Consider the following 113,786-nt stretch of genomic DNA (forward strand, 5'->3'; position numbering starts at 1 on the left):
GACCGCCTTGCGCACCGTGCCCTGGCTCACCTGAAAACGGGCGGCCAGATCGATTTCGCTGGGGATGAGCTCGCCGGGCTTCCATTCGCCGCGTTCGAGGCTTTGGACAAGCAGATCCTTGATCTGGCGGTAGAGCGGACTGAAAGCGGCTCCCTCGCCCGTTGGACGGGCGGCGCGATTGCGTAAGGAGGTTTCGGGCCTAGGCTCTGCCATGGATCTTCTTGAAAGTGTCATGTTTATCCGGATGAATGAGAAGGCAGCACCAAGGGATGCAGACTCATCCGTATGCGCTGCTGCCGCCGGCCTTATGGCTTGATACAGGCGCGCGGCCCAGCGGGCCGCGGCGCATTCGAATAAACGCTCTATTGTGGCATATCGGGAGGCGAGCTGTCCAACGTCTTATGTCTTATATAAGATAGAAGATCAATTGACGCTTACGTTAATTCGATCTAGGATTCAAAGCTGTCCGCGCGACGCGCAGCGCCCCTGGCGGCCGCTTGTTACCGCGCCCAACGATTACACTGATTGGTGAGATTTTTTTCTCGCCAAACCATTACGGAGAACGTCCATGTCCAAGCCTGCCTTGCGTGTCGCCGTCACCGGCGCCGCCGGCCAAATCGGTTACGCACTGCTATTCCGCATCGCCTCGGGCGAAATGCTGGGTAAAGATCAACCCGTCATCCTGCAACTGCTGGAAATCCCCGACGAGAAAGCGCAAAAGGCCCTGAAGGGCGTCATCATGGAACTGGATGACTGCGCCTTCCCGCTGCTGCAGGAAGTCACCGCGCACAGCGACCCGCGCACCGCCTTCAAGGACGCCGACGTGGCCCTGCTGGTTGGCGCCCGTCCGCGCGGCCCGGGCATGGAACGCAAGGACCTGCTGTCCGTCAACGCACAGATCTTCACGGCTCAGGGCAAGGCCCTGAACGACGTCGCCAGCCGCAACGTCAAGGTCCTGGTCGTCGGCAACCCTGCCAACACCAATGCCTACATCGCCATGAAGTCGGCGCCGGACCTGCCCGCCAAGAACTTCACCGCCATGCTGCGCCTGGACCACAACCGCGCCTTGTCGCAACTGGCCGCCAAGTCTGGCAAGGCCGTCGCCGACATCGAAAAGCTGGTCGTGTGGGGCAACCACTCGCCCACGATGTACCCCGACTTCCGCTTCGCCACCGTCGGCGGCGAATCGCTGTCCAAGCTGATCAACGACGACGCTTGGAACCGCGACACGTTCATCCCCACGGTGGGCAAGCGCGGCGCCGCCATCATCGAAGCCCGTGGCCTGTCCTCGGCCGCTTCGGCCGCCAACGCCGCCATCGACCACGTCCGTGACTGGGTCCTGGGCAGCAACGGCAAGTGGGTCACGATGGGCATCCCGTCGGACGGCTCCTACGGCATCCCCGAAGGCATCATCTACGGCGTGCCGGTCACCACCGAAAACGGCGAATACAAGCGCGTCGAAGGCCTGGAAATCGACGCCTTCTCGCGTGAGCGCCTGGACTTCACGCTGAAAGAGCTCCTCGAAGAGCGCGACGGCGTCAAGGACCTGCTGAAGTAAGCAGCGCGCAGTAAAAGGATTGGGCCCGTTCATGCGGGCCCAATCCTTAAGCGGGACCGCATTGCGCGCGGCAGCTGAAGTGCCGCAATACATGCCCGATGCATGCCGCAATTCGTACGCATCGAATACCGCAGTACCGTGAAATACACCTGTCTCTTCGCTCTCTTCGCGAAAGATCTTGCCGCGGGGATTGTCGCGCAGGGGACAGATTTATTTTTCGGACCCGCGATAAGGTCGTGGGCTACCAAGAACAGGAGACAACCATGGCCAGACCCGAATCGCCCGGCGCCCTCTTTCGCCGCGCGCTCGCCGAAGAGAATCCGCTGCAGATCATCGGCGCCATCAACGCGAACCACGCCCTCTTGGCCAAGCGCGCCGGCTACCGCGCCATCTACCTGTCCGGCGGCGGCGTCGCGGCCGGCTCGCTGGGACTGCCGGACCTGGGCATCAACACGATGGACGACGTCCTGACCGACGTGCGCCGCATCACCGACGTGTGCGATGTGCCGCTGCTGGTCGACATCGACACCGGCTTCGGCCCGTCGGCGTTCAACATCGCCCGCACCGTCAAAAGCCTGATCAAGTTCGGCGCGGCCGCCTGCCACATCGAGGACCAGGTCGGCGCCAAGCGCTGCGGCCATCGGCCCGGCAAGGAAATCGTCACCACCGAGGAAATGGCCGACCGCGTGAAGGCCGCCGCCGATGCGCGTACCGACAGCGATTTCTACCTGATCGCCCGCACCGACGCGATCGCCTCGCACGGCGTGGACGCGGCCATCGAACGCGCGCTAGCGTGTGTGGAAGCCGGGGCCGATGCGATCTTCGCCGAAGCCGCTTACGACCTGCCCACCTACGACCGCTTCGTCAAGGCCGTCAAGGTGCCCGTGCTGGCCAACATCACGGAGTTCGGCAAGACGCCGCTTTTCTCCGTCGAGGAACTGAAGAGCGTCGGCGTGGGCATGGTGCTCTATCCGCTGTCCGCCTTCCGCGCCATGAACAAGGCCGCCGAGGCCGTCTACACCGCGATCCGCCGCGACGGCCACCAGAAGAACGTCGTCGACCTGATGCAGACGCGCGAAGAACTGTACGACCGCATCGGCTATCACGAATTCGAATCCAGGCTGGACGCGCTCTTCCAGAAGGGCAAGGCCTAGTTGCGCAACGTCAGGCGCGCGCCGCGGCAGACCCGCGGCGGCGCCCGCCCCCATTGCATCTTCCATCGCGTAAGGAAAGGAGTAGAGACATGAGCACGGCTCCCAAGAAGCAAGAAGCCAAATCGGACGCCAAGCCGGAAGAAAAAGCCGGTTTCAAGCCCAAGAAGTCGGTTGCGCTGTCCGGCGTGGTCGCGGGCAACACCGCACTGTGCACCGTCGGCCGCAGCGGCAACGACCTGCACTATCGCGGCTACGACATCCTGGACATCGCCGATACCAGCGAGTTCGAGGAAATCGCCCACTTGCTCGTCCATGGCAAGCTGCCCAACAAGGCCGAACTGAAAGCCTACAAGGAAAAGCTGCGCAGCCTGCGCGGCCTGCCCGCGCAACTGCAGGTTGCCCTGGAAGCCCTGCCCGCCGCCAGCCATCCGATGGACGTGATGCGCACGGCCGTGTCGGTGCTGGGCTGCGTGCTGCCTGAAAAAGACGACCACAACACCCCGGGCGCGCGCGACATCGCCGACCGCCTGATGGCCAACCTGGGCTCGGCCCTGCTCTACTGGTACCACTACAGCCACAACGGCCGCGTCATCGACGTGCAGACGGACGACGACAGCATCGGCGGCCACTTCCTGCACCTCTTGCATGGCGAAAAGCCCAGCGACGAATGGGTCAAGGCGATGCATATTTCGCTGAACCTGTACGCCGAGCACGAATTCAACGCCTCGACGTTCACGGCCCGCGTCATTGCCGGCACGGGTTCGGACATGTTCTCGGCCATCTCGGGCGCCATCGGCGCACTGCGCGGCCCCAAGCACGGCGGCGCCAACGAAGTCGCATTCGAAGTCCAGAAGCGCTACGAAACGCCGGACGAAGCCGAGGCCGACATCCGCCGCCGCGTGGAAGCCAAGGAAGTCATCATCGGCTTCGGTCACCCGGTCTACACGGTTTCCGACCCGCGCAACAAGGTCATCAAGGACGTCGCCAAGAAACTGTCCAAGAAGGCCGGCACGACCAAGATGTTCGACATCGCCGAACGCCTGGAAACGGTCATGTGGGACGTCAAGAAGATGTTCCCCAACCTGGACTGGTTCTCGGCTGTCAGCTATCACATGATGGGCGTGCCCACCGCCATGTTCACCCCGCTGTTCGTCATCGCGCGCACCGCGGGTTGGTCGGCCCACATCATCGAGCAGCGCATCGACAACAAGATCATCCGTCCCACCGCCAATTACGTGGGCCCGGAAGACCAGAAGTTCGTGCCCATCGACAAGCGCAAGTAAAACCAAGCGGAAGTAAAACCGATCGAGGGCGCGGCATGGCCACCTGTATTCACTTTTCCGAAGAGGTACTGCTATGTCTGCCCCGATCTCGAACGTCCGTCCCGAACCCGACCAGGTCCTGGCAGATATCGCGGACTACGTGCTCAACTACGAAGTCCGCAGCGATCTGGCGTACGAGACCGCGCGCAACTGCCTGATCGACACGCTGGGCTGCGGCCTGGAAGCGCTGGAATATCCGGCGTGCAGGAAGCTGCTGGGTCCGGTCGTGCCGGGCACCGTAGTGCCGCAAGGCGCCAAGGTGCCCGGCACGCAGTTCCAGCTTGACCCGGTCCAGGCGGCGTTCAACATCGGCACGATGATCCGCTGGCTGGACTTCAACGACACCTGGCTCGCCGCCGAATGGGGCCACCCGTCCGACAACCTGGGCGGCATCCTTGCCACAGCCGACTGGCTGTCGCGCACGGCGGTCGCGGCGGGCAAGCCGCCCCTGTCCATGCGCGACGTGCTGACCGGCATGATCAAGGCACACGAAATCCAGGGCTGCATCGCGCTGGAAAACTCCTTCAACAAGGTCGGCCTGGACCACGTCGTTCTGGTCAAGGTGGCGTCCACCGCCGTCGTGGCGCAAATGCTGGGCCTGACCCGTGACGAAGTGATCAACGCGGTGTCGCTTGCCTGGGTCGACGGCCAGAGCCTGCGCACCTATCGACACGCCCCCAACACCGGCAGCCGCAAGAGCTGGGCGGCCGGCGATGCCACCAGCCGCGCGGTGCGTCTGGCGCTGATCGCGCGTACCGGCGAAATGGGTTATCCATCGGTGCTGACTGCCAAGACCTGGGGCTTTTACGACGTGCTTTTCAAGGGGCAGCCGTTCAAGTTCCAGCGGCCTTATGGCAGCTACGTGATGGAAAACGTGCTGTTCAAGATTTCGTTTCCGGCTGAATTTCACGCGCAGACCGCCGTGGAATGCGCCATGCAGCTCCACGATCTGCTCAAGTCCCTGGGCAAAAGCGCCGACGACATCAAGCAGATCCGGATCCGCACGCACGAGGCGTGCATCCGCATCATCGACAAGAAGGGACCACTGAACAATCCTGCCGACCGTGACCACTGCATTCAGTACATGGTGGCCGTTCCGGTGCTGTTCGGGCGCCTGACCGCGGGCGACTACGAAGATGAGATCGCGCAGGATCCGCGCATCGATGCGCTGCGCGCCAAGATCGTCTGCGTGGAAGACCCCGCGTTCACCAGCGACTATCACAACCCCGCCAAGCGCTCGATCGCCAACGCGCTGACCGTGCAGTTCAACGACGGCTCGGCGCTGGATGAAATCGTCTGCAAATACCCCATCGGCCACAAGCGCCGCCGCGCCGACGGCATTCCACTGCTGGAGGCCAAATTCCGCACCAACCTGGCCCGTGTGTTTCCGCCCCGTCAGCAGCAGCGCATTTTGGCGGCGTCGCTGGATCAGGAGACGCTGGAAGCGATGCCGGTCCATGAATATATGGATTTGTACGTGATCTGAGGGGGTCCGGCTGACGGGAGGTGTAAGCGCCAGGCGTCTGGTGCTCACACCGGCGCGCATACAATGCGGCTTTCCTCCATCGGATCGCGCCATGGCCATGCTCTGGGTCAAGACCTTTCACATCGTCTTCATCGCTTCCTGGTTTGCCGGATTGTTTTATCTGCCGCGCATCTTCGTGAATCTGGCGCAGACCTCGGACACTGCTGTCCAGGAAACGCTGCTCGGCATGGCGCGCCGCCTGTACCGCTTCACCACTATCCTGGCGGTCGTGGCCATCATTTTCGGGATGTGGCTGTACGTGGGTTACCGCATCGGCGTGGGCCCGGGCAATGGCTGGATGCACGCCAAGCTCTTTTTCGTGCTGCTCGTCATCGGCTACCATCACGCCTGTGGCCTCATGCTGCGCAAGTTCGAACAGGGCAAGAACACCCGTTCGCACAAGTTCTATCGCTGGTTCAACGAAGTTCCCGTCTTGCTGCTCTTGGTGGTGGTGGCGCTGGTCGTCGTCAAACCCTTCTGATACCCCTACCTTTGCACATTCGCCAGGATTCGTATGTCCTCTGATGAACAGGACCGCCCGCGCAAGACGCTGACGATCAAGAAAACGGCCCGCGACGCCCAAGCCGAGGGCGCTGCCAAACGCACCCGCACCGGCGCCCGCGCGCGCCTGGTCGCGCAGATCGAGCGCGCCCGCGACAACACCGAACGCCAGAAGGACCCCGAGGGCTACCAGCGGCGCCAGGAAGAAGAGGCCCGCAGCGCCCGCAGGCCGTCCGGCGCGGGTCGCGATGCGCCCGCTCGCGGCACGTCGTCGCGTTCGGGGCAGTCGCGGTCTGGTCAGTCACGCCCCGGACAGGCCGAGCGCGGCCAGTACGATCGCGGTCCGTCCGACCGTAGCCCGTACGACCGTGGTCCTTCCGATCGCGGCCAATCCGACCGTCCCTCGGCGCGCCGTGGCGCTTCGGACCGCACCCGCGCGGACGACAGCCGCCGTGGCGACGGCCGCCGTGACGACGGCCGCCGCGATGACAGCCGCCGCGATGACGCACCCGGCTCGCGCGCAGGCCGCACGCCGCAGCGCGCGCCGCGCTTGCGTGACGACCAGTACATTGCCCCGGCGACGCCGGCCGGCCGTTTCTACGATCCGTTCGAAGACGACGGCCCCCCCCCCGAATTCGCCCAAGAGCCCGACCACACCGCAGCATCCGACGACGCGCAGCAATCCGATTTCGCGCACGAAGCCGATGCAGATCACGACTGGAATGCCCCGCGCGAGCGCGCCGCCCCCCGCGTCGATGTCCGCAGCCGCCGTCCCCGCGAGCCGCGTCAAGCTGAAACCTTCACCGTCTTCGCCCCCTGCCCCCAAGGCCTGGAAGAAGCGCTGACCGCCGAAATGCAGGCCCTCGGCTACGAAGACGCCAAGGCAGGCCGGGCGGGCTGCTCATTCACGTCGGACTGGTCCGGCATCCAGCGCGCCAACCTGTACTCGCGTCTGGCCACCCGCATCCTGGTGCAGGTGGCGCACGCCGAGATCTCGCACGAAGACGACATCCTGGATCTGGCCCGCGATACGCCCTGGGAACGCTGGTTCGGCGCCGAACAGACGCTGCGTGTGGACACCTCGGCCATCAAGAGCCCGGTGCAGAGCCTGCAGTACTGCAACCTGCGCGCCAAGGATGGCATCTGCGACCGCCTGCGCGAACTCGAAGGCGAGCGCCCCAACATCGACACGGTACGCCCCGATGCGCGCGTGCACCTTTTCCTGACGGGTCACACGGCCACGCTGTACCTGGACACCTCGGGCGAATCCCTGTTCAAGCGCGGCTGGCGCCTGGACAAAGGCGAGGCGCCACTGCGCGAAAACCTGGCCGCCGGCATGCTGGCGCTGGCGGGCTGGGATCCGGCGGCGCCGCTGCTGGATCCCTTCTGCGGCTCCGGCACGATTCTGATCGAAGCGGCCTGGATCGCGCTGGGCGTGCCCCCGGGCATCTCGCGCCCGTTCGGTTTCGAACGTCTGCGTGACCACGATGCGTACCGCTGGCGCGACCTGAAGGAAGACGCCCGCGCCCGCATCCTGCCGCAGCTGGACGCGCCGCTGGTCGGCTACGACCTAAATCCCCTGGCCATCGAATACGCCCGCAACAACGCCGAGCGCGCCTGGCTGACGGCCGACTCGATCCGTTTTGAAGTGGGCGACGCCCGCGACGTGACGGCGCCCGCCGACCACGGCTGGATCGTCACCAACCCGCCTTACGGCGAGCGCATGGGCGCGGAGCAGGACGCCGACCTGTGGCGCGACTGGGCCACCTGCCTGAAGCGCAATTTCGCGGGATGGGAGCTGCACGTCATTACCAGCGACTTGACGCTGCCCAACCAGATGCGCTTGAAGCCCAAGCGGCGCGTACCCTTGCACAACGGCGCCCTCGATTGCCGCCTGTTTGGCTTCGAGCTGGTCGCCGCCGGCTACCGCGACGCCTGAGCGCGTTCTGCCCCCTGCGGCACACGCCGCGGGGGCGCCCCTTCCTTGATTCCGCCAGCATCCCACGTTGTAAAAGCGCCGCAACATGCGGCGCCTATCTTTGCTTATGGTGCCCGGCCGCGCGGTTTTGGGGCATCATCAGCACCAAGGTGTTGCCAGGTTGCACCAGCTTGAATCGGCCTCTTGCATAGTTTCAGGGTAAACCCCTATAATCCGGGTTATCCCTAGTAGCAAACAACTGTGCAAGCCCGTGGAGGCTATTGTGATCAACCCGAACAACACCATTCGCCTGACCGACGAACTCGAGCGTCAACTGATGCTCCAGGCTATCGAAGAACAATTCCGCCCGCATCCGATGCGGGCGTTGGCTGCAGGCCTGCGCAAGCTGGCCCACGGCATCAAGGCTCTGGCCGGCAAGACGAGCGCCAAGAACGCGCATTCCGCTGCCTAAGCTGGGCCCAGGCTTTCGGGCCTAACGATTTTCCCCTTGGGGGCTGCATAGCCCCTTTTATAGACCCGCCCTCACCGGCGGGTTTTTTTTCGCGCGAAACGTGGGGTCAACAATTTATGGATAATACGCGTCCATGAACGACGCCCACCTCGACGAGACGCCCAATCGGCTGCGCCGGTTTGCCTGCATGATGTACGAAGCCGTCCTGCTGTTCGGCGTCGTGTTCCTCGCGGGTTACCTGCTGGATACCCTCACCCAAAGCCGCAATGCGCTGGAATTGCGGGCCGCCCGGCAGGCGTGGCTGTTCGTGGCGATCGGCGCCTACTTCGTGCTGTGCTGGCGCCGCCGCGGCCAGACGCTGCCCATGAAGACCTGGAACATCCGGTTGGTGGACCGACACGGCAACACGCCGTCGACCGGCCTGCTGATCCTGCGCTACATCCTGGCCTGGCCGCTGGTGCTGGCAGGAGCCGCCGTGGTCTGGGGCGCGGCGCTGGCTACCGGTTGGCCGTCCGTGGACATGTTCATCGTGGCGGCCCCCTTTGCCATCTTCATCTGGTCGTGGTTTGACCCGGACGGTCAGTTCCTGCACGACCGGATCCTGGGCACGCGCCTGCGCAACGCGCCGCAGGCCAAGAAAGCGCGCTGACCGGCACGCTCGGCGGCGCGCGGCCGGTATCGCCGTTTGATGCTTGCCAAGCCGCCCGCTATTTCGCGCGCCTGTTCAGAAAGATGACAGCCGCACGCCCGGACAATGAGGCCCCATTTAATTTACGGCTTCATTCTCACCATGCGCGCATTCCTTTCCCGCCTGTCGCTGGCCCTCGCCAGCGCGCTGTTGTTCCTGCACGCAGGCGCGTCCGCTCAAAACGCATCGGCCCAGCAGGAAATCGAAGCGGCTTCCAAGGCCGCCTTCGCCGCCGCCCGGCAAGGGCCGACCGACGTGACATTGGGCGACCAGGCCACGCTGAAGCTGCCACAGAACATGTTCTTCGTGCCGCGCCCGCAGGCCGACCGGTTGATGCAGGCCTATGGCAACGGCAAGGATCCTTCCCTGCTGGGCGTCGTGATGCCCAAGAGCGACGACGAGGATTGGGTCGTCACTGTCAATTTCGACAAGGCCGGCTACATCAAGGACGACGACGCCCGCAACTGGAACGTCAACGAACTGCTGGACAGCCTGCGTGAAGGCACCGAGGCGTCCAACGAGGAACGCAAGAAGCGCGGTTTTCCGGAGCTGACGGTGGGCGGCTGGGTGGAGGCGCCCAAGTACGACAGCAATACGCAGCGCCTGGTCTGGTCGGTGGCCGCCAAGCACAAGGACGCCGCCGCGGAGGAAGACGCCACGGTCAACTACAACACCTACGCGCTGGGCCGCGACGGCTACATCACCCTGGACCTGATCACCGAAAAGAACAAGGTGCCCACGGACAAGGCCGCCGTGCTGGCGCTGCTGGACAACCTGTACTACGTGGAAGGCAAGCGCTACGCCGATTTCGATGCCTCGAGCGACAAGGTCGCCGAGTATGGCCTGGCGGCGCTGGTGGCGGGCGTCGCCGCCAAGAAGCTCGGCCTGTTCGCGGTGATCGCGGCTTTCCTTGCCAAATTCGCCAAGGTCGGCATCCTGGCCGCGGCAGCGCTGGGCGGCGGGCTGTGGAAGCGCCTGAAGGGCAAGAAGGCCACCGGGCAGTCCTGATCCGCTGGACGGGTGGTGCGTGCGCCTGCCTGGCCGCGCGCGCCGTCACAACCGCGTCATGGATTCGTCACGCGCGCGTCATCGGTAGGTGGTCTCATTCTCAAGCATGACCACAGCCCACAGGGAAGCGACCGTGAACGAGATCCAACCGACGCACTGGCGCGCCCTGTGGATTTCCGATATTCACCTGGGCACTGCCGGGTGCAAGGCGGAATTCCTGCTCGATTTTCTGGATCACAACGACTCGGACACGCTGTACCTGGTCGGGGACATCGTCGATGGCTGGCAGTTGCGCAAGCACTGGCACTGGCCCCGCGCGCACAACGACGTGATCCAGCGCATCCTGCGCAAAGCCCGCAATGGCACCCGCGTGGTGTTCATCCCGGGCAACCATGACGAATTCGCCCGCGAGTTCGCCGGATTCGCCTTTGGCGACATCGAGGTCCTGGACGAGGACGTGCACGTCACGGCCAAGGGGCTGCGGCTGCTGGTGCTGCACGGGGACCAGTTCGACGGCGTCATCCAGCACAGCCGCTGGCTGGCGCACCTGGGCGATGGGCTCTACCAGTTTGCGCTGTGGGTCAACCACCATTTCAACCGCCTTCGCCACCGGCTGGGCATGCATTACTGGTCGCTGTCCCAGTACCTGAAGCACAAGGTCAAGAACGCGGTGTCGTTCATCACCGACTTCGAGGAGGCGCTGGCCGGCGAAGCCCGGCGGCGTGGACTGGACGGCGTGGTCTGCGGCCACATCCACAAGCCCGAACTGCGCGACGTGAGCGGCATCCTGTACTGCAACGACGGCGACTGGGTCGAAAGCCTGTCGGCGCTGGCAGAAACGCACGATGGCCAGCTCCAGCTTCTGGACTGGGCGGTGCTGCAGGCCGAACGCCAGCGCGACCCGGCCAACCGCCCGCCGCGGTCCCTGACGCTGCCCGCCCTGCCCTCCGCGCTGCGCCGGCAAGGCAAGCATCCGTGATAACCCGTATGCGTCCCCGTTACGCAACGGGGATATTGCAGTTCACGCCCCTCTAGGTCATGCTTGCACCTGAGTAACGGGCGATATGACCCGTTCACGCCGCAACATGCTTACAACATAGGGCCATGAACGACCAATATCAGGCGCTCTACCAATCATTCCGCTGGCTGGTGCCCACCCAGTTCAACATCGCGGAAGCGTGCTGCCACCGCTGGGCATCCAGCAGTCCGGATGCGCGGCGCATTGCCATCTACTACGAAGATGAGTCCGGCAACCGCGAGGTCTGGACCTTCGCCCGCCTGGCGGAAGCCGCCAATCAGCTCGCCAACGGCCTGGTGAAAATGGGCGTGGGCAAGGGCGACCGGGTCGGTGTGGTTTTGGGGCAACGCCCGGAAACCGTGGTCGCTCATATGGCCATCTACAGCGTCGGCGCGGTGGTCCTGCCCCTGTCGGCGCTCTTCGGCCCCGAAGCGCTGCAAAGCCGTCTGTGCGATGCCGAAGCCCGCGTCGCCATCGTCGACCACGCCTCCAGCGCCAATTTGCTGGCCGTCACCGAACACTGTCCCGCCCTGCAGCAGGTCATTGGCATCGGCTTCGCCGACGAACGTGTGCTGCCATGGCGCAGCCTGCTGGCCCGCCAGCCCAACGAATTCAAGGCCGTGCAGACCCGTTCGTCGGATCCGGCCATCCTGCTTTACACCTCCGGCACCACCGGCGCCCCCAAGGGCGCGCTGCTGCCCCACAGCGTGTTGATCGGCAACCTGCCGGGCTTCGTCGCCTCGCAGGACTGGTTTCCCAAGCCTGCCGACGTGTTCTGGTCGCCGGCCGATTGGGCCTGGACCGGCGGCATGATGGACGCCCTGCTGCCCACGCTGTATTTCGGCCACCCCATCGTGGGCACGCGCGGACGCTTTTCTGTGGAACGCGCCTTCGAGCTGCTGGAACGTTATCAGGTCACCAATACGTTCCTCTTCCCCACCGCGCTGAAGATGATGATGAAGGCGGTGCCAGAGCCCCGCCAGCGCTACCAGCTTGCCTTGCGCTCCATCATGAGCGCCGGCGAAAGCGTGGGCGAGACGGTGTTCGATTGGTGCCGGACGGCGCTGGGCGTGACGCCCAACGAAATGTTCGGCCAGACCGAAATGAACTACGTGGTGGGCAACAGCAACAAACGCTGGCCCGCCAAACCCGGCTCGATGGGCCGCCCGTATCCCGGCCACCACGTGGCGGTGCTGGACGACGACGGCACGCCGGTCGCGGCGGGCGCCACGGGCGAGATCGCGGTCAACCGGCTGGACATCCACGGCTTTCCGGACCCGGTCATGTTCCTGGGTTACTGGCGCAACGAGGCCGCCACGCTGGCCAAGTTCAAGGGCGACTGGTGCCTGACGGGCGACCTCGCCACCGTCGATGAGGACGGCTACCTCTGGTATGCGGGCCGCGCCGACGACGTTTTCAAGTCGGCCGGCTACCGGATCGGCCCGGGTGAAATCGAAAGCTGCCTGGTTGGCCACCCGGCCGTGGCCAATGCTGCCGTGGTGCCCAAGCCGGACGCCGAGCGCGGTGCGGTGGTCAAGGCCTTTGTGGTGCTGACGCCGGAATTTGCCCTCCGGGACCGAGGCGAAATCACTGAAAACCTTCAGGAGCACGTGCGCGAGCGCCTGGCGCCGTACGAATACCCGAAGGAAATCGAATACGTGGACGAACTGCCCATGACCACCACGGGCAAGATCCAGCGGCGCATCCTGCGCGAGCGTGAAACAGAACGCGCGCAGGCCAGCGCGCCCCAGACCGACGTTGGCGCGCCCGTTGCCGCCCCGGCGCGGCAAACGGAGACCTAGTCATGGCCATTTACCAGCTCAACGACCTGATCCCCCGCATCGACCCGCAGGCCTACGTGGCCGACAGCGCCGACCTCATCGGCAACGTCACGCTGGAAGCCGGCGTCAGCATCTGGTCGCATGTATCGATCCGCGCCGACAACGACGCCATCCTGATCCGCGAAGGCACCAACATCCAGGAATCAAGCGTCCTGCACGTCGACGCGGGCTGTCCCATGACCATCGGCCCGAACGTCACCGTCGGCCACCAGGCCATGCTGCACGGCTGCACCATCCACGAAGGGGCGCTGGTCGGCATGCAGGCGATCGTCCTGAACAACGCCGTCATCGGCCGCAACTGCCTGATCGGCGCCGGGGCGATCATCCCCGAAGACCGGGTCATTCCGGACAATTCGCTGGTCATCGGCATTGGCAAGATCGTGCGGGAGCTTTCCGCCGAGGAAATCGCCAACATGCACAAGAACACCGCCCACTACGTGGCGCGCGGCCAACAGTACAAGACGGCCCTGAAACGCATCGGCTGACGGCTCCCCCGAGGGCCCCCGCAAGTGCCCCAACCCCTGCTGCCAGCAGGGGGAATACCCCCCCACGATCGGCTAACATTCCGCTATGACCGATCAGCTCAAAAAATACCTTACCGAAGACCGCAGCGTCCGCGTCCAAGCGGTGCGCCTGTCTGACACGTGGAAGGCCGTCCAGGCCAACCACGATTACCCGCCCGCCATCACCGACCTGCTGGGTGAATTGGTGGCGGCATCCACCCTGCTCGCCGCCAACATCAAGTTCGATGGCTCGCTGGTGCTGCAGATCCAGGGCGACGGCCCCATCGCCCTGCTGGTGGTGGAATGCCGCTCGGACCTCAGCCTGCGCGCCACCGTCAAGATGCGCGAAGGCCACGACGTGCCCAGCACCGGCGACATGCAAAGCCTGTTGAACCCCGGCGGCAATGGACGCTTCATCGTGGTGCTGGACCCGCAGCGCAAGCTGCCCGGCCAGCAGGCCTACCAAGGCATCGTGCCGCTCGAAGGCGAGACCGTCGCCGAAGCCCTGCAACACTACATGAAGGCCTCGGAGCAACTGGATACGCGGCTGTGGCTGTCGGCCGACGCCGACCACGCGGCCGGCATGCTGCTGCAGCGCCTGCCGCACCACGGCGGCGGCGAGACCGACCGCGCCCTGACCGAACAGGTGGCCGCCGAGACCTGGGAACGCATCAACGCCCTGGCCGGCACGCTTAAGCGCGACGAGATCCTGGCCACCGACATCGACACGCTCATCCATCGCCTGTTCTGGGAAGAAACGCTCATCGCCTTCGACCCCCAGCCGGTGAGCTGGCACTGTCCCTGCACTCGCGAGCGCGTGGCGAACATGCTGCGTTCGCTGGGCGAAGCAGAGGTCAACAGCATCCTGGAAGAGCGCGGCCAGGTCGACGTGGCCTGCGATTTCTGCGGCAAGCCTTACAAGTTCGATACGGTCGACTGCGCGGCGCTGTTCTCGGCGAGCCAGACGTCCTCCGGAGATGAGCCTCCCACCGTGCATTGATGATTGATGCGTCCCGGCGGCAAGCCCGCCGGAACGTTTTTGTCACGCCGGATTGTCCTTATCGACAGGCGGTCATGGGCGCGCCACACTGCGCAGCCATGACCGCCTTTATTTTTTCTTGCGACTTACGCGCCGTACGCCGGCAACACGGGGCCGCCGCCCTCGAGTTCGCCGTGGCAGGCGCCATCGTGCTGCTGCTGGGCCTGCTGTGCGTCGAGGCCGCGCGGTGGCACGGCGCGCGCCAGATGGCGCACCTGGCGCTGATGGAAGCGGCGCGCGCCGGCGCCACGGGCCATGGCGACCCGGCCCGGCTGCGAGCGGCCTTTCTGCAGGCGTTGCTGCCGCTGCATGCGAGCGCCAGCGGCCCGGCCGGCGCCATTGAACGGCGGGATGGCGCGATGGCAGCACTGAAGGCATTGATGGGGGCCCCGCCCTGGCGCATTGAAGTGCTGCGGCCCGACGACCAGTCGTTCCGCGAGCACGGGCGCCCGGACCTGCAGGTGGCAGGCGCGCCGGGCCTACGGACCATCGACAACGGCTACCAGGATCTGCAGCATGCGCGCCGCCCACCACGCCCGGGCGGCCAGGACATCTTCCTGGCCAACACGCTCAAGCTGCGCCTGACGTATCTGCACAAGCCACTGCTGCCGCCGTTGCGGGCGCTGCTTGCCTTGCTGGGCCGGCAGGATGGCACGTACATCGGCCACGCGCTGACCCAGGGCCTGCTGCCCATCGTGGTCGAACTGGAACACGAAATGCACACGCATCCGGTCGACTGGGCGCGCAAGCGGCCCCATCCGGAAGGCGTGGTGTACGGGGAGTGCCGGCAGTTGCGCTGCGGCCCAGGTTAGGCCGGGCCGCTACCAGGACAAAAAAAACCGCCAGGCATCACTGCCGGGCGGTGGAATTTGAATTGTTGGCGCCGGTCGTGGCGGCGGGTCTGGCAGGCGTTGCCGACGCGGGCCGGGGCGTGGCCGTCGTCGAAGCAGGCCGGGTCGTGGGCGCGGCCGACGCAGGCCGGGCAGCCGGCGCATTTGCGCGCGCCGGGGTGCCGGTTACGGCTGGCTTGGGCGGCGCTTCGGCGGAAAGCGAGGCGCCGGCGGGCGGCTGGGTATTCTGGGGCAGGATGTGCACGAACACTTCGCCGTCCCGCATCATGCCCAGCTCTCCGCGCGCCCGCTCCTCGATGGCTCCCGATCCGCCTTCCAGATCGCGCACTTCGGCCTCAAGCGCGGCATTGCGCGCGCGCAGGCCTTCGTTGGTCTCGCGCTGCTCCGCCACCTGGCGTTGCAGATCCCAGACCTTGAACCAGCCGCCCTTACCCAGCCACAGCGGGTATTGGATCAAGCCTAGCAGCACGAACAGCACCAGGAACAACAGGCGCATACGCGGGAACCTCAACTGTCGTGGCGTGGATGCGGCCCTGGCAAGACGCCGGGGCCGCGCTTCTTATCAACGCAGGTTGTAGAAAGCTTCCAGGCCGGGGTACGACGCCACTTCAGCCAGCTCTTCTTCGATGCGCAGGAGCTGGTTGTACTTGGCCATGCGATCCGAGCGCGACAGCGAGCCGGTCTTGATCTGCATCGCGTTGGTCGCCACGGCGATGTCGGCGATGGTCGAGTCTTCGGTTTCGCCCGAACGGTGCGAGACGACGGCGGTGTAACCGGCGCGCTTGGCCATTTCGATGGCGGCAAACGTTTCGGTCAGCGTGCCGATCTGGTTGATCTTGATGAGGATCGAGTTGGCGACGCCCTTCTGGATGCCTTCACGCAGGATCTTGGTGTTGGTGACGAACAGATCGTCGCCCACCAGCTGAACCTTCTTGCCGAGCTGGTCGGTCAGGAGCTTCCAGCCTTCCCAGTCGTTTTCGGCCATGCCGTCTTCGATCGAGATGATCGGGTACTTGTCGCACCACGTGGCCAACAGGTTCGTGAACTCTTGCGAGGACAGCGAGATGCCGCCTTCGCCGGCCAGCGTGTACTTGCCGTCGCGGTAGAACTCGGAGCTGGCGCAGTCCAGGCCCAGGGCGATCTGCGTGCCCGGCTCGTAGCCGGCTTCGGTGATGGCCTTCAGGATGAGCTGGATGGCGGCTTCGTGGCTGGGGACGTTGGGTGCAAAACCGCCCTCGTCGCCCACGGCGGTGGACATGCCCTGGCCGTGGATCAGCTTCTTGAGCATGTGGAAGACTTCAGCGCCCCAACGCAGGGCTTCGCGGAAGCTGCCGGCGCCCACCGGCAGGATCATCAGCTCCTGCAGGTCCAGCGTGTTGTTGGCGTGCGCGCCGCCGTTGATGACGTTCATCATCGGGACGGGCATGCTCATGGGGCCGCTGCCGCCGAAATAGCGGTACAGGGACAGGCCCGATTCGTCGGCGGCGGCGCGGGCCACGGCCATGCTGGCTGCCAGGATGGCGTTGGCGCCCAGGCGCTCCTTGGACTCGGTGCCGTCCAGTTCGATCAGGGTGCGATCGACGAACGTCTGTTCCTGCGCGTCCAGGCCCATCAGGGCTTCGGAGATTTCGGTGTTGAGGTTTTCAACGGCGCGCAGCACGCCCTTGCCCAGATAACGGCCCTTGTCGCCGTCACGAAGCTCGATGGCTTCGCGGGCGCCGGTGGACGCGCCCGACGGCACGGCCGCACGGCCCATGGCGCCGGATTCCAGCAGCACATCGCATTCCACGGTGGGGTTGCCGCGCGAATCCAGAATCTCGCGGCCGATGATGTCGACGATTGCACTCATGACTTTACATTCCCTGAACGATAAACATATTCATGACGGCCGCGCCTTCGCGGGCATTGCGGGCACGGCGGTACTGCCAGGAATCGTAGAACGCCTGCGCCGCGGCCATGGACGGAAATTCCATGACGACGGTACGGCCGGGTTCACGCCCCTCAAGGTGCTTGGATTCGCCGCCGCGCACCAGGATCTTGGCATCGTACGCGCGCATCGCGAGCGTGGACAGACGCTTGTAGTCCTCGTACTGCGCAGGCTTGGTCACTTTGACGTCGGCGATGAGATAAGCACTCATGGGGTTCCTTCAGAGCAGTTGCGTTGGTTGGGGGCTGACGCCGGATACGACGCCGCCGCCAGTGTCGCGCAAGGCGCACGGGCGACGCATATCCGATGCTAATCGGTTGTATCCGAAAGAAGCGCCGCCGTATAGGGCGGCGCTGGGGAAACGGCCCGCGGCCCCGAGGATCCGCTTACGGAACTCAGGACCGCGGACGCGCATCAGGCCTCCTGGCCGCGGCGAGCCTTCTGCTCGATGGCGGCGCGGATGTAGCTGGAGAACAGCGGATGGCCGTCGCGCGGGGTGGACGTGAACTCCGGGTGGAACTGGACGCCGACGAACCACGGGTGGTTGGGCAGTTCCATCATTTCGGGCAGGTTCTCGGTCGGCGTGCGGGCGCTGATCACCATGCCGGCTTCTTCCAGCCGCGGCACGTAGACGTTGTTGACCTCGTAGCGGTGACGGTGACGTTCGTTCACTTCGTCGCCATAGATGGTCTGCGCGCGGGTGCCGGCCTTGATCGGCACGCGCTGCGCGCCCTTGCGCATGGTGCCGCCCAGGTCGGACGAGTTGTCGCGCTTTTCGACCTTGCCTTCGCGGTCCATCCATTCGGTGATGAGTGCAACCACCGGGTGCGGTGCGGAGGGATCGAATTCGGTGCTGTTGGCGCCGCCCAGGCCGGCGACGTGACGGGCGAATTCGATGACCGCCAGCTGCATGCCCAGGCAGATGCCCAGGTACGGCACGCCGTTTTCACGGGCGTAGCGGATGGCGGCGATCTTGCCTTCGGTGCCGCGCTTGCCGAAGCCGCCCGGAACCAGAATGGCGTCCAGGTGCTTCAACTGGTCGGTGCCGCGGGTTTCGATGTCTTCCGAGTCGATGTACTCGATGTTGATCTTCGAGCGCGTGTGGATGCCGGCGTGAACCAGGGCTTCCGTCAGCGACTTGTACGACTCGGTCAGGTCGACGTACTTGCCGACCATGCCGATGGTGAGCTGGTGCTCGGGGTGTTCCAGCGCTTCGACCAGGTTGTCCCACATGGACAGGTCGGCCGGCGGCGGGGTCAGGCCCAGGGCTTCGCAGACGATGTTGTCCACGCCTTGCTTGTGCAGCATGGCGGGGATCTTGTAGATGGAGTCGGCGTCCCAGACGGAAATGACCGCGTCCAGGGGCACGTTCGAAAACATCGAGATCTTGGCGCGCTCGTCGTCCGGAATGCGGCGGTCGGCGCGGCACAGCAGCGCGTTCGGGTAGATGCCGATTTCGCGCAGTTTCTGCACCGAGTGCTGCGTGGGCTTGGTCTTCAGTTCGCCGGCGGAGGCGATGAAGGGCACCAGCGTCAGGTGCACGAAGGCCGCGTTGTTGCGGCCCATGCGCAGGCTCATCTGACGGGCGGCCTCGAGGAACGGCAGCGATTCGATGTCGCCGACCGTACCGCCGATTTCGACGATGGCAACATCGGTGTTGCCATTCCAGCCGGCTTCGGCGCCACGGGCGATGAAGTCCTGGATTTCGTTCGTGATGTGGGGAATCACCTGGACGGTCTTGCCCAGGTAGTCGCCACGGCGCTCCTTGCGCAGCACGGATTCGTAGATCTGGCCGGTGGTGAAGTTGTTCACCTTGTGCATGCGAGCGGAAATGAAGCGCTCGTAGTGGCCCAGGTCCAGATCGGTTTCGGCGCCGTCTTCAGTGACGAACACTTCACCGTGCTGGAAGGGGCTCATCGTGCCCGGATCGACGTTGATGTAGGGGTCGAGCTTCAGCATGGTGACCTGCAAACCACGCGACTCGAGAATGGCAGCAAGCGACGCAGCGGCGATGCCCTTGCCCAGGGAAGACACCACACCGCCGGTGACAAATACGTATTTGGTCATCGTAATGAGCACCCGGGACGAGCGGGCGCGTGCGGGAAATTTGGATTATAGCCGGGCGACGCGACTTGTTTGGGTTTTCCCCTAGCGCCGTGCGGGTAACAATTGGCTGCACTCGGCAAGGCAACGCTGCGAGCCGCGCCGCGCGCACGTGCTATGGTCGCTCCCTATTTTTCGACCGCCGCCTTCCCGGCAGCGCCCTCCGTTCTTCACCCTCGCGCTGATGACCGACTCCACCCGTCCTGCCTATTCCCTTGCCTGGCGCATCGCTGTCGCCGCCGTTCTGCTGCGGCTGGCTTATTCCGTGCTGGTGCAGGCCTACACGTTGATGACGCCGTTGCCCTACGGCGACCAGATCCGCGCGAGCTACATGCAGCCGCCGGTGCTGGCCCCGCTGCTGGCCACCCTGGTGTCGACCCTGCTGGTCGTGGGCCTGACCGCCTGGTGCACGACGCGCCAGTGGCTCGCCCGGCACGATGCCGCGACCGTGAATCAGCCCGGCAGGATGCTGGCTACGTTCCTGGCCCTGCAGGCGCTCTACACGCTGTGCCTGTCCAGCGGCGTCGGCATTGCACAGAACGTGCTCATGATCGGCACGTTCAAGAGCGGCTCCTGGCTCGAGGAAGTGTTTGGTCTGGGCATCGTGGGCCGGTCCATCGCGATCAACCTGATGATCCGCGCCGTCACGATCGTGCTGGAGGTCGTCGGCATCTGGGTGGCGTTGCGCATTGCCGCGTGGACGGCAGGGCCCACCGGCCCCGGCGCCGGCCTTACGCTGACGCGGCGGCATGTGGCATGGATTTGCGGCCTGACCGTCCTGATCTGGCAGACCAGCTTCTCCATCATGCTCGGCGGCTTTCTGCAGATGCAGACGCTGGAAGCGGGATGGGCCGAGTACGCGCTGGGCTATTGGATATTGCCAGTCGCGCTGCTGGCGCTGGTCACGATCGTGTGCCTGAAGCTGCTACCCCGCGCCTTTGAATACGCCGGCACCGGCCGGGCCGTGGCGCTGGGCAGCCTTGCGTTCTGGTTCGCGCAGGTGCTGGGCCTGGGCGCCGGTCTCATCATCCTCAAGTCCATGACCTGGGAGCAGTTGGCATGGGCCGCCCAATCACCGGCGTCCGCCGCGCTGGTGCTGCTGGCCTACGGCGCATTGCTGTCGTTGGGTTGCCTGGTGGCCACGCGCCTGCTCTACCGCAATCAAGGCGGGTCCGTGCGATAGCCTCAACGGCGCACCATGAAAAAAGGCCACGGCGTCATGCGTCGTGGCCTTTCTGCTTTGCGCCGGCGCCGCCGGCATCAATGCAACGTCAGATCGCTGCGCAACGCAGCGTCAACCACGCCAGCGCCTCACCCTCGACCAGCGGCGACAGGCGTTCGAACACCGTCTGGTGATAGTCGTTCAGCCAGTCGATCTCGTCCTCGCGCATGAGCGAAGGCTCGATGCAGCGCGTGTCGATCGGGCACATCGTCAGCGTTTCGAAGCACAGGAATTCGCCCAGCTCCGAGGTCAGCCAGCTGCGGTTGGCAACCAGGTTCTCGATGCGCACGCCCCAGCGGCCCGGACGGTAGATGCCCGGCTCGTTGGATGTGATCATGCCCGGTTCCATGGCCGTGTGCGGGCCCGGCATCGCGCGGTACGAGATGACCTGCGGGCCTTCGTGCACGTTCAGGAAATAGCCCACGCCGTGACCCGTGCCGTGTCCGTATTCCGCGCCGCCTTCCCAGATGGGCGCTCGCGCGATGGCGTCCAGCATGGGCGACGGCGTGCCGCGCGGGAACGATGCGCGCGACAGCGCGATCATGCCCTTGAGCACCAGCGTGAAGTCGACCATCTGGTCCGCGCTGGGCGTGCCCACCGCCACCACGCGCGTGATGTCGGTGGTGCCGCCCCGGTACTGGCCGCCCGAGTCGATGAGCAACAGGCCGTCGCCCTCGATCGTGGCGTGCGATTCGGGCGTGGCGCGGTAATGCGGCATCGCGCCGTTGGCGTTGAAGCCCGCGATGGTGGCGAAGCTGGGGCAGACGTAGGCGGGACGGCGCGCGCGGGCGGCCGTGATCTGCTCGTCGATGGTCAGTTCGGTAATGGCTTCCTTGCCCAGCGCGCCTTCGAACCAGGCGAAGAATTCGCACAGCGCGGCGCCGTCCTGCGCCATCGCCTGGCGCACGTTGGCCAGCTCTGCGTCGGTCTTGCGCGACTTGAGCAGCGTGGACGGGTTGATGGCTTCCACGCGCGGCACGGCCGGGTCCATGGCATGGAACACGCCGCAGGTGACGCGGGCCGGATCGATCAGCAGCTTCTGATCCTGTTCCAGCGAAGCCAGCGCATCCGCCGCCTGGGCATAGTCCGCCACTTCGACGCCGTCCGCGGCCAGGATGGCGCGCAGGTCGTCGTCAATCTTGCCATCGGCCACGAACAGCGTGGCGTGGTCCAAGCCTACCAGCGCATGGCCGACGAAGACGGGGTTGTAATCCACGTCCGCGCCGCGCAGGTTGAACAGCCAGGCGATGTCGTCGAGCGTGCAGATGAAATGCACGTCCGCGCCGTGCTTGCGCATCGCGTCGCGCACCTGCGCCAGCTTGTCGGCGCGCGTCACGCAGGCTTCGGGCGCCACGTGTTCATAAATTTTGGCGTCGGGCAGGCCGGCGCGGTCGTTCCAGACTTCGTCCAGGAGGTCTTCGCGGATTTCCAGCACGGCGCCGGACGTTGCCGCTGCAGCCGACAAGGCGCGGAAGGCGCCCAGGCCCAGCACCGCGCCGTCCACGCCGATAACGTCGCCCGCGCCGGTATTGGCGGCCAGCCAGTCGACATGGCCAGGCGTCGATGCCAGCGCAATCTTCATCAGCTGCACGCCGGTGCCGGAGAGCTGCGCTTCGGCCTGCACCCAGTAGCGGCTGTCCACCCACAGACCAGCGAAGTCCGCTGTGACCACCAGCGTGCCCACCGAGCCCGTGAAACCCGACAGCCAGCGCCGCCCTTGCCAGCGGGCCGGCAGGTATTCGGACAGGTGCGGGTCCGAGGAAGGTACGACGTAGGCGGTCAGACCGCGGCGGCTCATGGCCTGCCGCAATTGGGCAATACGGGCGTCGGTGCTAGACATGGGAGATGGGATCCTTAGCGCAACATGAAAGACATGGCGCCCAGGCTGTTCAGCGTACGGATGGCGGACTGCATGCTATCCGTGGTGAATCGCAAGGTGACGCCGTCCACGCGTTCGAGCGTGGGCCACATGCAGAACAGGTCGGCCAGTGCCGCGCTCTGCGTCTGCAACCGGCATTCTATAGGCGCGGGAATGACGAAAGGAACGGCTTTCTTGTCGCCGCCGCGCTTGAAGTTGCGCACGGCGGTTTCGGCGGCCGCGGCAATCGCGCGGCGGGACGCGGCGGGCGACAGCGTGACGCCGCTGCCCTGCCCGTGCGCGACTTTGGTCTGCACCCATTCGGCGCCGGGGAACGTATCGCGCGTTTCCGCGATGAACACATCGTCGCCGGTGCCCAGGATGACGGGCACGCCCAGTTCGCCGGCCAGCGCGCCGTACAGGCCCGCTTCGCCCAGCTCCATGCCGTTGATGACCACGCGGGCGAACGCGAAGCTGTTGATGGTGTGGGCCAGGATGCCGCGGCCCTGCGAGCGCGAGTGGTAGCCGATCATGAAGACGGCGTCGCACGCTTCTTCCAGCCCGCCCATCATGCCCAGGTAGCGCGGCTTGCCCAGCACCAGTCGGGCGCGCTCGTCCAGGCCGTCGGGCAGCAGGTTGCGAAAGCCGCCGTGCGAATCGTTGACCAGAATCTCTTCGGCGCCGCCCGCAATGGCGCCCTGCACGGCCGCGTTGGCCTCGGCGGTCATCCAGGCGCGCGCGCGCTCGTATTCGCCATTGCCGGCGCGGACCTGCTCGGGATGGAAGACGCCGGCGACGCCTTCGATATCGGTGGAAATCAGGATCTTCATGAGTTGGCCTTCAGGATATTCAGAATTCGGTAGCGGACAGCCACTGGCGCCAATCGGGCGCGGCATGGCGGATGGAATCGCGGTGATGGCCGTCGCGGCCGGTCACGCTTTCTGCGTGCCACAGCGCGGCAATGATGGCTTGCTCGCAGGACTCGGCGGCGGCTTCGAACAGCGGATCGATGCGGGCCTCATGCAGCATGGCAATCGCGGGCATGGGCGACTCGGCCAATTGCGGAATCGTGTATGCCGTGGAAAACGCCAGCGCGATGTCGCCGCTGCCGTGCCCGAACACCGAGCCGGTTCGCGCCAGGCCGGCGCCGGCGCGCAGCGACAGACGGCGCAACTGGCGCGAATCCAGCGGCGCGTCGGTGGCCACCAGCAGGATGATCGAGCCCTTCTCGGGCGCGATCACGGCGTTCTCGCCCTGCTGCGCAAGCCCTTGGTCAAGCTGGCTCGCCAGACGGCGGCCGAACGGCCTGCCCGCGACCGTCAGGTTGGGCAGGCGGCCGAAGTTCGACAGCACCAGCGCGCCCACGGTGTACTGCGGCCCGTCCTTGATCTGCGCCACGCGCGAGGCCGAGCCGATGCCGCCCTTGAACGAGAAACTGGACATGCCGCGGCCGGCGCCCACGGCGCCCTGCGCGAACTGCTTGCCGGCGGCGGCCAGCGCCGCGGCGTAATGGGATTCCTGGACTGCCAGCGCCTGGATGTCGTTCAGATAGCCGTCGTTGCACTCGAAGACCAACGGATTGACGGTGGCCATGCCGCGGCCGATGCCCGGGTTGGCGGCGACCGCCGCGCGGATCTGCGCATTGGCCACGGTGCCCACGCCGAACGTGTTGGTCAGCCCGATCGGCGTTTCCAGCACGCCCAGTTCCTGCACCTGAACCAGGCCGGTGCTTTTGCCGAAGCCGTTCAGCACGGTGGCCGCGGCCGGCGTCTTGTCCAGAAAGGCATCGCCGCCATGCGTGCGCACGACGGTCACGCCGGTCTGCAGCGGGCCCTCGGCCAGCGTGCAATGGCCAACGGTGACGTCGCCCACGTCGCAGATCGAGTCCAGCGGCCCCGACGGCAGTACGCCGATACGCGGAATGTCCAGCGCTTGTTTGTCCATGTTCGTCTACGTGTCGCCACGCTCCAGAATGCAAAACGCCGCCACCCTGGGTCCGGGGCACGCGCTGGCAGGCGCGTGGCGGACGGAGGCGGCGGCGGAAAAATCGCCCTCCACGCCGGCCCTCGCAAGAGGCCCGGCGGCAGGTTTACTTGCGGTCGATCTTGGGATCGAGCGCGTCGCGCAGGCCGTCGCCCAGCAGGTTGAACGCCAGCACCGTCAGGAAGATCGCCAGCGCCGGGAAGATCGCGACGTGCGGTGCGATGACCATGTCGGCGCGTGCTTCGTTCAGCATCGCGCCCCACTCCGGCGTGGGAGGCGAAGCGCCCATGCCCAGGAACGACAGGCTGGCGGCGGTGATGATCGAGGTGCCGATCCGCATCGTGCCGTACACCACGATCGGCGAGATCGTGCCGGGCAGGATGTGGCGCATGATGATCGTCCAGTCGGACGCGCCCACGCTCTTGACGGCTTCGACGTACGTCATCTGCTTGATCGACAGCGTGTTGCCGCGCACGAGGCGGGCAAACGCGGGCACGCTGAACACGGCCACGGCCACGATCACGTTGACCATGCTGGAACCCAGGATGGCGACCACGCCGATGGCCAGCAGCATGCCGGGGAACGCCAGCAGCACGTCGGAGATACGCATCGTGATGCGTTCCCACCAGCCTTCGTAGTAGCCGGCCATCAGGCCCATGAAGGTGCCGACGATGGCGCCCATGGCGACCGACAGGAAGCCGGCGGCCAGCGAGATGCGCGCGCCCATGACGATGCGGCTGAAGATGTCGCGGCCCAGCGAATCCACGCCCAGCCAGTGCGTCAGCGACGGACCGGCGTTCAGCGCGTCATAGTCGAAGAAGTTCTCCGGGTCGAACGGCACAATCCACGGCGCGAAGGCCGCGACAATGACCAGCAGCAGGACGAAGAGGCCGGCGCCGACCGCAAGCTTCTGCTTCTTGAACTTGCGCCAGAACTCGGTGGCGGGCGTGCGCACGTCGTTCTTGGGGACGGCGGCGATGGTCGCGGCGGGTGTCGTATTGCTCATGGCCGCCTCACTTGTAACGGATGCTGGGATTGATGACGCCATAGAGCACGTCGACAATCAGGTTGATCAGGATGAATTCCAGCGAGAACAGCAGCACGAGGCCCTGGATCACCGGATAGTCGCGCTGGGTCACGGCGTCCACCAGCAGGCGGCCAAGGCCGGGCCAGTTGAACACGGTCTCGACCACGATCGAGCCGCCCAGCAGGAAGCCGAACTGCAGGCCCATCATGGTCACGACGGGAATCAGCGCATTGCGCAGCGCGTGCTTGATGATCACGCGGCGCTCGGACAAGCCCTTGGCGCGGGCGGTGCGCACGAAGTCTTCCTGCACGACTTCGACGAACGAGGCCCGCGTGAAACGCGCCATCACGGCAGCCACCGCGGCGCCCAGCGTGATGGAAGGAAGAATGTAGTGTTGCCAGGTCGATGCGCCCACGGTGGGGAGCCAGCCCAGGTTCACCGAGAAGATCTGCATCAGCATCATGCCCAGCGCGAACGCGGGGAACGAGATGCCGGACACCGCCAGCGTCATGCCGAGACGGTCAGGCCAGCGATTGCGCCATACCGCCGACACGATGCCGATGATCATGCCGAAGCCGACTGACCACACCATGCTCGCAAGGGTGAGCCACAGGGTGGGCATGAAACGGTCGGCGATTTCGGTCGAGACGGGGCGCTTGGTGCGCAGCGAGGTCCCGAGGTCGCCCTGCAGCATGTGGCTGAAGTAGCGCACGAACTGCTGCGGCAGGGGCAGATCCAGCCCAAGTTCCTTGCGCACGAGCTCGACGGTTTGCTGGTCGGCCTCGGGGCCAGCGGCCAGCCGTGCCGGGTCGCCCGGAAGCATGTGCACAAACAGGAACACGACCACCGCTACCAGCAGCAGCGTGGGGATCATGCCCAGAAGACGTTTGACGATGTAGGTCAGCATTGAAATTCCTGCAACATCGGCGGGGACACCGCGTCCCCGCCGTATGTGGCCTTACAAGGGCCCGAAGGCCCCAAGAGTTACTGCTTGGTTTACTGCTTCAGGTCGATGTCGCCGAACCAGAACGAGGTGTCCGGCTCAACGTACACGCCCGACAGGTTCTTCGACTTGACGTACAGGTTGTTCTGGGTCACCAGGAAGGCCCACGGGGCGTCCTTCCAGATGGTTTCCTGAACGTTCTTGTAGATCTCGGTCTTCTTCTCGCGGTCCGTCGTGGCCAGCGCTTGCTGGACGCCTTCGTCAACCGACTTGTTCGAGTAGTACGACACGTTGTTCAGCACCGGCGGGAACGCGGCGGTGGTCAGCAGCGGACGCAGGCCCCAGTCGGCTTCACCGGTCGAGGACGACCAGCCGGCGTAGTACATGCGGACCTTGGCGTCTTCAGGCTTTTGCACCTGTTGGACGCGCTGCACGCGCTGGCCGGATTCCAGGACTTCCACGGAAACCTTGATGCCGACCTGGGCGAGCTGCTGCTGCAGGAACTGAACGACCTTCACCGAGGTGCCGTCGTTATAGGCGGACCACAGCGTGCTTTCGAAGCCGTTGGGGTAGCCGGCTTCGGCCAGCAGGGCCTTGGCCTTCTTGATGTCGTAGGGCCATGCGCCGATCTTGTGCGCGTAGTCCACGCCTTGCGGCACGACGCCGTCGATGACGGTGGCGTAGCCCGAGAACGCGACCTTGGCCAGGGCGTCCTTGTTGATGGCGTAGTTGATGGCTTCACGCACCTTGACGTTGTCGAACGGCTTTTGCTGCGTGTTCATCGACAGGTAGCGGGCCATGATCGAGTTCTTGTGATCGACCACGTCCAGCTTGTCGTTCTTCTTCAGCACGGCGGCCTGCTCGAACGGCACCGGGAAGGCAAAGTGCGCTTCACCCGTCTGCACCACGGCGGCGCGGGTGTTGTTGTCGGTCACGGTGCGGAAGGTCAGCGTGTCGACCTTCGGGTAGCCCTTCTTCCAGTAACCGTCGAACTTCTTGACCTTCAGGTATTCGGCCGGCTTCCATTCGACGAATTCGAACGGGCCCGTGCCAACCGGGTGGAAACCGATTTCCTTGCCGTACTTGGCCAGGGCGGCCGGCGAGATCATCATGGCGGCCGGATGAGCCAGCGCGTTGATGAAGGCCGAGAACGGCTTCTTCAGCGTGATCTTGACGGTCATCGGGTCGACCACTTCGGTCTTTTCGATGACGCTGAACTGGATGTAGCGCGACAGGCGGTTGTCCGGATTGGCCGGACGGTCGAAATTGACCTTGACCGCTTCGGCGTTGAAGTCGGTGCCGTCATGGAACTTCACGCCGGGACGCAGCTTGAAGGTGTAGACCAGTCCGTCTTCGCTGACCGTGTAATCGGTCGCCAGCACCTTCTGAACCTTCAGGTCCTTGTCGAATTCGAACAGGCCTTCGTAGTAGGCCTTGCCAGCCGCCTGGTTCAGCGTGCTGTTCGTGTTGTACGGGTCCAGCGTTTCCAGCGCGATGGAAACGGCAAACGTCACGTCCTTGGCGGCGTGGGCCATCGGCGCGGTGAGCACGCCGAAGGCCAGCGCGGCAGCGGCCATCAGCTTGGTGGGGCGCAGAACTTTCATCATTGCAACTCCTGGTTCCAAAAAAAGGTCAACTACTGAGTCAATACGCGCCGCCGACGGGATGGCGGGCTACAAAATGATCCGTACCGACCTGAACCAGCGGCTGCACCACCGGTTCGTCGTTCAGTTTGCGGATCGGGCTGGGGATTTCATCGGACAGCAAGGTGCGCTTCAGGTGACGGCGCGCCGGATCGGCGATCGGCACGGCGGACATCAGCTTCTTGGTGTACGGGTGCTGCGGATTCTCGAAGATGGCACGGCGCGGGCCGATTTCAACGATCTGGCCCAGGTACATCACGGCCACGCGGTGGCTGACGCGTTCGACCACGGCCATGTCGTGCGAGATGAACAGGAACGAAATGCCCATGTCGCGCTGCAGGTCGATCAGCAGGTTCACGATCTGCGCCTGGATCGACACATCGAGTGCCGACACCGATTCGTCCGCGATCACGACCTTCGGGTTCAGGGCCAGGGCGCGCGCGATGCAGATGCGCTGGCGCTGGCCGCCGGAGAATTCGTGCGGATAGCGCTGCGCCATTTCCGGCGGCAGGCCCACGCGCTCGAGCAGTTCGGCGACGCGGCGCTCGGCATCCTTGCCCTTGGCCACGCCGTGCACGAGCAGCGGCTCCATGATCGAGAAGCCCACGGTCACGCGCGGATCCAGCGACGCAAACGGGTCCTGGAACACGAACTGGATGTCGCGGCGCAGGGATTGCAGTTCGTTGTTCTTCAGGCGCACGATGTCGCGGCCGCCGAAGCGGATCTCGCCGCCCTGGCTTTCCACCAGGCGCAACAGCGAGCGGCCCGTCGTGGACTTGCCGCAGCCGGACTCGCCGACCAGCGACAGCGTCTCGCCGGGGTACAGGTCGAAGCTGACCTTTTCCACGGCGTGCACGCGGCGCTGCACGCGGCTCATGATGCCGCCGCGCAGGTCAAAACGCGTCACCAGGTTGCGCACGCTCAGGATGGGTTCGCGCTTGGCGTTGGGAACTTCCTGCGTGCTGACGGCGCCGGGCTCGGCCACCGGCTGGGCCTGGCCTTCGACCTGCAGCAGCGGGAAGCGCGCGGGCAGGTCCGTGCCCTGCATGGCGCCCAGCTTCGGCACGGCCGACAGCAGCGCCTTGGTGTAGCTGTGCTGGGGCGCGGCGAACACCTGGTCCGACGGACCTTCCTCGACCTTGTCGCCGCGGAACATCACCAGCACGCGGTCGGCCACTTCGGCCACCACGCCCATGTCGTGGGTGATGAACACCACGCCCATGTGCATCTCTTCCTGGAGCTGACGGATCAGTTGCAGGATCTGCGCCTGGATGGTCACGTCCAGCGCGGTGGTCGGCTCGTCGGCGATCAGCAGCGCCGGCTTGCAGGCCAGCGCCATGGCGATCATGACGCGCTGGCGCATGCCGCCCGACAGTTGATGCGGGTAGCGGTCCAGCACCGATTTGGCTTCGGGAATGCGGACCTGTTCCAGCATGCGCAGCGCTTCGGCGCGCGCCGAGGCGCCGTCCATGCCCTGGTGCTCGCGGATCGATTCGGCGATCTGGTCGCCAGCCGTGAACACCGGGTTCAAGGAGGTCATCGGCTCCTGGAAAATCATCGCCATGTCGGCGCCGCGCACGTCACGCATGACGCGCTGGCTGGAATTGGCCAGGTCGATCACGGAACCGTTGCGGCGGCGCAGGGCCATGCGACCCTGGGCGATGCGGCCGCCGCCGTGTTCCACCAGACGCATCAGCGCCAGCGACGTCACCGATTTGCCCGAACCCGATTCGCCCACGATGGCCAGGGTTTCGCCCCGGTCCACATGGAACGACAGGTTGCGCACGGCTTCGACCGTACGCTCGGAACCCACGAAGCGCACCGTCAGGTCGTCGACCTGGACCACGCGGTTATCCGGCAGCGCCAGGCTGTTTGCGCGATCAACCATCTCTTCTCATTCCCAAAATAAACCTACTGATCCAAACCCGCCGCTCATCGGTAGATGGCGGTCACCGGCTTTTCGCCAACGCGGGCGTAACCCCGGTACATGCCTTCCGTGTTGAACGGCAAGGCCACATTGCCCTGGGCGTCGACGGCCACGAGGCCGCCCTTGCCGCCGATGGTGGGCAGTTTTTCCATCACGACGCGGTCCGCCGCCGTTTCCAGCGAGGCGCCGCAGTACTCCATCTGGGCCGCCACGTCGTACGCGGCAACCATGCGGATGAACATTTCGCCCGTGCCCGTGGTGGACACGGCGCAGGTCTTGTTGCTGGCGTAGGTGCCGGCGCCGATCAGGGGCGCATCGCCCACGCGGCCTACCTGTTTGTTGGTGATGCCGCCGGTGGAGGTGGCAGCCGCCAGGTTGCCCTGCGCATCGACAGCCACGGCGCCCACGGTGCCGAACTTCTTGTCGGCGTCCAGCGGGTCGGCCGGTGCAGGCTGGCCGCGCGCGACCATGGCCTGGCCGTCGTGATCCAGCACGGCGGCGTCCGGCGTTTCGCGCTGCACGCGCAGCAGCTGCTCGCGGCGGGCTTCGGTCGAAAAATACGACGGGTCGACGAGTTCCACGCCTTCCTGAGTGGCGAAGGCTTCGGCGCCCTCGCCCACAAAGAAGACGTGCTTGCTGTTTTCCATGACCTTGCGCGCGGCAAAGATCGGATTGCGCACGCGGTTCACATTGGCGATGGCGCCGGAACGCAGCGTCGCGCCGTCCATGATGGCGGCGTCCAGCTCATGGGTGCCGGCGCTGGTGAACACGGCGCCGTGGCCGGCGTTGAACAGCGGGCAATCCTCGAGCAGGCGCACGGCTTCGGTGACGGCGTCCAGGGCGCTGCCGCCCTTGGCCAGCACGGCTTGGCCGGCGGTCAGGATGGACTCCAGTGCCGCCAGGTATTCCTGTTCTTTCTCGGGAGACATGGCCGCGCGGGACATCGCGCCGGCGCCGCCGTGAATGGCAATCACGGGCTGAATCATCGTTTACCTACTCCATGTATGAGCCACGGCATGACGGACTGGGTCACCCCAGCGGCGGCCGCGACGGAATTTTTGGCGCGATAGGCCACCGCCGCGGACAAGGCTTCAATGAGCCCGAGCGCGGCGGTTTCGGAATTGGGAATGAGCTGGCGTGCCGAGAAGGCATACAGCACGACGGAGGCCGTGGGCGCCAGCGGCGACGTGGGCTTGTCCGTCAGCACCAGCACCGGCACGCCGGCCTGCTTGGCCGCGCCGGCCAGCGTCACGGTGTCGGCCAGATAGCGCGGAAAACCGATGGCGATCACCAGGTCTTTGCTGGTCATGCGCGACATCTGCCGCGCCGCGTGCGACACGCCGCCGGGACCGGCCAGCGACTCGACGGAATGCAGGTGCATGCACAGGCCGCGCTGCAAGAGGCCCGCGAGGAACCCGCTGGCGCCGAAACCGATGATGAAAACGCGTTCGGCGGCCAGGATCGTGTCGACCGCCTTTTCACAGGCGTCTGAATCCAGGGCCTGCAGGTTGCGCTGCGCGTTGCGGATATCTTCTTCAAGCGTCGCGGCGAAGATCTGGACGGCGCTGGCCGAGTGGGCCAGTTCGGTGCGCAGTTTTTCGACCGGTTCCAGCGCGGCTTCAAAGCCCCGCGCCAGCTCGGCACGGAATTGCGGGTAACCCGGCAGATCCAGGGCACGCGCAAACCGGTTGGCGGTGGCCACCGACACGCCCACTGCCACCGCGAACTCGTCGATGGTCATGGTGGCGACGCGGAATTGATGCGCCAGCACGTACTCGGCCATCTTGTGCTGGGTCCGGCTCAGCGCGGGCTGGGCCCGGGCGATCCGATCAGCGATCGTAATGGCGGACTTGGTCATCGAACAGCGTGGTGGAAATCAGGCGGCGGGTTTATGTAAATCTGTTTACACACAAATTTTAGTTAAGAAAATAGATTTTCATACTAAGGGTATACCCGTGAATAGATGTAACAATCCGGCTCTAAAAATCGGGGCCGGGTTGCGTTACGCTTGGTGCCCTTACAGAATTGCCCACCTTGTCCCGATATCTGGAATGACCCGCATGACGCCCGCCTGGACCTGCAAGCCCCACGCCGATCTGACCCCCGCCGAGCTCTACGCCATCCTGCGGCTACGTTCCGAGGTATTCGTGGTGGAACAGAACTGCGTGTTTCTGGACATGGACGGCAAGGATCTCAAGGGGCAGACCGAACACCTCATGGCGTGGCACGAGGGCGAACTGGTGGCCTATTGCCGCCTGCTGGAGCCGGCCCTGAATGACGGCCGCGCCATCATCGGCCGCGTGATCACCGCCCCGGCCGCGCGTGGAACAGGGTTGGGGCATGAGCTGATGCGCCGCGCAAAGGAAGAAGTGCAGCGGTTGTGGCCGGGTCAGCCGGTTTATTTGGGCGCGCAGGCGCGGCTCAAAGGCTATTACGGCGGCCACGGCTTTGTGCCGGTCACCGAGGAATACATGGAGGACGGCATCCCGCATGTGGGGATGCTGCTGAGCGAATCGGCCTGAACCGCCGAAACACATTCTGCGGTCATCGCATCAGCCGCCGGGCTCAAGAAACCGCGCAAAGAAGCCATGGCGAATTTCCGTACGATCGATTTTTCCGCCCGTGGCGAAGTAAACGTCGATTCTGCTAAACGGTTTGGTGATCTCCAGGGTGTCGCCCTTCTCGCGTGGGGTTGAGATCAGCATCCACATATCAGATGCCGGGAACATCGCGGTCGGTGATGACACAGACTGCCCGGGAGCCAGGAGAAATCGGGTCGTGTCGTGATTGTCATTGAAAAAGACAAGAAGGTCGGCCTGGGCATCCTCCGCGTAGTGCAAAGCGACCACGGGCCTGCAAAAGTACAGGAAAAGCACCCAGAAAATCGGCGCTGCACACAGAAGTATTGCAGCCAATCTGACGCCACGGGGCGCCGTTAATTTTTTGGCTCTCTTCTGCATGTGTGCGGTTCTTTGGCGACATCCTTTCCATACCCCCAGGGTAGAGGCACGGCGCTGACACGGTGGAGAAGCATGTTGGCCGTCAGTTCATGAGGCTTGGCTGCCCCATATAGATCGATTCCCAGCTTGATGGAAATGTGATCCGTCACGTCGTCCGCGCTTGCCGGCCACGGGCCATTCTGCGGGTGATTCTGTTGCGGTTTCCGCTTCCAGACATCAAGTGCGGCCTGCGCCAAGCCCGCCCCCTTGATCAGCTCGGCAGCGGTAAATCCTAGTGCAATTCCCACGTATCCGAAGTGGATGTTGGACCAGATGTCAAAGTAGTAGTCGAAGTCGCCGTACTTTTGCCAGCCGATATTGAAGTGTTCGCCCAGCATTTGTCGCAGTGCAGGCTTGTGGTCCCAGGGGCGGTTCGGCCCGATGATATCCGCGAAAAGCGCGTAAGCGTGCAGCTTCTTCTCGGCCAGCATTTGCGCGTAGGCATTCCGTCCTGAGAGCTTCGTGTACCACGCAGCACGCTCCCAGTCTTCGTTGTACGCCTTGAAGTCGTAGTGGTTGGCATCATGGATCTCGCGTCCCTGCCTGGAGAAGGGATTGGTCTTCATCTCCCGTACGATGAACTCGGCCAGCGGCACAGCCGTGTCGGCATGGGTGCAGCCGGGCTCGCGCAGGCTATTAGCCAACAGACCGGTATTGGACGATGTCCGCGCGATATCACCCGGTCCGGGATCCAGCACCGCTATGTCCTGACTGGCGATCAGCGTGGCGCCGCAGGCTGTCTTCATGCCTTCAATTGCCACAAGACCATCATCGACGATGAAGCTGGAAACACCTTCGACGATGGGATACGTGCCCTTGCACTGCGGACAGGCCACCAGGTGGCCCATTCCCGCAGCGGCCCTGCCCTCGATCGTGTACTGGGGGAACCCCTGCGTCACGGTCCCCCCGTGCGATGTCTTGTCGCCGATTCGAACAACGGCGCGTCCTGCCATGCTGCGGCTCCTGACATTTTTCGGGTGCGCTTGAGTCTACGTATCGCAGACCACCAATCAATCAGAAAAGTCGGAAACCACAGTCGTGAAATAGCCCAGCCTTTGACGGTGCGGGGAGATTGGCGGACAGTCGCCTCGCCACGCAAAAAGACCCCCGAAGGCCGGATCTCGTCCAACCTTCGGGGGTCAGTTCATGCAAGGTGAAGCGGGTGCGGCCTACTGCACCGCCGACACGTCCAGCTTCGCCGCCGTCTTGGACTTGATCTCGTCCACCGTCACGCCGGGCGCCGTTTCCAGCAGCTTCAGGCCGTTTTCGGTGACTTCCATCACGCCCAGGTCGGTGATGATGAGGTCAACCACGCCTACGCCGGTCAGCGGGAGGTTGCATTCGGGCAGCAGCTTGATGTCTTCCGAGCCGTCCTTCTTCTTGGCGACGTGTTCCATCAGCACGACCACGCGGCCGACGCCGGCCACCAGGTCCATTGCGCCGCCCATGCCCTTGACCATCTTGCCCGGGATCATCCAGTTGGCCAGATCGCCTTTTTCGGAGACCTGCATCGCGCCCAGGATCGCCAGGTTGATCTTGCCGCCGCGGATCATCGCGAACGAGTCGGCCGACGAGAAGATCGACGAGCCGGGCAGCGTCGTGACCGTCTGCTTGCCGGCGTTGATGAGGTCGGCGTCGACCTGATCGTCGGTGGGGAACGGGCCGATGCCCAGCAGGCCGTTTTCGGATTGCAGCCACACTTCCACGCCTGCGGGGACGTGGTTGGCGACCAGCGTGGGCAGGCCGATGCCCAGGTTCACATAAAAGCCGTCTTGCAGCTCGCGCGCGGCGCGTGCCGCCATTTCATCGCGGGACCATGCCATGTCGTCTTCTCCTTAGGCCGGGCGAGTGGTGCGTTGTTCGATGCGCTTTTCGGGCGTGGCGTTCACCACGATCCGTTGCACATAGATGCCGGGCAGATGGATCTGATCCGGGTCCAGGCTGCCGGTGTCGACGATCTGTTCGACCTCGACGACCGTGAACTTGCCCGCCATGGCGACGTTCGGATTGAAGTTGCGCGCGGTCTTGCGGAACACCAGGTTGCCGCTGCGGTCGGCGATGTGCGCCTTGACCAGCGACACGTCCGGCACCAGCGAACGCTCCATCACGTACTGATGGCCGTCGAACTCGCGGATTTCCTTGCCCTCGGCCACGATGGTGCCCACACCGGTGCGGGTGAAGAACGCCGGAATGCCGGCGCCGCCGGCGCGCAGCTTTTCGGCCAGCGTGCCCTGCGGCGTGAATTCAAGCTCGAGTTCGCCCGACAGATACTGGCGTTCGAATTCCTTGTTCTCGCCGACGTAGGACGCGATCATCTTGCGCACCTGGCGCGTGTTGAGCAGCTGGCCCAGGCCAAAACCGTCGACGCCCGCGTTGTTGCTGATGCAGGTGAGATCCTTGACGCCCGAATCGCGCAGTGCGGCGATCAGCGCCTCGGGAATACCGCACAGGCCGAAACCGCCCACGGCGATCATCTGACCGTCCTTGACGATGCCTGCCAGCGCCTCCTGGGCGCTTGCATAAACCTTGTCCATCGCTCCAACTCCTAGTTAAGGTCTAACCAAAGTGAGCCCGCCCCGCCGCTACCCGCGCACGGGTCCCGGAAAAATTGGGGAATCGGGACAAGCCCAGTCGTTCCTTGGGGCGCGGCTGTTGGCGCAGGCTACGCGGGCATCGCGGCGAGGCCCGATTTCCGTGAAGCGGTGGCGCCGAGGGTGGCGCGCCCTCATTGCTTTTCTGATTTTGCGCTAGATTTTACCGACATGACCGGTCAAAGCACGCGCTATTTTGGCCGGTGCGCGGCCCGCGGCCGCGCATGCTCATTGGGCCGGCGTGAACTGCGTGGCCATTTGGGCCAGGACTTCAGGCGGCCACGGCGCGGACGTATTGGCCACGTAATCCATCCATACCAGCACATTCCGGCCGCGCGCATAGGGGCCCGCGTCGTCACCGACCTTCTCGAGCAGCAGCTCGAATTCGGCGCTGGAGCGGCCGATGCGCGTCACCTTATGCGTCACACGGACGGTGGCCGGATACGTCAGCGGACGCAGGAAATCGCACGACGCGTGCGCCAGGATCGCGCCATCGTCGGCCGGCAGCTTGAAGCCCGCGTTATACAGAATCTGCATGCGAGCCTCTTCCATGAGGCGGAAATACAGCGTGTTGTTCAGATGGTTCAAGGCGTCTGAATCGCCCCAGCGCAAGGGCAATTCGAGCTGATGGGTGTCGCCCACCGAAAGCAGCCGCGCAGACAGGTTGTCCGGGTTCACCAATAACTCCTGAAGGCTAAAAGAAATGCGAAGGGGTACAGGACCCTCGCCTGCAATACAATCGCCGATAATACTTCCAGCCATATATGGAATACATACGGGGAGCTTTGCAATGTCTGAACGCGAGTCGATGGAATATGACGTGGTCGTGGTTGGCGGTGGTCCCGCCGGCCTGGCCACAGCAATCCGTCTGAAGCAGCTGGCCGCTGAGAAGAATCAGGAGATCGGCGTCTGCGTACTGGAAAAAGGCGCGGAACTTGGCGCGCACATCCTGTCCGGCGCCGTCATGGACCCGCTGGCGCTGACCGAACTCATCCCCGACTGGAAAGAGAAAGGCGCGCCGCTGAACGTGCCCGTCACGCAGGACAAGTTCCTGTTCCTGTCCGAGACCGGCGCGCGCGCCACGCCGAACTGGCTGCTGCCCCCGTGCTTCCACAACGAAGGCAACTACATCGTCCGTCTGGGCGACGTCGTCAAGTGGATGGGCGAACAGGCCGAAGCGCTGGGCGTGGACATCTTCCCCGGCTTTGCGGCCGTTGAAGTGCTGTACGACGAAAACGGCGCCGTCCGCGGCGTGGCCACCGGCGACATGGGCGTGGCCCGCGACGGCAGCCACACCGACCACTACCAGCCCGGCATGGAACTGCATGCCCGCTACACGGTGTTCAGCGAAGGCTCGCGCGGCCAGCTCGGCCGTCAGCTCATCGAACGCTTCAAGCTGGACGATGGCCGCAACCCGCAGTCCTACGGCATCGGCATCAAGGAAATGTGGGAAGTCGATCCGGCCCAATCCAAGCCTGGCCTGGTGGTCCACACCGCCGGCTGGCCGCTGGATGCCGACACCTACGGCGGCTCGTTCCTCTATCACCTGGACAACAACCTGGTGGCCGTGGGCATGATCGTCGGCCTGGACTACGCCAATCCGTGGCTGTCGCCCTTCGACGAATTCCAGCGCTACAAGACCCACCCGGCCATCCGCGGCACATTCGAAGGCGGCAAGCGCATCGCCTACGGCGCGCGCGCCATCACCGCCGGCGGCCTGCTGGCGCTGCCCAAGCTCACGTTCCCGGGCGGCGTGCTGGTCGGCTGCGAAGCCGGTTTCCTGAACGCCTCGCGCATCAAGGGTAGCCACGCCGCCATCAAGTCGGGCAAGCTGGCTGCCGAAGCCGCCTTCGACGCCCTCGTTGCCGACCGCCGCCAGGACGAACTGACCGCCTACCCCAAGGCCTTCGAAGCCTCCTGGCTGCACGAAGAACTGAACAAGGCGCGCAACTTCAAGCAGTGGTTCAAGAAGGGCCGCACGGTCGCCACGCTGATGACCGGCATCGAACAGCTGCTGCTCAAGGGCAAGATGCCCTGGACACTGCGTCACAACAAGCCCGACCACGCCTGTCTGCAACCGGCGTCGCAATGCGCGCGCATCGACTACCCCAAGCCTGACGGCAAGCTCACGTTCGACAAGTTGAGCTCGGTGTTCATTTCCAACACCAACCACGACGAGAACGAGCCCGTCCACCTGACCCTCAAGGATCCGTCCGTGCCGGTGAAGGTGAACCTGGCCAAGTACGGCGGCCCCGAGTCGCGCTACTGCCCGGCCGGCGTGTACGAGTTCGTCAAGGACGACCACGGCGAGGACCGCTTGCAGATCAACGCGCAGAACTGTGTGCACTGCAAGACCTGCGACATCAAGGACCCCACGCAGAATATCGTCTGGGTGGCGCCGCAAGGCGGCGAAGGACCGGTCTACAGCGGCATGTGACACTAAGGGCGCACCGCGCCCGCCCAGAAGGCGCCCCGCGGGGCGCCTTTTTTTCCGACTGCCTGGAGCGACAACATGAGCGAACGCGTACTTCTGATCGGCTGCGGTGACCTGGGCATGCGCGCGGCACAGCGCTTTCTGGCGCGCGGCGACGAGGTCCATGCGCTGCGCCGCCACCCGCCCGCCGGCGATGCCAGCGGCGTTCAATGGCTGCAGGGCGATATCACGCGCCCGGACACGCTTGCCTCTCTACCGCGAGGCGTCACGCGGCTTATCCACCTGCCCTCGCCCGGTGCGCGCGATCCGCAGGCCTACCGCGGCGTGTTTGTGGATGGCCTGGCCAACGTGATGCAAGCGATGGATAGATCCGCCTTGAAGCGCATCGTGTTCGTCTCTTCCAGCGCCGTATACGGTGAACATCACGGCGGCTGGGTGGACGAAGACACGCCGCCCGCGCCGCAAGGCTTCAATGGGAAAGTGCTGCTCGAAGCCGAAGCCACGCTCGCCGCACAGCCGGTTTCCTCGGCGGCGCTGCGGCTCGCGGGCCTGTACGGGCCAGGCCGAATGCAACTCATCGAGCGCCTGCGCAGCGGCGCGGCAGGGGCGCCTGTGCAGCCCGAGCATTGGGCCAACCGCATCCACATCGACGACGCGGCCGCCGCCGTGGTGCACCTGGCGCTGCTGCCAGAGGTTGCGCCGGTGTACATCGGTTGCGATGACACGCCCCTGCCTTTGCACGTCCTGTATGCCGAACTGGCCCGGATGATCGGCGCCCCGGCCCCGCGCGAGGCGGCGGCGCCCGCCAACGTAGGCAGCAAGAAGCTCAGCAATGCGCGCCTGCGCGCCAGCGGCCTGTCGCTGCAATGGCCCGATTCACGGCAGGGCTACGCGGCGTTGCTGGCCGACGGCGACGCGGCGCAGACATAGTTCGGTTCACACCGAATCGTTGCCTGCGGGGCTGGCGGATACTGGCGGCCGAATCCCCCACCGGTCACCGCCCACCCGCCATGCCGCCACGCGTCCCGATCCACGCGATTCCGCTATCGCGCGCTTCCTGACGCGCGTGTCCCAGTTTGATTTTCAAAAGGACAGCAACCCATGATTGCCGTGATATTCGAAGTCGAGCCCGCCCATGGCGACCCCGCCCCCTATCTGGAGATCGCCGCCGGCCTGATCGACGAGCTGCGCACCATCGACGGATTCATCTCCGTCGAACGCTTTCAAAGCCTGTCCACGCCCGGCAAGCTGCTGTCACTGTCATTCTGGCGCGACGAGGCCGCGGTGCTGCGCTGGCGTTCCCTGGAATCGCACCGCCGCGCGCAAGAGGCCGGGCGCGGCGGCGTGTTCCAGAACTACCGTCTACGCGTGGCCCAGGTGCTTCGCGACTACGGCATGCAGGAGCGCGACGAGGCGCCCTCCGACAGCCGCGCGCGCCACGGCTGAACTCACGGCGACGGCGCGATTGCGATCGCCGAGGCGGCTCAACGCAACAACCGCCCCACCGCCTCGACCACGCGCCGCACGTCGTCGGCCGACACGTTCAGATGCGTGACCAGGCGCGTCGGACCGCCATAGACGGCGCGCATCAGGATGTCTTCCTTGCCCAGCGCCGCCGTCAGCGCATCGCAGCGTGACGGCTCGAATTCCACGAACACCATGTTGGTGTCCTGGCTCAGCACCTTGACGCCGGCAATGCCCCGCAGGCCTTCGGCCAACAGGCGCGCGTTCTCGTGGTCCTGCGCCAGCCGTTCCACGTTGTGCTCCAGCGCATACAGGCACGCGGCCGCGAGGACGCCAGACTGGCGCAGGCCGCCCCCCAGCATCTTGCGCCAGCGATGCGCGCGGGCGATCAATGCTTCGCTGCCGACCAGCACCGATCCGACCGGCGCGCCCAAGCCCTTTGAAAAGCAGATGGACACCGAGTCGAATGGCTGGCAAAGCTCGGCCACGGGTTTGCCGCTGGCGACAGCCGCGTTGAACACGCGCGCCCCGTCCAGGTGCGTGGCAAGGCCCTGCTCCCGCGCCCAGGACGTCGCGGCCTGGATGTACGCGGCCGGAATCAGCTTGCCGTGGAAGGTGTTTTCCAGCGCCAGCAGGCGCGTGCGCGCGAAGTGCGGGTCGCCCTTGGGCTTGAGCGCCGCGGCTAGTTTTTCCAGCGGCAACGATCCATCCTGCGCGTGTTCGATGGGCTGGGGCTGGATGCTGCCCAGCACCGCTGCGCCGCCGCCCTCGTATTTGTAGGTATGCGCAAGCTGGCCGACAAGGTACTCGTCGCCGCGGTCGCAATGCGCCATGAGCGCGGCCAGGTTGCTTTGCGTGCCCGACGGGAAGAACAGGCCGGCAGCCTTGCCGGTGCGCTCGGCCAACGTCTTTTGCAGGCGGATCACGGTGGGATCGTCGCCCATCACGTCATCGCCCAGCGGGGCATTGGCCATCGCCTGCAGCATGGCCGCATCGGGACGGGTGACGGTATCGCTACGCAGATCAATCATGAAAGTTTCCAGGGGATTGGAGAGGACAGGAATTCGGAAAGGTCATTCGGCGCGCGCGGCCGGCGCGGCACGGCTCACCACAAAGATGCCAGTCAGGATCAGCACCATCCCGCCTACCTCGACGGGCGTGGGACGCTCGGACAGAATGGCCCATGCCAGCAGCATGGCCACCACGGGCACGCCCAGGCTCGACAGTCCCGCGATCGACGCGGGCACGCGGCGCACGACCTGCAGCCACAGCAGCCAGCCCGCCGCGGTGGCGATCAGCACAATGTAGGTCATGCCGGTCCAGAGCGGCCAGCCCCATTGGGCGGTCATCTGCGGCACCAGATAGGCGATGGGCACCATGACCAGGCCGCCGAACAGCATCTGCCACGCGGTGAACGTCATCACGTCCGGCGCATGGCGGTCGAACATGCGCTTGGACAGCACCGTGCCCACGCCCCAGCACAGGCCGCTGCCCAGGCCCAGCAGCACGGGGCGGATGTCGCCCAGCCCGTTCCAGGGTTCGACGAAACAGATCAGGCCGACGGCGGCCAGCGCGATGCCGGCCGCGTGCCGGGCCGTGGGCCGCTCGCCCAGCAACCACCACGCAAACAGCACGACCCAGAACGGCATGGTGTAGGCCATGAGGGACACCTTGCCCACTCCCCCGTCCACCAGCGCGGTCTGGACGAAGCCCTGAAAGCCCGCCGTCTGGGTCAGGCCGATCAGGAGGGTCAGTTTCCAGGGCGGCATCGCCAGCGGCCGGCGCGTGGCAATCACCAGCGCGAAAAGCACAAGGCTGCCCGTCACGTAGCGCAGGGCCACGAAGTCGAACGGTCCGATGTAGGGCACGATCAGCTTCATCGCGATCCAGCTTCCCGCCCAGACCAGGATGGTGCTGAACATCAGGGCAAGCCCTGCGCGATCGAAACTGCTGCTCACGGGTGTGGCTCCATGCGAAGAAATTTGGCAATCCAGGAATGACGACGCCCGTGCCGCTACATGCCGGCACGGGCGTCGTCATTATGCGCCTGTCGCGCTGCAAACGGCCGGTGTAATCCGGCCGGTTGCATTTACAGCGGCTTGGCGAGCTGCTCCAGGATGGCGGGATTTTCCAGCGTGGACACGTCCTGCGTCACTTCCTCGCCCTTGGCGACCACGCGCAGCAGGCGGCGCATGATCTTGCCCGAACGGGTCTTGGGCAGGTTGTCGCCGAAACGGATGTCCTTGGGCTTGGCGATGGGACCGATCTCGCGGGCCACCCAGTCGCGCAACTGCTTGGCGATGGCCTGGGCCTCTTCGCCTTCCGGACGCGAGCGCTTGAGCACGACGAAGGCCACAACGGCCTCGCCGGTCGTGTCGTCGGGACGGCCCACGACGGCGGCCTCGGCCACCATTTCGTGCGCCACCAGCGCCGACTCGACTTCCATCGTGCCCAGGCGGTGACCCGAGACATTCAGCACGTCGTCGATACGGCCCATGATCCAGAAGTAGCCGTCCGCGTCGCGCTGCGCACCGTCGCCCGCAAGGTAATAACCACGCAGTTCAGACGGGAAGTAGCTCTTCTTGAAGCGTTCCGGATCGCCCCAGATGTTGCGGATCATGGCGGGCCACGGACGCTTGATGACCAGGAAGCCGCCATTGCCCTTGTCCACGTCGCCGCCGGTCTCGTCGACGATGGCAGCGGCAATGCCCGGCAGGGGCAGCGTGCACGAACCCGGCTTGGTGGGCGTTGCGCCCGGCAGCGGCGTGATCATGTGCCCGCCGGTTTCGGTCTGCCACCAGGTATCCACAATGGGGCAGCGCTCGCGGCCGACGTTCTTGTGATACCACATCCAGGCTTCGGGGTTGATGGGCTCGCCCACCGTGCCGATGATGCGCAGCGAGTCCAGATCGTAGTTCTTGGGATGCGCGTCGGGCGTGGCTTCAGACGCCTTGATCAGCGAGCGGATCGCGGTCGGCGCCGTATAGAACGTGGTGACCTTGTGGCGCGCGATCATGTCCCAGAAGCGGCCGGCGTTGGGGAACGTGGGCACGCCTTCGAAGACGATCTGCGTCAGGCCAGCAGCAAGCGGGCCGTAGGTGATGTACGTGTGACCGGTAACCCAGCCCACGTCGGCGGTGCACCAGTAGACGTCGTCCTTGCGCGCGTCGAAGGTCCACTTCACGGTCAGGAGCGCCCACAGCAGGTAGCCGGCGGACGAATGCTGCACGCCCTTGGGCTTGCCCGTGGAGCCGGAGGTGTACAGGATGAAGAGCGGGTGTTCGGCGTTGACCGGCACCGGTTCGCAGGTGTCCGGCTGGCCGGCCTCGACGTCCTGCATCCAGAGATCGCGGCCTTCGTTCCACTGCACCTTGCCGCCCGTGCGGCGGTACACGACGACCTTGGTCACGGCTTCGCAACCGCCCATGGCGATGGCTTCTTCAACGGCGGGCTTGAGCGGAATGGTCTTGCCGCCGCGCACCTGCTCGTCGGCGGTAATGATGAGCGATGCGCCCACGTCGACGATGCGTTCCTGCAGGCTCTTGGCCGAGAAACCGCCGAACACCACCGAGTGCGTCACGCCCAGGCGCGCGCAGGCCTGCATGGCGACCACGGCTTCGATGGACATGGGCATGTAGATGATGGCGCGATCGCCCTTCTTGTAGCCCAGCGCCGCCAGCCCATTGGCGAAGCGGCAGACGCGCGCCAGCAGTTCGCGATAGGTGACCTTGTCGACCTTGCCATCGTCGGATTCAAAGATGATGGCGGTCTTGTCGGCGTTGCCGTTGGTCAGGTGGACGTCCAGGCAATTGGCCGAGACGTTCAGTTCGCCGTCGCCGAACCAGCGGTAGAACGGGGCATCGGACTCGTCCAGCACCTGCGTGAAGGGCTTGGTCCACTGCAGATTGTCGCGGGCCTGTCCGGCCCAGAATCCGTCGAAGTCGTTCTCGACCTGCGCGCACAGCGCGTTGTAGGCGTCCATGCTGGAAATCGCGGCGCCCTGCGCGGCGCGCTCGGGCGGCGGAAACACGCGGTTTTCCACCAGTACGGACTCAATAGCGTTCGACATGATCTTGTCTCCAATCGGTGATTCTGTTGTTTATGCTGCTTTTTTATTGCCCACCTGCAACCGTATCGCCGCGCTCTTACGGGCACCTTACGCAAAATGCGGGCCGGAGCCCGCAGATTGACGAGGCCCAAGGCGATGCGTCTGCGCCGGATCTGGGCAGGAAGACGCCGCAAGGCGCCAACCGGGCAGCATGCACAAGCCAACGACGCGCCGCACTGCGGCGCGCCAACAATGCCAAGCAATCAGCATGTGCCGCCGTATCGGGACGCGGCGGCACAAGGCAGTCCATAAGGATAGCAGCCGCTTCCCGCTTGGCGTATACCGCATTCAGGCGGCCTGCCGGGCGAGGCCGCGCTTCATGTCCACCCGCGACAACAGGACCAGTCCGCCGACGAAGAACAGCCCCGTGACGAGGATGGCCAGCCGATGATTGCCTTCCGTGGCCCACGTCACCAGCCCGTACGTCAACGGGCCGATCACGGCGGCCAACTGCACGGAAAAGGTCCACAGCGAATAGAACTCGGCCAGCCGGCCCGCCGGCGCCAGCGCGCCGGTCATGGCGCGGCCCGCGCTCTGCGTCGTGCCCATGCACAGGCCGGCCAGCACCGCCGCCACCCAGAACACCGGCGCGGTCACGGCCGCGTAAGCCGTCAGCACCATCACGATCCATCCCACCAGCGTGATAGCCAGCGCCGGCTTGTGGCCGATGCGGTCTTGCACGTAGCCGAACGAAAACGCCCCCGCCGCCGCGCCGATGTTCACGGTGAACACCAGCAGCATGATCTGCGGCGTGGTGAAACCCATGACTTCCGAGGCATACACCGCGGCTAGCGTGATGACGACCGAGATGCCGGCCTGGTAGCAGGCAATGCACATCAACAGGCGGCGAAATTCCGGGAAGTGCAGGCCCGTTTCACGCCAGGCATAGGCCAGGCGCTTGAGCATGTGCAGCGCGGGCGGATTGCCCTGCTGCGGTTTGGCGCGCTCGCGCAGCATGAAGAACGACGGCAGCGCGGCCAGCGCAAATACCGAGGCTGTCACCACAATGACCCAGGGCACGAACTGCTCGGCGGTCTCGCCTCGCCCTTCGGCCAGCGTCACCACGACAAGCGACAACCCCAGCGTCAGCATGCCGCCGAAATAGCCAAAGCTCCATCCCCAACCCGAGACGCGGCCCAACGCCTGCGGCTTGGCCAGTTCAGGCAGGAACGCCGCGACCACGGATTCGCCAACGCAATAGCAGTAGTTGGACACGACGATGGCGGCAAGCGCCAGCCAGACGTCGCCCGGCCCCGCTTGCGTCAGGACCAGCGTGCCCGCCACGCAGCCGGCCGTGCTGGTGTAGAGCAGCCGCCGCTTGCTGGCCCGTGCATCGGCGCGGGCGCCCAGCGTAGGCATGGTCAGCATGATGACGAGGTACGACAGCGACAGCGCGGACGTCCACGCGAGCGTGGCCCATGTGGCGCGCCCGGCGACGACGCCGACGAAATAGGTGCTGAAAACCGCCGTGAGGATCACGGTGGTGTATCCGGAGTTCGCGAAGTCGTACATGGCCCAGGCCCAGACTTCGCGCCGTTTCACGCCGGGGTTCAGCGGACCGCTGTCCGCCCCCCGGGTGTCCTGCGCGGAAACGCCAGCCGGCGTTTCCGGCGGCAGCGCCTGGCTCATAGGCCCAGCGCGGCGATGCCTGCTTGCGCGATCTGCACGTCTTCGGTCGACTTGACGCCCGAAACGCCCACCGCGCCGACGACCTGGCCGTCAACGACGACCGGCACGCCGCCCTCGAGCATGCCTTCGATCAGCGGCGCCGACAGGAACGAGTAGCGGCCGTTGTTGATCAGTTCTTCGTAGATGCGCGATTCGCGGCGGCCCAGCGCGGCCGTCTTGGCCTTGGCGGGCGCGATGTGCGACGAGATCGGCGCCGCATCGTCCAGGCGCAGCATGCCCAGCAGATGGCCGCCATCGTCGGTCACGGCGATGGTGACGGCCCACTTGTTCTGCAAGGCGTGTGCTTCGGCCGCGGCCAGGATCTTTTTGACGTCGTCGGCGCTCAGCACGGGTTTGGTTTTCATTGCAGTGACTCCTTGATCTGTTCGAGGGCGTTAGGGTCTTCCATGGTGGTCAGGTCGCCGGGATCGCGCGACTCGCATACCGCGACGATCGCGCGGCGCAGCACCTTGCCGGAACGGGTCTTGGGCAGGGCGCCCACGAACCGGATCCTGGCCGGCCTTGCCACCGCCCCAAGCTGTTCTTCCACCAGCCGCATGATATCCGCTTCCAGCGCCTTTGCCGCTTCCGGCGTGTCGGCGCCGGCCGGATTCTTCAGCACGGCGAACGCCATGGCGACCTGCCCCTTGAGGGGGTCGGACACACCCACCACCGCGCATTCCGCGATGCCGGTGTGGCTGTTGACCGACTCCTCGATCTCGCGCGTGCCCAACCGGTGGCCCGCCACGTTGATCACGTCGTCCGTGCGGCCCAGGATGAACCAGTAGCCATCGGCGTCCACCCGCCCCCAGTCGAAGGTCGAATACACCTGCCGGCCAGGAATCGACGTGAAGTAGGTTTCGACGAAGCGCGCGTCGTCGCCCCAGATGGTGGACATGGCGCCGGGCGGCAGCGGCGGCACGATGGCGACCACGCCCTTCTCGTCCGGACCCAGGTCTTCGCCGGTGGATTCACTGACGATGCGCGCGTCAAAGCCGTAGACCGGGAACGACGGGCTGCCGAACCGGGTGGCGACCTTTTCCACGCCCGGCTGCGCCGACAGGATCGGCCAGCCGGATTCCGTCTGCCAGTAGTTGTCGATGATGGGCTTGCCCAAGCCTTCCGAGATCCATTGCGCCGTCGGCTCGTCGAGCGGTTCGCCGGCCAGATAGACGGCGCGCAGCGTGGACAGATCGTGCCGCCGCAAGAGATCGGGATCCTGGCGCTTGAGCACGCGCACCGCCGTCGGCGCCGAAAACAGCGTATTCACGCCGAATTGCTCGACCAGCTTCCAGAGAATCGCGCCGTCCGGGCGCACGGGTGTTCCCTCGTACAGGATGGTCGATTGCCCGCCGATGAGCGGTCCGTAGACGATGTAGGAATGCCCGACCACCCAGCCGATATCGCTGGTGCAGAAATAGGTGTCGCCGGGCTTGCCATCGAACAGGTATTCCATGGACGACGCCAGCGCCACGGCGTATCCGCCCGTGTCGCGCTGCACGCCCTTGGGGCGGCCGGTGGTGCCGGAGGTGTAGAGGATGTAGCTGGGCTCGGACGATTCCAGCCACTCGACGGGCACCCGCGCGCCGCGGTGGCGTTCGCGCAGCGTCGCGTAATCCAGATCGCGACCCGCCACCGGTTCGAACGGGGCCAGGCCGCGGTCGAACACCACCACCGAGGCCGGCGGCGACTTGGCCAGGCTCAGGGCGCGATCCAGGAGCGGCTTGTACGGCACGACCTTGCCGGCCCGCGAGCCGCCGTCCGTGCACACCACTACCTTGGGCGACGCATCGTCGATGCGCTGCGCCAGGTTCACGGATGCAAACCCGCCGAACACCACCGAATGCACTGCCCCGATGCGCGCGCAGGCAAGCATGGTGAACACGGCTTCCGGCACCATCGGCATGTATAGCAGCACCCGGTCGCCGCGTTCCACGCCCAAGTCCCGCAGCATGGCGGCTGCCGCGTTCACTTCCTCGAAGACGTCCTGCCGCGTGTAGACCTGCTCACGGTCCACCTCGGTGGACACCCAGATCAGCGCCGGCTTGTCCGCCTGTGTCGGCAGCCAGCGGTCCACGGCGTTGTAGCAAAGATTGGTGCGCCCGCCCACGAACCACTTGGCGAAGGGCGGACGCGAGAAGTCCAGCACATTGTCAAAAGGCGTTTCCCAGTGGATGCGCGTGGCCTCTTCACGCCAGAAGGCGTCGCGGTCATTCACCGAGCGATAGTGGAAATCCCGGGTTCTTTGCATGTCTGTCTCCTGGTATTGTTCATAGGCCTTAAGGCTGATTGATTTTTTGTCTAATCATTTCGGTCATTCTGGTAGGCAAACCTTGCACGAGACTTGCCGCACGTCAAAAAATTCTTCCAGATGTCCACGCTGCATGGATATTTAGGGCCGATACGTAACGAACCGGCACTAAAAGTTTGGTAGAATCCCCGCGAAGTTGCACATAATTGTTGAATTTGCTGACATCTCGGCCCCAACCGCGGCTAATGCGCGGTTTTTGCTGTGTTCAGTGAATCATCCCCAGGCGAATGCATCGACACTCCATACCCGCGCGATTCAATTCAACCACTGGCCTTGCAAAGCGCGGTCTGCGCATGCTCGCGTTGGTTGCATGCTTTGCGGGTCTGGCGGGTTGTGCAAGCACTAGCCAAAAGTCAACCGCCCATACGTCCGAGATCGATCCTTACGAAACGGAGTGGGTTGCCACCGCCGATGATCCCATCGGCATGCTGGTGGTCCAGAAATTCAAGCGTGAACGCCAGCGCACCCATTCGGGTGTCGGCACCGACAATGGCATGGTCAGCGAAGCCCTGAATCACCTGGGCATCCGCTACCGTTTCGGCGGCAGTTCCCCCGACACCGGCTTTGACTGCAGCGGCCTCGTCGCTTACTCGGCCGAACGTGGCCTGGGCCTCAAGCTTCCCCGCAACGCCGCCGAAATCGCCCAGCAAGGCGTGGCCGTCGCCAAGAACGAACTGCAGGCCGGCGACCTCGTCTTCTTCAACACCATGGGCCGCCGTTATTCCCACGTTGGCATCTACCTGGGCGACGACCGCTTCGTGCATTCCCCCAGCGCCGGCGGCGTGGTGCGTGTCGAAAACATGACCATGGCCTACTGGTCCAAGCGCTACAACGGCGCCCGCCGCCTCGACAACACCCTGATGGCATCGGCCCGCGCGGCAAACTGACCGCCCTGCCCTGTCCAGACTCAAGGCAACATAGTCGCACGCAGGCCTACCCGCCGCCATCGTCCAAAATGCAAAACGCCGCCAGACTTTCGTCCGGCGGCGTTTTTGTTTGTTCTCTTCGCGGCGTTCAGACCGCAGGCCGTATCGGCCTCCCCAGTTTGTCGTGGATGCGCGGCAAGACGCGTCCCATCAATGAACGGTACCGGCGCGCGGGCACAGGCCGCATTGCTGCAGCGCCTGCTGCATGCTGCACACGGAACGGCGACAAGCGACGACCCGGATGCCACCGCGCTGCGCGGCGTTGCGGAACGTCTTCATGACGTTGTGGCCAAGAAAATCGGTAAGCAGGATGACCAGTTGCGTGCCCGAGGGCAGTTGCAGGGTCTTCTTCTGATGCGAAGGATCACGCCCGCTGATGTGGTGCGTGATCGAGATGTTGTGTCCTTTGAGCAGATCGGGAATATTGCCGAGGCGGTCGGCGCCCACTACCACTGCACTAAGTCCTGCCGTCATGATTTACCTCACTGGGTCGTTGAGCCTGGATGTAATGATAATGATTCCTATTTTTTCGTCAACTCAAATGAGATCGGTTCTTATTTAATTATTTTTATGAGCTTATGGAAAGGGATAGCCGTCTCACGCTTTCCCCAAGGTCATCGGGCAAAAAAAACGCGACGTCGTAAGGACGTCGCGCGTTGTCGAGGCAGGCGCCGGGAGCCGGCAGAGAGGCTATTTCGGCGCGCCCTGCACCGCATCGGTCACCACCGCCCGGGTCAGCGACGGCGCCAGCATTTCCAGGAAGGTGTAGACGTAGTCGCGCAGGAACACACCCGCCTTCACGCCCACGCGGGTCGTATGCGTGCCGAACAGGTGCCCCACCGGCAGGCCGACCAGATTGGAATCGCGTCGCGGGTCATAGGCGACGCCCGCGATGATGCCGATGCCCAGGCCCACGTCCACATAGGTCTTGATCACGTCGGCGTCGATGGCCTCCAGCACGATGTCCGGATGAATGCCCTGATTGGCGAAGATCTCGTCGATCGTGCTGCGGCCGGTAAAAGCGCGGTCGTAGGTCACGATGGGGTACTCGGCCAGTTGCGCCAGCGACAGCCGCTTGGCGGCGCTGGAGGTCAGTTCGGCCAGCGGATGATCGGGCCGCACCACCACGGTGTGCTCCCACGCATAGACCGGCAAGGTTGCCAGGCCCGGCGTCAGCGCCAGCGATTCGGTGGCTAGCGCCAGATCGGCCTGTTCATGCAGGACCATTTCGGCCAGTTGGGCGGGGCTGCCCTCGGCCAGAGACAGGTGAACCTTGGGAAATTGCTTGCGGAACGCGGGAATCACACGCGGCAGCAGATAGCGCGCCTGCGTGTGGGTGCAGGCAATGACCAGGCCGCCTTCGTCGCGGCGCGCGAACTCGTCGCTGACTTTCTTCAGGTTGTCGACTTCTCGCATGATGCGGTCGATCACCTGCGACACGGCAAGACCCGGCTTGGTCAGCCCCTTGATGCGCTTGCCGTGGCGTTCAAAGATCTTGATGCCCAGCTCGTCTTCGAACTCGATGATGGCCTTGGAAACGCCGGGCTGCGACGTGTAGAGCATCCGGGCGGCTTCGGTCAGGTTGAAGTCGCGCCGGATGGTTTCACGCACGAAACGAAATTGCTGGAGGTTCATTAATTGGCCCCTGATAGACGGGCCAATTATAAGTAATAAGAACGCCTTGCTATATGAATTATTCGTATAAGCTTAGGAGCAAGGCGTCCCCTCTTTTAGCGCATCGAGATCGTGGTGTTGACGGTCTTGGCGTGCGCCGACCAGCGTGCGGTGACCGTCTTGGTCTGCGTCCAGAACTGCACCGCCTGCTTGCCGTTGGGGCCCAGGTCGCCCAGCTTGGAACCGCGCGAACCCGTGAAGCTGAACCACGCCACCGGCACCGGAATCGGCACGTTGATGCCGACCTGGCCCACGTCGATGTTGTTCTGGAAGTAGCGCGCGGCGCCCCCGTCCTGCGTGAACAGGGCGACGCCGTTGCCGTTGGGGTTGCGGTTGATGAATTCCACCGCGTCTTCCAGCGTCTCGACGCCAACGCAGCACAGGACCGGCCCGAAGATCTCCTCGGTGTAGATCGTCATGTTCTCGGCAACGCCGTCGAACACGGTGGGGCCGACGAAGTTGCCTTCTTCGAAGCCCGACACCTTCAGGTTGCGGCCGTCGAGCAGCAGCTTGGCGCCTTCGTCCACGCCCTTCTGGATCAGGCTTTCCACGCGCTTTTTGGCATTGGGCGACACCAGCGGACCCAGGTCGGCCTGGCGGTCCGTGCCGGCGTTGACCTTGAGCTTCTTGGCGCGTTCGACGAAATCGGGCAGCCAGTTGCGGGCCTCGCCCACCAGCACGGCCACGGAGGACGCCATGCAGCGTTGGCCGGCCGCACCGAAGGCGGCGCCCAGCAGCTGGTTCAGCGCGACTTCCGGATCGGCATCCGGCAGAACCACGCAGTGGTTCTTGGCGCCCATCATCGACTGGCAGCGCTTGCCGGCAGCCGATGCGCGGTTGTAGATCTCGGTGCCCACGCGGGTCGAGCCGATGAACGACACCGCCTTGATGTCCGGATGCTCGCACAGGCCGTTGGCCGTTTCGGGGCCGCCGTGCACCACGTTGAGCACACCGGGCGGCAGGCCGGCTTCCAGCGCCAGTTCCGCCAGGAACAGCGACGAGGTCGGATCCTGCTCGGAGGGCTTTAGCACGAACGTGTTGCCGCAGGCCACCGCGATGGGGAACATGAAGCACGGCAGCATGACCGGGAAGTTGAACGCGGTGATGCCCGCGCACACGCCCAGCGGCTGGATCAGCGTGTAGACGTCGATCCCGGACGCCGCGTTTTCAGCGTATTCGCCCAGTTGCAGGTTGGCGATCGAGCAGGCGTGCTCCACCACTTCCAGACCGCGGCCGACTTCTCCTTCGGCGTCCGGCAGCGTCTTGCCGTGTTCGCGGGTAATCATCTCGGCCAGCTTGCCGGTATTGGCGCGCAGCAGTTCCTGGAACTTGAGCATGACGCGCATGCGTGCGCCCTGCCCGGCGTTGCGCCAGGTCTTGAAGGCCTCCTTGGCGTTGGAGACGGCCAGGTCCAGTTCTTCGCGCGTGGCGAAGGGCACCTTGGCGACGACCTCCTGGGTGGCGGGGTTGATCACGTCTCGCCATTCGGTGGTTTTGGACTGCACAAGCTTGCCGCCGATCAGTAGCGGAACGCGCGGGACTTCACTCATTTTGATGCTCCTCACACTGCGTAGTCGATGCGGATGGTCGTCCGCGTTCTTGGATCGAGCCGGGCCCGCGGGACACCGCCCGCGGATCTCGGATTATTTCTTCACCAGCGGGCAGCTCGAATCGGCCAGCGGCTGGAAAGCTTCGGCCGCCGGAATGGTGGCCACCAACTTCGAATAGTCCCAGCCGCCCTTGGAGTCCGCGGGCTTCTTGACTTCGTACAGGTACATATCGTGGATCACGCGGCCGTCCGGGCGGATCGACGCATTGCGCATGATGGGATCCTTGATGGGAATCTCGCGCATCTTGTCGGCCACGACCTTGCCATCCGTGCTGTTGGCGGCGGCCACGGCGCGCAGGTAATGCAGCACGCTGGAATACACGCCGGCCTGCGTCATGGTGGGCTTCAGGCCGCGGAAGGCCTTCTCGAAACGGCCGGACCACTCGCGCGTGGCGTCGTCGTAGTCCCAGTAAAAGCCGTCCACGTAGGACAACCCTTGGGCGTTCTCCAGGCCGAGAGCACGCAGGTCGGACAGGAAGATCAGCAGCGAAACCAGGCGCTGGCCGCCGGCCACGATGCCGAACTCGCGCGCCTGCTTGACCGCGTTGACGGTGTCCTGGCCGCCGTTGGCCAGCGCCACCACCTGCGCCTTGGAGCTTTGCGCCTGCAAGAGATAGGACGCGAAGTCGGGGGCGTTCAGCGGATGCCGCACGCTGCCGGCCACCGTGCCGCCCAACCCTTTCACCGCCTTGGCCGTGTCGGCCTCCAGCGAGTGGCCGAACGCATAGTCGACGGTGATGAAGAACCAGGACTTGCCGCCCTCGCGCACGGTGGCTTTGGCGCCGCCCGCAGACTGCGAGTAGGTGTCGAACATCCAGTGAAAGCCGACCGGCGAGCATTCCTTGTTGGTCAGGGCCGTGGTGGCCGGACCGGAGAACATCACGACCTTGTTCTTTTCGCGGGCGATGCCCTGCACCGCCAGCGCCACGGCGGAATTGGTGAGGTCGGCGATCGCGGTGACGCCGTCGCGGTCGAACCATTCGCGGGCGCGCGCGGCGCCGACGTCGGCCTTGTTCTGGTTGTCCGCGGACACCAGGTCGATCTTCATGCCTTTGCATTCCGCTGCAAGGCAGTCGTCGATGGCCAACTGCGCCGCGGCGACCGAACCTGCGCCCCCCATGCCGGCATAGGTGCCGGACATATCCGTCAGAATGCCGATCTTCACTGGCGGCTTATCCGCCGCATGGGCCTGCCCAAGCAAACCGGCGCCCAGACACAAGCCTGCGGCGAGCCCGCGTGCGTGCAATTTCATGGATTTGTCTCCTGAGTTTTTATGCGCTGAGTGTTAGCGTTGTGGCGCCGTCTTCGCGGCCTGCGGTCCCAGGGCATAGCCCAAGGCCAGCCGATCCAGTGTAGATGTGTGAAAATCAACAAGCAACACCAGAAATGCACATTCCTTGTGCATCCATGCACACACAAAAAAACCCGCGTTGCAGCGTGCTGCCGGGGCCTTGGAGCGATGGATCTTGCTTGATTGGGACAGCCTGCGGTATTTCCTGGAAGTGGCGCGCACGCAGCGCGTCAGCGCAGCGGCGCGCAAGCTGGGCGTGGAACACACCACGGTGTCGCGCCGCATCCGGGCGCTGGAAACGGAACTGGACACCCTGCTCTTTGAAAAATCCCGCAGCGCGGGCTTCGTGCTGACGGACGACGGCCAGCGCCTATTCGTCCATGCCGAGCAGATGGAAAGCGTCGTGCACACCGCGCGCGAGAACCTGTCCGGCATCGGGCAGGCGCTGTCGGGGCATCTGCGCATCGGCGCCACCGAAGGCTTCGGCAGCTATGTGCTCACCCCGCTTGCCGCAGACTTCCAGCGGCGCTATCCGCACATCACGCTGGATATCCTGCCCGTGCCGCGGTTTGTCAGCCTGTCCAAGCGCGAGGCCGATCTGGCCATCACCATCGAGCGCCCGCAGCGCGGTCCGTATGTGTGCAGCAAGCTGTGCGACTACACGCTGCGGCTGTACGGCACACCTGGCTATCTGGCGAACCATGCGCCCATCACGCGCCGCGAAGATCTCGCGGATCACACGTTCATTGGCTATGTGGACGAGCTGCTGTTCAGCGAGCGCCTGCGCTATCTGGAAGACGTGCTGCCGGCAAGCAAGGTGGTGTTGCGCAGCACGAGCGTCGTGGCCCAGTACCACGCGGCGCTGCAGGGCCAGTCGCTCGCGATCCTGCCGTGCTTCATCGCGGCCCAGGATCCGCGGCTGAAACCCGTGCTGCAGGACGAGATCGCCATCACGCGCTCGTTCTGGATGTACTGCCACGAAGACCTGCGCAAGCTCAAGCGCGTGACGGTGCTGTGGGAGTTCATCCGCAAATCGGTATTGAAAAACGCCGACCTGTTGGCAGGCCGGCGTGGAACGATGAAGTATCTGCCCTGAACGCGCCGGCTGGCGGCGCCCGCTACGCTAAGCGCTGTTCTTCGGCGCCTTCACGCGCAGGCGGCGCATCAGCAGGAATGCAGTCAGCAGCGCGACGGCGCCGTGGATGAGCCACACGCCCAGACCAAAACTGAGCTTGCCGTTGGAAATCCAGGCGCGCGACAGGTTGATCAGGTTCATATAGAGCAGACCGACCAGACCGGCGATGAGCAGGTCGCCCGAACGCCCCAGCCGCGGATTCACCGCGCCCAGCGGAATGGCCAGCAGCGCAAGATTCAGCGCGGCGAGCGGCAGCGAAATCCGCCACATGACCTGCGACCAGCTGCTGTTGGTGTTGTCTTCAACCAGCTGCGGCGTGCTGCGCGCCTTGGAAGACCGCTCTGCCGCTGCACGGGCCTCGGCGACAGGATCGCCGCCCGACTTGCTTTCGAGGCGCAGGCCGTATTTTTCGAAGTGCACCAGCCGAAGCTCGGGAGTACCCGGCTTCAGGTCGTAACGATGGCCCTCGCCCAGCACCAGGAAGCGGTCGCCGTTGGGCAGGGTTTCGCTGTGCGCGCTGCTTGCGGTCAGCACGCTGAGCCATTCAGGACCGATCTCGCGCGCGAAGACGTTGCCGAGTTCGTCGCTGGGATTGACGGGGTCTTCAGCAAAGAACACGCGGCTGCCGCCGGAGGATTCAGCGAATTGGCCGGCCGTGACCTTGGACAGGTCGGAGCGTTGTTCGAAGCGTTCGTGGTATTCGCCGATCTGGCGGTAGGCCCAGGGCGACGCCACCAGCGTCAGGCCTGCCACGGCAATCGCGACGGGGACCGCCACGCGCAGCACGGGCTTGAGCCAGTCCGCCAGCGACAGGCCGCTGGCGAACCACACGACCATTTCGGATTCGCGGTAGTTGCGCGTGACCGTGGTCAGCACGGCGATGAAGATCGAGACCGCCAGAATGGTCGGCAGCGCGGTGATGGTCGACAGCGCGGCAAGCACGACCACCACGTCCGCTCCGATGTTGCCTCCCGCGGCTTCACCGAGCAGGCGCACGAGAAGCACGCTGAGCCACACGACGAGCAACGTGGAAAAGACAACGCCAGCGTGACTGGTGATCTCGCTGACGACAGAGCGTTTGAATAGAGACATGGGAGAATATGCGGGATAATCGACCGCATCATACACAGACGCACACGGGAAACCCTCATGGAATTTAGCACACAGACCACTGCTTCCCTGCACCAGGTCAAAACCGCGGCCCTCGCCGTCGGCGTGTTCGCGGACGGCGTGTTGAGCCCCGCCGCCGACATCATCGACCGCGCTTCCAACGGCGCCGTGCGTGCGGTGGTCAAAAGCGAATTCCGCGGCCGCGCCGGCGCGACGCTGACCCTGCGTACGCTGCCGGGTGTCGCCGCGCAGCGTGTGGTCCTGGTCGGTCTGGGCAAGCAGGAAGAATACTCGGCCCGCACCCACGCTTCGGCCGAGCAGGCATTCGCCGCTTCCTGCGTCGCCGCCCAGCTTGCCGAAGGCGTGTCCACGCTGCTCGCCAATCCCATCGCCGACACCGACCTCATTGCGCGCGCCCGCAGCGCCGCGATCGCGGCCGGCAGCGCGGTCTACCACTACGACGCCAGCTTCGGCAAACCCGACCGCGACGCGCGCCCCAAGCTCAAGAAGATCGTGCAGGTCGTCGAGCGCGCCGACGCGGCACAGGCCCAGAAGGGCCTGCGCGAAGGCAGCGCCATCGCCAACGGCATGGAGCTGACCCGCACGCTGGGTAACCTGCCGGGCAACATCTGCACGCCGACCTACCTGGGCGACACCGCCAAGCGCCTGGCGCGCGAATTCAAGTCCCTGAAAGTCGAGGTCCTGGACCGCAAGCAGGTCGCGGCGCTGGGCATGGGCTCGTTCCTGTCGGTTGCGCGCGGCTCCGAGGAGGCGCTGCGCTTCATCGTGCTGCGCCACGCCGGTGCCAAGGCTGCCAAGAAGGGCGCCAAGGCCGCGCAGGGTCCGATCGTGCTGGTCGGCAAGGGCATCACGTTCGACGCGGGCGGCATCTCGCTCAAGCCCGCGGCCACCATGGACGAAATGAAGTACGACATGTGCGGCGCCGCCAGCGTGCTCGGCTCGTTCCGCGCCCTGGCCGAACTTGAATTGCCGCTGGATGTCGTCGGCCTCATTCCCGCGTGCGAGAACCTGCCCAGCGGCAAGGCCAACAAGCCGGGCGACGTGGTCACCAGCATGGCTGGCCTGACCATCGAAATCCTGAACACCGACGCCGAAGGCCGACTGGTCCTGTGCGACGCCCTCACCTACGCCGAACGCTTCAAGCCGTCGGCCGTGATCGACATCGCCACGCTGACCGGCGCCTGCGTCGTCGCGCTGGGCAACGTCAACACCGGCCTGTTCTCCAAGGACGACGCGCTGGCGGACGCTCTGGCCTCGGCCGGCCGCCGTTCGCTCGACACCGCATGGCGCATGCCCATGGACGACGCCTACCAGGAACAGCTCAAGTCCAACTTCGCTGACCTCGCCAACATCGGCGGTCCTCCGGCCGGCGCCGTCACGGCGGCTTGCTTCCTGTCCCGCTTCGCCAAGGCATACCCTTGGGCGCACCTGGACATCGCCGGCACCGCCTGGCGCGGCGGCAAGGACAAGGGCGCAACGGGCCGTCCGGTGCCGCTCCTGATGCAATACCTGCTGGACCAGGCTTGAAGCGCTGGACGCCGACAGCTCCATGACGCGCATCGACTTCGCCTTCGGCGCGCCGGACCGCCTGCGCATGGCCTGCCAGGTCGTGCGCAAGCGCGTCCTGGCCGGGCAGCGGCTGGTGGTGTACTGTAAAGACGGTTCGCGCCTGTCCGCGTTCGACCGGATGCTGTGGGCGTTCGACGACACGGCCTTCGTGCCGCACGTGCTGGCAAATGATTCGCTGGCCGCTGAAACTCCGGTGGTGCTCACCGCCGGGGATCCGCTGCAGGCCCTGCAGTCGGCGGGGCAGCCCGACCAGCCCCAGCCCTGGCTGCTGAACCTCGACGACGATTGTCCGCCCGGGTTCGATGCTTTCGAACGCCTTCTGGAAATCGTCTCGGACGACCCCGACGACAAGCAGGCGGCCCGGCAGCGCTGGCGAACCTACCTGACGGCCGGTCATACGCCGCAAAGCCACGACCTGAGCCGCAAGGCCCAAAGCGGCTGAACCGTCCCACGCGCGCCCGCGCGCCGCGCTCCACCAGACTACGGGAGTTTCCATGCCCGCTCGCCCATCCGACCCCGGCATCCCCACCCTGACCCATCGGGCCGAACCCTCGTTCCACGACCCGGCCGACGACGACGCCGATGCGCCGCTCTTGACCGAACTGGCCGACGAGGCGGGTCCGGTGTACGAAAACGACCCCTATGAACATGACCCGTTTCCCGTCCTGACGGACGTGGCCGGCGACGACCAGCCGCCGGTGTTGCCGGTCTCGCGGACGTCCGAGCCGGCGGCCCCGCTTGCAGCGCCAACGACCACCCCGGCGGCGCCTGCGCCAGCGGCCGCCCCCGCGCGCCCCGCCCCGCTGCCCGACGCCACCGTGCTCGCCGCGCGCCTGCAGGCCGAGGTCGAACAGCTCATGCAGCAGGCGCTTGCCGATGCGGTCAAGCAGCTTCAGGCGCGCATGGATGCGGAATTGCCTGCTATTGTTTCCCGCGTGCTCAATGAGGTTCGGCGAGGGTGATCCTACGCCATGCGCAGGATCAATTTGCCCTGCAACGGGCAGTCCTACTTCTTTCTCAAACTGGATTCTTCAGGGAACTGTAAGGTATCCTTCGCATCTAAGCCTTCTAGGCAATCACCATATTTGCCGCATACAGGAGTTCTCCATGAACGAATATCGTCCGTCCCCTTTTAACCGTTCCGGCTCTGTCGCCGGCGCGCCGGGCGAGGTCGCTCGCAACCAGGTCCTGCGCAACACGTACTGGCTTCTGGCCCTGTCGCTGATCCCGACAGTGCTGGGCGCGGCGGTCGGCCTCTACACCGGCATCAACCGCGTCATGGGCGCCAGCCCCGGCCTGTCGGCCATCGTCTTCCTGGTCGGCGCCTTCGGCCTGATGTTCGCCATTGAAAAGAACAAGAACAGCTCGCTGGGCGTCGTCCTGCTGCTGGCCTTCACGTTCTTCATGGGCGTCATGCTGTCGCGCCTGCTTGGCTTCGTGATGGGCATGAGCAACGGCTCGCAGCTCGTCATGACGGCGTTCGGCGGCACCGCAATCGTGTTTGGCACCATGGCCACGCTGGCCACGACCATCAAGCGCGATCTGTCGGGCTTGCAGAAATTCCTGTTCATCGGCGCCGTCGTGATCCTGGTTGCCGCGCTGGCCAACATCTTCCTGCAACTGCCGGCCCTGATGCTGACCATCTCGGTGCTCGCCATCGTGATCTTCTCGGCATTCATGCTGGTTGACCTGCAGCGCGTGGTCAACGGCGGCGAGACCAACTACGTCTCCGCCACCCTGGCCATCTACCTGGACGTCTACAACGTCTTCTCGAACCTGCTGATGCTGCTGGGCATCTTCGGCGGCAACCGCGAGTAACGCGCCGTCGCCAGACCAGCACCGAAAGGGCCTGCATGCACAACATGTAGGCCCTTTTTCTTTGGCCTGCTTTGTTTGGCCCTCTTCCTTTGGCCCGCCTGTTCACCTTTTTCCTGCCCGGAGCTACGCCATGCCCGATCGCCGCCGCTTCCTCCAGACCACCGCCAGCGCCGCCCTCCTCGGAACCGTGTGGCCGGCATGGGCGGCTGAGCCGGCGCAAGCCATGCTCAAACGCCCGATCCCGTCGACGGGCGAAATGCTGCCCGTCGTGGGACTGGGCACCGCGGACACCTTCAACGTATCGCCGAGCGACGCGTCGGCCATGGCGCCGCTGGCCCAAGTGCTTGAAACGATGCTGAAGGCGGGCGGCACGCTGATCGACACGGCGCCCAGCTACGGCGAGGCCGAGGCCGTCACAGGCGCGTTGCTGGCGCGCGATGGCGGCCTGCGCAAGCGCGTGTTCCTGGCCACCAAGATCAGCACGCGCGGCCACGAATCCGCGATGCGCCAGGTGCGGCAGTCGCAAGAGGCGCTGCGCAGCGACAAGCTGGACCTGATCCAGGTGCACAACCTGATCGACACGCGCAACCAGCTCGCGCTGCTGCGCGACCTGAAACAGCAGGGCGTGACGCGCTACATCGGCATCACGCATTACACGGACCATGCCCACGACGATCTGACCGAGCTGGTTGAAAAGGAAAAGCCCGATTTCCTGCAGGTGAACCTGTCGATCGCCTCGCGCAGCGCTGAAAAGCGGCTGCTGCCCGCGTGCCAGGCCAATGGCGTCGCCGTGCTGATCAACCGGCCGTTCGAGGACGGCGCGCTGTTCCGCCAGGTCAAGGGGGTGGCGCTGCCCAAGCTGGCCGCCGAGATCGACTGCACTTCCTGGGCGCAGATCTTCCTGAAGTTCATCATCGGCCACCCCGCCGTCACTGCCGTCATCCCCGCCACGTCCAAGCCCGCCAACATGGCGGACAACGCGCGCGCCGGCTTTGGCCGACAGCCCGATGCCGCGCTGCGCGACCGCATCGCCGCGCTGCTCGCCTGACGACATGGCGCCCGCCCCCCTGTCCTGGCGCGCCCGCATGTCGCGGGCGCTGGGCATCCAGGAGGACGAACTCGCTCCCGCCGCCTGCGGCTTCGCGTTTTTCTTCTTCCTCTTTTGCGGCTATTTCATGCTGCGCCCGATCCGCGAGACGATGGGGATCCAGGCGGGCGTAAACCAGTTGCAATGGCTGTTCACCGCCACGTTTCTTGCCACCCTGGCCGTCGTGCCCCTGTTTGGCTGGATCTCCACCCGCGTGCCGCGCGCGACGCTGGTGACCTGGGTCTATGCCATCTTCGCGCTGACCATGGTGGGCTTTGCCGCCCTACTCCACCAGCAGCCCGCTAGCGTCTGGGCGGCGCGCGCGTTCTATGTCTGGCTGTCGGTGTTCAACCTGTTCGTCGTGTCCATCGCCTGGAGCCTGATGGCCGATGTGTTTCGTATGGAATCGGCCAAGCGGCTCTTCGCGCTGATCGCGGCGGGCGCCAGCGCGGGCGGCCTGTGCGGCCCCCTGCTCGGCGCGCTGCTCGCTGGCGTGTTGGGTCCGGCTGGCCTGCTGGTGTTATCGGCCCTGCTGCTGACCGCCACGCTGCCGCTCAAGCAATGGCTGCTGGCGTGGCGCGCCGCCTCCCGGCCGGAAGTGGGCCTGCAGGACATGCAGCGTCCCATCGAAGGCGGCATCCTCGCCGGGCTGGCGCGCATCTTCCAGTCCCGCTACCTGTTGGGCATTTCGCTGCTGGTCGTGCTGCTCGCCACGCTGAACACGTTTCTGTACATGGAACAGGCGCGGCTGGTCGCCGATGCGTTCCCCGACACCGCCCAGCGCATCCGGGTTTTCAGCGCCCTGGATTTCACCGTGCAGACGCTGGCATTGCTGTCGCAGATCTTCATCACCGGGCGCGTGGCCGCACGCCTGGGTTTGCAGTTCCTGCTGACCGCGGTGCCGCTTGCGGTGGCGCTGGCGTTCCTGGCGCTGGCCGCGTTCCCCGTGTTCGCCGTGCTGGCGGCCGCCATGATCCTGCGCCGCGCCGGCGAGTACGCGCTGATCCGTCCAGGGCGCGAAATGCTGTTCACGGCCGTCACGCCGGAAGACAAGTACAAGACGAAGAACGTCATCGACACCGTGGTCTATCGCGGCGGCGATGCCGCCAGCGGTTGGGTGAAGGCGGGCATCGACATGCTGGGCTACGGCGCGGCGTTGATCGCGCTGCTGGGCGCCGTGGTGGCGTTGGGTGCGGCCGCCGTCGGCTATGGATTGGGCAAGCAGGCTGATCGGCGCAACGGCGACTTGCCTTAACTTTTTCTGAATAACCATCTTATTCATCCAAACGGAAACGCCGATTCCCGGACGCACAATGGCGCAGCCCTCAACGCCTCGGGAATCGTCATGAAACGCTCTGCCTGCCTTGCCGCCCTGTTGCTTTGCCTTGCCGCGCCGCACGCGCAAGCCGATTACCCCGAACGCGCCATCACGCTGATCGTGCCGGCCGCCGCGGGCGGCAATGCCGACATCACCGCCCGCCTGATCGGTCAGGAGATGAGCCGGCTGCTCGGCCAGCCAGTCGTCGTCGAAAACCGCGTGGGCGCCGGCGGCCGCATCGGCACGCAGGCCGTGGTCCGGGCCCCCGCGGACGGCTACACCATCGGTTATGCCCACGTCGGCACGCTGGTGCTGCACCGGTACCTGTTCAAGCAGCAGCTGTACGACCTGGACCGTGACCTCAAGCCCATCGGCCTCGTTGCCGAGACCCCGAATGTGATCGTCGTGAATGCCGCGTCGCCGTACCGCGATCTGAAAGGCTTCATCGAAGCCAGCCGGGCGCAGCCGGACCGCCTGACCATGACCTCGGCCGATCCGGGCACGACCAGCGAAGTTGGCGTCAAGCTGTTCATCGCCCAGACCGGCGCCGCGGTTCGGCAGATCCCCTACAAGGCCACGGCCGCGCAGCTCTCGGACCTGCTGGGCGGCCATGTGGATTCCATGATGGAAAACCTGCCGCCCTTGATCGGCAACCTGAAGGACGGCCGCCTGCGCGCGCTCGCTGTCACCACCCGCAAGCGCGCCGCGTCCAACCCGGACGTGCCGACGGTGGCCGAACAAGGCTATCCGGAGTACGAGCAGTCCGCGTGGAGCGCCCTGGTTGCACCGGCAGGCACGCCCGTCGCCGCGATCTCGCGGTTGAACGCCGCGATGAATCAGGCGTTGCGCTCGGACGCGGTGAGCCGCGAGTTGCGCAGCCGCTCGCAGGAACCCCTGGGTGGCACGCCGCAGGATGTCCAGGCCCAGATCAAAAAGGAGCTGCCCAAGTGGGAAAGCATCATCAAGGCCGCCACGCTGGATTGAACCGCGCCCGAACACCCAACGGAGCCTGCGCATGGCCAACGTAACCCGCGAGGATTTCTCCGTGGCCGCCGCTACCAATGCGTCGGCTTACCGGCGCGTCACGATCCCGGTGTTGCGGATCGAGGCGGGCCCGGGGCCTGCCGTCGCGCTCATCGCAGGCGTGCACGGCGACGAATGGGAAGGCCAGGCCGCGATTCTGGATCTGTGGCAGCAGTTGCCGGAGATTCTGCAACGCGGCACGGTCTATCTGCTTCCCGCCGTCAATGCGGAAGCGTCGCTGGCCGGCACGCGGCTGTCGCCATCTGATGGCGGCAACCTGAACCGCGCTTTCCTGGGCGAACCGGCGCGCGGCTACACCGAAAGCATCGCGGCGGCCTTGGAGGCTCGGCTGCTTCCCCGGGTGCAGGCCATGGTGGACGTGCACAGCGGCGGCGCGTCGCTGCGCTACCTGCCGTCATCGGTCATCACCCGCTACGGCAACGATGCGTATGACGAGCGTCTGCCGGCGCTCGCGCGGGCATTCGGACTGCCCGACTGCGTGTTCTTTCGCGGCGGCGAGGCCGGGTCCATGCCGGCGGCGGCCAGCCGTCACGGCGTGCTGCGGCTTTCGGCCGAGATCGGCGGCGGCCGGGAAACCAGCCAATCGCTGGCGGACAGCTGCCGCGACGGGCTGCTGGGCTGCCTGGCAGAGTTGGGGTTGCTGTCCCGTCCCGAGTCTGCACACCCCGCCCAGGACGCGCAGGTCCGCCTCTACGACCTGGACACCCCCGCCGCGACGCTGCGTGCCCGCGAGTCCGGCGTGTTCGTTCCCGCCGTGGAGCTGGGACAATCCGTGGCCGCGCAGCAGCCCATCGGCCGCCTGATCGAACCGGCACGGCCCAACGTCCCTCCGCGCCCATTGCTCAGCCCACAGGCGGGCACCGTGGTCTGCCTGCGTCCCATCGCGCGCAGTGACGACGGCGATTGCCTGCTGCAGGTCGCGCCCGCTCTTCCCTTGGACTCCCTTGCTTCAAGATACTGACCCATGCAGATGAACCCCAGATTGACCGGCCTGCGCTGCATCCGCTGCGCAACCCTCTGGCCCGCGGGCGACTATCCCGAAGGCTGCCCTTCGTGCCTGGCGGCTGGACACCCCGCCACCCTGGAGTGCCAATACGACGCGCCGTCGCAGGACGGCGGCATACCCCTGCCGGTGCTGTCGGCCGTGACGTTGGGCGAAGGCGGCACCCCATGCCTGTCCGCGCCCGACCTGGCACACGAAGAAGGCGTGGGCGCGCTGTGGCTCAAGTGCGAAAGCGCCAATCCCACCGGCAGCCACAAGGACCGCATGTCGGCGCAACTGGTCTCGCGCGCGCGCCTGGCCGGCGCCACGCGCGTCGCGGCGGCCTCCAGCGGCAATGCGGGCGTGTCGCTGGCAGCCTACTGCGCGGCGGCCGGTTTGCAGGCCGACATCGCCATCACCCACAACTGCCCCCCGCTGCAGCGCGAAGCCATGGAGCGCTTCGGCGCACGGCTGCGCGCCTTCGAAGACAGTCTGGGCCGCTGGCCGTACGTGGCCGACCTGTGCCGCAACCACGGCGCGTTCGCGGGCACCAATTACCTGAATCCGCCGGTGGGCACGCATCCGTACGGCGTCGAGGGCTACAAGCCGATCGCTCAGGAAATCCTGGACGACTGCGGTCTGCCCACGGACATCGTCGTCCCGACCGCGCGCGGCGACCTGCTGTGGGGCATCTTCCTGGGCTGGCAGCACCTGCTTCAGACCGGACGCATCGCCCGACTGCCCCGGCTGCACGCCGTGGAACCCTACGCCCGCCTGTCGCGCGCGCTGGAAACCGGCGATGCCCGTGGCCAATGGGAAAGCGCGACGCAGCAGTATTCCATTGCGGGCGGCACGTGCACGCTGCAAGCATTGGAAGCCCTGTCGCGGTCGGAAGGCATGCCGGTGGAGACCTCCGACGCGCAAGCCGGGCAGGCTCGGCAACGCCTGGAGCGCATGGGACTGGGCGCGGAACTGTCGTCGGCCGCCGCGCTGGCGGCCGTCGCGCGGCTCAGGCGGGCCGGCAAGCTCGATGCGGAATCTAACGTGGTGCTGATGCTGACGTCCGACGGCCGCCGGGGCTGATTCCCGGGCTACACACCAAACCGATCGACCAGCGGCGCCAGTGCGCCGCGCAGGCACGTCGCCCAGAACTTACCGGCTTCGGACAACGGGCGGCTGCCGTGCACGATCATGTGGCATTCGAAATGCACGGGCGCCTCGAGCGGCCGGTAGGTGAGGCCCACGGCCTCCATCCCCAGCGCCGTGGCCGGGTTGGCGATACCCACCCCGTGCCCGGCCAGGGCAAGCTGGCATACGGTGCTGGAATACGGCGTCTCGATCCCCACGCGCAAACTTTGACCGGCCTGACGCAAGAGCGCGTCCAGCCGCTTGCGCGAACCGTCTTCGGCATTCAGCGCAATCACGTCGACCTCGGCCAGATGGGAGAAATTCACCGATTCCAGGCGCGCCAGCGCATGGCTGGCGGGGAACACTGCAACCGCGCGCAAGCTGGCCAGACGATGCCCGCGCAGCCCTTCGAGTTCGGATTCATCGGCCACCGCCGCCAGATCCAATTCCCCGGACACCACCATATCGCGCAGGGTGTTGGAATCGCGGATCTGCAGGTAGAGCGGCGTATCCGGATAGCGCACGCGAAAACGCGATATCGCATCGCTGACGATTGCGCCGCTGTAGGCGTGGATGCAGCCGATGCGCAGCCGCGGCTGCGCCGCCCCGCGGATCGCCCGGATCTTGCGTCCCAGGCTTTCCAGGCCCACATTCAAGCGGCGGATCTCTTCATACAGCAGCGTGGCCTCGGGCGTGCGCTGCATGCGCTGGCGCACGCGCTCGAACAGGCGCAGCTCGATGCTGGCTTCCAGCGCGGCCAGCGTTGCGCTGACGGTTGCAGGCGACACGTCCAGGCGCCGTGCGGCGGCGGTGACGCTTTCCGTCTCGTAGACGGTGCGGAAGGTTTCGACCTGTTTGAGCGTGAACGTCATGAGGCCGGCGGGGGGATCAGATGCGTTGCAGGTCCAGCAGCACGCGCCGCGTGGACAGCGGACGGCCCGCCAGAATCTCGGCCAGTCGCGCGCGCAAGTCGGTGCGCAAGGCGGGCTCGATGGCAGGATCGTCGAAATCGGGCGGCGCCTCGTCGACGCCGTAACCCGTTTCGCGCAGCAAGGTCCATTCGAAGCGGCGCAGCGCCCCGGCCGCGCGGGTGCCGGCAGACAGTTGCTGCAAGGCCATGTCGTATGCGTCGAACAACAGCGGATGCGCGTCCTCGCGCGGCAGCAGGCGCAGCAGCAGTTCGTTCATGTACCAGGCGGACATAAGCGCGGCCCCGGCCAGCGGCCGGATGCCGGCGATCTCGGCGCGCGTCAGCGTCTTGACCTCGCCATTGCCCGTCCAGGACAGCAGCAGCGGCTGGAAAGCCGACAACACGGGCCGCAAAACGGAATAAGGGCGCTTGGCGCCCTTGGCGACCATGGCCACGCAGCCATGATCGCGAGAAAAAGTCTGGACAATCAGGGAGGTTTCACGCCACGCGGTGGCGTGAAGCATGAACCCCGGTCGATCCTGGACGCGTGGCGCCCGTCTACTCATAACCCAAGTCGCGCAGCGCACCCTCGCGGTCGGACCAGCCCTTGCGCACCTTGATGTAGACCTCCAGATGCACGGGTTTGTCCAGCAGCTTGGCAATGTCCTGCCGCGCCTCGGTGGCGATCCGCTTCATGTGCATGCCGCCCGTGCCCAGCAGGATGGGCTTGTGGCTGTCGCGCTCGACGACGACACAGGCGTTGATGGTGGCGCCCTTGGCGGTCTCTTCCCATTGCTCGATGACGACCGTGCAGCCGTACGGCAGCTCGTCGCCCACCAGGCGGAAGATCTTCTCGCGCACCAGTTCGGCCGCGATGAAGCGCATGGGACGGTCGGTCAGCGTGTCTTCCTCGAACATCGGCTCGCCTTCCGGCAGGCGCGATGCGATTTCGTCAAGCAGTTGGTCCAGTTGCTGATTCTTGGTGGCGCTGACCGGCACCACGGCGCCGAACGGATGCTGCGCCATGATCTTGGACACGAACGCGAACAGATCATCGCGGTTCTTCAGCGCATCGATCTTGGAGACGACCAGGATCGTGCGTTCGGGGTTGGGCAACAGCGGCAGCAACTTGGCGTCGCCTTCGGACCACTTGCCGGCTTCAACCACATGCACCACCACGTCCACGTCGGCCAGGGCCTGCGTGACGACGCGGTTCATCATGCGGTTCATCGCTCCACCGTGGCGCGTCTGGAAACCGGGGGTATCGACGAACACGAACTGCTCGTGCTCGCGCGTCAGCACACCGTGGATGCGGTGGCGCGTGGTCTGCGCCTTGCGCGACACGATGGAAATCTTGGAACCGATCAGGGCGTTCGTCAGCGTGGACTTGCCCACGTTGGGGCGGCCGACGATGGCAACGAAGCCGGTACGAAAAGGGGTATCGCTCATTTAGTCTCTTGAGCCACTGCCACGGGCAGCGACAATTGCGCGGTTTTGCGCGCCTTGCCCGACTTGCGGGCAGCCTTGGTGGCCGGGCTGACGGCCAGCGCGGCCTCGAGCGCCAGCTTGGCGGCCGACTGCTCAGCGGCGCGGCGGCTGGCGCCGGGCGCCATTACCTTGATATCGAGCGCCGGAATGGCGCACTCGACTTCGAACTGCTGGCTGTGGGCCGCGCCGTGCGTGGCCACCACCGTATACAGCGGCAGGGCCAGCTTGCGGCCCTGCAAAAATTCCTGCAGCAAGGTCTTGGCGTCCTTGCCGAGTGTTTTGGGATCCACCGATGCCAGCACCGGCTGGTACTGGCGCACGATCACGCGGCGCGCTGCCTCGAAACCCGCATCCAGGAAGACAGCGCCGAAGATCGCTTCGACCGTGTCGGCCAGAATGGACGGGCGGCGGAATCCGCCGCTCTTGAGTTCGCCTTCGCCCAGTCGCAGGTACTGGGACAGTTCCAGCCGCTGGGCGATATCTGCCAGCGACGCCTGCTTGACCAGGTTGGCCCGCAAACGCGACAGATCGCCTTCGTCGATTTTTGAATAGCGTTCGAACAGCATCGCCGCCACGACGAAGTTCAGCACGGAATCCCCAAGGAATTCCAACCGCTCGTTATGGCGCGCGCCGTGGCTACGGTGCGTCAACGCCTGTTCAAGCAAGGCCGCATCACCGAAGTGGTAATCCAGGCGGTTTTCTAGCGTGGCTAGCGACATAATCAGTTGAATCGGCCGATACGGCTCAGATCGCTGAAGTTCATCCAGATGAAGAAAGCGCGGCCGACGATGTTGGCTTCCGGAACGAAGCCCCAATACCGGCTGTCCGCGCTGTTGTCCCGATTATCGCCCATGGCGAAATAATTGCCCTCGGGTACTTTGCAGCGTACCCCATTGTGGCTGTATTGGCAGTTTTCACGGAACGGAAAAGTCCACCTTTCCGGGGAATACACCTGCGGAACCTTCTCTTCTAGCAGGATCTTGTGTTCAACGTCGCCCAACTTCTCTTTATATTGCGCGATGTACGAAACACGATCCGGCTCGAAATAGTCACCATCACGCACGTGCGGGACCAGTTCGCCATTGACATAAAGCTTCTTGTCGATGTATGCGACTTCGTCGCCCGGCAGGCCAACGACGCGCTTGATGTAGTCGACGTTCGGATCAACGGGGTACCGGAACACAAATACGTCACCACGCTTGGGCTCGCCGACGGGGATGACCTTCTTGTCGATCACGGGCAGGCGCAGACCATAGCTGAACTTGTTCACCAGGATCAGGTCGCCGGACTGTAGCGTGGGCAGCATCGAGCCGGACGGAATGCGGAACGGCTCAACCACGAACGAGCGCAGCATGAACACGAACAGGATGACGGGAAAGAAGCTGACCGCGTATTCGACCCACCAGGGCACGCGCCGCGCGGCGTCGCCGGCCTCGCGCCGCAGGCGCTCGGCCTCTTGCGCATCGCCCACCAGTGCCGCGTCGTATTGCGCCATCGCGGCCTGAGCGCGGCGCTCGCGCCCCTTGCGCAGTACGGCCAGATCGAGCACCCAGATAACGCCGGTAACCACCAGCAGAATAAAAAGGATCAGGGCAAAGTTCCAACTCATCAGCTAATCGCCTTCTGGGGTTCTATTTGTCTTCCACCTGCAGGATGGCAAGGAACGCCTCCTGCGGAATTTCCACGCTACCCACCTGCTTCATGCGCTTCTTGCCCGCCTTCTGCTTTTCCAGCAGCTTCTTCTTGCGCGAGATGTCGCCGCCGTAGCACTTGGCCAGCACGTTCTTGCGCAGCGCCTTCACGTTCTCGCGCGCGATGATTTCGGCGCCGATGGCCGCCTGGATGACTACGTCGAACATCTGGCGCGGGATCAGGCCGCGCATGCGGGTCACCACGTCGCGCGCACGGTGCCGCGCGTTGCTGCGGTGGACGATGACGGCCAGCGCGTCGACGCGGTCGTTGTTGATCAGCAGGTCGACACGCACCACGTCAGCGGAGCGGTATTCCAGGAATTCGTAGTCCATCGAGGCATAGCCGCGCGACACGGACTTCAGCTTGTCGAAGAAGTCCAGCACGATCTCGGCCAGCGGAATCTCGTACACCAGGTGAACCTGGCGGCCGTGATAGCTCATGTTGACCTGCACGCCGCGCTTGTTGTTGCACAGCGTCATGACCGGACCGACGTAGTCCTGCGGCATGAACAGCGTGACCTTCACGATGGGCTCGCGGATGTCCTGGATCTTGCCGATCTCGGGCATGCGCGACGGGCTTTCCACGGTGATCACGGAGCCATCGCGCTGCTCGACTTCGTACACCACCGACGGCGCGGTGGTGATGATGTCCATGTCGAATTCGCGTTCCAGGCGCTCCTGCACGATTTCCATGTGCAAGAGGCCAAGGAAACCGCAGCGGAAACCGAAGCCCAGCGCTTGCGACACTTCGGGTTCGAACATCAGCGCGGCGTCGTTGAGCTTGAGCTTTTCGAGCGAATCGCGCAGTTGGTCGTATTCGGAGCTTTCGACCGGATACAGCCCGGCGAACACCTGCGGCTTGACTTCCTTGAAGCCCGGCAACGGGTTGGCGGCGGGCTTGTTGGCCAGCGTGACGGTGTCGCCGACCTTGGCGTCTTCAAGCTGCTTGATGCCGGCGATGATGAAGCCCACCTCGCCCGCCGACAGATGCGGACGCTGCTGCGACTTGGGCGTGAACACGCCGGTCTGCTCGCACAGGTGGGTGGCGCCGGACGCCATCAGCAGGATCTTGTCCTTGGGCTTGAGCACGCCATTGATGATGCGCACCAGCATGACCACGCCGACGTAGTTGTCGAACCACGAATCAATGATCAGCGCCTGCAGCGGCGCTTCGGGATCGCCTTCCGGGGCGGGCACGCGGGCCACGATGGTTTCGAGGATTTCGTCGATGCCCATGCCGGTCTTGGCGCTGGCCAGCACGGCGTCCGAGGCGTCGATGCCGATCACGTCCTCGACTTCCTGGCGGGCGCCTTCAGGATCAGCCTGCGGCAGGTCCATCTTGTTCAGCACCGGCACGACTTCCACGCCCAGTTCGATAGCGGTGTAGCAGTTGGCCACCGTCTGCGCTTCCACGCCCTGCGATGCGTCCACCACCAGCAGTGCGCCTTCGCAGGCGGACAGGGACCGGCTGACTTCATACGAGAAGTCCACGTGCCCCGGGGTGTCGATCAGGTTCAGGTTGTAGATCTTGCCGTCCTGCGCCTTGTAATGCAGGGCGGCCGTCTGGGCCTTGATGGTGATGCCGCGCTCGCGCTCGATTTCCATGGAATCGAGGACCTGCGCCGACATCTCGCGATCCGCCAGTCCGCCGCAGCGCTGGATCAGGCGATCGGCCAGGGTCGACTTGCCGTGATCGATGTGGGCAATGATGGAAAAGTTGCGGATATGCTGCATGCTTGAATTTATAAGGGACGGAACAGACGGCACACGGCCGGGAGACACCGCCGCCGGAATGTGCACGGCCGACGTGTGAGGCGCTGACGGGCTAGGCCCGGACAAAACTGAGGGGGCGCCAAGCGCCCCCTCTTGCGGCAACCAGCCATTTTAGCCGGTCTTGAGCCATTTTTTTTGCCCTGGGCGCGCCCCGGGACAAAAAGCGCCCTGGGGTGGCCACACCTGGCGGTTTCCCGCCATGCTGGCTGCCCGGTGGCGGCGCCGGGCAGGCGCCCGCCGGTCCGGGCCGTCATCACTTGGACGCAGGCACCGCTACCCATTGCGTCTGGTCGCCACGGCGCACCAGCAGGCCCGTCGCGCGGCTCTTGTCCAGCTTGGCGACCAGTTCGCCGAACTGCTTTGCGCCGGTGACATCGGTGTCGTTCAGCGCCAACACGATGTCGCCTTCCTGCAGACCCGCCTTCGCGGCCGCGCCATCGGCAACCTTCACCTGGACGCCGCCCTTGATGCGCAGCTTCTTCTGGGTATCGGCGGGGACGTCGATGACGCCCAGGCCCAGCGCGTTGGTGACCTCAGGTTCCGGCGCAGGCTTCTTGCCGGCGGCAGCGGCCTTCTCGGTGGGGATCTCGCCCACCTTGACCGACAGCGTCATGCTCTTGCCCTTGCGCCAGATTTCCATGTCGGCGCGCGTGCCCGGCTTGGTCTCGCCGACGATGCGCGGCAGGTCGGACCAGCGCTTGATCGGTTCCTTGTTGAACTTCAGGATCACGTCGCCCGGCTGCACACCCGCCTGCTCGGCAGGGCCTTCGGCTTCAACGCTGCTGACCAGCGCGCCTTCTGCCTTGGGCAGGCCGATGGCCTCGGCCACATCCTTGCCGACTTCACCGATCTGCACGCCAACCCGGCCACGCGTAACCTTGCCGGTCGTGCGCAGTTGGTCCACCACGCGCATGGCCTCGTCGATCGGAATGGCCAGCGAGATGCCCATGAATCCACCGCTGCGCGAGATGATCTGGGAATTGATGCCCACGACCTCGCCGTCCAGGTTGATCAGCGGGCCGCCCGAATTGCCGGGATTGACCGCCACGTCGGTCTGGATGAACGGCAGGTATTCGCCGGTATCGCGGCCGATAGCGCTGACGATGCCGGAAGTGACGGTGGAATCCAGGCCGAACGGCGAGCCGATGGCGAGCACCCACTGGCCCTTCTTGAGTTTCTTGGGATCGCCGATCACCAGCGGCGTCATGTCCTTGGCTTCGATCTTGATGAGCGCCACGTCCGTGCGCTCGTCCGTGCCGATGACCTTGGCCTTGAACTCGCGTCCGTCGGTCAGGGTGACGTAGATGTCCGTCGCGTCGACGACCACGTGGTTGTTGGTCAGGATGTAGCCGTCGGCCGACACGAAGAAGCCGGAACCCACGCCGCGCGGCACGGTGCGCTCTTCGGGCGGCGTCGGTTGCGGACGCTGGCGCGGATTGGGCGATTGCGGTCCGGGCGGCTGGAATTCGGGACCGAAGAACCAGCGGAACAGTTCGTAGGGATCGCTGCCGCCAGGACCATTGCCGCCGCCGCGCACCGGAACCGTGGCGGTCGTGCGGATGTTGACGACGGCCGGATCGGCCTTTTCAACGATGGCCGTGAAGTCGGGCAATCCGACCGCGGCAGGCGCCGTCTGCGCCACCGTCACCGGCACGTAGGCGGTGGACAGCATGGCCCCCGCCGCGACAGCCGCCAGAAAGCGCCGGAAAAAAGCGTTCGAGACCGTCATTGCTTTCATATGTCACTCCGAAATTGCTGCTTGCGGAACGGCGGGAATTATTTGGCCCCGCCCTCCGCGGGTGCGGCTGCCGCGGGTGCGGGAGGCACGTACTCAGTGGCCTGCGCAAGTTGTTCCAGCGTGGCGGCGGGCACTTCGCCCACCGCGGTCAGCCAGAAATCCGCAATGCGCGCGCCATATACATTGATCGCGCCGCGCTGGGACGCGCCGTGCGCCGGCTGGTGATTGCGCTGGCTGTCATAGGGCTCGATGAAGACCGAGATTGCCGCCAGGCCGTCGGACAGCACCATCTGGCTGACCGGCGATCCGCGCTTCATGGCACGCGAGACCTGCATGATCGTCTTGAAGCCGTTGGGCGCCGGAATGCGCCAACCCTGCGCCGCCAGGTCCACGGGCTGCATGTTGGCCTCGAGCACCTTCCAGTCGCGGGTATTCCAGCGCGAGGACAGCGATTGCGGATCGACTTCGGAGCCCAATCGCAGCGAGGTGAACGACACCTGCTCGACCACGCCACGCGCGGCATTGAGCGTCTGGGCCTTCAGCAGCAGATTGGTTTCGACGTCCGCGCACAGGCGATAGCCGTAACGCAGCTTGTCCAGCGGTTCGATCGTGATCAGCCGGCATTCGCGGCCAGCAACGCGGTGCGGCGTGGGTTCCGTGCGGATCTTGTAGTGTTCCGACAGGTTGGCCGGATCGCCCAGCAACAGGCCCGGGAAGCGATCTCCGCGACGGCGCTCGACAAGCACAGTCTTGCGTTCGGGGATCAGGCACTGCACGTCGTCGTTGTGACGCAGGTATTCTCGCGGCTGGCCGTCAAGGATCTCGAGGCGTTCGCGCTCGCCGGTACCATCGAGGACGTGCACGAGGCGCGAGGACTGGATGACGTCGCCCTGCTGATACATGAAGACGCCGGCGTAGTCCTGCTTGCGGGCCGCCTGCTGGATGCGCGTGAGCAGCTGCACGACGTCTTCGGTCTGGCCGGCCGGCGTGGCGCCAGCGGCGGCCGCGGGACCGTGCGCGGCAAGGAAAGCAGTGAGGAGCGTGGCGGCGAACCAGCCGGCGCGATGAGCCTGCCACGAGGCAGCTCGTCCCAGCACCGGCCAGCGTGATGGAAGCACAAGCGCCATCAACGTCCCGCTCCGACATCGAACGACACCTGCCGGACCGCGCTGGGGCCGGCCATCTGGCGATGGGCCTCCAGGTAGTCGCGCAGGCCCGAGTCGTCGGAGGCCGAAGCCGGCGAGCTGGCGTCGGCCAGCACGCGCACATCCGTCGCCGGCGAGCCGGTGACGTACGGCTGCGCCACCCACGCGACCGTGGCCACTGCGGCGGCAACGGCCAGGCCGGACAGGCCCATGCGCAACGGCGAGCGGCGCCGAGGCGCCGCTACGATGGGCAGTTCCGCGTCCAGCGCGCGCGCCAGGCGGGCCGAGAAGGCCGCGCTGGGCGTCAGCGCCAGATCGGAATTGCGCAGGGAATCACCAATCAAATGATAGGTGTCCCAGGTCTGACGTCCCTCTTTGGACAACAGACTGGGAAGAATATCGTCGGAATCTTCTCCGTCCATCCAGGCGGAAACCGATTCCTCCCAGGAGGACTCGGCGATCTCAACGGATTTGGCTGCTGTTTGCATGACTGCCACTCCTTACCAGCGACGCTCGACATCGGTGTCGAGCAACGGACGCAACTTGGTCGCAATGGCTTCACGCGCACGAAAAATGCGGGAGCGCACCGTACCGATCGGGCAATCCATGCTCTGGGCGATGTCTTCGTAACTCATACCTTCGATTTCACGCAGGACAATTGCGGTGCGCAATTCTTCAGGTAGTTCCTCAATGGCCGCGTTCACCGTCTCGGCGATTTCGCGGCTGGCAACCATGGATTCCGGCGTGCTTATATCCGTTAGGTTGTCGGTTTCGTTAAAAGTTTCACCGTCTTCCGTTTCAATCGCGTTGGGCGCGCTGGGGCGCCGCCCCTGCGAGGCAAGCCAGTTGCGCGCCGTATTGATGGCGATACGGTACAGCCAGGTGTAGAAGGCGCTTTCGCCGCGGAACTGGGGCAAAGCGCGGTAAGCCTTGATGAAGGCCTCCTGCGCCACATCCTCGATTTCGGCGGGATCGCGGATCATCCGGGCCAGCAGACGGAGGATCTTGCGCTGGTACTTGAGCACCAGAAGATCAAATGCCTTCTTGTCGCCCCGCTGCACGCGGGCGACAAGCTCGGCGTCGACTTCGCGCTCGCTCATGAGGCCTCCCGCAAAGGACGCGTCGGGCGTGCCTGCCGCGCCGTGCCCGCGACGAGGCGCAGACGGCGCCAGGATTCGGGTCGCAACGTGTGCTTCCAGACGGTGAGGGTGATTTTGCTAGTGGTAAAGGCCGTACTCCCGGTGGGCAAAGGCTGCAGGATAAGCGTCAGCCACGCTGGGCCCCGTTGCTGGTCCAGCAGCAGCGCGTCCTGCCAGCCTTGCGGCCGGCGTAGCTGCCAGTGGCCAGTCCCGGTCGCGGTACGTAGCGCCGTTACCGGGGACGGGGCGTTCCGAGCCGAGTGTAACAGCCCGGCCAAGAGGAATAGAAGGGCCAGGAGCGCGGCCGCAGCCCAGGCATAACCATGCCAGGCTGCCGCTGTCAGCACGCTGGCCGCCGCAGCGGCCAGCGCCAACCCGAAGAGCGCGACGGCTCCCCTGGGCTGCGAGACAGGTAGGCGGAACGACCAACGCCCCCCGACCAAGTCGTCCAAATCAGACCCGGCGAACGGCCATCGAGCCGTTGGTGCCGCCAAAGCCGAACGAATTGGACAGACCCACGTCGATCTTCATCTGCCGCGCTTCGTTCGCGCAGTAATCCAGATCGCATTCCGGATCCTGATTGAAGATGTTGATCGTCGGAGGCGAGACCTGGTTGTACACAGCGAGCGTCGTGAACACGGCCTCGATGCCGCCGGCCGCGCCCAGCAGGTGGCCGGTCATCGACTTGGTCGAGTTGACCACCAGCTTCTTGGCGTGGTCGCCGAACGCCAGCTTGAGCGCGTCGGTTTCGTTCTTGTCGCCCAGCGGCGTGGACGTGCCATGCGCGTTGACGTACTGGACGTCTTCGGCATTCAGGCCGCCGTTGCGCAGCGCGTTGATCACGCCGCGGCGCGGGCCGTCCTTGTCCGGTGCGGTGATGTGGTGGGCATCGGAGCTCATGCCGTAGCCAGCCAGTTCACCGTAGATACGCGCGCCGCGCTTCTTGGCGTGCTCGTATTCTTCCAGCACCAGGACGCCAGCGCCCTCGCCCAGCACAAAGCCGTCGCGGTCGCGGTCCCAGGGACGCGATGCGGTCTGAGGATCATCGTTGCGGGTCGACAGCGCGCGCATGGCGGCAAAGCCGCCAATGCCCAGCGGCGACACGGTGGATTCGGCGCCGCCAGCCACCATGACGTCGGCATCGCCGTATTCGATAAGGCGTGCGGCATCGCCAATGCAATGCAGGCCGGTCGTGCAGGCCGACACCACGGCGTAGCTGGGGCCCTTCATGCCGTAGGCGATCGACAGATGCCCGGAAATCAGGTTGATCAGCGAACCCGGCACGAAGAACGGCGAAATGCGCCGAGGTCCCTTGGCAAGGTAATCGACCTGGGTTTCTTCGATGCGCGGCAGACCGCCGATGCCGGAGCCCACGATCACGCCGATACGCTCGGCGTTTTCTTCGGTGACTTCCAGGCCGCAATCGCGCCAGGCCTGCATTCCGGCAGCCAGGCCGTAATGGATGAACGTATCCATCTGGCGGGCTTCCTTGGCCGAAATATAGGTACTGATGTCGAAGTCTTTGACTTCGCCAGCAATGTGGGTGGTGATGGCCGAGGGATCGAAACGGGTGATGCGGCTGATGCCAGAACGTCCGTTGACGATATTGTCCCAAGCGGTGGTCAGATCATTTCCTACGGGGGAAACGATACCCAGGCCGGTGATGACGACACGTCGCTTCACGGATGACTCCTCAAACAGACAAAAGAAAGGCGGTTTTCGGGATGCGCTGCGCGTGTGGACCACATGAAGGCAGGTGAGGCATTACAACGCCCGACCTGCCGGTGGACCACACGGCACTCCTGAAACCGCCCTGATTCCAGGTTGGCCGACGAAATCGGGCAACCAGGACGATATAGGCTGAGCTTACTGCTTACCGTGCGAATTGATGTAGTCAATCGCTTGTTGCACGGTCGTGATCTTTTCGGCCTCTTCGTCGGGGATCTCGGTCTCGAATTCGTCTTCGAGGGCCATGACCAGTTCGACCATGTCGAGCGAATCGGCACCGAGGTCGTCAAGGAAGGAGGACTCGTTCTTGATCTCGGCTTCGTTGACGCCAAGTTGTTCAGCGACGATCTTCTTGACGCGCTGTTCGATGCTTTCCATGCAGATCTCCAATTGGGAAAAATCCCGCGAATTATAGCCAAGCGCGGAGTGATGCAACGCCTGACCGTGACAAAAATAACACCGCGCATTTGTTCTGTCGCCGAGACCGGCGCAGGTTGACCATGTGCGGCGTTTCCGGAGAATCGCGCGCCGCCTTGCCGGCTGCCCGGCGGCGGCGCGTGATTCGTGATTTATTGCATGTACATCCCGCCGTTGACGTGCAGGGTGGTGCCGGTAATGTAACCCGCCTGCGGTCCGGACAAAAAGGCCACGGCATGCGCAATGTCAGCCGGCGAGCCCAAACGGCCCAGCGGAATCTGTTGCAGCAGCGCCGCAGTCTGGTTTTCACCCAGCGCACGCGTCATGTCGGTATCGATGAAGCCAGGCGCCACGCAGTTCACGGTGATGTTGCGGCTGCCCAGTTCACGTGCCAGAGCACGCGCCATGCCCGCCACGCCCGCCTTCGCGGCAGCGTAATTGGCTTGGCCCGCATTGCCGCTGGAGCCCACCACGGAAGTCACGTTGATGATGCGTCCCCAGCGGGCCTTCATCATGCTGCGCAACACGGCGCGCGACAGGCGGAAGACGGAAGCCAGGTTGGTGTCGATGACGGCCGACCAATCGTCGTCCTTCATGCGCATCGCCAGCGTATCACGGGTGATGCCGGCGTTATTGACGAGGATGTGCGGACCGCCGCCTTCCTTGCCCAGCGCGTCGATCAGCGCATCGCAGGCAGCGGCGTCGGTCACGTCCAGCACCACGCCGCGGCCGCCGAACGGCGCCAGCGCTTCGGTGATGCCAGCCGCGCCCGATTCGGACGTGGCGGTGCCGACGACGGTTGCGCCGCGTCCGGCCAGTTCCAGGGCGATCGCCCGGCCAATGCCGCGGGTCGCGCCCGTGACGAGCGCGATCTTGCCCTGCAGTTCGGTCGAGGTGTTGTCCATTGATCAGTTTCCGTTGACGGCTGCCATCGCCGCTTCCAGCGAAGCAGGATCGGTGATGGCCAGCCCGGTGAGTTCGGGGTCGATGCGCTTGGTCAGGCCAGCAAGCACCTTGCCCGGACCGCATTCGATGACGTGCGTGACGCCTTGCGCCTTCATGGCGCGCAGGGTTTCGACCCAGCGCACAGGATGCCACGCCTGACGAACCAGCGCATCGCGGATCGCGTCGGGGTCGGTGGGCGAAGCCACATCGACGTTGTTGATGACCTGCACTTGCGGCGCGGACACAGCGGCGCCAGCGAGCGCGCCAGCCAGCACGTCGGCGGCGGGCTTGAGCAGGCTGGAGTGGAACGGCGCGGATACGGGCAGCAGCAAGGCGCGCTTGGCGCCGGCAGCCTTGGCCAGTTCGCAGGCGCGTTCGACTGCTGCCTTGTGGCCGGCGATCACGACTTGCGCGGGCGCATTGAAGTTGACGGCTTCGACCACTTCACCTTGTGCGGCTTGCGCACACGCGGCGCGCACGGCGTCGTCGTCCAGGCCCAGGATGGCGGCCATGGCGCCGGTGCCGACCGGAACGGCGGCCTGCATGGCGTCAGCCCGCACGCGCACCAGGCGCACGGCGTCTTCCAGCGCCAGCGAACCGGCGGCGGTCAGCGCGGCGTATTCGCCCAGGCTGTGGCCGGCCACGACATCAGGCTTGCGGCCGCCCGCGGCGATCCAGGCGTTGTAAAAAGCAACGCCGGCGGTCAGCATGGCCGGCTGCGTGTTGGTGGTCAGGTTGAGCTGTTCGACGGGACCCTGCGCGATCAGCGCGCCCAGGTCCTGACCCAGCGCCTGCGAGGCCCGTGCGACGGTGTCGGTGACCGCCGCGACGCCAGACCAGGCGTCCAGCATGCCGACAGCTTGCGAACCCTGGCCAGGAAAGACAAAAGCGATTTTCATGATTGAGCGTGTGGATTGATTCAGTGTCTGTGTGGAATGCCAGGCGCGCTCTCCGGCCGCCCGCGGCACACATGCCGCCGCGGCCAGGGCACACCCTTACATGCGAGCCAGTACCGAGCCCCAGGTGAATCCGCCGCCCACGCCCTGCATCAGGATGAGCTGGCCCGGCTTGACGCGGCCGTCGCGGCGCGCGGCATCGAGCGCAAGCGGCACGCTGGCCGCGGACGTGTTGGCGTGACTGTCGACGGTGATGACGACCTTCTCGACGGGCACGTCCAGCTTGCGAGCCAGGAAATTCAGGATGCGCACGTTGGCCTGATGCGGGATCAGCCAATCGACGTCGGCAACGGTGACGCCGGCTTCGGCGCAGGTGTCGCGCGCCGAGCGGTCCAGGACGGTGACGGCCTGCTTGAAGACGGCCTGGCCGTCCATGCGCAGGAACGGATCGCCCGTGACGTCGCCGTAGGCCACGTTGCCCGCGGCGCTGAGGATCTTCATCTGGCTGCCGTCGGCATGCAGTTGCGCGGCCAGGATGCCGGGCGTGTCGGAGGCCTTCAGCACAACAGCGCCGGCGCCGTCACCGAACAGCACGCAGGTGCTGCGGTCGTTCCAGTCGAGGATGCGCGAGAACACTTCGGCGCCGATCACCAGCGCGCAGCGCGCGCGGCCCGCGCGGATGAAGCTGTCGGCGGTAGTGAGCGCGTAGACGAAGCCGCTGCACACGGCCTGCACGTCGAACGCGGCCGAACCCTTGGCGCCAAGGTTGGCCTGCACCAGGCAGGCCGTGCTGGGAAACACGAAATCGGGCGTGGACGTGGCCACGATGACGAGATCGATTTCGGAAGCATCAACGCCCGCATCGGCCAGCGCGCGGCGCGAGGCCTCGGTGGCCAGCTGGCTGGTGGTCACGCCACGCTCGGCCAGATGGCGCTGACGGATGCCCGTGCGCTCGACAATCCATTCGTCGGAGGTGGCGATATCGCGCGTCGCCAGTTCCGCAGCCAGTTCGTCATTCGAAACCACGCGTTCCGGCAGGAAGCTGCCGGTGCCCGCGATCACGGAGTATTTCATTGCGGTATCCATCAAGCGGTATCCCCAGCCACGTTGGGCGACGCCGCCGATGGGCGATCGCCGGATTGAACGCGCTTGGTAATTTGAGCGACCGTTTGCGCGGTGCGCTCCAGCAGTTTACTCACTACGGCTTCGCGCGCGCGTTGCAAGGCAAAACCGAAGGCGTAAACGTCCGCGGATCCGTGGCTCTTGATGACGACGCCACGCAAGCCGAGCAAAGCCGCGCCGTTGTAGCGGCGGTTGTCCACGCGGTTGCGCAGGCGGTTCAGCACAGGCTTGGCCACCGCGCCGGCGATCAGCGTGATCAGATTGCGCTTGAACTCTTCGCGAATGATGCTGGACAGCATCTTCGCCAGTCCTTCCACGGACTTGAGCACGACGTTGCCGACAAAGCCGTCGCAGACGACGACGTCGACCGTGCCCTTGAAGATGTCATTGCCTTCGACGTTGCCGTAGAAGTTCAGCGGGCTGCCGCGCAGAAGCTCGGCGGCTTCCTTGACGACTTCGTTGCCCTTGATGACTTCTTCGCCAATGTTCAGCAAGCCCACGGTGGGGTTGTCGCGATGGTCCACCGCCTGCGACAGCGCGGCGCCCATGATGGCGAATTGCAACAGGTGCTCGGCCGTGCAGTCCACATTCGCGCCCAGGTCCAGCACCGTGGTGGCGCGGCCCGTCTGGTTCGGAATGGACGTGGCGATCGCCGGGCGATCAATGCCGTCCAGCGTCTTGAGCACATAACGTGAGATGGCCATCCAGGCGCCCGTGTTGCCTGCGGAAATGCAGGCGTCCGCCCGCCCATCCTTGACGGACTGGGCAGCGAGGCGCATGGAGGAGTCTTTTTTGCGGCGCAGGGCGACCTCGACCGGGTCGTCCATGGTGACGACTTCGGAAGCCGCCACGATCTCAAAGCGATCGCGCGCCACGTTGCGGTGCTCGGAGAGCGCCGCTTCGATAGCGTCGGGAAGCCCGACCAGCAATAGCCGGGTGTCCGGAAATTGCCGGGCGAACTCGATCGCAGCCGGAATCGTGACGGGCAGACCGAAGTCTCCGCCCATACAGTCTATGGAGATGCGTATCACGGGTGCCAGGTATCAGCGCTCAGCCGAAATGGTCCGAGTACGAGTTCGGCCCGGGGGCCTTATTCGTCGGCCTTGGTCTTCAGGACCTTGCGGCCACGGTAGAAGCCGTTGGGGCTGATGTGGTGACGCAGGTGCGTTTCACCGGTGTTGGGTTCGATGGCGGTCGACGGGGCCACCAGAAAATCGTGCGAACGGTGCATACCGCGCTTGGAGGGGGACTTCTTGTTTTGTTGAACGGCCATGATGACTCCTAGAAACGGGGCGCATTGTACGCGATGCGGCCCGATGTTGATCTCAATCTTTGTGCTTCAGTTGTTCCAGCACCGCAAACGGCGACGGACGCTTGACAGCGGGCTCCTCTTCAGAAGCTTCGCTGGCCTTGGCCTGCGCGCCCGGGCATACATCATGCTTGGGCACATACGGAATGCTCAGAATGAGCTCATCTTCGATCTGGGCCAACAGATCAAAATGATGCGAACCCACCACCTTTTCAGGTTGCTGGGCCACAGAATCCCTTCCTACGCCTTCGTCGTCCTCGTCGTCGTCATCGTCGCCTTGATCGGCAAAGGAATGATCATCGTCGAGGTCGTCTTCGGATTTGACCAGTTGCAGCACGACTTCGCTGTCGACCGGATACGCAAACGGCGCATTGCACCGCTGGCACACAACCACCGGATTTGCCTTCACATGCAGGCGCAAAAGCGATTGGCCCATCAGCAAGCCGGTTTTGCCTTCTTCGCCTTGCACGGACCAGGTCACGAGTCCGGCTTCGCCCAGCGGTTGCTCGGGCAGGCCATCGACCACGCGGGCAAGACGCACCAAGGCGATGCTGCCTTGCGCGCTTTTACCCAGACGGGCAAAGGCGAAGGCGTCGATGCGCTTGACGTCAGAGTCCGCCGCATTCACACCAGCACCGGCCGATCCGTCCGCGCGGCGACTCGCATCGCCAGGCTTTCCCTTCGGTGTCATGTTGATGTTCCTGCAAAAATGCCGCAAAACGTTAGATAATACTGTGACTTACGTATTACCGTCAAATGCCGCATGCCCCACAAACCTAGCTTGATCCTCGCGTCCAGCTCGCGATACCGCAAAGAACTGTTGTCGCGCCTGCGGCTGCCCTTTTCCGCGATTTCCCCCGATGTAGACGAAACGCCACAACCCGGCGAAACCCCCGAGGTGCTGGCGCTGCGCCTGTCCGTCGCGAAGGCGATGGTGGTGGCGGAAAAACATCCGGGCAGCATCGTGATCGGCTCTGACCAGGTTGCCACCGTGGACGGCGCCCCCATCGGCAAGCCGGGCGACTTCACGCGGGCCCAGGCGCAACTGCGCGCGCTGTCGGGCAGACTGGTGGAGTTTCACAGCGCGCTGGCCGTGACCGACGGCCAACGCGTGGAAAAGGCCGACATTGTGACGCGCTGCCGGTTCCGCCAACTGTCCGACCATGCCATCGACGCCTACCTGCGCGCCGAAGAGCCTTACGATACCGCAGGCAGCGCCAAGGCGGAAAGCCTGGGCATTGCCCTGATGGAAAGCATTCAAAGCGACGATCCAACCGCCATCATAGGCCTGCCGCTGATCGAGTTGACACGCATGCTGGCAACTTTCGGACTGGATCCGCTCGACGCCCCGGGAGCATCCGCATGACCGGCGCCCTGCACCTGATTCCGGTCAGCCTGGGCGATGCGCCCCCCGAGCGCTGGCTGCCAGCCGACGTGCGCGCGCTGGCCGGCCGGCTGGACACCTACATCGCCGAGAACGCCAAGACCGCCCGCGCCTTCCTGAAGCTCATCGGCACCACCCGGCCGCTGCAGGAAATCACCATCCACACCCTCACCGACAAGGCCGACGCCGCGCAGATCAAGGCATGGCTCGACCCCGCAAAGCGCGGCGCGGAGATCGGCCTGGTTTCCGAGGCAGGCTGCCCCGCCGTCGCGGACCCCGGCGCCAAGGTCGTGGACGCAGCGCACCGCATGGGGATCGCCGTCAAACCCTGGGTAGGCCCCTCTTCGATTCTGCTGGGCTTGATGGCCAGCGGCCTGGACGGGCAGCGTTTCGCCTTTCATGGTTATGCCCCGGTGGAACCCGGCGAACGTGCCAAGCAACTGCGCGCCTGGGAGCAGCACTCGGCCCGCCACAACCAGACGCAGTTGTTGATCGAGACCCCGTACCGCAACGCGGCGATGTTTGCCACGCTGATCGCCACCCTGAAGGGCGACACCAAGCTGTGCGTGGCGCGCTCGATGACGACGGCAGACGAATGGGTGGTCACCCATACGGTGGCCGACTGGAAGAAGCTGCCGGCGCCTCAGCTGGACAAGCTGCCGACGCTGTTCCTGTACCTGGCGCGCTGATCATGATCCGCCTATTTTCCACGCTGCTGGCCGCGGCGGTTCTGGCCGGCTGCGCGGCGCGCGGGCCCGCCGGCCTGGATCTTGACACTTCGATCACCGCCGTCAGCCAGAGCAGCCGGGTGCGATCCGTGGTCGTGCACTACACCACGGTCAACGACGCCGAGTCGCTGCGCCTGCTTTCCAAGGGCAAGGTCAGCGCGCATTACCTGCTGGACCTGGATGGCCGCGCCCATCGGCTGGTCGACGAAAACCGCGCCGCATGGCACGCCGGGGCCAGTTCCTGGTACGGCAACATCGCAACGAACAGCACCTCGATCGGCATCGAGATCGTCAATCCGGGCTGGACCGAAGGCAGCGACGGGGAGCGCGTCTGGCACCCCTACGACGACCGCCAGGTCCGGGCGCTGACCATCCTGCTGCGCGACATCATCCGCCGGCACAACATCGTGCCGGAGAACGTCGTGGGCCACAGCGACATCGCGCCGCAGCGCAAGGTGGATCCGGGCCCGCTGTTCCCCTGGAAGACGCTGGCGGACGCGGGTATCGGGCGCTGGTACAACGAGGCAGGCGCGGCCCAGCATCTGGCTCGCCTGCAGATCGAAGGCGTGCCGGATGTCGCATGGTTTCAGAAGCAGCTGCAGCGGCTTGGCTACGCCAGTCCGCAGGACGGCACTTTGGACCGCGCAACGATCAACACGCTGGCCGCGTTCCAGATGCACTACCGCCCTGCCCTGCACGATGGCCAGCCCGACGCGGAAACCGCGGCCATCATGCTGGCCATGCAGTAGCTACGGCGCCCCAGCGCGCTAGCGGACTACGCCCGCGCGCGCCACCAGGCAACGACGCGCCAACCCAGCAGCACGGCCAGCACCGCGGCGTAGATCGCGGGCTCGGACAGGTCATTCTTGCCCGCCTTGTGCCACCAGTAGTGCAGAATCGCCAGCAGGCCGATGGCATAGATGGCCCGGTGCAGCGTCTGCCAGCGCTTGCCCAACCGCCGCATCGCCCACTGCGTCGACGTGGCCGCCAGAGCGGTCATCAGCACGAAGGCCGAAAATCCCACCATGATGAAGGGACGTTCGACGATGTCACGCACCATTTCGGCGGGATCGAACCCGCGGTCCCACCATACCCACGCCATGAAATGCAGCGCCGCGTAGAAGAACGCGAACAATCCGCACATGCGCCGAACGCGTACCAGCGCGGGCTGCCCCGCCAGACGGCGCAGCGGCGTGATGGCCAGGGTGACCAGCAGGCATACCAGTGCCCAGGTGCCAGACGATCGCGTCAGGAATTCAACGGGATTTGCCGTGAGGCCGTCGTGCATTCCCAGCCATATCCAGCGCGCGAACGGCGCCAGGCCCAGCAGAAAGAGCAGCGGCTTGAAGCGCCCGATCGTCCGGGCCGAAAGCTGCGCCTTCCTGGGTGCCGCAGCCGAGGCAGCGCGAGGAGCAACGGACACGGATCAGCGCCTCAGTAATTGGCCTTCAGGTCCATGCCCTGATAAAGCGACGCCACCTGATCGCCGTAGCCGTTGAACATGAGCGTCTTGCGTTTGGGCGTGAACAGGCCGTCCTCACCGATGCGGCGCTCGGTGGCCTGGCTCCAGCGAGGATGCGCGACGTTAGGGTTCACATTGGCGTAGAAGCCGTATTCTTGCGGGGCCGACTTGACCCAGGACGTGACGGGCGGCTTTTCCACCAGCCGGATCTTCACCAGCGATTTGCCCGACTTGAATCCATACTTCCACGGCACGGCCAACCGCAGGGGCGCTCCGTTCTGGTTGGGCAGCACGCGCCCATAGACGCCAAAGACCAGCATCGCCAGCGGATGCATGGCTTCGTCCAGGCGCAACCCCTCCACATACGGCCACTCCAGGATGGCAGCGCGCACGCCCGGCATGTTTTCCCGCTGAACGGCAGTGACAAATTCGACGTACTTGGCGTTGCCATTCGGCTCCACCTGCTTGAGCACCTCGGACAGCGAATACCCAACCCACGGAATGACCATGGACCAGCCCTCGACGCAGCGCAGGCGGTAGACGCGGTCTTCCATGGGCGCGAGCTTGAGCAACTCTTCGATGGTGAACGTGCGCGGCTTGTTGACCTCGCCCTCGACGCTCACGGTCCACGGCCGGGTCTGCAACTTGCCAGCATTTTTGGCCGGTTCGCCCTTATCTACGCCGAACTCGTAGTAATTGTTGTAGGACGTGATGTCTGCCAGTGACGTCTGCTTATCCATGATGCTGAACGCAGGGTTGGACTTGCCCGGCAGCGCGCCGGCGTCCTGCGCGTGGGCGGCGCGCGTAGCCCAGCCGGGCAGCCCGACGGCAGCAGCGGCAGCGCCGGCGCGCAACATGAGTTCGCGGCGCGACCGCCACACGGCCTCGGAAGTGATCTCGGACGGCAAAAAGTCGTCGGGCTTGCGTATCAGCATCGTAATCTCCGGTATGGCGCCGCGCTCCGTGAGCGCGCGCCCGCGTCAACCATGGACGCTGGACGGGGCTATCTTATTCCGCAGCGGCCTCGCGAAGCACGCGCAGCGCCTTTCGGATAGACCCGCCGGACCGGCGGACGTTCCTAGCGGCCTTCATCAGCCAGAGCCTACGCGCCGGCACTCACGCGCGGCATAAGCCATTCGCGCACGAGCGGAACGGTGTCCAGCACTGCTTGCGGGGCACATCCCTCAAGCTCCTTCAGGGTGTGTGCACCGTAGGTGACCCCCAGACCGTGCACACCCGCGTTGCAGGCCATCTGCAGATCATGCGATGTGTCGCCCACCATGATGACCCGCGACGGATCCACGTCCAGTTCCTGCATCAGTTCGTGCAGCATGGCCGGATGCGGCTTGCTGAAGGTCTCGTCGGCGGTGCGGGTCGCGTCGAACAGAGGGCCCAGGCCGGTCGCGGCCAGCGCGCGCGTCAGGCCGACGCGGCTCTTGCCCGTGGCGACAGCGAGCCGCACGTTCTGGCTGGCCAGGTCGGTCAGCAACTCGTTGATGCCCTCGAACAGGCGCAATTCCGGATCGCGCAGCAGGTAGTGCGTGCGGTAGCGCTCAAGGAAGCGAGGCAGCATGGCCTGCGTCAATTCGGGGACGGCACGGCGCAACGCGCTTTCGAGCGAAAGGCCGATGACCCAGCTTGCCTCGGACGCGGACGGCACCGCCAGATCCAGATCGCGGCAAGCGCCCTGAATGGCGGCCACGATGCTGTGCGTGGAATCCATCAGGGTGCCATCCCAGTCAAAGACGACCAGCGAATACGACATATCAGGCAGACTCCAGTGTTTTCAGGATGTTCCGGCAAGCTGGCGGCAGCTCGGCGGTCAGTGTCATGACCTCACCCGTCAGCGGGTGAGGCAGGGTGAGGCTGTGAGCGTGCAGGAACATGCGGTTGAAGCCCTGCCGCGCGAATTGCGCACGTACGTCGTCGTGGCCGTATTTGTCGTCCCCGACGATGGGAAAGCCGCTGGATGCCAGATGGACCCGGATCTGGTGGGTGCGTCCGGTGCGCAGCTCGGCGTCGACCAGACTGTAACCGCCAAAACGCTGTTTGAGCGTGACAATCGTGTGCGCCGTTTGCCCGTCCGGATCCACCTTGACGCGGCGCTCGCCGGACTGCGTGGTCCATTTGGTCAGGGACAGCTTGATGTGCTGGCGGTCGTTGACCCAATCGCCCTCTACCAGCGCGAAATAATGCTTGTCGCTCCGGCCCTCGCGCAGCATGGCGTGCAGCGCCAGCAGCGCGCTGCGCTTCTTGGCGACCATCAACAGCCCCGAGGTTTCGCGGTCCAGCCGGTGCACCAGTTCCAGGAACTTGGCCTGCGGGCGCGCGGCGCGCAGTTGTTCGATCACGCCGAACGAGACTCCGCTGCCGCCGTGAACGGCAACACCGGCCGGCTTGTCCACCACGAGCATGGCGTCGTCTTCAAAGACGATCGGGAATTCGGCGGCGGGCACGGGTCGGGGCTTGCCGGGGTCAGGCAGGCGCAGGGGCGGGATGCGGACGACGTCGCCTTCCTCAACCCGGTAATCCACCTGGATGCGTCCCTTGTTGACGCGGACTTCGCCGCCGCGGATCGCCTTGTAGATGTGCGTCTTGGGCACCCCCTTGCACAGCCGCATGAGGAAGTTGTCCAGACGCTGGCCGGCATGCTCGGCGCCCACTTCAACCATGCGGACGGCGGGGGCTGCTTTAGAGGCGGATACGGGGGAGGAAGTTTCTTTGCGCATTGCGGAAAGCGACATATAATCGGGACAGCCTTAAGGGGCTGAACTAGCCGCCTGGCGTAGAGATGCAACCAACACGCAACTCCGTCGAGCGCGCGGGCCGCCATTGTACTGCCTGCTCATTCAACCCCTGGGTCTCTTGGTCGCCGGCGCAACCGAGCCCTGCGGAATAGTGGTGTGGCATTCATCTTGCCCGCTGTTCCGGCAGGTCCGTTGCATGCCGCAAGCGGCTCTGAAGCACTGCAAGAATCGTCGCATATTTAAAGCACCAGCTGCGTGTGGGCAACCAATCCGACCGCAGCTGCCGTTCACAGCATTTTTTCCGTCAAACCACATTCAGTGAAGCTGACCCTCCTGCTGACAGAACCCCGTGCCCCACGGCACGACGTGCCCGCCTGACCCGCGGCGGATACGCCTGGGCGCCGCCCAGGTACGGTCCGCACCTTCTTGCCCGCTTCAGCCGCAGCCCGAGTGGCCCGAGGTCACGCGCCGATATCGGCGCGTCATGACAACGGAGAAACCCTCTCATGAAGCGCATGCTGTTCAATGCGACGCATCAGGAAGAATTACGCGTCGCTATCGTCGATGGGCAAAAACTCATCGATCTTGACATCGAGACTGCCGGCCGCGAACAGCGCAAAGGCAATATCTACAAAGGTGTCATCACCCGGATCGAACCCGGCCTCGAAGCTTGCTTCGTCAACTACGGCGAAGACCGTCACGGCTTTCTGCCCTTCAAGGAAGTTGCGCGCAGCTTCTTCAAGGAAGGCGTCGATGTTCGTACCGCCCGCATCCAGGACGCCCTGCGCGAAGGCCAGGAACTGATCGTCCAGGTCGAAAAGGAAGAACGCGGCAACAAGGGCGCAGCCCTGACCACGTTCATCTCGCTGGCTGGCCGCTACCTGGTCCTGATGCCCAATAACCCCCGCGGCGGCGGTGTTTCGCGCCGCGTCGAGGGCGAGGATCGCCAGGAACTGCGCGACACGATGGAACAGCTCGACCTGCCCCAGGGCATGAGCATCATCGCCCGCACCGCAGGCATCGGCCGCAACGTCGAAGAACTGCAATGGGACCTGTCCTATCTGCTGCAGCTCTGGACCGCCATCGACGGCGCCGCGCGCGACAACTCCGCGCCCATCCTGATCTATCTCGAATCCAGCCTGGTCATCCGCGCGATCCGCGATTACTTCTCGCCCGAAATCGGCGAGATCCTGATCGACACCGACGAGATCGCCGACCAGGCCACCGCCTTCATGAGCGTGGTGATGCCGGACAACGTCCAGCGCGTCAAACGCTACCGTGACGACATCCCCCTCTTTTCGCGCTTCCAGATCGAACACCAGATCGAAACGGCCTACTCGCGCACGGTGCAACTGCCCTCGGGCGGCGCCATCGTGATCGACCACACCGAAGCCCTGGTTTCCGTGGACGTGAACTCGGCCCGCTCGACCCGCGGCGCCGACATCGAGGAAACCGCGCTGCGCACCAACTCGGAAGCGGCCGACGAAGTGGCCCGCCAGTTGCGCCTGCGCGACCTGGGTGGCCTGATCGTCATCGACTTCATCGACATGGAAGACAGCAAGAACCAGCGCGCCGTCGAACAGCGCCTGCGTGATGCCCTCCATTTCGACCGTGCCCGCGTCCAGATGGGCAAGATCTCGCGTTTCGGCCTGATGGAACTGTCGCGCCAGCGCCTGCGTCCGGCCCTGAACGAAGGCTCGCACATCACCTGCCCGCGCTGCAACGGCACCGGCGTGATCCGCGACGCCGAATCCAGCGCCCTGCACGTCCTGCGTCTGCTGCAGGAAGAAGCCATGAAGGAAAACACCGCGGCAGTCCACGCCCAGGTGCCCGTCGACGTGGCCACGTACCTGTTGAATGAAAAGCGTGCCGACATCACCAAGATGGAAGCCCGCCTGAAGGTCAACCTGATGCTGATCCCCAACAAGCATCTGGAAACGCCGCACCATCACATCGAGCGCCTGCGCCACGACGATCCCCGCCTGGAAGAGCTGAAGACCAGTTTCGAACTGGTGGAAGCGCCGGCCACGGATGCGCCCTGGCAGCCGCGCGAAAGCGAAATCAAGTCGCGTCCGGAAGCCCTGGTCAAGGGCATCACGCCGTCGCAGCCCGCCCCCGTCTCGACGCCCGCAGCGCCGGCCGCCGCACCCGCCGCGCCCGCGGCAGGCGCCGGTCTGGGCGGCCTGTTCAAGCGTCTGGTCAGCTGGCTGACCGGCGGCTCCGAACCCGCCAAGCCCGCCCCCGTAGCCGCCGAAGAAACCGCCAAGCGCGCGGGCTCGTCGCGTGGCAAGGGCCGCAGCGGCCATGACGGCCAGGAACGCCGCGGCGAACGCCACGGCTCCGACCGCAACCGCAACCGCCGCGGCGAAGGCCGTGGCGAAGGCGCCGAGGCCACCGAAGGCGGCCGTCACCACGTCCGCGGCAACCGCCGCTCGGATGGCGAACGCGGCGAACGCAACAATCGTGGCGAAGGCCGCGGCGAGCGCGACACCCAGGCCGCCACCCAGGCAGCCCTGGCATCCGCCCGTCCGGAACAGACGCCCGAACTCAACGGTGAAGACACCGGCGCAGGCCGCAATCGCCGCCGTGGCCGTGGCCGTAACCGCCGCGAGGAAGGCCAATCCGACGCGCCGATGAGCGAACAGGAAAGCATGGTCGCCGCGCTGGCCCAGACGGTCGCCACCGCGCTGCCTGACGCCAAGTCGGATACCAAGTCCGCTGCCGAAGCCCTGGACAATGCTGACGCCGACGAACAGTCCGCCGACGCGTTCCCGGGCGCTGAAGGCGCCGAAGGCGCCGCCGATCCCGAGCGCAAGCGCCGCCGCCGCCGCAGCCGCCGTGGCCGCCGCAGCCAGGACGAAGCCGGTCTGCCCGGTAGCGACGAGCTGCAGGAAGACGGCGCCGAAGACGCCGGCGAACAGCAAGCCGAAGGCGTCGCCGCCCAGGCTGCTGAGCCGGCTCAATCGGCCGCCGAGCAAACTGCTCCTGCCGCCGCGCAGCAGGTTCAAGCCCCGGCCCAGCCCGTGCAGACCGCCGCCCAGCCCGAGCAAGCGCCGGTCGAACCGGTTCAAGCCCCCAAGGCTGAGCCCGTCCAGGCCGCCGCCGAGCCCGTGGTTGCGCCCGCCGTCGAACCCGCGGTGAAGCCCGCGGTTGAGCCCGTAGCCCAGCCCACGGCTGAGCCTGCCGCTCAACCCGTGCAGACCGCGCCGCAAGCGACCCCGCCTGTCGCCGTGCAACCCGCCAGCGAGGCTTCGGTCCCCGCTGCGCCGGTGCAGACGCCGGTGGAAGCGCCCGCCGCTGAACCCGTGGTCCAGACGCCGGCAGTGGCCGCTGCTCCCGTCGCACCGGCCCCCGCGCCGGTCGCGCCGGCCAGCGCGCAACAGCCCATCGTGGTCCCTGCCGTTGCCCCGGCCGCCAAGGCGCAAGCCTTGCACGACGTGGTCAATGCCGCCGGCCTGAAGTGGGTGGAAACCGATCCGGAACGCTACGCGCAAACGCAGCAGCGCATTGCCGCCTCGTACGCGCCGGTCCGCCTGGGCCGCGAACGCAAGCCGGTGACGCCCGTCTCGAACGAGCCGCTGGTTCAGGTCGAAACGCGCCACTAAGCCGCACGGCCGTCAGGGCCTGGCCCTGACAGGCAAAACACCCCGCACACCGGAAACGGTTTGCGGGGTGTTTTTTTGTGGCCTCAGTATGTGCGGGCGGCGTGCCGCAACCGATGCCTCAGTCGCCCACGGAGCGGCGCGATTGCGGATCCAGCGCCCGGCCCGCCTCTTCCACAAAGGCTTCCGCCAGCGCCGAATGCGGCATGTGGCGCGCCCACAGGATGCCCATCCGGCGCAGCGGCGCACGCCCGGGCAGAAGCACCCGCCTGACGCGGCGGCTGTCGAGCGAGTCCGGCGCCCAGTCGGGCACCAGCGACACGCCCAAGCCTTCGGAGACCATGCAGGCAATGCCCATCAGCCCATCGACCTCCAGCCGCTCGCGGGGCGCGATGCCGTGCTGGCGCAGGTACTGGTCAGCCAGGCGCCCGCCCCAGACGTTGCGGTCGTAGCGGATGAAGGGCTGGATGCGCATCAGTTCGTGCGCATCGTTGCCCGGCATATCGGGCGGCGCGAGCACCACCAGTGGCTCCTCGGTCACCAGCTTCCACGCATAGCCCTTGGACAGGTTGAACTGCGGTTTGACGATGAATGCCGCGTCCAGGTCGCCGTTGATGACGCGGTGGTACAGATGGTTGGAAGTGCCGGGCTCCATGAAGACCGCCAGCTTGGGCATCCGCCGGTACAGGCGGGCCAGCACGATGGGCATGATGCCGGTCAGTGCCGAGGCCGAGACGCCCAGGCGCAGCTCGCCCAGCGGCGCATCGTCCGTGGCGCTGGCGCGCAGATCGCGCACCTCGCGCAGCACGCTGCGGGCGCGCTCCAGCACCTTCAAGCCGGCCTCGGTCGCCTTGACGCTGCGGCCGACGCGCTTGACCAGCGTAGCGCCCAGTTCTTCTTCCAGCGTGCGCACGCGCGCGGCGATGGCGGCGGGCGTCAGGTCCAGCCGCCGCGCCGCCTCGGCCAGCGATCCGCTTTCAATGACCGACACAAAGCTCTGCACATATCGCGTATCCACGGTCTCCCCTTCTTTTGGACGTGTGGCGCGCTCTGCGGCAAACCACAACAATTTTATGGATTGAACCCATTAAACAGCAGATGTTCGGTGGGCGGATCGGTGCCAGAATCGGAAATCGCAGCCGCGCGGCCGCGGCGCGTCCTTTTCACCCATCCAATAACGAGTAGAGACATGACGACCCCTGCCCGCATTCCTGGCGTCTTTTCGCCGGTCCTGACGCCGTTCGATGAACGCTACCGCCCGGCCTTGGGGCGCTACGTGAAGCACTGCCGCTGGCTGCGCGAACAGTCCGTCGGACTGGCCATTTTCGGCACCAACTCCGAGGCGAATTCGCTGTCGCTCTCGGAAAAGCACACGCTGCTCGATGCGCTGCTGGAAGCCGGCGTGGAGCCGTCTGCGCTGATGCCCGGCACGGGCGCATGCGCGCTGCCCGACGCCATCGCGCTGACGCAGCATGCGGTGCGCAGCGGGAGCATGGGCGTGCTGGTGCTGCCGCCCTTCTACTACAAGGGCGTCAGCGACGAAGGCCTGTTCCGCTACTTTGCCGAGCTGATCGAAGGCGTGGGCGACGACAAGCTGCGCCTGTACCTGTATCACATCCCGCCCGTCAGTCAGGTGCCGCTTAGCCTGGACCTGATCGACCGCCTGCTGACCCGCTATCCCGGCATCGTGGCCGGCGTGAAGGACAGTGGCGGCGACTGGGCCAACACGGCGGCGATGATCGAGCGTTTCACGCCGCGCGGATTCCAGGTGTATGCGGGCAGCGAGGCATTCCTGCTGCAGACCCTGCGCGCAGGCGGCGTGGGCTGCATCACGGCCACGGGCAACGTCAATCCGGGTCCCATCGTGGCGCTGCAGCAGCGCTGGCAGGAGGCGGATGCCGACGAGCGCCAGGCCGGGCTGAACGCCACGCGCAACGTGTTCCAGCAATTCCCGATGATTCCCGCGATGAAGGCCGCCATTGCCTGGAAGTCGGGCGATGCGGCGTGGGCCACGGTGCGTCCGCCCCTGGTCGAGCTGAACGCCGCGCAGACGGACGCACTGAAGACCGCATTGCAGGCCAACGGCTTCGACATGCCGGGCGCCGACTCGTTGTCGGACGCCTGAGCGTCCGATCCGCTGGCGCGGACGGTCACGCATGACCGTCCGCTGATCTTCACGCGTTGCGGAAGCGGTCAGCTCACGACGCCGATGTTCCAGGGCACGAACTCGTGATCGCCCAACCCCAGCAACTCGCTCTTGCTGCGCGCGCCCGAGGCCACGCGCAGGATCTCTTCGAAGATGCGCTGCGCCACCTCCTGCAGCGTGGCGGTGCCGTCCAGAATGTCGCCGCAATTGACGTCCATGTCTTCGGTCAGCCGCTCGTACATCGGCGTGTTGGTGGCAAGCTTGATCGACGGCACCGGCTTGGCGCCGAACATCGAACCGCGGCCTGTCGTGAAGCAGATCATGTTGGCGCCGCCGGCGATCTGCCCCGTGGCCGACACCGGATCAAACCCCGGCGTGTCCATGAACACCATGCCGGGCTGCCGGACCGGCTCCGCGTAGCGATAGACCTCCATCAGCGCTGTGGTGCCGCCCTTCATCGACGAGCCCAGCGACTTCTCGAAGATGTTGGCCAGACCGCCCATCTGATTGCCGGGACTGACCTTGCCATTGATCTGCACGTCGCGGCCCGGGGAATACTCTTCCTTCCACCAGCGGATGCGCTGGACCAGCTTCTCGCCCACTTCCCGGCTGCGCGCCCGTGACGTCAGCGTATGTTCGACGCCGTAGATTTCCGGCGTCTCGGACAGGATCGCCGTGCCGCCGTGACGCACCAGGATGTCCATGGCCGCGCCCAGCGCAGGGTTGGCGGTGATCGACGAGAAGCCATCCGACCCGCCGCACTGCAGGCCGATCTTCAGGTGACGCGCGGACACCGGCTCGCGGCGCACCTCGTTGGCGGCGGGCAGCATGGACTTCACTGCGGCGACGCCGGCTTCGATCGTTTTGCGGGTGCCGCCGGTCTCCTGCATGATGAACGTCTGCAGCCGCGCACCCGCTTCCAGGCCCTGGTCCTTGAGCAGCGCATCGAGCTGATTGCGTTCACAGCCCAGGCCAACGATCAGCACGCCCGCGAAGTTCGCATGACAGGCGTACCCGCCCATCGTGCGCCGCAGGAGGTCCATGGGCTCGCCGGACATTTCCATGCCGCAGCCCATGCCGTGGCTCAGCGCGACCACGCCATCCACGTTGGGATAGGCGGCCATCACCTCGTCCGTGAAGGCGGACGCAATGCGGTGCACCACCGTGGCCGAACAATTCACCGTGGCAAGGATGCCGATGTAGTTGCGCGTGCCCACCTGACCGTTCGCCCGCACGATGCCTTGAAATCGCGCCTGCTCCGATTCAGGCAGCACGGGCGTCGGCACATAGTCACGAGAATGTGCGTAGTCGCGATCGAACTCCTGGAAGTCCATGTTGTGCGAATGCACGTAGGTGCCGGCGGGAATGTCCGTCGCGGCAAAGCCGATGCACACGTTGTATTTCAGGATGGGTTCGCCCGCGCGAAGGTCGCGCGCCGCGATCTTGTGCCCGGCGGGCACCTGGCTGCGGCTGACCAGGTCCTCGGCAGGCACGGCGGTGCCGATGCCGATAGGCACGCGCGCCACCACGACGTTATCGGCGGAATGCAGCCGGATGACGGGGCCGGCGGCGCGTTTTTCGGTGAAGTCGATCATGTCGTTGTCTCGGATGGATGAAGGGGCGCCCGGCTAGGGGCGCCCGGCTTAGGGGCGCCCGGCTTAGGGGCGCCCGGCTGAGCGGCGCCCAGGCGAAGCGTCCAGGCTATTCCGGCTTGATGCCGATATCGCGGATCAGCACCGACCAGCGCGGCAGTTCGGCGCCGACGAAGCGGCTGAAGTCGGCCGAGTCGCTGCCGACCACGGTGAAGCCCTGTTCGCTCAGCTTGGCCTGCATGTCGCGCTGCTCGAGCGCGGTGCGGATCGATGCGGAGAGCTTGTCGACCACGGGCTTGGGCGTCTTGGCCGGCGCAAAGACGCCGTACCAGGTCGACACCTCGAAGTCCTTGAAGCCCGATTCGGCCAGCGTCGGAATCTCGGGCGCCTTCGGATCGCGTTTGAGGCTGGTGATGGCCAGCGGGCGGACCTTGCCTGACGCGATGTGCGGCAGCGCCACCGGCAGGTTCGCGAACATGTAGGGCACATGACCGCCCAACACGTCGGCAATGGCCGCGGACTCGCCCTTGTACGGCACGTGCGTGACCTTCGTGCCGACCCGGTGCGCGTACAGCTCGCCCGCGATGTGCTGCGGGCCGCCTTGCCCGGAGGACGCGTAGCTCAGCGCACCGTTGCCGGCCTTCCGGATGTGCTCGGTGAGTTCACCGACGCTCTTGACGTCGATCAGCGCCGGATTGACCACAAGGATCAGCGGCATGGTCACGACCTGCGATACCGGCTCGAAATCGGTCTCGGGCTTGAACGGCAGCGTGGGGAACAGCGACGGCGCCACCACCATGGTGGATTGCGATCCCAGGAACAGCGAATAGCCGTCCGCGGGGGAGCGCGCCACATTGTCGGCCGCAATCGTGCCCGTGGCGCCCGCGCGGTTTTCCACCACGACCTGCTGGCCCAGGCTCTCGGCCATCTTGGCGCCGACCAGCCTGGCCACGATATCCGCGCCGCCGCCCGGCGCGAAGCCGACGACCATGCGCAAAGGCTTGTTTGGGAAGTCGTCGGCCAGGACGGCGGACGAGGCGGTGGCCAGGGCAAGGGCCAGGCCAGCGGCGCCGGCCATGCGCGCCAAGCGGCGCGCCTGCGTACAGGGGTGTTTCATCTGAGTCTCCGTGTGCCGCCTGCCGGATCTGGCCGTGACCGCGCGCGCAGCGGCGGATCGGAAGCCCGAGCGACGGCTCGTTGTGGTTTTGGGTGCTGCCAGGGCATTCTGGCCATTGCACTCAACACCAACAAGTACGTGGACACGCAGTCAAAACATAATTTTTTTGTCGTTTCTGCGCTGATGCACACGCGGGACACGCACACGGGCAAGGCAAAAAAAAACCACCCAGATGGGTGGTCTTCAAGATCTGCGAGCGGGGCGCGCAATCACGCGAGCACGCGCCGCACCGGCGCCATGCGATCAGAACTGGTACGTGTAGGTGAGCTGCACCACGTCCAGGCCCGGGTTCGGGCGCTTGATGCTGGCGTTCGAGAAGTGCGAATAGCGCACGCCGATACGGTTGTTCGGCGTGACCAGGAAGCCCACGCCAACGTGGTCGCCGAACTGGAAGGCCGTGCTGATGTTTTCGTCGGCAAAGCGCGTGCTGGAGAACAGCGTGGCGCCGATACCCGCTTCGATGTAGAAGCGTTCGCCGGTCCACCAGCGGAACATCGGGATGGCGCTGAACTGCCAGACGTGGCCCGGCGAACGCGAGCCGTCGGCTTGCCAATACGACGCGCCGAATTCGGGCGTCAGGTCCAGACGACCCCAGTTGCCGCCGAATTGATAGGTCCAGAGCGAGGCAGTCTCGTAGTTCAGGGTCAGGCGCTTGTAGTGGTCGCCAATGCCATAGTGCAGGCTGACGCCACCTTGGGTGCCCTCGGACGACTGGGCGCTAGCAAAGGTGGCAACCCCTGCCAGGGCAAGGCCGGCAAGGCGCGTCAGCATTTTCTTCTTCGTCGACTGCATGGGATCAACTCCATCTATTTCTGGACTAACGGGGAACATTAGCAAAATCCGGACCAACACGCTGCGCGCATGTCGCAATATGGCAACAAAGCGCCGTGAAAAAGACTGTTCCGAAAATCGCGGGATTCACGCAGGTGAAATTGCGCTAGGCGGCTGGAGCAAGTCTCGTGCCCAGGGGTTCACCCTGCTGCGGAAAAACAAAATGCCGCCAGGCGCGAGAAGCGACCGGCGGCATGTCTATTGATGCCGATGCAGCCGCAAGCGGCAGCCCGGCAATGTCGGCCCGATCAGGCGGTGACCACGTCCGCCGGCTGGTTGGTCAGCAGCGCCAGCAGGCGGGCGATTTCCTCGCGCAATTGGCGGCGGTCGACAACCATGTCGATGGCGCCCTTCTGCAGCAGGAACTCGGCGCGCTGGAAGCCTTCGGGCAGCTTTTCACGCACGGTCTGTTCGATCACGCGCGGACCGGCAAAGCCGATCAGGGCCTTGGGTTCGGCGATGACCACGTCGCCCATGAAGGCAAAGCTGGCCGACACGCCGCCCATGGTGGGATCGGTGAGGACGCTGATGAACGGCAGGCCGGCGGCCGACAGGCGGGTCAGCATGGCGTTGGTCTTGGCCATCTGCATGAGCGACAGCAGGCTTTCCTGCATGCGCGCGCCGCCCGAGGCGGCCACGCAGATGAACGGGGTCTTGTTGTCGAGGGCCGCTTGGGCGCCGCGCGCAAAGCGCTCGCCCACCACCGAGCCCATCGAGCCACCCATGAATTCGAATTCGAAGCAGGCCAGCGTGGCGGGCACGCCGCGGATCGAGCCGCTCATGACGACCAGCGCGTCGCTCTCGCCCGTTGCCTTGACGGCCTCTTGCAGACGCTCGGGGTACTTGCGCGTGTCCTTGAACTTCAGGGTGTCGACCGAACGCGTGTTCTGGCCGATTTCAACGCGGCCTTCCATGTCCAGCAGCGAATCGATGCGGGCGCGAGCCCCGATCCGCATGTGGTGGTCGCACTTGGGGCAGACGTGGAGGTTGGCTGCCAGGTCTTCGCTATACAGCACCGATTCGCACGACGGGCATTTCACCCAAAGGCCTTCGGGCACGCGGCGGGCGCCGCTGTCGCTGGTTTTGTTGATGCGAGGCGGCAGGAGTTTATCGATCCAGCTCATTGAGTATTCATCCCGTTTGAGATCGCGACCCGGCCGCTCAGGCCGACGCGTTCTCTCGTTTTACTTGATCCAGCGCCTGCCGGATGGTGCGCAGCCAGCCGCTGGCGGCGGCGACTGCGGCGTCGGTTTGCTGGGCAGCCGGTGCGTTGGCGACCGCCTGCTCCATGGTTTCAATCAGTTTGCTGCCGATGACGACCGCATCGGCGGCGCGCGCCACGCGCTGGGCGCTTTCGGCGTCGCGGATGCCGAAGCCCACGCCCACCGGGATGTCGCGCACGTGGCGGCGAATCACGGCCACGCGATCGGCGACGTCGTCGGTGTTCAGCGAGCCAGCGCCCGTCACGCCCTTGAGCGACACGTAGTACACATAGCCGCGTGCCACGGCCGCGACGGCCTTGATGCGGTCTTCAGTGGAGGTGGGCGCCAAGAGGAAGATGGGCGCAATGCCGTGTTCGCCCAGGGTGGCGGCGAACTCGATGACTTCTTCGGGCGGGTAGTCCACGACCAGCACGCCGTCCACGCCGGCCTGCGCGGCACGGCTGGCGAATTCGGCCTGGCCCATGCGTTCGATGGGATTGGCGTAGCCCATCAGGACCACGGGCGTCTCGGTGTCGCGCTGGCGGAAGTCGGCCACCAGCTCCAGTACGCGGGCCAGGCCCACGCCTTGCGCGATGGCGCGGTCTGCGGCGCGCTGGATGACCGGGCCGTCGGCCATGGGATCCGAGAACGGCACGCCCAGTTCGATGACGTCGGCGCCGGCGTCAACCAGCGCGTGCATCAGCGGCACCGTGGCGGCGGGGGAAGGATCGCCGGCGGCGATGTAGGGAATCAGGGCCGCTGCGCGGCCGGATTCTGCGGTGCGCGCGAAAGCCGCGGCAATGCGATCGGTGCGGGTTGTCATGTTCAGAGCTCGATGCCGGCGCGTTCGGCGACGGTGTGCATATCCTTGTCGCCGCGGCCAGACAGATTGACCAGGATGACGGCATCGCGCGGCAGCGTGGCGGCCATCTTGACGGCCTGGGCGATGGCGTGCGACGACTCCAGCGCGGGCATGATGCCTTCGATGCGGCAGCAGTCGTGGAAGGCCTTCAGGGCTTCGTCGTCGGTGATGCCGACGTACTCGGCACGGGCCGAATCCTTGAGCCAGGCGTGTTCCGGACCGACGCCGGGGTAGTCCAGGCCGGCCGAGACCGAATGCGTTTCTTGAACCTGGCCGTCGGCGTTCTGCATGACGTAGGTGCGGTTGCCGTGCAGCACGCCCACCTGGCCCGCGGCCAGCGATGCAGCGTGCTTGCCGCTGTCCATGCCCTCGCCCGCCGCCTCGACGCCGATCAGGCGCACGTTTTCGTAGGGGATGTAGGGATGGAAGATGCCCATGGCATTGGAGCCGCCGCCCACCGCCGCCACGACGTAGTCGGGCTGGCGGCCGATGGCCTCGGGCATCTGCGTCAGGCATTCGTTGCCGATGACGGTCTGGAAGTCGCGCACCATGCGGGGATAGGGGTCGGGACCCGCCACCGTGCCGATGATGTAGAACGTGTTTTCGATGTTGGTGACCCAGTCGCGCATGGCTTCGTTCAGCGCGTCCTTCAGGGTGCGCGAACCGGAGTTCACGGGCACCACCGTGGCGCCCAGAAGCTTCATGCGGTAGACGTTGGAGGCCTGGCGGCGCACGTCTTCGCTGCCCATGTACACCACGCATTCCATGCCGTAGCGGGCCGCGACCGTGGCGGTGGCCACGCCGTGCTGGCCGGCGCCGGTTTCGGCGATGACACGCGGCTTGCCCATGCGCTTGGCCAGGAGAGCCTGGCCGATGCAGTTGTTGACCTTGTGCGCGCCGGTGTGGTTCAGGTCTTCGCGCTTGAACCAGATCTGGGCGCCGCCCACGAGTTCGGACCAGCGCCGGGCATGGTAGACCGGGCTGGGCCGGCCCACGAAATGCTTGAGCTCGTAGTTGAACTCTTCGAGGAAGGCGGGATCGACCCGGTAACGGTCATAGGACGCGCGCAGGTCGTCAAGCGCGTGCATCAGCGTTTCCGCCACGAAAACACCGCCATAAGGCCCGAAATGGCCCTTGGCATCCGGAAAGTCGTAAGGTTTCACCACAGCATCTCCCCCGGGATCGCGGCAGGCCAATGCCAGCCGCAAATCCGGTTTGCAACCCGGCATTTTACCTGACGCGGACGGCACCGGCGTGCCACCCGCTCCCGGGCGCCCCGCGCGTCAGAGGGACTGGCCCATGCGGCGCAGGAAGGTTTCGCACGCGGCCATCTGGTCCAGGGCCACGTATTCGTTGGGCTTGTGGGCCTGTTCGATATGGCCGGGGCCGCAGACCACCGTGGGGATGCCGATGCCCTGGAACAGGCCGGCTTCGGTGCCGTAGGCGACCTTGCGCGTGGCGCGGTCTTCGGTCAGGGCGCGCACCAGCTGGGTGATGGCGGCTTCTTCCGAGGCCTCCAGCGCGGGCGCGGCGGCGCCGGTCTCGATCTCGATGGTGGCGCCGTCGAATTCGGCCTTCATCTTCGGCAGCAGCTCTTCGCGCACGTATTTTTCGACTTCCGCCTGGATGTCGTCCGGACGCATGCCCGGCAGATTGCGGAATTCGTAGGTGAATTCGCACAGCTCGGGGATGGTGTTGACCGCGATGCCGCCCCGGATCTGGTTGGTGGTCATCGTGGAGAACGGCACGTCGTAGAACTGGTCGTAGGGGCCGTTGGCCTTGAAGCTGTCAGCCAGGTCGCGGATGCGGCAGATCAGGCGGGCGGCGTATTCGATGGCGTTGCAGCCGCGCGGCGTGAGCGACGAGTGGGCCGCCTTGCCGTGCACCTTGCAGCGAAAGAGGTTGATCCCCTTGTGGGCCACCACGACCTGCATGCCGGTGGGCTCACCCACCACGCAGCCCTCGGGACGGATGCCGCGCTCGTGCAGGTCTGCCAGCATGTACGGCGCGCCGGCGCAGCCGACTTCCTCGTCGTAGGAGAACGCTAGGTGGATCGGCTTCTTGCGCGGCATGGCCAGAAATTCGGGCACCAGGGCCAGCGACCCGGCGATGAAGCCCTTCATGTCGCAGGCGCCACGGCCATAGAGCAGGCCGTCTTTTTCGACGAGCTTGAACGGGTCCGTGCTCCAGTCCTGGCCATCCACGGGCACCACGTCGGTGTGGCCCGACAGGACGATGCCGCCCTGCTGGTTGCCGTCTTGCGCCGGCAGCGTGGCAAAGAGGTTGGCCTTGGTGCGCTCGGGGTTGTGCGCCAGCCATGCCTCGACGCCCTGGCCCTTGAGCCAGTCACGGACGGTTTCGATCAGGGCAAGATTGGAATTGCGGCTGGTGGTGTCAAAGCCAACCAGCGTTTCCAGCCAGGTGCGCGCGTTCATGTCACTACTCTCGTGGGGAAAAGACGCAGTGTAAAGCCAGGCGGCGGCCGCGTCCCGGACGAGCGCCGTCTGGATGGCCGGTTTCCGAGGGGCATGCTTCCGAACGACCGCTTTTCGGACGACGCGCAAGACGGCCGGGGCGGCACCGCCTAGAATGTCGCCCGGAAATTAAAGCCCCCAAGGAGATCCCGTGCAGCACAAAGCAGTCCCCACACGCAACATCGTGGCAGCGGTAATAGGCAACGCGCTCGAATGGTATGACTTCCTGGTGTTCGCGTTCATGACGCCGATCATCGCCAAACTGTTCTTTCCCACCGACCCCAGCGTCCCCGGCAGCGAACTGAACGCCATCCTGATGACCACCGCCATCTTCGGCGTGGGCTTCTTCATGCGCCCGGTGGGCGGCATCATCCTGGGCCTGTACGGCGACCGCAAGGGCCGCAAGGCCGCCATGGTGCTGGTGACCTCGCTGATGGCCGTGTCCATCGCGCTGATCACGGTGGCCCCGACCTACCACGCGGCGGGCATCCTGGCCCCGATCTTCATCCTGATCGCGCGCCTCCTGCAAGGCTTCTCGGCCGGCGGCGAATTCGGCACGTCGACGGCGCTGCTGATCGAAATGGCCCCCAACGGCAAGCGCGGCTTCTATGGCTCGTGGCAGATGGCGGGCCAGATGCTGGCCCTGTTGATCGGCGCGGCTTGCGGCACGCTCATCACCGAGTTCTTCACCGAGCAGCAGATTGCCGACTGGGCATGGCGCCTGCCCTTCGCCTTCGGCCTGGTGATTGTGCCGATCGCCATCTATATCCGCCGCAACGTCGACGAAACCGACGCCTTCAAGCAGATGAAGGAAGCCGACCGCCAGGCCGCCGAACGCGGTGAAGTCAAGCGCCTGTCGCTGGGCCAGATGCTGCGCACCCACACCCGCGAGACGCTGATCGGCGTGGGCCTGGTGGTGACGGCTACGGTGTCGATCTACATCACGTTCACGTACCTGGTCACCTATTCGACCAAGGTGCTGATGCTGCCGCTGAACCAGACCTTCCTGGTGCAGATGGCTGGCGCGGCCCTGATGGTGGTGCTGACCCCGTTCATGGGCGCCTGGTCCGACCGCATCGGCCGCCGTCCGCTCGTGATCGGCTCGCTGATCGGCTACCTGATCGTGCTGTACCCGCTGTACTTCTGGCTGTCGGACGCGCCGTCGATCGGCCGCCTGCTGACCGTGCAGGTCGTGGTCTGCATTTTCGTGTCGGCGTTCTTCGGCGTGTTCAGCACGGTGATGGCCGAGCTGTTCCCGGCGCGCGTGCGTTCAGTTGGCCTGTCGCTGGCCTATAACGTGGCCGTGATGATCTTCGGCGGCTTCGCACAGTTCATCGTGACCTGGCTGATCAAGACCACCGGCTCGCCCATGGCGCCGGCCTACTACGTGATGTTTGGCGTGGCGCTGGGTCTGGTCGCCGCGTTCTACATGCGCGACCGCGCGCATGAAGAACTGGAACACTGAGGCCTGAACCGCCGCGTGCTGCCGCCTGGCCTTCACGCCAGCGGCGGGCACGGCGGGAAATGATCCGGCAGCGGTTCTCGCTGCCGGAAACTGCGCCTAGCGGCGCATCGCCGACGACACGCCTGGCACTTCGGCCAGCGCATCCAGCGCGCGGGACAGCGATTCGCCGCCGCGCACCTCCACCGTGAACACCATATGGGCAAGCGACTGCTTGCTCTGCGTGTTCACGCCCACGACGTTCAGACGCAGGCGCGCAAACACTTCCGACAGGTCGCGCAACAGGCCCGAGCGGTCATGCGCGCGCACGCTGATGTCCACCGGATAGAAGGTGTCGGCCGTTTCGCCCCACGCCACTTCGATGACGCGCTCGGGCTCGCGCGCAGCCAGCGCCAGATAGCTGTGGCAGTCGCGGCGATGGATGGACACTCCGCGCCCCCGCGTCACGAAGCCGGAGATCGCATCCGGCGGCGCCGGGCGGCAGCATCGGGCCAACTGCGTCAGCAGCGACCCCACCCCCACCACCAGCACGCCGCTCTTGCCGCTTTTCTCGGCGCTGCCGGCGCTGGCGTGCCGCAAGGCCGCCGGCGTGGGTTCGACCGCGGGCGCCGGCTGCTGGAACACCGCGTCGATCTGGCGCAGGCTGAATTCTTCCTTGGCGGCGGCGACGTAAAGGTCGTCGGCCCGCGCAAAACCCAGGTTCTGGGCCAGCTGTTCCAGATTGATGGCCGTCTTGCCCAGGCGCTGCAATTCCTTTTCGACAAGCGCCTGCCCCTGCGTGATGCGCTGCTGCAGTTCAATCGCGTTGAACCACATCCGCACCTTGGCACGGGCGCGCGGGCTGGCCAGAAAGCCAAGCTGGGGATTGAGCCAGTCGCGCGACGGGCCGCCGGACTTGGCGGAGATGATCTCCACGGTCTGGCCGGTGGACAGGTGCGTCTGCAGCGGCACCATCTGCCCATCGACGCGCGCGCCGCGGCAGCGGTGGCCCAGGTCGGTGTGCAGGTGATAGGCGAAGTCCACCGGCGTGGCGCCGGCGGGCAGTTCGATCACGCGCGCCTGGGGCGTCAGCACGTAGATGCGTTCGTCGGTATGCGCGGGTGCCGTCACCGCGCCGCGGCTCTTGCCCGCGGCGGCCCGGCCCGTGGCAGGCTTGGCGGGCTCGGGCGGCGTGTTTTCGCCACCCTCGACATCGGTGTTCCAGGCCAGCAGCTGGCGCATCCACGCAAGCTGCCGGTCGTATTCGCTGGAGGCGGCGACCTGCCCGCCCTTGGCGCCCGCTTCCTTGTAGCGCCAATGCGCGGCCATCCCGTATTCGGCGAACTGGTGCATCTCGCGTGTGCGGATCTGCACTTCGAAGGGACGGCCGTCGTCGTCGGCCACCACCGTATGCAGCGACCGGTAGCCGTTGGGCTTGGGCCGCGAGATGTAGTCGTCGAACTCGTCGGACAGCGGCGTCCACATCTCGTGCACCATGCCCAGCGCCGTGTAGCAGGCACGCACGTCGTCGACGATGACGCGCAGCGCCCGCAGGTCGTACATCTGCGAGAAATCCAGGCGCTTGACGCGCATCTTGTTCCAGATGCTGTAGATGTGCTTGGGCCGGCCGCTGACCTCGGCGTCGATGCCGCTCTTGGCCAGCGCCTGCTGCAGGCGCGTGATGGCGCCGGCGATGAAGGCCTCGCGCTCGACCCGCTTTTCTTCGAGCAGGCGGGCAATGTGCTTGTACTTGTCGGGTTCGAGGAAGCGGAAGGACAGGTCTTCCATTTCCCACTTGATCTGCCAGATGCCCAACCGGTTGGCGAGCGGCGCGTACAGGTCCAGCGTTTCGCGGGCGAAGCTGGGCGAGCACGGCGCCTTGCTCTCGGCGTGCCAGCGCAGCGTGCGCAGCCGTGACGCCAGGCGCATCAGCACGATGCGCAGGTCGGCGGCCATGGCCAGCAGCATCTTGCGCTGCATTTCCTTCTGCGAACCGCTTTCGGCCGACGCATCGCTGGCCTGCCGGGCCACCACGCCCAGGCGCAGCAACGCGTAGGCGCCCTGCACCAGCCGCGCGATTTCCGCGCCGAAGGCGACGGCGATGGGGTCGTTGCGCAACGAGGGCGCGGGCGCCATCAGATCGGTGGGCAGCGCGGCCAGGAGGGCGGCGGCGCGCGTGGCGGCATCGGTGTGCAAGGCCGCCAGGATACGGACGACGCCGGCGGCATGCCCGGCCAGCGGCTCACCCGTCAGGGCGTTCTGGCCGTGGAAGCGAGGCTCGGCCCAGCAGGCGACCCGGTCCAGTAATGCCAGGCCCTCGGCATCCAGGCCCGCTCCGGCCTCCTGCCGCCAGGAAGCGTCAAATGGCGAAGGCGCATCGGGAACGGGCGGGGCGGACATGACGGGGCGTAGCGCAGGTATCGGGTTGAATATTTCGACACTCTACACTAGGGTTCAGTCACCCTGAACACACTGCCGCATCCCGGCATATGGAAGGAACCAAAGCTTATGTTGCGCTGGCTGAAGGGCCGCGGCGCCCGCCCGTCCGAGGTCGCCGAGATGCAGGCCCGCATCCCGCCCGAACTCTGGCGGCAGGTGCTGGACACCTACCCATTCCTGGCGGCGCTGACCGAAAGCGAAGCCGCCCAATTGCAGGCGCGCGCCGCCTGGCTGCTTGCCAGCAAGACGATCAATGGCGCGCAGGGGCTGGAGGTCTCGGACTTCATGCGGCTGTCCATCGCCGCGCAGGCCTGCCTGCCCATCCTGAATCTCACGCCCGAACTGTACGAGGGCTGGGACGAGATCATCGTTTATCCCGCGAGCTTTCGCATCCCCCGGACGCGCGAGGACGAGGACGGGGTGGTCCACGAGTACATCGAGGACGCCGCGGGCGAAGCCTGGGAAGGCGGACCGCTGGTCCTGTCGTGGGAAGACACGCAGCTGTCCGAGGGCGGCTTCAACGTGGTGATCCACGAGTTCGCCCACAAGCTGGACCTGCGCTCGGGCTTTGCGGACGGCATGCCGTCGTTGTCGGCGCATCCCGACATCAAGCCGCGCGCGTGGCGACAGGTGCTGGACGACAGCCTTGACCGCTTCATCGCGGCGGTCGACGCCGTGGAAGCGGCGATTCCGCATGACGTGGACCCGGAGAGCGAGGAAGCGGACGCCTGGTACGGCCAATTGCCGATGGATCCCTACGCCGCCACGGACGAGGGCGAGTTCTTCGCGGTCAGTTCGGAACACTTTTTCGTGGATCCCCTTCCCATGCAGCAAGCGCTGCCCGAGTGGTATGCCATGCTGCGGGCCTATTACCGGCAGGATCCGCTGGAGCGATACACGTGAAGCAGTTGCTGATCGTCTGGCATTCGCGCACCGGCGCGGCCCAGCAGATGGCGCAGGCCGCGGCGCGCGGTGCGGCGTCGGCGGCCGCTGCCCTGGAGCAGCCTGACGATCTGCGCATCGAACTGCGGCGCGCGCAGGATGCCGATGCCGATGCCTTGCTGGCCAGCCAGGGGTTTGTCTTCTGCGCCCCCGAAAATCTTGCCAGCCTGAGCGGCGAGATGAAGGAGTTCTTCGACCGCAATTACTACGCGGTGCTGGACCGCATCCAGGGACTGCCCTATGCCGCCCTGATCAGCGCGGGCAGCGACGGCTCTGGTGCGGCCCGGCAGGTCGAACGCATCTGCACCGGCTGGCGGCTGACGGCGGTGGCGCCGGCCGTCATCGTGAACATGGGCGCGCAGACGGCGGCGCAGATCCTGGCGGCCAAGACGGTGCCGACTGCGGATCTGGTGCGCTGCGAGGAACTGGGCGGCCTGCTGGCGGGGATGATGCTGATGGGCGCGTGAGGCGGCGCTCTGCACCACCGGTGTCTGACATCAGAGCAAAAAAAGCCCTCGGCTCACGCCAGAGGGCTTTTTCACAAGACCAGCCGCAGCCAGCCCTGACCGTTCATCAAAGCGCGGCCGTCACCACGATCTCGACCTTGTAGTCGGGGTTGGCAAGGCGGGCCTCAACGGTGGCGCGGGGGGGCGAGTTGCCGTCGGCGACCCATGCGTCCCAGGCCTTGTTCATGCCGTCGAATTCCTTCATGTTGGCCACGTAGATCTGGGCCATCAGGATCTTGGTCTTGTCGGTGCCGGCTTCGGCCAGCAGGCGGTCGATCGTGGCGAGCACTTGCTCGGTCTGGCCGGTGATGTCCAGCGTGGCATCGTCCGGCACCTGGCCTGCCAGGTAGGCAACGCCGTTGTACACGGCCATGTCCGACAGGCGCTTGGTCACGTGAAAGCGCTTGATGCTGCTCATGAGAATTCCCCTAGAGTCGAGTGGTTTGGGTGGAACTGGGCAAAGCTGCCCGCGTGCGGCGCGCGGGCGTCGTCAGGCGGGCGGCAATTGGAAAACCTGGCGCAGATAGGCCAGGTAGGCGGGATCGTCGCACATCGTCTTCTCGGGCGCATCCGACACCTTGGCCACCGGCTGGCCGTTGCAGCGGACCATCTTCATGACGATCTGCAGCGGTTCGTGGCCGAGGTCGTTGGTGAGGTTGGTGCCAATGCCGAAGGACACCTTGCAGCGCCCCGAGAACTGGCGCGCCAGCTCGATGGCGCGCGGGAAGGTCAGCGAATCCGAGAACACCAGGGTCTTGGCGCGCGGATCCACGCGGTTCTTGCGGTAGTGCTCGAGCAGACGCTCGCCCCAGATGAAGGGATCGCCGGAATCATGGCGCGCGCCGTCAAAGAGCTTGCAGAAATACATGTCGAAGTCGCGCAGGAACGCATCCATGCCGTAGACGTCGGACAACGCGATGCCGAGGTCGCCGCGGTATTCCTTGGCCCACACTTCCAGCGCGAACACCTGCGAATCGCGCAGGCGCGGACCGAGCGCCTGGCAGGCTTGCAGGTATTCGTGGCCCATGGTGCCCAGCGGCAGCACGTCGTGCTCTTTGGCGAGCAGCACGTTGCTGGAACCCGCGAAATGCGGCCCCATCTCGGCTTTCAGGGTGGTGACGATCTCTTCGTGCCAGGCCTTGGAGAAGCGGCGACGCGTGCCGTATTCGGCCACGCGGAAGTCGGCCAGCGCGGGATCGTCCAGCACGAGGTGCATCTTGGACTGCAGGCGCTTGCGGCCTTCTTCCCAGTCCGGATGCTTGCGCGTGTTGCGGAAATAGACCTCGTTGACGATGGCCAGCACAGGGATCTCGAACAGGATCGTGTGCAGCCACGGGCCCTTGACCTCGATGCTGATTTCACCGGGTCCCTCGCCTTCGCTGATGTGGATGCAGCGCTCGGGCATGTGGAACAGACGAAGGAAATCAACGAAGTCGCTTTTGATAAAGCGCAAATTGCCCAGATATTTAAGTTCGTCGTCCGTGAAGCGCAATTGGCAAAGCTGATGCACTTCCTGGCGGATTTCGTCCATATAGGGGCGCAAATCCACGCCCTTTGTACGGCATTTGTACCGGTACTCGACCTGGGCAGCGGGGAAATGATGCAGCACCACTTGCATCATGCTGAATTTATACAGGTCGGTGTCGAGCAGCGAAGTAATAATCATGATTGCGCGTTTCGTTTCGCGACACCATAGCATGAAGAACAGGGCCTTCGGCACGAAGTGCCACGCTGTCAATACGGGTATTGCCGACACATCCGCGCGGCATTGGGTAAAATCCGCCCATTAAGACACATCTGCCGCCGAGCCCCGGAGTTCCTGAATGACCCACGTAGTCACCGAAAACTGTATCAAGTGCAAGTACACCGATTGCGTCGACGTGTGCCCGGTGGACTGTTTTCGTGAGGGTCCGAACTTCCTCGTGATCGACCCGGACGAATGCATCGACTGTGCGGTCTGCATCCCCGAATGCCCCGCCAACGCGATCTACGCCGAAGAAGACGTGCCGCAGGACCAACTCAATTTCATCGCGCTGAATGCCGAACTCTCTCCGGAATTCGCCAGCATCAGCCGTGCCAAGAAGCCCCTGCCCGACGCCGACGACTGGAACGGCAAGCAGGACAAGCTGCAATACCTGGAAAAGTAATCCACGGGCGCCGGCCAGGCCGGCGCTTTCGTGCGATGTCCCGATGACCGACGACTCCAAATACACGCGCCAGACCATCACCAGCGTCCACACCTGGGTGCCGGACAAACTGTTCTCCGTGCGCGTGACGCGGGACGAAGCCTTCACGTTCCTGCCGGGCCAGTTCGCCCGGGTCGGCCTGCCCGGCGCTGAAGACCCCGATGGTCCGCCCACGATCTGGCGCGCCTACTCCATGGTGTCGGCCCCGCATGAGCCGGGCCTGGAGTTCTATTCCATCGTCGTCCCCGAAGGCCTGTTCAGCCCGCGCATGGCGCGTCTGCAGCCCGGCGACGCGCTCTACGTCGAAAAGGCCCCCTACGGCTTCCTGACGCTGGAGCGCTTTGCGCCCGGCGGCGACCTGTGGCTGCTTGCCTCGGGCACCGGCCTGTCGGCCTACCTGTCCATCCTGCGCGACCCCGCCGTCTGGCGCGCCTACAGCCGCATCATCCTGGTGCACGGCGTGCGCACCGCCGCCGAACTCGCCTACCGCGACGAAATCGACGGCTGGCGCCGCGATCCGGCACTGGCCGATGTCTTTGCCGCAGATCCCGGCAAGCTCGTCTACCTGCCCATCGCCACGCGCGAACCCGTGCCCGGCATGCCGCAAGCGCGCATCACCACGCTGATCGCCGACGGCCGCCTGGAGCAGCTGGCCGGCCAGCCGCTGGATCCCGAGACCGCCAAGGTCATGCTGTGCGGCAACCCCGCGATGCTGGCGGAGGCACGCAAATTGCTGGGTGATCGTGGGTTCAAGCCCGGGCGCCGCGGCATTCCGGGCAACCTGGCAGTTGAAAATTACTGGTGATCCGCCACCGCGTGGCGTAGTCCGTAAATCCACCATTTGGTATCACCGCAAGGCATTAACGCGGCCCTAAACTGGTGCGTAACACATGACGGGTCGCTTTTTAGCAACAAAACAGGGCAGTTTGCCGGACATTCTTCAGGCTGATTGGAAATATCGTTACGCCCCGGAGCAATAATCGGGGCACACGCTCGACCCAGAAGGACTTCCCCGAAATGCTGTACCAATTGCACGAAATGCAGCGCGCTTTCCTGACTCCGTTCGCTGCATTCACGGACGCCGGTTCTCAGCTGTTCTCCAGCCCCTACAGCCCGCTCGCCTATACCCCGATCTCCCGCCAGATGGCTGCCGGGTACGAGCTGATGACCCGTATCGGCAAGGAATACCAGAAGCCCGCCTGGAATCTGCCCACCACCCAGATTGGCGGCAAGTCCGCCCGCGTGATCGAAGCCGTTGCCCTGGACAAGCCCTTCTGCCGCCTGGTGCACTTCCAGCGCGACGTTCGCCTGGCCGGCAAGAACGATCCGAAGGTCCTGCTGGTCGCCCCGCTCTCGGGGCACCACGCCACCCTGCTGCGCGACACCGTGCGCGCCCTGCTGCCCCACCACGACGTCTATGTGACCGACTGGGTCGACGCGCGCATGGTGCCGCTGGCAGCCGGTCCGTTCCATCTGAACGACTACGTGCGCTACGTGCAGGACTTCATCCGCCATCTGGGCCCGGACGTGCACGTCATTTCCGTCTGTCAGCCCACGGTGCCGGTGCTGGCCGCCGTGTCCCTGATGGCGTCCGCCAACGATCCCTGCCAGCCGCGCAGCATGGTGATGATGGGTGGCCCCATCGACCCGCGCCAGTCGCCCACGCAGGTCAATCGCCTGGCCACCACCAAACCCTATTCGTGGTTCGAGAACCAGGTGATCCACCCCGTGCCGCCCCGCTATCCGGGCGCCGGCCGCCGCGTGTATCCGGGGTTCCTGCAGCACGCGGGATTCATGGCCATGAATCCGGACCGCCACATGAAGTCGCATTACGACTTCTACCTGGACCTGCTGCGTGGCGACGACAGCGACGCCGAAGCGCACCGCCGCTTCTACGACGAATACAACGCCGTGCTGGACATGCCGGCCGAGTTCTACCTGGACACGATCCGCATGGTGTTCCAGGACTTCGACCTGCCCAACGGCACCTGGGAAGTCGACGGCAAGCTGGTGCGCCCGGCCGACATCAAGAGCGTCGCGCTGTTCACCATCGAAGGCGAACTGGACGACATTTCCGGCCAGGGCCAGACGCGCGCCGCGATCAAGCTGTGCAAGAACATCCCGGCCGACCGCAAGTCGCACTACACCGCGCCGAACTGCGGCCACTACGGCATTTTCTCGGGCCGCCGGTGGCGCGAAATGATCTGTCCTAAAATTGCCGAGTTCATCCGGCAATCGGCTTGACGACGGCCCCGCGCCGGCCGCCGGCAACCTGATCCGTACCCCGGGGCCCGAGCGGCCCCTTTTCATTACTGGCATTACATGTCCTGTCGCTCATTAGCCGACCGCGTTGACGCCTTGCTGCCTCAGACGCAATGCACCAAATGCGGTTACGACGGCTGCCGGCCGTATGCCGACGCCATCGCCGAGGGCGCCGCGCCGATCAACCGCTGCCCGCCCGGCGGCGACGACGGCGTCGCCGCACTGGCCGCGCTGCTCGGCACGCCTCTCCTGCCGCTGGATCCGTCACGCGGCGAACCCGGCCCGCTGCTGGTCGCGCGCATCGACGAATCGCATTGCATCGGCTGTACGCTGTGCATCCAGGCCTGTCCGGTCGACGCCATCGTCGGCGCGAACAAGCACATGCACACCGTGCTGGACGACTGGTGCACGGGCTGTGACCTGTGCGTGGCGCCCTGTCCGGTGGACTGCATCGAGATGGTGCCGGCCGGGCGCGCATGGACCAGCGAAGACGCCGCAATCAGCCGCCAGCGCCATCGCAACCACCTGGCGCGCGCCGAGCGCCTGGCGGCCGACAACGCGCGCCTGATGGCGCCCGACATCCCGGAAGCGCCCTCCCCCGCCGCGCCCGCTTCCGAGGACGCGCAAAAAGAAGACCGCAAGCGCTCCGCCATCGAATCCGCACTGGCCCGCGCCCGGGCCCGCCGCAATCCCACGCAGTCATGAACGCCGCCAAACGCCGAGAGATCTTTGCCCGCCTGCATGCGGCCAACCCCAGCCCCACCACCGAACTGGAATACGACACGCCGTTCCAGTTGCTGATTGCCGTGCTGCTGTCGGCGCAGGCCACGGACAAGTCGGTCAACATCGCCACGCGCAAGTTCTTTCCGCAATACGGCACCCCTGAGGCACTCGCGGCGCTGGGCGAGGAAGGACTGGCCGACTACATCAAGACCATTGGCCTTTTCCGCACGAAGGCAAAGAACGCGATCGCCACCTGCAAGATCCTGATCGAGCAGCATGGCGGCCAGGTGCCGCAGACGCGAGAGGCGCTTGAAGCCCTGCCCGGCGTGGGCCGCAAGACCGCCAACGTGGTGCTCAACACCGCGTTCGGGCAAGCGGCGATGGCAGTGGACACGCACATATTCCGTGTCTCGAATCGCACCGGTATTGCACCCGGAAAAAACGTGCTGGAAGTCGAGCTGAAACTGATGAAGTTCGTGCCGCAGGAATATCTGCTGGACGCGCATCACTGGCTGATTCTGCACGGCCGCTACGTCTGTGTGGCGCGCAAACCGAAATGCCCCCAATGCGGCATTTCCGATCTCTGCGAATTCAAGCAGAAAACCCCTGCATAAAGCATCCGGCGCGCGCACGCGGCCGCGAATCATGCGAGTGGAAAACCGGGTTTTCCCTCGCCTATTCCCGCATGACATCTTGATGACGATCAACGCGTAATTGCTGCAATGCATTTGCATATCGGGCTCCCTTTCTCCCCCTATGCAGACAGCATTGTCGGCATGCCGACAATTGCCCTTTCCGCAGTGCAAAACCTATGACAAACCCTCATGGAATTTTGATTGCGACGTCCGCATACTCGCCGGCAACTCATAAGAAAACTACGCACGAAAACAGTTTTCGAACCCTGCGGGGGCCTGACGCAATGACGCCAGGCAGAGACCATATAAATACAACGCTGGTGCAGCGAACATGGATGACACAATCCTGGAGACAAAAGGCCTCACCAAGGAGTTCCGCGGCTTCGTCGCGGTCAACGGGGTCGATTTGCGTATCAAGCGGGGCGAGATTCATGCCTTGATCGGGCCTAACGGCGCGGGCAAGACCACATGCTTCAACCTGCTGACCAAATTCCTGGCGCCCACGTCGGGCAGCATCAAGTTCAATGGCATCGACATCACCGGCGAGCGCCCCGCGCAGATTGCACGGCGCGGCATCATCCGATCGTTCCAGATCTCGGCGGTGTTCCCGCACCTGACCGTGCTCGAGAACGTGCGGATCGGCCTGCAGCGCAAGACCGGCCTGTCCTATCACTTCTGGCAAAGCGACAAGCGCCTGGCCGCCCTGAACGAGCCCGCGCGTGCGCTGCTTGAACAGGTGGACCTGGGCGGCTTTGCCGACGAAACCACGGTCAACCTGCCGTACGGCCGCAAGCGCGCGCTCGAGATCGCCACCACGCTGGCGATGGAGCCCGAGCTGATGCTGCTGGACGAACCCACCCAGGGCATGGGCCACGAAGACGTGGACCGCGTCACGCAACTGATCAAGCGCGTGAGCGCCGGGCGCACCATCCTCATGGTGGAACACAACATGAATGTCGTGTCCTCCATCGCCAACACCATCACCGTGCTGGCGCGCGGCTCGGTGCTGGCCGAAGGTTCCTACGCCGAAGTCTCCCGCCATCCGGCCGTGATGCAGGCTTACATGGGCACGACCGACGGCGAACTTCAAGGAGCGCACGCATGAGCACCCCCGCACTCGAAATTTCGGGCCTCAACGCCTGGTACGGGGAATCGCATATCCTGCACGGCGTGGACATGCGCGTGGGACAGGGCGAAGTCGTCACGCTGCTGGGCCGCAACGGCGCCGGCCGCACCACGACGCTGCGCGCCATCCTGGGCCTGACCGGCTCGCGCAAGGGTTCGGTGCGCATCCATGGCACCGAAGCCATCGACCTGCCTACCTACAAGATCGCCCACCTGGGCGTCGGCTATTGCCCCGAGGAACGCGGCATCTTCGCCAGCCTGTCCTGCGAAGAGAACCTGCTGCTTCCGCCCGTCGTCGGCTCGCTGGGCGGCGGCATGTCGCTTGCCGAAATCTACGACATGTTCCCCAACCTGCAGGAGCGCCGCAATTCCCCCGGCACGCGCCTGTCGGGCGGCGAACAGCAGATGCTTGCCGTCGCGCGCATCCTGCGCACCGGCGCCAACCTGCTGCTGCTGGACGAAATCTCCGAAGGCCTCGCGCCCGTCATCGTGCAGGCGCTGGCCCGCATGATCACCGCGCTCAAGCAGCGGGGCTACACCATCGTCATGGTAGAACAGAATTTCCGCTTCGCCGCGCCGCTGGCCGACCGCTTCTACGTCATGGAGCACGGCCAGATCGTCGAGCACTTCGAAGCCGCCGAACTTTCAGAAAAACAGGACACGCTCAACGAACTGCTGGGCGTCTAAAGCAACCTGTGTCA

General features: G+C 65.3%; 108 protein-coding genes (1 of these 108 cut by a window edge). 45 read left to right on the plus strand and 63 right to left on the minus strand.

The window, feature by feature from the left end; all coding sequences use genetic code 11:
- Positions 1-213, minus strand: the start of a protein-coding gene (locus HV681_RS09665) for a GntR family transcriptional regulator (protein WP_056322083.1). The gene continues 567 nt to the left of window position 1, outside the view; 213 of the gene's 780 nt are visible here — the first part of the coding sequence; it begins with the start codon at positions 211-213; its stop codon lies beyond the left edge, outside the window.
- A gap of 355 nt (positions 214-568) precedes the next feature.
- Here HV681_RS09665 and HV681_RS09670 point away from each other — a divergent pair, with 355 nt between their 5' ends.
- The 14 genes from HV681_RS09670 to HV681_RS09735 all read left to right on the plus strand — a co-directional run bounded on the left by HV681_RS09670 (position 569) and on the right by HV681_RS09735 (position 15,359).
- The gene (locus HV681_RS09670; protein ID WP_054429535.1) at positions 569-1,558 is read left to right on the plus strand and encodes a malate dehydrogenase; all 990 of its coding nucleotides are present in this window, start codon (positions 569-571) and stop codon (positions 1,556-1,558) included.
- Between the two features lie 263 nt (positions 1,559-1,821).
- A complete protein-coding gene (prpB, locus tag HV681_RS09675) occupies positions 1,822-2,712 on the plus strand; it encodes a methylisocitrate lyase (protein WP_175122897.1) in 891 nt (296 codons plus the stop codon).
- Between the two features lie 89 nt (positions 2,713-2,801).
- On the plus strand, positions 2,802-3,995 hold the full coding sequence (gene prpC / locus HV681_RS09680; RefSeq protein WP_056322074.1) for a bifunctional 2-methylcitrate synthase/citrate synthase: 1,194 nt from the start codon (positions 2,802-2,804) through the stop codon (positions 3,993-3,995).
- A 73-nt stretch (positions 3,996-4,068) separates the two neighbouring features.
- Positions 4,069-5,520, plus strand: coding sequence for a bifunctional 2-methylcitrate dehydratase/aconitate hydratase (locus HV681_RS09685; RefSeq protein WP_175122898.1), 1,452 nt, complete (start codon positions 4,069-4,071; stop codon positions 5,518-5,520).
- Positions 5,521-5,611: 91 nt separating this feature from the next.
- Complete coding sequence (locus HV681_RS09690) at positions 5,612-6,040, plus strand: CopD family protein (protein ID WP_175122899.1); 429 nt, start codon at positions 5,612-5,614, stop codon at positions 6,038-6,040.
- A gap of 570 nt (positions 6,041-6,610) precedes the next feature.
- Positions 6,611-7,999, plus strand: coding sequence for a THUMP domain-containing class I SAM-dependent RNA methyltransferase (locus tag HV681_RS09695; RefSeq protein ID WP_367647232.1), 1,389 nt, complete (start codon positions 6,611-6,613; stop codon positions 7,997-7,999).
- Positions 8,000-8,261: 262 nt separating this feature from the next.
- The gene (locus HV681_RS09700; protein WP_008161862.1) at positions 8,262-8,450 is read left to right on the plus strand and encodes a hypothetical protein; all 189 of its coding nucleotides are present in this window, start codon (positions 8,262-8,264) and stop codon (positions 8,448-8,450) included.
- Between the two features lie 133 nt (positions 8,451-8,583).
- On the plus strand, positions 8,584-9,099 hold the full coding sequence (locus tag HV681_RS09705) for an RDD family protein (protein ID WP_175122901.1): 516 nt from the start codon (positions 8,584-8,586) through the stop codon (positions 9,097-9,099).
- Positions 9,100-9,240: 141 nt separating this feature from the next.
- Complete coding sequence (locus HV681_RS09710) at positions 9,241-10,146, plus strand: DUF2167 domain-containing protein (RefSeq protein ID WP_175122902.1); 906 nt, start codon at positions 9,241-9,243, stop codon at positions 10,144-10,146.
- A gap of 106 nt (positions 10,147-10,252) precedes the next feature.
- On the plus strand, positions 10,253-11,125 hold the full coding sequence (locus HV681_RS09715) for a UDP-2,3-diacylglucosamine diphosphatase (protein WP_175122903.1): 873 nt from the start codon (positions 10,253-10,255) through the stop codon (positions 11,123-11,125).
- A gap of 125 nt (positions 11,126-11,250) precedes the next feature.
- Positions 11,251-12,966 (plus strand): acetate--CoA ligase, encoded by a 1,716-nt coding sequence (locus HV681_RS09720; RefSeq protein ID WP_175122904.1) that lies wholly within the window; start codon positions 11,251-11,253, stop codon positions 12,964-12,966.
- A gap of 2 nt (positions 12,967-12,968) precedes the next feature.
- Complete coding sequence (locus HV681_RS09725; protein WP_175122905.1) at positions 12,969-13,490, plus strand: gamma carbonic anhydrase family protein; 522 nt, start codon at positions 12,969-12,971, stop codon at positions 13,488-13,490.
- Positions 13,491-13,575: 85 nt separating this feature from the next.
- Positions 13,576-14,508: an Hsp33 family molecular chaperone HslO gene (gene hslO, locus HV681_RS09730; protein ID WP_175122906.1), complete on the plus strand. Its 933-nt coding sequence runs from the start codon at positions 13,576-13,578 to the stop codon at positions 14,506-14,508.
- A 98-nt stretch (positions 14,509-14,606) separates the two neighbouring features.
- On the plus strand, positions 14,607-15,359 hold the full coding sequence (locus HV681_RS09735; RefSeq protein WP_175122907.1) for a TadE/TadG family type IV pilus assembly protein: 753 nt from the start codon (positions 14,607-14,609) through the stop codon (positions 15,357-15,359).
- 37 nt (positions 15,360-15,396) lie between these two features.
- On the opposite strand, the gene ftsB is transcribed toward HV681_RS09735, so the two are convergent.
- From ftsB to pyrG, 4 genes are all read right to left on the minus strand, one after another.
- Entirely contained in the window at positions 15,397-15,894 is a 498-nt protein-coding gene (gene ftsB, locus HV681_RS09740; RefSeq protein ID WP_175122908.1) for a cell division protein FtsB, read from the minus strand.
- Between the two features lie 66 nt (positions 15,895-15,960).
- Positions 15,961-17,247, minus strand: a complete 1,287-nt coding sequence (gene eno / locus HV681_RS09745) for a phosphopyruvate hydratase (protein ID WP_054429546.1) — start codon at positions 17,245-17,247, stop codon at positions 15,961-15,963.
- Positions 17,248-17,251: 4 nt separating this feature from the next.
- Entirely contained in the window at positions 17,252-17,536 is a 285-nt protein-coding gene (locus HV681_RS09750) for a DUF1330 domain-containing protein (protein ID WP_056322046.1), read from the minus strand.
- A 203-nt stretch (positions 17,537-17,739) separates the two neighbouring features.
- Positions 17,740-19,392 carry a CTP synthase gene (pyrG, locus tag HV681_RS09755; RefSeq protein ID WP_175122909.1) on the minus strand — a complete coding sequence of 551 codons (1,653 nt, stop codon included), beginning with the start codon at positions 19,390-19,392 and terminating at the stop codon, positions 17,740-17,742.
- A 220-nt stretch (positions 19,393-19,612) separates the two neighbouring features.
- Here pyrG and HV681_RS09760 point away from each other — a divergent pair, with 220 nt between their 5' ends.
- Positions 19,613-20,611 carry a hypothetical protein gene (locus tag HV681_RS09760; RefSeq protein ID WP_175122910.1) on the plus strand — a complete coding sequence of 333 codons (999 nt, stop codon included), beginning with the start codon at positions 19,613-19,615 and terminating at the stop codon, positions 20,609-20,611.
- A gap of 88 nt (positions 20,612-20,699) precedes the next feature.
- Here the strand turns inward: HV681_RS09760 and HV681_RS09765 are convergent, their stop codons facing one another.
- The 9 genes from HV681_RS09765 to HV681_RS09805 all read right to left on the minus strand — a co-directional run bounded on the left by HV681_RS09765 (position 20,700) and on the right by HV681_RS09805 (position 31,889).
- Positions 20,700-22,490: an aminopeptidase P family protein gene (locus HV681_RS09765; RefSeq protein ID WP_175122911.1), complete on the minus strand. Its 1,791-nt coding sequence runs from the start codon at positions 22,488-22,490 to the stop codon at positions 20,700-20,702.
- A 14-nt stretch (positions 22,491-22,504) separates the two neighbouring features.
- On the minus strand, positions 22,505-23,338 hold the full coding sequence (locus tag HV681_RS09770) for a M55 family metallopeptidase (RefSeq protein WP_175122912.1): 834 nt from the start codon (positions 23,336-23,338) through the stop codon (positions 22,505-22,507).
- 19 nt (positions 23,339-23,357) lie between these two features.
- Positions 23,358-24,452 (minus strand): DmpA family aminopeptidase, encoded by a 1,095-nt coding sequence (locus HV681_RS09775; RefSeq protein WP_175122913.1) that lies wholly within the window; start codon positions 24,450-24,452, stop codon positions 23,358-23,360.
- Positions 24,453-24,597: 145 nt separating this feature from the next.
- A complete protein-coding gene (gsiD, locus tag HV681_RS09780) occupies positions 24,598-25,497 on the minus strand; it encodes a glutathione ABC transporter permease GsiD (RefSeq protein WP_175122914.1) in 900 nt (299 codons plus the stop codon).
- A 7-nt stretch (positions 25,498-25,504) separates the two neighbouring features.
- The gene (gsiC, locus tag HV681_RS09785) at positions 25,505-26,425 is read right to left on the minus strand and encodes a glutathione ABC transporter permease GsiC (protein WP_056322028.1); all 921 of its coding nucleotides are present in this window, start codon (positions 26,423-26,425) and stop codon (positions 25,505-25,507) included.
- Positions 26,426-26,514: 89 nt separating this feature from the next.
- Positions 26,515-28,068, minus strand: coding sequence for a glutathione ABC transporter substrate-binding protein GsiB (gene gsiB, locus HV681_RS09790; protein ID WP_175122915.1), 1,554 nt, complete (start codon positions 28,066-28,068; stop codon positions 26,515-26,517).
- A 37-nt stretch (positions 28,069-28,105) separates the two neighbouring features.
- Entirely contained in the window at positions 28,106-29,992 is a 1,887-nt protein-coding gene (locus HV681_RS09795) for a dipeptide ABC transporter ATP-binding protein (RefSeq protein WP_175122916.1), read from the minus strand.
- Positions 29,993-30,036: 44 nt separating this feature from the next.
- Complete coding sequence (locus HV681_RS09800; protein WP_175122917.1) at positions 30,037-31,017, minus strand: isoaspartyl peptidase/L-asparaginase family protein; 981 nt, start codon at positions 31,015-31,017, stop codon at positions 30,037-30,039.
- Complete coding sequence (locus HV681_RS09805; RefSeq protein WP_175122918.1) at positions 31,014-31,889, minus strand: MurR/RpiR family transcriptional regulator; 876 nt, start codon at positions 31,887-31,889, stop codon at positions 31,014-31,016. Before HV681_RS09805 ends, HV681_RS09800 begins: the two co-directional genes overlap by 4 nt.
- A gap of 202 nt (positions 31,890-32,091) precedes the next feature.
- Between HV681_RS09805 and HV681_RS09810 the strand changes: the two genes are divergently transcribed.
- Positions 32,092-32,553, plus strand: a complete 462-nt coding sequence (locus tag HV681_RS09810) for a GNAT family N-acetyltransferase (RefSeq protein WP_175122919.1) — start codon at positions 32,092-32,094, stop codon at positions 32,551-32,553.
- Positions 32,554-32,583: 30 nt separating this feature from the next.
- Here HV681_RS09810 and HV681_RS09815 read toward each other — a convergent pair whose 3' ends face one another.
- From HV681_RS09815 to HV681_RS09835, 5 genes are all read right to left on the minus strand, one after another.
- Positions 32,584-32,991 (minus strand): hypothetical protein, encoded by a 408-nt coding sequence (locus HV681_RS09815; protein WP_175122920.1) that lies wholly within the window; start codon positions 32,989-32,991, stop codon positions 32,584-32,586.
- The gene (locus HV681_RS09820; RefSeq protein ID WP_175122921.1) at positions 32,967-33,983 is read right to left on the minus strand and encodes a PAAR domain-containing protein; all 1,017 of its coding nucleotides are present in this window, start codon (positions 33,981-33,983) and stop codon (positions 32,967-32,969) included. The genes HV681_RS09815 and HV681_RS09820 overlap by 25 nt, the downstream gene beginning before the upstream one ends.
- Positions 33,984-34,199: 216 nt before the next feature.
- Positions 34,200-34,853 carry a CoA transferase subunit B gene (locus tag HV681_RS09825; protein ID WP_056567942.1) on the minus strand — a complete coding sequence of 218 codons (654 nt, stop codon included), beginning with the start codon at positions 34,851-34,853 and terminating at the stop codon, positions 34,200-34,202.
- Positions 34,854-34,865: 12 nt separating this feature from the next.
- Positions 34,866-35,564, minus strand: a complete 699-nt coding sequence (locus HV681_RS09830) for a CoA transferase subunit A (RefSeq protein WP_175122922.1) — start codon at positions 35,562-35,564, stop codon at positions 34,866-34,868.
- 285 nt (positions 35,565-35,849) lie between these two features.
- Positions 35,850-36,302, minus strand: coding sequence for an acyl-CoA thioesterase (locus HV681_RS09835; protein ID WP_255596284.1), 453 nt, complete (start codon positions 36,300-36,302; stop codon positions 35,850-35,852).
- Between the two features lie 109 nt (positions 36,303-36,411).
- On the opposite strand from HV681_RS09835, the gene HV681_RS09840 reads away from it, so the two are divergent.
- The 3 genes from HV681_RS09840 to HV681_RS09850 all read left to right on the plus strand — a co-directional run bounded on the left by HV681_RS09840 (position 36,412) and on the right by HV681_RS09850 (position 39,501).
- Positions 36,412-38,058 carry an electron transfer flavoprotein-ubiquinone oxidoreductase gene (locus HV681_RS09840; protein ID WP_175122924.1) on the plus strand — a complete coding sequence of 549 codons (1,647 nt, stop codon included), beginning with the start codon at positions 36,412-36,414 and terminating at the stop codon, positions 38,056-38,058.
- Positions 38,059-38,133: 75 nt separating this feature from the next.
- Positions 38,134-38,985 (plus strand): NAD-dependent epimerase/dehydratase family protein, encoded by an 852-nt coding sequence (locus tag HV681_RS09845; RefSeq protein WP_175122925.1) that lies wholly within the window; start codon positions 38,134-38,136, stop codon positions 38,983-38,985.
- 171 nt (positions 38,986-39,156) lie between these two features.
- The gene (locus HV681_RS09850) at positions 39,157-39,501 is read left to right on the plus strand and encodes an antibiotic biosynthesis monooxygenase family protein (RefSeq protein ID WP_175122926.1); all 345 of its coding nucleotides are present in this window, start codon (positions 39,157-39,159) and stop codon (positions 39,499-39,501) included.
- 38 nt (positions 39,502-39,539) lie between these two features.
- Here HV681_RS09850 and ltaE read toward each other — a convergent pair whose 3' ends face one another.
- The 6 genes from ltaE to HV681_RS09880 all read right to left on the minus strand — a co-directional run bounded on the left by ltaE (position 39,540) and on the right by HV681_RS09880 (position 47,585).
- Positions 39,540-40,550, minus strand: a complete 1,011-nt coding sequence (gene ltaE, locus HV681_RS09855) for a low-specificity L-threonine aldolase (protein ID WP_175122927.1) — start codon at positions 40,548-40,550, stop codon at positions 39,540-39,542.
- Between the two features lie 42 nt (positions 40,551-40,592).
- The gene (locus tag HV681_RS09860) at positions 40,593-41,477 is read right to left on the minus strand and encodes a DMT family transporter (RefSeq protein WP_437340379.1); all 885 of its coding nucleotides are present in this window, start codon (positions 41,475-41,477) and stop codon (positions 40,593-40,595) included.
- 131 nt (positions 41,478-41,608) lie between these two features.
- On the minus strand, positions 41,609-43,588 hold the full coding sequence (gene acs, locus HV681_RS09865) for an acetate--CoA ligase (RefSeq protein ID WP_175122928.1): 1,980 nt from the start codon (positions 43,586-43,588) through the stop codon (positions 41,609-41,611).
- Positions 43,589-43,915: 327 nt separating this feature from the next.
- Complete coding sequence (locus tag HV681_RS09870; RefSeq protein WP_175122929.1) at positions 43,916-45,256, minus strand: MFS transporter; 1,341 nt, start codon at positions 45,254-45,256, stop codon at positions 43,916-43,918.
- The gene (locus HV681_RS09875) at positions 45,253-45,660 is read right to left on the minus strand and encodes a heme-binding protein (RefSeq protein ID WP_056567970.1); all 408 of its coding nucleotides are present in this window, start codon (positions 45,658-45,660) and stop codon (positions 45,253-45,255) included. Before HV681_RS09875 ends, HV681_RS09870 begins: the two co-directional genes overlap by 4 nt.
- Positions 45,657-47,585, minus strand: a complete 1,929-nt coding sequence (locus HV681_RS09880) for a propionate--CoA ligase (protein WP_302478745.1) — start codon at positions 47,583-47,585, stop codon at positions 45,657-45,659. The genes HV681_RS09875 and HV681_RS09880 overlap by 4 nt, the downstream gene beginning before the upstream one ends.
- A gap of 248 nt (positions 47,586-47,833) precedes the next feature.
- Between HV681_RS09880 and HV681_RS09885 the strand changes: the two genes are divergently transcribed.
- Complete coding sequence (locus HV681_RS09885) at positions 47,834-48,493, plus strand: C40 family peptidase (RefSeq protein ID WP_175122931.1); 660 nt, start codon at positions 47,834-47,836, stop codon at positions 48,491-48,493.
- Between the two features lie 189 nt (positions 48,494-48,682).
- Here HV681_RS09885 and HV681_RS09890 read toward each other — a convergent pair whose 3' ends face one another.
- From HV681_RS09890 to HV681_RS09905, 4 genes are all read right to left on the minus strand, one after another.
- Positions 48,683-49,006: a DUF2325 domain-containing protein gene (locus HV681_RS09890; protein ID WP_035212827.1), complete on the minus strand. Its 324-nt coding sequence runs from the start codon at positions 49,004-49,006 to the stop codon at positions 48,683-48,685.
- A 216-nt stretch (positions 49,007-49,222) separates the two neighbouring features.
- Positions 49,223-50,167 carry a CysB family HTH-type transcriptional regulator gene (locus tag HV681_RS09895; protein ID WP_008161940.1) on the minus strand — a complete coding sequence of 315 codons (945 nt, stop codon included), beginning with the start codon at positions 50,165-50,167 and terminating at the stop codon, positions 49,223-49,225.
- Positions 50,168-50,262: 95 nt separating this feature from the next.
- Positions 50,263-51,756 carry a CoA-acylating methylmalonate-semialdehyde dehydrogenase gene (locus HV681_RS09900; protein ID WP_175122932.1) on the minus strand — a complete coding sequence of 498 codons (1,494 nt, stop codon included), beginning with the start codon at positions 51,754-51,756 and terminating at the stop codon, positions 50,263-50,265.
- 93 nt (positions 51,757-51,849) lie between these two features.
- Positions 51,850-53,067, minus strand: a complete 1,218-nt coding sequence (locus tag HV681_RS09905; RefSeq protein WP_175122933.1) for an ABC transporter substrate-binding protein — start codon at positions 53,065-53,067, stop codon at positions 51,850-51,852.
- A 214-nt stretch (positions 53,068-53,281) separates the two neighbouring features.
- Here HV681_RS09905 and HV681_RS09910 point away from each other — a divergent pair, with 214 nt between their 5' ends.
- The gene (locus HV681_RS09910) at positions 53,282-54,202 is read left to right on the plus strand and encodes a LysR family transcriptional regulator (RefSeq protein ID WP_175122934.1); all 921 of its coding nucleotides are present in this window, start codon (positions 53,282-53,284) and stop codon (positions 54,200-54,202) included.
- Between the two features lie 27 nt (positions 54,203-54,229).
- Here the strand turns inward: HV681_RS09910 and lptF are convergent, their stop codons facing one another.
- Positions 54,230-55,333, minus strand: a complete 1,104-nt coding sequence (gene lptF, locus HV681_RS09915) for an LPS export ABC transporter permease LptF (protein WP_175122935.1) — start codon at positions 55,331-55,333, stop codon at positions 54,230-54,232.
- 57 nt (positions 55,334-55,390) lie between these two features.
- Between lptF and HV681_RS09920 the strand changes: the two genes are divergently transcribed.
- The 9 genes from HV681_RS09920 to HV681_RS09960 all read left to right on the plus strand — a co-directional run bounded on the left by HV681_RS09920 (position 55,391) and on the right by HV681_RS09960 (position 64,273).
- The gene (locus HV681_RS09920) at positions 55,391-56,899 is read left to right on the plus strand and encodes a leucyl aminopeptidase (RefSeq protein WP_175122936.1); all 1,509 of its coding nucleotides are present in this window, start codon (positions 55,391-55,393) and stop codon (positions 56,897-56,899) included.
- Between the two features lie 22 nt (positions 56,900-56,921).
- On the plus strand, positions 56,922-57,383 hold the full coding sequence (locus HV681_RS09925; RefSeq protein WP_175122937.1) for a DNA polymerase III subunit chi: 462 nt from the start codon (positions 56,922-56,924) through the stop codon (positions 57,381-57,383).
- A 52-nt stretch (positions 57,384-57,435) separates the two neighbouring features.
- On the plus strand, positions 57,436-57,903 hold the full coding sequence (locus HV681_RS09930; RefSeq protein WP_175122938.1) for a hypothetical protein: 468 nt from the start codon (positions 57,436-57,438) through the stop codon (positions 57,901-57,903).
- 145 nt (positions 57,904-58,048) lie between these two features.
- Positions 58,049-58,759: a Bax inhibitor-1/YccA family protein gene (locus HV681_RS09935; protein ID WP_175122939.1), complete on the plus strand. Its 711-nt coding sequence runs from the start codon at positions 58,049-58,051 to the stop codon at positions 58,757-58,759.
- 130 nt (positions 58,760-58,889) lie between these two features.
- A complete protein-coding gene (locus HV681_RS09940; RefSeq protein WP_175122940.1) occupies positions 58,890-59,807 on the plus strand; it encodes an aldo/keto reductase in 918 nt (305 codons plus the stop codon).
- 4 nt (positions 59,808-59,811) lie between these two features.
- A complete protein-coding gene (locus tag HV681_RS09945; RefSeq protein WP_175122941.1) occupies positions 59,812-61,101 on the plus strand; it encodes an NTP/NDP exchange transporter in 1,290 nt (429 codons plus the stop codon).
- 90 nt (positions 61,102-61,191) lie between these two features.
- The gene (locus HV681_RS09950) at positions 61,192-62,148 is read left to right on the plus strand and encodes a Bug family tripartite tricarboxylate transporter substrate binding protein (protein ID WP_175122942.1); all 957 of its coding nucleotides are present in this window, start codon (positions 61,192-61,194) and stop codon (positions 62,146-62,148) included.
- A gap of 31 nt (positions 62,149-62,179) precedes the next feature.
- Entirely contained in the window at positions 62,180-63,169 is a 990-nt protein-coding gene (locus HV681_RS09955; protein WP_175122943.1) for a M14 family metallopeptidase, read from the plus strand.
- A gap of 3 nt (positions 63,170-63,172) precedes the next feature.
- A complete protein-coding gene (locus tag HV681_RS09960; protein WP_175122944.1) occupies positions 63,173-64,273 on the plus strand; it encodes a pyridoxal-phosphate dependent enzyme in 1,101 nt (366 codons plus the stop codon).
- 8 nt (positions 64,274-64,281) lie between these two features.
- On the opposite strand, the gene HV681_RS09965 is transcribed toward HV681_RS09960, so the two are convergent.
- The 18 genes from HV681_RS09965 to HV681_RS10050 form a co-directional block, all read right to left on the minus strand.
- Entirely contained in the window at positions 64,282-65,190 is a 909-nt protein-coding gene (locus HV681_RS09965; protein WP_175122945.1) for a LysR family transcriptional regulator, read from the minus strand.
- A 16-nt stretch (positions 65,191-65,206) separates the two neighbouring features.
- Entirely contained in the window at positions 65,207-65,794 is a 588-nt protein-coding gene (recO, locus tag HV681_RS09970; protein WP_175122946.1) for a DNA repair protein RecO, read from the minus strand.
- Positions 65,787-66,677: a GTPase Era gene (gene era / locus HV681_RS09975; RefSeq protein ID WP_056321933.1), complete on the minus strand. Its 891-nt coding sequence runs from the start codon at positions 66,675-66,677 to the stop codon at positions 65,787-65,789. The genes recO and era overlap by 8 nt, the downstream gene beginning before the upstream one ends.
- Positions 66,674-67,435, minus strand: a complete 762-nt coding sequence (rnc, locus tag HV681_RS09980; protein WP_175122947.1) for a ribonuclease III — start codon at positions 67,433-67,435, stop codon at positions 66,674-66,676. Before rnc ends, era begins: the two co-directional genes overlap by 4 nt.
- Before the next feature lie 2 nt (positions 67,436-67,437).
- Entirely contained in the window at positions 67,438-68,325 is an 888-nt protein-coding gene (gene lepB / locus HV681_RS09985) for a signal peptidase I (RefSeq protein WP_175122948.1), read from the minus strand.
- Between the two features lie 22 nt (positions 68,326-68,347).
- Complete coding sequence (lepA, locus tag HV681_RS09990; RefSeq protein ID WP_175122949.1) at positions 68,348-70,141, minus strand: translation elongation factor 4; 1,794 nt, start codon at positions 70,139-70,141, stop codon at positions 68,348-68,350.
- 292 nt (positions 70,142-70,433) lie between these two features.
- On the minus strand, positions 70,434-71,918 hold the full coding sequence (locus HV681_RS09995) for a DegQ family serine endoprotease (protein WP_175122950.1): 1,485 nt from the start codon (positions 71,916-71,918) through the stop codon (positions 70,434-70,436).
- Between the two features lie 38 nt (positions 71,919-71,956).
- The gene (locus tag HV681_RS10000; protein ID WP_175122951.1) at positions 71,957-73,045 is read right to left on the minus strand and encodes a MucB/RseB C-terminal domain-containing protein; all 1,089 of its coding nucleotides are present in this window, start codon (positions 73,043-73,045) and stop codon (positions 71,957-71,959) included.
- Positions 73,045-73,551, minus strand: coding sequence for a sigma-E factor negative regulatory protein (locus HV681_RS10005; protein ID WP_105237797.1), 507 nt, complete (start codon positions 73,549-73,551; stop codon positions 73,045-73,047). Before HV681_RS10005 ends, HV681_RS10000 begins: the two co-directional genes overlap by 1 nt.
- 12 nt (positions 73,552-73,563) lie before the next feature.
- Positions 73,564-74,163 carry an RNA polymerase sigma factor RpoE gene (gene rpoE, locus HV681_RS10010; RefSeq protein WP_008161984.1) on the minus strand — a complete coding sequence of 200 codons (600 nt, stop codon included), beginning with the start codon at positions 74,161-74,163 and terminating at the stop codon, positions 73,564-73,566.
- Between the two features lie 492 nt (positions 74,164-74,655).
- The gene (gene fabF / locus HV681_RS10015) at positions 74,656-75,885 is read right to left on the minus strand and encodes a beta-ketoacyl-ACP synthase II (RefSeq protein WP_175122952.1); all 1,230 of its coding nucleotides are present in this window, start codon (positions 75,883-75,885) and stop codon (positions 74,656-74,658) included.
- Positions 75,886-76,068: 183 nt separating this feature from the next.
- Entirely contained in the window at positions 76,069-76,308 is a 240-nt protein-coding gene (gene acpP, locus HV681_RS10020) for an acyl carrier protein (protein ID WP_003813816.1), read from the minus strand.
- Between the two features lie 191 nt (positions 76,309-76,499).
- Positions 76,500-77,252, minus strand: a complete 753-nt coding sequence (fabG, locus tag HV681_RS10025; protein ID WP_175122953.1) for a 3-oxoacyl-ACP reductase FabG — start codon at positions 77,250-77,252, stop codon at positions 76,500-76,502.
- A gap of 3 nt (positions 77,253-77,255) precedes the next feature.
- Positions 77,256-78,191: an ACP S-malonyltransferase gene (gene fabD / locus HV681_RS10030; RefSeq protein ID WP_175122954.1), complete on the minus strand. Its 936-nt coding sequence runs from the start codon at positions 78,189-78,191 to the stop codon at positions 77,256-77,258.
- 96 nt (positions 78,192-78,287) lie between these two features.
- Positions 78,288-79,274 carry a beta-ketoacyl-ACP synthase III gene (locus HV681_RS10035; protein ID WP_175122955.1) on the minus strand — a complete coding sequence of 329 codons (987 nt, stop codon included), beginning with the start codon at positions 79,272-79,274 and terminating at the stop codon, positions 78,288-78,290.
- Positions 79,274-80,341, minus strand: a complete 1,068-nt coding sequence (plsX, locus tag HV681_RS10040) for a phosphate acyltransferase PlsX (protein ID WP_175122956.1) — start codon at positions 80,339-80,341, stop codon at positions 79,274-79,276. Before plsX ends, HV681_RS10035 begins: the two co-directional genes overlap by 1 nt.
- Positions 80,342-80,400: 59 nt before the next feature.
- Positions 80,401-80,583 carry a 50S ribosomal protein L32 gene (gene rpmF / locus HV681_RS10045; RefSeq protein ID WP_006218037.1) on the minus strand — a complete coding sequence of 61 codons (183 nt, stop codon included), beginning with the start codon at positions 80,581-80,583 and terminating at the stop codon, positions 80,401-80,403.
- A gap of 52 nt (positions 80,584-80,635) precedes the next feature.
- Positions 80,636-81,310: a YceD family protein gene (locus tag HV681_RS10050; protein ID WP_175123347.1), complete on the minus strand. Its 675-nt coding sequence runs from the start codon at positions 81,308-81,310 to the stop codon at positions 80,636-80,638.
- Positions 81,311-81,382: 72 nt separating this feature from the next.
- Here HV681_RS10050 and HV681_RS10055 point away from each other — a divergent pair, with 72 nt between their 5' ends.
- The 3 genes from HV681_RS10055 to HV681_RS10065 are packed head-to-tail and all read left to right on the plus strand — an operon-like array spanning position 81,383 to position 83,480.
- Positions 81,383-81,985, plus strand: a complete 603-nt coding sequence (locus HV681_RS10055; RefSeq protein WP_175122957.1) for a Maf-like protein — start codon at positions 81,383-81,385, stop codon at positions 81,983-81,985.
- Positions 81,982-82,692, plus strand: coding sequence for an SAM-dependent methyltransferase (locus HV681_RS10060; RefSeq protein WP_175122958.1), 711 nt, complete (start codon positions 81,982-81,984; stop codon positions 82,690-82,692). Before HV681_RS10055 ends, HV681_RS10060 begins: the two co-directional genes overlap by 4 nt.
- 2 nt (positions 82,693-82,694) lie before the next feature.
- On the plus strand, positions 82,695-83,480 hold the full coding sequence (locus HV681_RS10065) for an N-acetylmuramoyl-L-alanine amidase (protein WP_175122959.1): 786 nt from the start codon (positions 82,695-82,697) through the stop codon (positions 83,478-83,480).
- Positions 83,481-83,506: 26 nt separating this feature from the next.
- On the opposite strand, the gene msrQ is transcribed toward HV681_RS10065, so the two are convergent.
- The 4 genes from msrQ to HV681_RS10085 all read right to left on the minus strand — a co-directional run bounded on the left by msrQ (position 83,507) and on the right by HV681_RS10085 (position 86,922).
- A complete protein-coding gene (msrQ, locus tag HV681_RS10070; RefSeq protein WP_175122960.1) occupies positions 83,507-84,154 on the minus strand; it encodes a protein-methionine-sulfoxide reductase heme-binding subunit MsrQ in 648 nt (215 codons plus the stop codon).
- 11 nt (positions 84,155-84,165) lie between these two features.
- Complete coding sequence (msrP, locus tag HV681_RS10075) at positions 84,166-85,128, minus strand: protein-methionine-sulfoxide reductase catalytic subunit MsrP (RefSeq protein WP_175122961.1); 963 nt, start codon at positions 85,126-85,128, stop codon at positions 84,166-84,168.
- A 167-nt stretch (positions 85,129-85,295) separates the two neighbouring features.
- The gene (locus HV681_RS10080) at positions 85,296-85,958 is read right to left on the minus strand and encodes an HAD family hydrolase (RefSeq protein ID WP_175122962.1); all 663 of its coding nucleotides are present in this window, start codon (positions 85,956-85,958) and stop codon (positions 85,296-85,298) included.
- 1 nt (position 85,959) lies between these two features.
- Positions 85,960-86,922 (minus strand): RluA family pseudouridine synthase, encoded by a 963-nt coding sequence (locus HV681_RS10085; protein WP_370647791.1) that lies wholly within the window; start codon positions 86,920-86,922, stop codon positions 85,960-85,962.
- A gap of 524 nt (positions 86,923-87,446) precedes the next feature.
- Between HV681_RS10085 and HV681_RS10090 the strand changes: the two genes are divergently transcribed.
- Complete coding sequence (locus HV681_RS10090) at positions 87,447-90,545, plus strand: Rne/Rng family ribonuclease (protein ID WP_175122964.1); 3,099 nt, start codon at positions 87,447-87,449, stop codon at positions 90,543-90,545.
- A gap of 118 nt (positions 90,546-90,663) precedes the next feature.
- Here the strand turns inward: HV681_RS10090 and HV681_RS10095 are convergent, their stop codons facing one another.
- Positions 90,664-91,560 carry a LysR family transcriptional regulator gene (locus tag HV681_RS10095; RefSeq protein ID WP_175122965.1) on the minus strand — a complete coding sequence of 299 codons (897 nt, stop codon included), beginning with the start codon at positions 91,558-91,560 and terminating at the stop codon, positions 90,664-90,666.
- Positions 91,561-91,731: 171 nt separating this feature from the next.
- On the opposite strand from HV681_RS10095, the gene HV681_RS10100 reads away from it, so the two are divergent.
- Positions 91,732-92,667: a dihydrodipicolinate synthase family protein gene (locus HV681_RS10100; RefSeq protein ID WP_175122966.1), complete on the plus strand. Its 936-nt coding sequence runs from the start codon at positions 91,732-91,734 to the stop codon at positions 92,665-92,667.
- Positions 92,668-92,735: 68 nt separating this feature from the next.
- On the opposite strand, the gene HV681_RS10105 is transcribed toward HV681_RS10100, so the two are convergent.
- From HV681_RS10105 to argE, 7 genes are all read right to left on the minus strand, one after another.
- Positions 92,736-94,283 (minus strand): UxaA family hydrolase, encoded by a 1,548-nt coding sequence (locus HV681_RS10105; RefSeq protein ID WP_175122967.1) that lies wholly within the window; start codon positions 94,281-94,283, stop codon positions 92,736-92,738.
- A 106-nt stretch (positions 94,284-94,389) separates the two neighbouring features.
- Positions 94,390-95,397 carry a Bug family tripartite tricarboxylate transporter substrate binding protein gene (locus HV681_RS10110; protein WP_175122968.1) on the minus strand — a complete coding sequence of 336 codons (1,008 nt, stop codon included), beginning with the start codon at positions 95,395-95,397 and terminating at the stop codon, positions 94,390-94,392.
- 303 nt (positions 95,398-95,700) lie between these two features.
- Positions 95,701-96,249, minus strand: a complete 549-nt coding sequence (locus HV681_RS10115) for an acyloxyacyl hydrolase (RefSeq protein ID WP_063956455.1) — start codon at positions 96,247-96,249, stop codon at positions 95,701-95,703.
- A 287-nt stretch (positions 96,250-96,536) separates the two neighbouring features.
- Positions 96,537-97,412 carry an acetyl-CoA carboxylase, carboxyltransferase subunit beta gene (gene accD / locus HV681_RS10120; protein ID WP_175122969.1) on the minus strand — a complete coding sequence of 292 codons (876 nt, stop codon included), beginning with the start codon at positions 97,410-97,412 and terminating at the stop codon, positions 96,537-96,539.
- Between the two features lie 37 nt (positions 97,413-97,449).
- Positions 97,450-98,313, minus strand: a complete 864-nt coding sequence (gene trpA / locus HV681_RS10125; RefSeq protein WP_175122970.1) for a tryptophan synthase subunit alpha — start codon at positions 98,311-98,313, stop codon at positions 97,450-97,452.
- 2 nt (positions 98,314-98,315) lie between these two features.
- A complete protein-coding gene (gene trpB, locus HV681_RS10130) occupies positions 98,316-99,515 on the minus strand; it encodes a tryptophan synthase subunit beta (protein ID WP_175122971.1) in 1,200 nt (399 codons plus the stop codon).
- Between the two features lie 120 nt (positions 99,516-99,635).
- On the minus strand, positions 99,636-100,787 hold the full coding sequence (gene argE / locus HV681_RS10135; protein ID WP_175122972.1) for an acetylornithine deacetylase: 1,152 nt from the start codon (positions 100,785-100,787) through the stop codon (positions 99,636-99,638).
- Between the two features lie 190 nt (positions 100,788-100,977).
- Here argE and HV681_RS10140 point away from each other — a divergent pair, with 190 nt between their 5' ends.
- Positions 100,978-102,291, plus strand: a complete 1,314-nt coding sequence (locus tag HV681_RS10140; protein ID WP_175122973.1) for an MFS transporter — start codon at positions 100,978-100,980, stop codon at positions 102,289-102,291.
- Between the two features lie 96 nt (positions 102,292-102,387).
- On the opposite strand, the gene HV681_RS10145 is transcribed toward HV681_RS10140, so the two are convergent.
- Positions 102,388-104,667: a RelA/SpoT family protein gene (locus HV681_RS10145; RefSeq protein ID WP_175122974.1), complete on the minus strand. Its 2,280-nt coding sequence runs from the start codon at positions 104,665-104,667 to the stop codon at positions 102,388-102,390.
- 108 nt (positions 104,668-104,775) lie between these two features.
- Here HV681_RS10145 and HV681_RS10150 point away from each other — a divergent pair, with 108 nt between their 5' ends.
- Together HV681_RS10150 and HV681_RS10155 are read left to right on the plus strand one after the other, a co-directional pair.
- A complete protein-coding gene (locus HV681_RS10150; protein ID WP_175122975.1) occupies positions 104,776-105,609 on the plus strand; it encodes a M90 family metallopeptidase in 834 nt (277 codons plus the stop codon).
- The gene (locus HV681_RS10155) at positions 105,606-106,115 is read left to right on the plus strand and encodes an NAD(P)H-dependent oxidoreductase (protein WP_175122976.1); all 510 of its coding nucleotides are present in this window, start codon (positions 105,606-105,608) and stop codon (positions 106,113-106,115) included. The genes HV681_RS10150 and HV681_RS10155 overlap by 4 nt, the downstream gene beginning before the upstream one ends.
- A gap of 106 nt (positions 106,116-106,221) precedes the next feature.
- Here the strand turns inward: HV681_RS10155 and HV681_RS10160 are convergent, their stop codons facing one another.
- Complete coding sequence (locus HV681_RS10160) at positions 106,222-106,572, minus strand: RidA family protein (RefSeq protein WP_056321843.1); 351 nt, start codon at positions 106,570-106,572, stop codon at positions 106,222-106,224.
- A 72-nt stretch (positions 106,573-106,644) separates the two neighbouring features.
- Positions 106,645-107,820, minus strand: coding sequence for a nicotinate phosphoribosyltransferase (pncB, locus tag HV681_RS10165; protein WP_175122977.1), 1,176 nt, complete (start codon positions 107,818-107,820; stop codon positions 106,645-106,647).
- 157 nt (positions 107,821-107,977) lie between these two features.
- Here pncB and fdxA point away from each other — a divergent pair, with 157 nt between their 5' ends.
- From fdxA to HV681_RS10200, 7 genes are all read left to right on the plus strand, one after another.
- Positions 107,978-108,301 (plus strand): ferredoxin FdxA, encoded by a 324-nt coding sequence (fdxA, locus tag HV681_RS10170; protein ID WP_006218015.1) that lies wholly within the window; start codon positions 107,978-107,980, stop codon positions 108,299-108,301.
- Between the two features lie 43 nt (positions 108,302-108,344).
- The gene (locus tag HV681_RS10175) at positions 108,345-109,145 is read left to right on the plus strand and encodes a ferredoxin--NADP reductase (protein ID WP_175122978.1); all 801 of its coding nucleotides are present in this window, start codon (positions 108,345-108,347) and stop codon (positions 109,143-109,145) included.
- 212 nt (positions 109,146-109,357) lie between these two features.
- Positions 109,358-110,584 (plus strand): polyhydroxyalkanoate depolymerase, encoded by a 1,227-nt coding sequence (locus HV681_RS10180; RefSeq protein ID WP_175122979.1) that lies wholly within the window; start codon positions 109,358-109,360, stop codon positions 110,582-110,584.
- 78 nt (positions 110,585-110,662) lie between these two features.
- Positions 110,663-111,307: an electron transport complex subunit RsxB gene (gene rsxB, locus HV681_RS10185; protein WP_175122980.1), complete on the plus strand. Its 645-nt coding sequence runs from the start codon at positions 110,663-110,665 to the stop codon at positions 111,305-111,307.
- Positions 111,304-111,939, plus strand: a complete 636-nt coding sequence (nth, locus tag HV681_RS10190) for an endonuclease III (protein WP_175122981.1) — start codon at positions 111,304-111,306, stop codon at positions 111,937-111,939. The genes rsxB and nth overlap by 4 nt, the downstream gene beginning before the upstream one ends.
- A 352-nt stretch (positions 111,940-112,291) precedes the next feature.
- Positions 112,292-113,065, plus strand: coding sequence for an ABC transporter ATP-binding protein (locus HV681_RS10195; protein ID WP_175122982.1), 774 nt, complete (start codon positions 112,292-112,294; stop codon positions 113,063-113,065).
- Entirely contained in the window at positions 113,062-113,772 is a 711-nt protein-coding gene (locus tag HV681_RS10200; protein WP_062840538.1) for an ABC transporter ATP-binding protein, read from the plus strand. The genes HV681_RS10195 and HV681_RS10200 overlap by 4 nt, the downstream gene beginning before the upstream one ends.
- The last annotated feature ends 14 nt before the right edge of the window (positions 113,773-113,786 follow it).

It is taken from the genome of Achromobacter animicus, assembly GCF_902859585.1.
Taxonomy (GTDB): domain Bacteria; phylum Pseudomonadota; class Gammaproteobacteria; order Burkholderiales; family Burkholderiaceae_B; genus Achromobacter; species Achromobacter animicus.

What these genes read in the sequence shown, in the direction of transcription:
- HV681_RS09670 (WP_054429535.1), top strand. Translation starts at nt 569, where the DNA reads ATGTCCAAGCCTGCCTTGCGTGTCGCCGTCACCGGCGCCGCCGGCCAA.
- prpB (WP_175122897.1), top strand. Translation starts at nt 1,822, where the DNA reads ATGGCCAGACCCGAATCGCCCGGCGCCCTCTTTCGCCGCGCGCTCGCC.
- prpC (WP_056322074.1), top strand. Translation starts at nt 2,802, where the DNA reads ATGAGCACGGCTCCCAAGAAGCAAGAAGCCAAATCGGACGCCAAGCCG.
- HV681_RS09685 (WP_175122898.1), top strand. Translation starts at nt 4,069, where the DNA reads ATGTCTGCCCCGATCTCGAACGTCCGTCCCGAACCCGACCAGGTCCTG.
- HV681_RS09690 (WP_175122899.1), top strand. Translation starts at nt 5,612, where the DNA reads ATGGCCATGCTCTGGGTCAAGACCTTTCACATCGTCTTCATCGCTTCC.
- HV681_RS09705 (WP_175122901.1), top strand. Translation starts at nt 8,584, where the DNA reads ATGAACGACGCCCACCTCGACGAGACGCCCAATCGGCTGCGCCGGTTT.
- HV681_RS09710 (WP_175122902.1), top strand. Translation starts at nt 9,241, where the DNA reads ATGCGCGCATTCCTTTCCCGCCTGTCGCTGGCCCTCGCCAGCGCGCTG.
- HV681_RS09715 (WP_175122903.1), top strand. Translation starts at nt 10,253, where the DNA reads ATGACCACAGCCCACAGGGAAGCGACCGTGAACGAGATCCAACCGACG.
- HV681_RS09720 (WP_175122904.1), top strand. Translation starts at nt 11,251, where the DNA reads ATGAACGACCAATATCAGGCGCTCTACCAATCATTCCGCTGGCTGGTG.
- HV681_RS09725 (WP_175122905.1), top strand. Translation starts at nt 12,969, where the DNA reads ATGGCCATTTACCAGCTCAACGACCTGATCCCCCGCATCGACCCGCAG.
- hslO (WP_175122906.1), top strand. Translation starts at nt 13,576, where the DNA reads ATGACCGATCAGCTCAAAAAATACCTTACCGAAGACCGCAGCGTCCGC.
- HV681_RS09735 (WP_175122907.1), top strand. Translation starts at nt 14,607, where the DNA reads ATGACCGCCTTTATTTTTTCTTGCGACTTACGCGCCGTACGCCGGCAA.
- ftsB (WP_175122908.1), bottom strand. Translation starts at nt 15,894, where the DNA reads ATGCGCCTGTTGTTCCTGGTGCTGTTCGTGCTGCTAGGCTTGATCCAA.
- eno (WP_054429546.1), bottom strand. Translation starts at nt 17,247, where the DNA reads ATGAGTGCAATCGTCGACATCATCGGCCGCGAGATTCTGGATTCGCGC.
- HV681_RS09750 (WP_056322046.1), bottom strand. Translation starts at nt 17,536, where the DNA reads ATGAGTGCTTATCTCATCGCCGACGTCAAAGTGACCAAGCCTGCGCAG.
- pyrG (WP_175122909.1), bottom strand. Translation starts at nt 19,392, where the DNA reads ATGACCAAATACGTATTTGTCACCGGCGGTGTGGTGTCTTCCCTGGGC.
- HV681_RS09760 (WP_175122910.1), top strand. Translation starts at nt 19,613, where the DNA reads ATGACCGACTCCACCCGTCCTGCCTATTCCCTTGCCTGGCGCATCGCT.
- HV681_RS09765 (WP_175122911.1), bottom strand. Translation starts at nt 22,490, where the DNA reads ATGTCTAGCACCGACGCCCGTATTGCCCAATTGCGGCAGGCCATGAGC.
- HV681_RS09770 (WP_175122912.1), bottom strand. Translation starts at nt 23,338, where the DNA reads ATGAAGATCCTGATTTCCACCGATATCGAAGGCGTCGCCGGCGTCTTC.
- HV681_RS09775 (WP_175122913.1), bottom strand. Translation starts at nt 24,452, where the DNA reads ATGGACAAACAAGCGCTGGACATTCCGCGTATCGGCGTACTGCCGTCG.
- gsiD (WP_175122914.1), bottom strand. Translation starts at nt 25,497, where the DNA reads ATGAGCAATACGACACCCGCCGCGACCATCGCCGCCGTCCCCAAGAAC.
- gsiC (WP_056322028.1), bottom strand. Translation starts at nt 26,425, where the DNA reads ATGCTGACCTACATCGTCAAACGTCTTCTGGGCATGATCCCCACGCTG.
- gsiB (WP_175122915.1), bottom strand. Translation starts at nt 28,068, where the DNA reads ATGATGAAAGTTCTGCGCCCCACCAAGCTGATGGCCGCTGCCGCGCTG.
- HV681_RS09795 (WP_175122916.1), bottom strand. Translation starts at nt 29,992, where the DNA reads ATGGTTGATCGCGCAAACAGCCTGGCGCTGCCGGATAACCGCGTGGTC.
- HV681_RS09800 (WP_175122917.1), bottom strand. Translation starts at nt 31,017, where the DNA reads ATGATTCAGCCCGTGATTGCCATTCACGGCGGCGCCGGCGCGATGTCC.
- HV681_RS09805 (WP_175122918.1), bottom strand. Translation starts at nt 31,889, where the DNA reads ATGACCAAGTCCGCCATTACGATCGCTGATCGGATCGCCCGGGCCCAG.
- HV681_RS09810 (WP_175122919.1), top strand. Translation starts at nt 32,092, where the DNA reads ATGACGCCCGCCTGGACCTGCAAGCCCCACGCCGATCTGACCCCCGCC.
- HV681_RS09815 (WP_175122920.1), bottom strand. Translation starts at nt 32,991, where the DNA reads ATGCAGAAGAGAGCCAAAAAATTAACGGCGCCCCGTGGCGTCAGATTG.
- HV681_RS09820 (WP_175122921.1), bottom strand. Translation starts at nt 33,983, where the DNA reads ATGGCAGGACGCGCCGTTGTTCGAATCGGCGACAAGACATCGCACGGG.
- HV681_RS09825 (WP_056567942.1), bottom strand. Translation starts at nt 34,853, where the DNA reads ATGGCATGGTCCCGCGATGAAATGGCGGCACGCGCCGCGCGCGAGCTG.
- HV681_RS09830 (WP_175122922.1), bottom strand. Translation starts at nt 35,564, where the DNA reads ATGGACAAGGTTTATGCAAGCGCCCAGGAGGCGCTGGCAGGCATCGTC.
- HV681_RS09840 (WP_175122924.1), top strand. Translation starts at nt 36,412, where the DNA reads ATGTCTGAACGCGAGTCGATGGAATATGACGTGGTCGTGGTTGGCGGT.
- HV681_RS09845 (WP_175122925.1), top strand. Translation starts at nt 38,134, where the DNA reads ATGAGCGAACGCGTACTTCTGATCGGCTGCGGTGACCTGGGCATGCGC.
- HV681_RS09850 (WP_175122926.1), top strand. Translation starts at nt 39,157, where the DNA reads ATGATTGCCGTGATATTCGAAGTCGAGCCCGCCCATGGCGACCCCGCC.
- ltaE (WP_175122927.1), bottom strand. Translation starts at nt 40,550, where the DNA reads ATGATTGATCTGCGTAGCGATACCGTCACCCGTCCCGATGCGGCCATG.
- acs (WP_175122928.1), bottom strand. Translation starts at nt 43,588, where the DNA reads ATGTCGAACGCTATTGAGTCCGTACTGGTGGAAAACCGCGTGTTTCCG.
- HV681_RS09870 (WP_175122929.1), bottom strand. Translation starts at nt 45,256, where the DNA reads ATGAGCCAGGCGCTGCCGCCGGAAACGCCGGCTGGCGTTTCCGCGCAG.
- HV681_RS09875 (WP_056567970.1), bottom strand. Translation starts at nt 45,660, where the DNA reads ATGAAAACCAAACCCGTGCTGAGCGCCGACGACGTCAAAAAGATCCTG.
- HV681_RS09885 (WP_175122931.1), top strand. Translation starts at nt 47,834, where the DNA reads ATGCATCGACACTCCATACCCGCGCGATTCAATTCAACCACTGGCCTT.
- HV681_RS09890 (WP_035212827.1), bottom strand. Translation starts at nt 49,006, where the DNA reads ATGACGGCAGGACTTAGTGCAGTGGTAGTGGGCGCCGACCGCCTCGGC.
- HV681_RS09895 (WP_008161940.1), bottom strand. Translation starts at nt 50,167, where the DNA reads ATGAACCTCCAGCAATTTCGTTTCGTGCGTGAAACCATCCGGCGCGAC.
- HV681_RS09900 (WP_175122932.1), bottom strand. Translation starts at nt 51,756, where the DNA reads ATGAGTGAAGTCCCGCGCGTTCCGCTACTGATCGGCGGCAAGCTTGTG.
- HV681_RS09905 (WP_175122933.1), bottom strand. Translation starts at nt 53,067, where the DNA reads ATGAAATTGCACGCACGCGGGCTCGCCGCAGGCTTGTGTCTGGGCGCC.
- lptF (WP_175122935.1), bottom strand. Translation starts at nt 55,333, where the DNA reads ATGTCTCTATTCAAACGCTCTGTCGTCAGCGAGATCACCAGTCACGCT.
- HV681_RS09920 (WP_175122936.1), top strand. Translation starts at nt 55,391, where the DNA reads ATGGAATTTAGCACACAGACCACTGCTTCCCTGCACCAGGTCAAAACC.
- HV681_RS09925 (WP_175122937.1), top strand. Translation starts at nt 56,922, where the DNA reads ATGACGCGCATCGACTTCGCCTTCGGCGCGCCGGACCGCCTGCGCATG.
- HV681_RS09930 (WP_175122938.1), top strand. Translation starts at nt 57,436, where the DNA reads ATGCCCGCTCGCCCATCCGACCCCGGCATCCCCACCCTGACCCATCGG.
- HV681_RS09935 (WP_175122939.1), top strand. Translation starts at nt 58,049, where the DNA reads ATGAACGAATATCGTCCGTCCCCTTTTAACCGTTCCGGCTCTGTCGCC.
- HV681_RS09940 (WP_175122940.1), top strand. Translation starts at nt 58,890, where the DNA reads ATGCCCGATCGCCGCCGCTTCCTCCAGACCACCGCCAGCGCCGCCCTC.
- HV681_RS09945 (WP_175122941.1), top strand. Translation starts at nt 59,812, where the DNA reads ATGGCGCCCGCCCCCCTGTCCTGGCGCGCCCGCATGTCGCGGGCGCTG.
- HV681_RS09950 (WP_175122942.1), top strand. Translation starts at nt 61,192, where the DNA reads ATGAAACGCTCTGCCTGCCTTGCCGCCCTGTTGCTTTGCCTTGCCGCG.
- HV681_RS09955 (WP_175122943.1), top strand. Translation starts at nt 62,180, where the DNA reads ATGGCCAACGTAACCCGCGAGGATTTCTCCGTGGCCGCCGCTACCAAT.
- HV681_RS09960 (WP_175122944.1), top strand. Translation starts at nt 63,173, where the DNA reads ATGCAGATGAACCCCAGATTGACCGGCCTGCGCTGCATCCGCTGCGCA.
- HV681_RS09965 (WP_175122945.1), bottom strand. Translation starts at nt 65,190, where the DNA reads ATGACGTTCACGCTCAAACAGGTCGAAACCTTCCGCACCGTCTACGAG.
- recO (WP_175122946.1), bottom strand. Translation starts at nt 65,794, where the DNA reads ATGAGTAGACGGGCGCCACGCGTCCAGGATCGACCGGGGTTCATGCTT.
- era (WP_056321933.1), bottom strand. Translation starts at nt 66,677, where the DNA reads ATGAGCGATACCCCTTTTCGTACCGGCTTCGTTGCCATCGTCGGCCGC.
- rnc (WP_175122947.1), bottom strand. Translation starts at nt 67,435, where the DNA reads ATGTCGCTAGCCACGCTAGAAAACCGCCTGGATTACCACTTCGGTGAT.
- lepB (WP_175122948.1), bottom strand. Translation starts at nt 68,325, where the DNA reads ATGAGTTGGAACTTTGCCCTGATCCTTTTTATTCTGCTGGTGGTTACC.
- lepA (WP_175122949.1), bottom strand. Translation starts at nt 70,141, where the DNA reads ATGCAGCATATCCGCAACTTTTCCATCATTGCCCACATCGATCACGGC.
- HV681_RS09995 (WP_175122950.1), bottom strand. Translation starts at nt 71,918, where the DNA reads ATGAAAGCAATGACGGTCTCGAACGCTTTTTTCCGGCGCTTTCTGGCG.
- HV681_RS10000 (WP_175122951.1), bottom strand. Translation starts at nt 73,045, where the DNA reads ATGGCGCTTGTGCTTCCATCACGCTGGCCGGTGCTGGGACGAGCTGCC.
- HV681_RS10005 (WP_105237797.1), bottom strand. Translation starts at nt 73,551, where the DNA reads ATGCAAACAGCAGCCAAATCCGTTGAGATCGCCGAGTCCTCCTGGGAG.
- rpoE (WP_008161984.1), bottom strand. Translation starts at nt 74,163, where the DNA reads ATGAGCGAGCGCGAAGTCGACGCCGAGCTTGTCGCCCGCGTGCAGCGG.
- acpP (WP_003813816.1), bottom strand. Translation starts at nt 76,308, where the DNA reads ATGGAAAGCATCGAACAGCGCGTCAAGAAGATCGTCGCTGAACAACTT.
- fabG (WP_175122953.1), bottom strand. Translation starts at nt 77,252, where the DNA reads ATGGACAACACCTCGACCGAACTGCAGGGCAAGATCGCGCTCGTCACG.
- fabD (WP_175122954.1), bottom strand. Translation starts at nt 78,191, where the DNA reads ATGAAAATCGCTTTTGTCTTTCCTGGCCAGGGTTCGCAAGCTGTCGGC.
- HV681_RS10035 (WP_175122955.1), bottom strand. Translation starts at nt 79,274, where the DNA reads ATGGATACCGCAATGAAATACTCCGTGATCGCGGGCACCGGCAGCTTC.
- rpmF (WP_006218037.1), bottom strand. Translation starts at nt 80,583, where the DNA reads ATGGCCGTTCAACAAAACAAGAAGTCCCCCTCCAAGCGCGGTATGCAC.
- HV681_RS10050 (WP_175123347.1), bottom strand. Translation starts at nt 81,310, where the DNA reads ATGACACCGAAGGGAAAGCCTGGCGATGCGAGTCGCCGCGCGGACGGA.
- HV681_RS10055 (WP_175122957.1), top strand. Translation starts at nt 81,383, where the DNA reads ATGCCCCACAAACCTAGCTTGATCCTCGCGTCCAGCTCGCGATACCGC.
- HV681_RS10060 (WP_175122958.1), top strand. Translation starts at nt 81,982, where the DNA reads ATGACCGGCGCCCTGCACCTGATTCCGGTCAGCCTGGGCGATGCGCCC.
- HV681_RS10065 (WP_175122959.1), top strand. Translation starts at nt 82,695, where the DNA reads ATGATCCGCCTATTTTCCACGCTGCTGGCCGCGGCGGTTCTGGCCGGC.
- msrP (WP_175122961.1), bottom strand. Translation starts at nt 85,128, where the DNA reads ATGCTGATACGCAAGCCCGACGACTTTTTGCCGTCCGAGATCACTTCC.
- HV681_RS10080 (WP_175122962.1), bottom strand. Translation starts at nt 85,958, where the DNA reads ATGTCGTATTCGCTGGTCGTCTTTGACTGGGATGGCACCCTGATGGAT.
- HV681_RS10085 (WP_370647791.1), bottom strand. Translation starts at nt 86,922, where the DNA reads ATGCGCAAAGAAACTTCCTCCCCCGTATCCGCCTCTAAAGCAGCCCCC.
- HV681_RS10090 (WP_175122964.1), top strand. Translation starts at nt 87,447, where the DNA reads ATGAAGCGCATGCTGTTCAATGCGACGCATCAGGAAGAATTACGCGTC.
- HV681_RS10100 (WP_175122966.1), top strand. Translation starts at nt 91,732, where the DNA reads ATGACGACCCCTGCCCGCATTCCTGGCGTCTTTTCGCCGGTCCTGACG.
- HV681_RS10105 (WP_175122967.1), bottom strand. Translation starts at nt 94,283, where the DNA reads ATGATCGACTTCACCGAAAAACGCGCCGCCGGCCCCGTCATCCGGCTG.
- HV681_RS10110 (WP_175122968.1), bottom strand. Translation starts at nt 95,397, where the DNA reads ATGAAACACCCCTGTACGCAGGCGCGCCGCTTGGCGCGCATGGCCGGC.
- HV681_RS10115 (WP_063956455.1), bottom strand. Translation starts at nt 96,249, where the DNA reads ATGCAGTCGACGAAGAAGAAAATGCTGACGCGCCTTGCCGGCCTTGCC.
- accD (WP_175122969.1), bottom strand. Translation starts at nt 97,412, where the DNA reads ATGAGCTGGATCGATAAACTCCTGCCGCCTCGCATCAACAAAACCAGC.
- trpA (WP_175122970.1), bottom strand. Translation starts at nt 98,313, where the DNA reads ATGACAACCCGCACCGATCGCATTGCCGCGGCTTTCGCGCGCACCGCA.
- argE (WP_175122972.1), bottom strand. Translation starts at nt 100,787, where the DNA reads ATGAACGCGCGCACCTGGCTGGAAACGCTGGTTGGCTTTGACACCACC.
- HV681_RS10145 (WP_175122974.1), bottom strand. Translation starts at nt 104,667, where the DNA reads ATGTCCGCCCCGCCCGTTCCCGATGCGCCTTCGCCATTTGACGCTTCC.
- HV681_RS10150 (WP_175122975.1), top strand. Translation starts at nt 104,776, where the DNA reads ATGTTGCGCTGGCTGAAGGGCCGCGGCGCCCGCCCGTCCGAGGTCGCC.
- HV681_RS10160 (WP_056321843.1), bottom strand. Translation starts at nt 106,572, where the DNA reads ATGAGCAGCATCAAGCGCTTTCACGTGACCAAGCGCCTGTCGGACATG.
- pncB (WP_175122977.1), bottom strand. Translation starts at nt 107,820, where the DNA reads ATGATTATTACTTCGCTGCTCGACACCGACCTGTATAAATTCAGCATG.
- fdxA (WP_006218015.1), top strand. Translation starts at nt 107,978, where the DNA reads ATGACCCACGTAGTCACCGAAAACTGTATCAAGTGCAAGTACACCGAT.
- HV681_RS10175 (WP_175122978.1), top strand. Translation starts at nt 108,345, where the DNA reads ATGACCGACGACTCCAAATACACGCGCCAGACCATCACCAGCGTCCAC.
- HV681_RS10180 (WP_175122979.1), top strand. Translation starts at nt 109,358, where the DNA reads ATGCTGTACCAATTGCACGAAATGCAGCGCGCTTTCCTGACTCCGTTC.
- rsxB (WP_175122980.1), top strand. Translation starts at nt 110,663, where the DNA reads ATGTCCTGTCGCTCATTAGCCGACCGCGTTGACGCCTTGCTGCCTCAG.
- nth (WP_175122981.1), top strand. Translation starts at nt 111,304, where the DNA reads ATGAACGCCGCCAAACGCCGAGAGATCTTTGCCCGCCTGCATGCGGCC.
- HV681_RS10195 (WP_175122982.1), top strand. Translation starts at nt 112,292, where the DNA reads ATGGATGACACAATCCTGGAGACAAAAGGCCTCACCAAGGAGTTCCGC.
- HV681_RS10200 (WP_062840538.1), top strand. Translation starts at nt 113,062, where the DNA reads ATGAGCACCCCCGCACTCGAAATTTCGGGCCTCAACGCCTGGTACGGG.